Source organism: Bacillus sp. KS1 (genome assembly GCF_020075515.1).
Classification (GTDB): Bacteria; Bacillota; Bacilli; order Bacillales; family Bacillaceae; genus Bacillus; species Bacillus velezensis.
The window spans coordinates 228,681-344,023 of record NZ_JACAWW010000015.1; the positions used below are offsets into that span (position 1 = coordinate 228,681).

At 46.9% G+C, this 115,343-nt stretch carries 111 protein-coding genes, 1 pseudogene and 2 riboswitches (2 of these 114 cut by a window edge); of the genes and pseudogenes, 97 read left to right on the top strand and 15 right to left on the bottom strand.

The window, feature by feature from the left end; all coding sequences use genetic code 11:
- From HWY38_RS08455 to lpdA, 5 genes are all read left to right on the top strand, one after another.
- Nucleotides 1-1,065: the 3' portion of a serine hydrolase domain-containing protein gene (locus HWY38_RS08455; protein ID WP_038457891.1), read on the top strand. It extends 27 nt beyond the left edge of the window; only the last 1,065 of its 1,092 coding nucleotides appear in the window; its start codon lies off the left edge, out of view; it ends in the stop codon at nt 1,063-1,065.
- A gap of 470 nt (nt 1,066-1,535) precedes the next feature.
- On the top strand, nt 1,536-2,651 hold the full coding sequence (gene pdhA, locus HWY38_RS08460) for a pyruvate dehydrogenase (acetyl-transferring) E1 component subunit alpha (RefSeq protein WP_007611171.1): 1,116 nt from the start codon (nt 1,536-1,538) through the stop codon (nt 2,649-2,651).
- Nucleotides 2,652-2,654: 3 nt separating this feature from the next.
- On the top strand, nt 2,655-3,632 hold the full coding sequence (gene pdhB / locus HWY38_RS08465; protein ID WP_003154528.1) for a pyruvate dehydrogenase complex E1 component subunit beta: 978 nt from the start codon (nt 2,655-2,657) through the stop codon (nt 3,630-3,632).
- 124 nt (nt 3,633-3,756) lie between these two features.
- Nucleotides 3,757-5,085, top strand: coding sequence for a pyruvate dehydrogenase complex dihydrolipoyllysine-residue acetyltransferase (pdhC, locus tag HWY38_RS08470; protein WP_007611173.1), 1,329 nt, complete (start codon nt 3,757-3,759; stop codon nt 5,083-5,085).
- Nucleotides 5,086-5,089: 4 nt separating this feature from the next.
- Nucleotides 5,090-6,502: a dihydrolipoyl dehydrogenase gene (gene lpdA / locus HWY38_RS08475; protein WP_007409663.1), complete on the top strand. Its 1,413-nt coding sequence runs from the start codon at nt 5,090-5,092 to the stop codon at nt 6,500-6,502.
- Between the two features lie 47 nt (nt 6,503-6,549).
- Here the strand turns inward: lpdA and HWY38_RS08480 are convergent, their stop codons facing one another.
- Complete coding sequence (locus tag HWY38_RS08480; RefSeq protein ID WP_007409664.1) at nt 6,550-6,924, bottom strand: hypothetical protein; 375 nt, start codon at nt 6,922-6,924, stop codon at nt 6,550-6,552.
- A 248-nt stretch (nt 6,925-7,172) separates the two neighbouring features.
- Here HWY38_RS08480 and HWY38_RS08485 point away from each other — a divergent pair, with 248 nt between their 5' ends.
- Both HWY38_RS08485 and HWY38_RS08490 read left to right on the top strand, forming a co-directional pair.
- A complete protein-coding gene (locus tag HWY38_RS08485) occupies nt 7,173-7,973 on the top strand; it encodes a polysaccharide deacetylase family protein (protein ID WP_224181658.1) in 801 nt (266 codons plus the stop codon).
- A gap of 113 nt (nt 7,974-8,086) precedes the next feature.
- Complete coding sequence (locus HWY38_RS08490) at nt 8,087-8,206, top strand: GapA-binding peptide SR1P (RefSeq protein WP_003154518.1); 120 nt, start codon at nt 8,087-8,089, stop codon at nt 8,204-8,206.
- A 47-nt stretch (nt 8,207-8,253) separates the two neighbouring features.
- Here the strand turns inward: HWY38_RS08490 and HWY38_RS08495 are convergent, their stop codons facing one another.
- On the bottom strand, nt 8,254-9,726 hold the full coding sequence (locus tag HWY38_RS08495) for an aminotransferase class I/II-fold pyridoxal phosphate-dependent enzyme (RefSeq protein WP_224181659.1): 1,473 nt from the start codon (nt 9,724-9,726) through the stop codon (nt 8,254-8,256).
- A gap of 179 nt (nt 9,727-9,905) precedes the next feature.
- Between HWY38_RS08495 and HWY38_RS08500 the strand changes: the two genes are divergently transcribed.
- Complete coding sequence (locus HWY38_RS08500; protein ID WP_224181660.1) at nt 9,906-10,172, top strand: UPF0223 family protein; 267 nt, start codon at nt 9,906-9,908, stop codon at nt 10,170-10,172.
- A 33-nt stretch (nt 10,173-10,205) separates the two neighbouring features.
- On the opposite strand, the gene HWY38_RS08505 is transcribed toward HWY38_RS08500, so the two are convergent.
- A complete protein-coding gene (locus HWY38_RS08505; RefSeq protein ID WP_007409668.1) occupies nt 10,206-10,838 on the bottom strand; it encodes a DUF1054 domain-containing protein in 633 nt (210 codons plus the stop codon).
- Between the two features lie 236 nt (nt 10,839-11,074).
- Here HWY38_RS08505 and HWY38_RS08510 point away from each other — a divergent pair, with 236 nt between their 5' ends.
- The 3 genes from HWY38_RS08510 (at nt 11,075) to HWY38_RS08520 (ending at nt 12,633) form a co-directional block, all read left to right on the top strand.
- On the top strand, nt 11,075-11,263 hold the full coding sequence (locus HWY38_RS08510) for a hypothetical protein (protein WP_007409669.1): 189 nt from the start codon (nt 11,075-11,077) through the stop codon (nt 11,261-11,263).
- A 133-nt stretch (nt 11,264-11,396) separates the two neighbouring features.
- Entirely contained in the window at nt 11,397-12,194 is a 798-nt protein-coding gene (suhB, locus tag HWY38_RS08515; RefSeq protein ID WP_017417710.1) for an inositol-1-monophosphatase, read from the top strand.
- Nucleotides 12,181-12,633: a GNAT family N-acetyltransferase gene (locus tag HWY38_RS08520; RefSeq protein ID WP_224181661.1), complete on the top strand. Its 453-nt coding sequence runs from the start codon at nt 12,181-12,183 to the stop codon at nt 12,631-12,633. Before suhB ends, HWY38_RS08520 begins: the two co-directional genes overlap by 14 nt.
- Nucleotides 12,634-12,684: 51 nt before the next feature.
- Here HWY38_RS08520 and HWY38_RS08525 read toward each other — a convergent pair whose 3' ends face one another.
- Nucleotides 12,685-14,250: a M4 family metallopeptidase gene (locus HWY38_RS08525; protein ID WP_032874795.1), complete on the bottom strand. Its 1,566-nt coding sequence runs from the start codon at nt 14,248-14,250 to the stop codon at nt 12,685-12,687.
- Nucleotides 14,251-14,616: 366 nt separating this feature from the next.
- Between HWY38_RS08525 and HWY38_RS08530 the strand changes: the two are divergent.
- Together HWY38_RS08530 and HWY38_RS08535 are read left to right on the top strand one after the other, a co-directional pair.
- Nucleotides 14,617-14,751, top strand: a pseudogene (locus HWY38_RS08530) (RNA polymerase sigma factor); the annotation flags it as partial.
- Nucleotides 14,748-15,041 carry an anti-sigma factor family protein gene (locus HWY38_RS08535; protein ID WP_224181662.1) on the top strand — a complete coding sequence of 98 codons (294 nt, stop codon included), beginning with the start codon at nt 14,748-14,750 and terminating at the stop codon, nt 15,039-15,041. The pseudogene HWY38_RS08530 and the gene HWY38_RS08535, both read left to right, overlap by 4 nt.
- 38 nt (nt 15,042-15,079) lie before the next feature.
- Here the strand turns inward: HWY38_RS08535 and HWY38_RS08540 are convergent, their stop codons facing one another.
- Together HWY38_RS08540 and HWY38_RS08545 are read right to left on the bottom strand one after the other, a co-directional pair.
- On the bottom strand, nt 15,080-15,697 hold the full coding sequence (locus HWY38_RS08540) for a hypothetical protein (RefSeq protein WP_224181663.1): 618 nt from the start codon (nt 15,695-15,697) through the stop codon (nt 15,080-15,082).
- Nucleotides 15,698-16,007: 310 nt separating this feature from the next.
- Nucleotides 16,008-16,196, bottom strand: coding sequence for a YlaF family protein (locus HWY38_RS08545; RefSeq protein ID WP_003154504.1), 189 nt, complete (start codon nt 16,194-16,196; stop codon nt 16,008-16,010).
- Between the two features lie 111 nt (nt 16,197-16,307).
- On the opposite strand from HWY38_RS08545, the gene typA reads away from it, so the two are divergent.
- Entirely contained in the window at nt 16,308-18,146 is a 1,839-nt protein-coding gene (gene typA / locus HWY38_RS08550; RefSeq protein ID WP_007409675.1) for a translational GTPase TypA, read from the top strand.
- Nucleotides 18,147-18,202: 56 nt separating this feature from the next.
- Entirely contained in the window at nt 18,203-18,523 is a 321-nt protein-coding gene (locus HWY38_RS08555) for a YlaH-like family protein (protein ID WP_007611192.1), read from the top strand.
- A gap of 41 nt (nt 18,524-18,564) precedes the next feature.
- Here the strand turns inward: HWY38_RS08555 and HWY38_RS08560 are convergent, their stop codons facing one another.
- Both HWY38_RS08560 and HWY38_RS08565 read right to left on the bottom strand, forming a co-directional pair.
- Complete coding sequence (locus HWY38_RS08560) at nt 18,565-18,774, bottom strand: YlaI family protein (RefSeq protein WP_007409677.1); 210 nt, start codon at nt 18,772-18,774, stop codon at nt 18,565-18,567.
- Nucleotides 18,775-18,876: 102 nt separating this feature from the next.
- A complete protein-coding gene (locus HWY38_RS08565; protein ID WP_224181664.1) occupies nt 18,877-19,500 on the bottom strand; it encodes a YhcN/YlaJ family sporulation lipoprotein in 624 nt (207 codons plus the stop codon).
- A gap of 154 nt (nt 19,501-19,654) precedes the next feature.
- On the opposite strand from HWY38_RS08565, the gene HWY38_RS08570 reads away from it, so the two are divergent.
- The gene (locus HWY38_RS08570; protein WP_007409679.1) at nt 19,655-20,983 is read left to right on the top strand and encodes a PhoH family protein; all 1,329 of its coding nucleotides are present in this window, start codon (nt 19,655-19,657) and stop codon (nt 20,981-20,983) included.
- Here the strand turns inward: HWY38_RS08570 and HWY38_RS08575 are convergent.
- Complete coding sequence (locus HWY38_RS08575) at nt 20,978-21,454, bottom strand: peptidyl-prolyl cis-trans isomerase (RefSeq protein WP_224181665.1); 477 nt, start codon at nt 21,452-21,454, stop codon at nt 20,978-20,980. The genes HWY38_RS08570 and HWY38_RS08575 overlap by 6 nt on opposite strands.
- 103 nt (nt 21,455-21,557) lie before the next feature.
- Between HWY38_RS08575 and glsA the strand changes: the two genes are divergently transcribed.
- The 4 genes from glsA (at nt 21,558) to pyc (ending at nt 27,814) form a co-directional block, all read left to right on the top strand.
- Entirely contained in the window at nt 21,558-22,487 is a 930-nt protein-coding gene (gene glsA / locus HWY38_RS08580) for a glutaminase A (protein WP_224181801.1), read from the top strand.
- 107 nt (nt 22,488-22,594) lie between these two features.
- Complete coding sequence (locus tag HWY38_RS08585) at nt 22,595-22,876, top strand: YlaN family protein (protein ID WP_003154494.1); 282 nt, start codon at nt 22,595-22,597, stop codon at nt 22,874-22,876.
- Nucleotides 22,877-23,080: 204 nt separating this feature from the next.
- A complete protein-coding gene (locus HWY38_RS08590; RefSeq protein ID WP_015239798.1) occupies nt 23,081-24,292 on the top strand; it encodes an FtsW/RodA/SpoVE family cell cycle protein in 1,212 nt (403 codons plus the stop codon).
- A gap of 75 nt (nt 24,293-24,367) precedes the next feature.
- Nucleotides 24,368-27,814 carry a pyruvate carboxylase gene (pyc, locus tag HWY38_RS08595; protein WP_044801383.1) on the top strand — a complete coding sequence of 1,149 codons (3,447 nt, stop codon included), beginning with the start codon at nt 24,368-24,370 and terminating at the stop codon, nt 27,812-27,814.
- A 98-nt stretch (nt 27,815-27,912) separates the two neighbouring features.
- On the opposite strand, the gene ctaA is transcribed toward pyc, so the two are convergent.
- Nucleotides 27,913-28,839 (bottom strand): heme A synthase CtaA, encoded by a 927-nt coding sequence (gene ctaA, locus HWY38_RS08600; protein WP_007611205.1) that lies wholly within the window; start codon nt 28,837-28,839, stop codon nt 27,913-27,915.
- A gap of 343 nt (nt 28,840-29,182) precedes the next feature.
- Between ctaA and cyoE the strand changes: the two genes are divergently transcribed.
- The 6 genes from cyoE (at nt 29,183) to ctaG (ending at nt 35,155) form a co-directional block, all read left to right on the top strand.
- On the top strand, nt 29,183-30,100 hold the full coding sequence (gene cyoE, locus HWY38_RS08605) for a heme o synthase (protein WP_003154486.1): 918 nt from the start codon (nt 29,183-29,185) through the stop codon (nt 30,098-30,100).
- A 217-nt stretch (nt 30,101-30,317) separates the two neighbouring features.
- A complete protein-coding gene (gene coxB / locus HWY38_RS08610) occupies nt 30,318-31,388 on the top strand; it encodes a cytochrome c oxidase subunit II (RefSeq protein ID WP_003154484.1) in 1,071 nt (356 codons plus the stop codon).
- A gap of 31 nt (nt 31,389-31,419) precedes the next feature.
- Nucleotides 31,420-33,288: a cytochrome c oxidase subunit I gene (gene ctaD, locus HWY38_RS08615; protein ID WP_007611227.1), complete on the top strand. Its 1,869-nt coding sequence runs from the start codon at nt 31,420-31,422 to the stop codon at nt 33,286-33,288.
- Nucleotides 33,288-33,911 (top strand): cytochrome c oxidase subunit III, encoded by a 624-nt coding sequence (gene ctaE / locus HWY38_RS08620; RefSeq protein ID WP_003154482.1) that lies wholly within the window; start codon nt 33,288-33,290, stop codon nt 33,909-33,911. The genes ctaD and ctaE overlap by 1 nt, the downstream gene beginning before the upstream one ends.
- Nucleotides 33,912-33,913: 2 nt before the next feature.
- Nucleotides 33,914-34,246: a cytochrome c oxidase subunit IVB gene (gene ctaF / locus HWY38_RS08625; RefSeq protein ID WP_007409686.1), complete on the top strand. Its 333-nt coding sequence runs from the start codon at nt 33,914-33,916 to the stop codon at nt 34,244-34,246.
- 24 nt (nt 34,247-34,270) lie between these two features.
- The gene (gene ctaG, locus HWY38_RS08630; protein ID WP_025649488.1) at nt 34,271-35,155 is read left to right on the top strand and encodes a cytochrome c oxidase assembly factor CtaG; all 885 of its coding nucleotides are present in this window, start codon (nt 34,271-34,273) and stop codon (nt 35,153-35,155) included.
- 34 nt (nt 35,156-35,189) lie between these two features.
- On the opposite strand, the gene HWY38_RS08635 is transcribed toward ctaG, so the two are convergent.
- The gene (locus tag HWY38_RS08635) at nt 35,190-35,549 is read right to left on the bottom strand and encodes a YugN family protein (RefSeq protein WP_007409688.1); all 360 of its coding nucleotides are present in this window, start codon (nt 35,547-35,549) and stop codon (nt 35,190-35,192) included.
- A gap of 140 nt (nt 35,550-35,689) precedes the next feature.
- Here HWY38_RS08635 and HWY38_RS08640 point away from each other — a divergent pair, with 140 nt between their 5' ends.
- The 8 genes from HWY38_RS08640 to coaD all read left to right on the top strand — a co-directional run bounded on the left by HWY38_RS08640 (nt 35,690) and on the right by coaD (nt 40,279).
- A complete protein-coding gene (locus HWY38_RS08640; RefSeq protein ID WP_014417702.1) occupies nt 35,690-36,133 on the top strand; it encodes a CBS domain-containing protein in 444 nt (147 codons plus the stop codon).
- 84 nt (nt 36,134-36,217) lie between these two features.
- Complete coding sequence (locus HWY38_RS08645; RefSeq protein ID WP_224181666.1) at nt 36,218-37,258, top strand: CAP domain-containing protein; 1,041 nt, start codon at nt 36,218-36,220, stop codon at nt 37,256-37,258.
- A 164-nt stretch (nt 37,259-37,422) separates the two neighbouring features.
- On the top strand, nt 37,423-37,833 hold the full coding sequence (locus HWY38_RS08650; RefSeq protein WP_045207344.1) for a YlbD family protein: 411 nt from the start codon (nt 37,423-37,425) through the stop codon (nt 37,831-37,833).
- A gap of 15 nt (nt 37,834-37,848) precedes the next feature.
- Nucleotides 37,849-38,088, top strand: a complete 240-nt coding sequence (locus tag HWY38_RS08655; RefSeq protein ID WP_003154475.1) for a YlbE-like family protein — start codon at nt 37,849-37,851, stop codon at nt 38,086-38,088.
- 70 nt (nt 38,089-38,158) lie between these two features.
- A complete protein-coding gene (locus tag HWY38_RS08660; RefSeq protein ID WP_003154472.1) occupies nt 38,159-38,608 on the top strand; it encodes a YlbF family regulator in 450 nt (149 codons plus the stop codon).
- A gap of 58 nt (nt 38,609-38,666) precedes the next feature.
- Nucleotides 38,667-38,939 (top strand): YlbG family protein, encoded by a 273-nt coding sequence (locus HWY38_RS08665; protein WP_224181802.1) that lies wholly within the window; start codon nt 38,667-38,669, stop codon nt 38,937-38,939.
- A gap of 298 nt (nt 38,940-39,237) precedes the next feature.
- On the top strand, nt 39,238-39,792 hold the full coding sequence (rsmD, locus tag HWY38_RS08670) for a 16S rRNA (guanine(966)-N(2))-methyltransferase RsmD (protein ID WP_007409693.1): 555 nt from the start codon (nt 39,238-39,240) through the stop codon (nt 39,790-39,792).
- A 4-nt stretch (nt 39,793-39,796) separates the two neighbouring features.
- Entirely contained in the window at nt 39,797-40,279 is a 483-nt protein-coding gene (gene coaD, locus HWY38_RS08675; protein ID WP_224181667.1) for a pantetheine-phosphate adenylyltransferase, read from the top strand.
- Nucleotides 40,280-40,297: 18 nt separating this feature from the next.
- Here the strand turns inward: coaD and ylbJ are convergent, their stop codons facing one another.
- Nucleotides 40,298-41,524 carry a sporulation integral membrane protein YlbJ gene (gene ylbJ / locus HWY38_RS08680; protein WP_224181668.1) on the bottom strand — a complete coding sequence of 409 codons (1,227 nt, stop codon included), beginning with the start codon at nt 41,522-41,524 and terminating at the stop codon, nt 40,298-40,300.
- Between the two features lie 179 nt (nt 41,525-41,703).
- Here ylbJ and HWY38_RS08685 point away from each other — a divergent pair, with 179 nt between their 5' ends.
- Both HWY38_RS08685 and HWY38_RS08690 read left to right on the top strand, forming a co-directional pair.
- Complete coding sequence (locus HWY38_RS08685; RefSeq protein ID WP_014304961.1) at nt 41,704-42,483, top strand: patatin family protein; 780 nt, start codon at nt 41,704-41,706, stop codon at nt 42,481-42,483.
- A 5-nt stretch (nt 42,484-42,488) separates the two neighbouring features.
- A complete protein-coding gene (locus HWY38_RS08690; protein WP_224181669.1) occupies nt 42,489-43,511 on the top strand; it encodes a SepM family pheromone-processing serine protease in 1,023 nt (340 codons plus the stop codon).
- Between the two features lie 18 nt (nt 43,512-43,529).
- Here the strand turns inward: HWY38_RS08690 and HWY38_RS08695 are convergent, their stop codons facing one another.
- Nucleotides 43,530-44,777: a nucleotidyltransferase gene (locus HWY38_RS08695; protein ID WP_224181670.1), complete on the bottom strand. Its 1,248-nt coding sequence runs from the start codon at nt 44,775-44,777 to the stop codon at nt 43,530-43,532.
- Nucleotides 44,778-44,985: 208 nt separating this feature from the next.
- On the opposite strand from HWY38_RS08695, the gene HWY38_RS08700 reads away from it, so the two are divergent.
- The 3 genes from HWY38_RS08700 (at nt 44,986) to gerR (ending at nt 46,439) form a co-directional block, all read left to right on the top strand.
- Nucleotides 44,986-45,504 (top strand): YceD family protein, encoded by a 519-nt coding sequence (locus HWY38_RS08700; protein ID WP_007611260.1) that lies wholly within the window; start codon nt 44,986-44,988, stop codon nt 45,502-45,504.
- Nucleotides 45,505-45,525: 21 nt separating this feature from the next.
- Nucleotides 45,526-45,705: a 50S ribosomal protein L32 gene (gene rpmF, locus HWY38_RS08705; RefSeq protein WP_003154457.1), complete on the top strand. Its 180-nt coding sequence runs from the start codon at nt 45,526-45,528 to the stop codon at nt 45,703-45,705.
- A gap of 158 nt (nt 45,706-45,863) precedes the next feature.
- Nucleotides 45,864-46,439 carry a sporulation-specific transcriptional regulator GerR gene (gerR, locus tag HWY38_RS08710; protein ID WP_003154450.1) on the top strand — a complete coding sequence of 192 codons (576 nt, stop codon included), beginning with the start codon at nt 45,864-45,866 and terminating at the stop codon, nt 46,437-46,439.
- Nucleotides 46,440-46,480: 41 nt separating this feature from the next.
- On the opposite strand, the gene HWY38_RS08715 is transcribed toward gerR, so the two are convergent.
- Nucleotides 46,481-46,963, bottom strand: a complete 483-nt coding sequence (locus HWY38_RS08715; RefSeq protein WP_224181671.1) for an N-acetyltransferase — start codon at nt 46,961-46,963, stop codon at nt 46,481-46,483.
- Nucleotides 46,964-47,125: 162 nt separating this feature from the next.
- On the opposite strand from HWY38_RS08715, the gene HWY38_RS08720 reads away from it, so the two are divergent.
- The 50 genes from HWY38_RS08720 to HWY38_RS08965 all read left to right on the top strand — a co-directional run bounded on the left by HWY38_RS08720 (nt 47,126) and on the right by HWY38_RS08965 (nt 104,203).
- A complete protein-coding gene (locus HWY38_RS08720) occupies nt 47,126-48,007 on the top strand; it encodes a 2-dehydropantoate 2-reductase (protein WP_224181672.1) in 882 nt (293 codons plus the stop codon).
- 86 nt (nt 48,008-48,093) lie between these two features.
- On the top strand, nt 48,094-49,713 hold the full coding sequence (gene bshC, locus HWY38_RS08725; RefSeq protein ID WP_038457925.1) for a bacillithiol biosynthesis cysteine-adding enzyme BshC: 1,620 nt from the start codon (nt 48,094-48,096) through the stop codon (nt 49,711-49,713).
- Between the two features lie 125 nt (nt 49,714-49,838).
- Nucleotides 49,839-50,270 (top strand): division/cell wall cluster transcriptional repressor MraZ, encoded by a 432-nt coding sequence (gene mraZ, locus HWY38_RS08730; RefSeq protein WP_007409703.1) that lies wholly within the window; start codon nt 49,839-49,841, stop codon nt 50,268-50,270.
- Between the two features lie 69 nt (nt 50,271-50,339).
- The gene (rsmH, locus tag HWY38_RS08735) at nt 50,340-51,275 is read left to right on the top strand and encodes a 16S rRNA (cytosine(1402)-N(4))-methyltransferase RsmH (RefSeq protein ID WP_007409704.1); all 936 of its coding nucleotides are present in this window, start codon (nt 50,340-50,342) and stop codon (nt 51,273-51,275) included.
- Between the two features lie 39 nt (nt 51,276-51,314).
- Complete coding sequence (gene ftsL, locus HWY38_RS08740; RefSeq protein ID WP_003154442.1) at nt 51,315-51,668, top strand: cell division protein FtsL; 354 nt, start codon at nt 51,315-51,317, stop codon at nt 51,666-51,668.
- A 6-nt stretch (nt 51,669-51,674) separates the two neighbouring features.
- Complete coding sequence (pbpB, locus tag HWY38_RS08745) at nt 51,675-53,819, top strand: penicillin-binding protein 2B (RefSeq protein ID WP_224181673.1); 2,145 nt, start codon at nt 51,675-51,677, stop codon at nt 53,817-53,819.
- A 113-nt stretch (nt 53,820-53,932) separates the two neighbouring features.
- Complete coding sequence (locus HWY38_RS08750) at nt 53,933-55,852, top strand: stage V sporulation protein D (protein ID WP_003154438.1); 1,920 nt, start codon at nt 53,933-53,935, stop codon at nt 55,850-55,852.
- 195 nt (nt 55,853-56,047) lie between these two features.
- Nucleotides 56,048-57,520 carry a UDP-N-acetylmuramoyl-L-alanyl-D-glutamate--2,6-diaminopimelate ligase gene (locus HWY38_RS08755; protein WP_003154436.1) on the top strand — a complete coding sequence of 491 codons (1,473 nt, stop codon included), beginning with the start codon at nt 56,048-56,050 and terminating at the stop codon, nt 57,518-57,520.
- Nucleotides 57,521-57,627: 107 nt separating this feature from the next.
- Entirely contained in the window at nt 57,628-58,602 is a 975-nt protein-coding gene (gene mraY, locus HWY38_RS08760; protein WP_007409707.1) for a phospho-N-acetylmuramoyl-pentapeptide-transferase, read from the top strand.
- Nucleotides 58,603-59,958: a UDP-N-acetylmuramoyl-L-alanine--D-glutamate ligase gene (murD, locus tag HWY38_RS08765; RefSeq protein ID WP_224181674.1), complete on the top strand. Its 1,356-nt coding sequence runs from the start codon at nt 58,603-58,605 to the stop codon at nt 59,956-59,958.
- A 58-nt stretch (nt 59,959-60,016) separates the two neighbouring features.
- The gene (gene spoVE / locus HWY38_RS08770) at nt 60,017-61,117 is read left to right on the top strand and encodes a stage V sporulation protein E (RefSeq protein ID WP_003154430.1); all 1,101 of its coding nucleotides are present in this window, start codon (nt 60,017-60,019) and stop codon (nt 61,115-61,117) included.
- 116 nt (nt 61,118-61,233) lie between these two features.
- On the top strand, nt 61,234-62,325 hold the full coding sequence (gene murG / locus HWY38_RS08775) for an undecaprenyldiphospho-muramoylpentapeptide beta-N-acetylglucosaminyltransferase (protein ID WP_014417719.1): 1,092 nt from the start codon (nt 61,234-61,236) through the stop codon (nt 62,323-62,325).
- Nucleotides 62,326-62,350: 25 nt separating this feature from the next.
- Nucleotides 62,351-63,262 carry a UDP-N-acetylmuramate dehydrogenase gene (murB, locus tag HWY38_RS08780; RefSeq protein WP_101669572.1) on the top strand — a complete coding sequence of 304 codons (912 nt, stop codon included), beginning with the start codon at nt 62,351-62,353 and terminating at the stop codon, nt 63,260-63,262.
- Between the two features lie 128 nt (nt 63,263-63,390).
- Nucleotides 63,391-64,179 carry a cell division protein FtsQ/DivIB gene (locus tag HWY38_RS08785; protein ID WP_007409710.1) on the top strand — a complete coding sequence of 263 codons (789 nt, stop codon included), beginning with the start codon at nt 63,391-63,393 and terminating at the stop codon, nt 64,177-64,179.
- A 549-nt stretch (nt 64,180-64,728) separates the two neighbouring features.
- Nucleotides 64,729-66,042, top strand: coding sequence for a cell division protein FtsA (gene ftsA, locus HWY38_RS08790; protein WP_003154425.1), 1,314 nt, complete (start codon nt 64,729-64,731; stop codon nt 66,040-66,042).
- A 35-nt stretch (nt 66,043-66,077) separates the two neighbouring features.
- The gene (ftsZ, locus tag HWY38_RS08795; RefSeq protein WP_044801395.1) at nt 66,078-67,226 is read left to right on the top strand and encodes a cell division protein FtsZ; all 1,149 of its coding nucleotides are present in this window, start codon (nt 66,078-66,080) and stop codon (nt 67,224-67,226) included.
- Nucleotides 67,227-67,498: 272 nt separating this feature from the next.
- Entirely contained in the window at nt 67,499-71,794 is a 4,296-nt protein-coding gene (locus HWY38_RS08800; protein ID WP_224181675.1) for a S8 family peptidase, read from the top strand.
- Nucleotides 71,795-72,009: 215 nt separating this feature from the next.
- Nucleotides 72,010-72,939 carry a sigma-E processing peptidase SpoIIGA gene (spoIIGA, locus tag HWY38_RS08805; RefSeq protein ID WP_025284698.1) on the top strand — a complete coding sequence of 310 codons (930 nt, stop codon included), beginning with the start codon at nt 72,010-72,012 and terminating at the stop codon, nt 72,937-72,939.
- 57 nt (nt 72,940-72,996) lie between these two features.
- On the top strand, nt 72,997-73,716 hold the full coding sequence (gene sigE / locus HWY38_RS08810; RefSeq protein WP_007409714.1) for an RNA polymerase sporulation sigma factor SigE: 720 nt from the start codon (nt 72,997-72,999) through the stop codon (nt 73,714-73,716).
- A gap of 140 nt (nt 73,717-73,856) precedes the next feature.
- Nucleotides 73,857-74,639 (top strand): RNA polymerase sporulation sigma factor SigG, encoded by a 783-nt coding sequence (sigG, locus tag HWY38_RS08815; protein ID WP_003154420.1) that lies wholly within the window; start codon nt 73,857-73,859, stop codon nt 74,637-74,639.
- 128 nt (nt 74,640-74,767) lie between these two features.
- Complete coding sequence (locus HWY38_RS08820) at nt 74,768-75,565, top strand: ABC transporter ATP-binding protein (protein ID WP_007611292.1); 798 nt, start codon at nt 74,768-74,770, stop codon at nt 75,563-75,565.
- 4 nt (nt 75,566-75,569) lie between these two features.
- A riboswitch (TPP riboswitch) is annotated at nt 75,570-75,675 on the top strand.
- Between the two features lie 75 nt (nt 75,676-75,750).
- Nucleotides 75,751-77,031: an acetylornithine deacetylase gene (locus tag HWY38_RS08825; protein WP_044801397.1), complete on the top strand. Its 1,281-nt coding sequence runs from the start codon at nt 75,751-75,753 to the stop codon at nt 77,029-77,031.
- Nucleotides 77,032-77,091: 60 nt separating this feature from the next.
- Nucleotides 77,092-77,343: a YlmC/YmxH family sporulation protein gene (locus HWY38_RS08830; RefSeq protein ID WP_003154415.1), complete on the top strand. Its 252-nt coding sequence runs from the start codon at nt 77,092-77,094 to the stop codon at nt 77,341-77,343.
- A 154-nt stretch (nt 77,344-77,497) separates the two neighbouring features.
- Nucleotides 77,498-78,334, top strand: coding sequence for a peptidoglycan editing factor PgeF (gene pgeF / locus HWY38_RS08835; protein WP_224181676.1), 837 nt, complete (start codon nt 77,498-77,500; stop codon nt 78,332-78,334).
- A gap of 4 nt (nt 78,335-78,338) precedes the next feature.
- The gene (locus HWY38_RS08840) at nt 78,339-79,031 is read left to right on the top strand and encodes a YggS family pyridoxal phosphate-dependent enzyme (RefSeq protein WP_224181677.1); all 693 of its coding nucleotides are present in this window, start codon (nt 78,339-78,341) and stop codon (nt 79,029-79,031) included.
- On the top strand, nt 79,028-79,486 hold the full coding sequence (gene sepF / locus HWY38_RS08845) for a cell division protein SepF (RefSeq protein WP_003154410.1): 459 nt from the start codon (nt 79,028-79,030) through the stop codon (nt 79,484-79,486). The genes HWY38_RS08840 and sepF overlap by 4 nt, the downstream gene beginning before the upstream one ends.
- A gap of 6 nt (nt 79,487-79,492) precedes the next feature.
- Nucleotides 79,493-79,771 (top strand): YggT family protein, encoded by a 279-nt coding sequence (locus tag HWY38_RS08850; RefSeq protein ID WP_003154408.1) that lies wholly within the window; start codon nt 79,493-79,495, stop codon nt 79,769-79,771.
- A 61-nt stretch (nt 79,772-79,832) separates the two neighbouring features.
- Entirely contained in the window at nt 79,833-80,603 is a 771-nt protein-coding gene (locus tag HWY38_RS08855; RefSeq protein WP_007409722.1) for an RNA-binding protein, read from the top strand.
- Nucleotides 80,604-80,697: 94 nt separating this feature from the next.
- Nucleotides 80,698-81,192: a septum site-determining protein DivIVA gene (divIVA, locus tag HWY38_RS08860; protein WP_003154406.1), complete on the top strand. Its 495-nt coding sequence runs from the start codon at nt 80,698-80,700 to the stop codon at nt 81,190-81,192.
- A 341-nt stretch (nt 81,193-81,533) separates the two neighbouring features.
- Nucleotides 81,534-84,299: an isoleucine--tRNA ligase gene (gene ileS, locus HWY38_RS08865; RefSeq protein ID WP_012117512.1), complete on the top strand. Its 2,766-nt coding sequence runs from the start codon at nt 81,534-81,536 to the stop codon at nt 84,297-84,299.
- 150 nt (nt 84,300-84,449) lie between these two features.
- Nucleotides 84,450-84,821: a TraR/DksA family transcriptional regulator gene (locus HWY38_RS08870; RefSeq protein ID WP_088462158.1), complete on the top strand. Its 372-nt coding sequence runs from the start codon at nt 84,450-84,452 to the stop codon at nt 84,819-84,821.
- A 101-nt stretch (nt 84,822-84,922) separates the two neighbouring features.
- Nucleotides 84,923-85,384, top strand: coding sequence for a signal peptidase II (gene lspA, locus HWY38_RS08875; protein ID WP_003154398.1), 462 nt, complete (start codon nt 84,923-84,925; stop codon nt 85,382-85,384).
- 1 nt (nt 85,385) lies between these two features.
- Complete coding sequence (locus HWY38_RS08880) at nt 85,386-86,300, top strand: RluA family pseudouridine synthase (protein ID WP_045207374.1); 915 nt, start codon at nt 85,386-85,388, stop codon at nt 86,298-86,300.
- 188 nt (nt 86,301-86,488) lie between these two features.
- A complete protein-coding gene (gene pyrR, locus HWY38_RS08885; protein ID WP_003154392.1) occupies nt 86,489-87,034 on the top strand; it encodes a bifunctional pyrimidine operon transcriptional regulator/uracil phosphoribosyltransferase in 546 nt (181 codons plus the stop codon).
- 154 nt (nt 87,035-87,188) lie between these two features.
- Entirely contained in the window at nt 87,189-88,499 is a 1,311-nt protein-coding gene (gene pyrP / locus HWY38_RS08890; RefSeq protein WP_224181678.1) for a uracil permease PyrP, read from the top strand.
- A 141-nt stretch (nt 88,500-88,640) separates the two neighbouring features.
- A complete protein-coding gene (locus HWY38_RS08895; RefSeq protein ID WP_082997986.1) occupies nt 88,641-89,555 on the top strand; it encodes an aspartate carbamoyltransferase catalytic subunit in 915 nt (304 codons plus the stop codon).
- Nucleotides 89,539-90,825 carry a dihydroorotase gene (locus tag HWY38_RS08900; protein ID WP_224181679.1) on the top strand — a complete coding sequence of 429 codons (1,287 nt, stop codon included), beginning with the start codon at nt 89,539-89,541 and terminating at the stop codon, nt 90,823-90,825. Before HWY38_RS08895 ends, HWY38_RS08900 begins: the two co-directional genes overlap by 17 nt.
- Entirely contained in the window at nt 90,822-91,916 is a 1,095-nt protein-coding gene (locus tag HWY38_RS08905; RefSeq protein WP_007409730.1) for a carbamoyl phosphate synthase small subunit, read from the top strand. Before HWY38_RS08900 ends, HWY38_RS08905 begins: the two co-directional genes overlap by 4 nt.
- Nucleotides 91,901-95,116 (top strand): carbamoyl-phosphate synthase (glutamine-hydrolyzing) large subunit, encoded by a 3,216-nt coding sequence (gene carB / locus HWY38_RS08910; RefSeq protein ID WP_022553369.1) that lies wholly within the window; start codon nt 91,901-91,903, stop codon nt 95,114-95,116. Before HWY38_RS08905 ends, carB begins: the two co-directional genes overlap by 16 nt.
- Entirely contained in the window at nt 95,113-95,883 is a 771-nt protein-coding gene (locus HWY38_RS08915) for a dihydroorotate dehydrogenase electron transfer subunit (protein WP_105937744.1), read from the top strand. Before carB ends, HWY38_RS08915 begins: the two co-directional genes overlap by 4 nt.
- Complete coding sequence (locus HWY38_RS08920) at nt 95,883-96,818, top strand: dihydroorotate dehydrogenase (protein WP_224181680.1); 936 nt, start codon at nt 95,883-95,885, stop codon at nt 96,816-96,818. The genes HWY38_RS08915 and HWY38_RS08920 overlap by 1 nt, the downstream gene beginning before the upstream one ends.
- Nucleotides 96,787-97,506, top strand: coding sequence for an orotidine-5'-phosphate decarboxylase (pyrF, locus tag HWY38_RS08925; RefSeq protein ID WP_224181681.1), 720 nt, complete (start codon nt 96,787-96,789; stop codon nt 97,504-97,506). Before HWY38_RS08920 ends, pyrF begins: the two co-directional genes overlap by 32 nt.
- Complete coding sequence (gene pyrE, locus HWY38_RS08930; protein WP_317986216.1) at nt 97,503-98,138, top strand: orotate phosphoribosyltransferase; 636 nt, start codon at nt 97,503-97,505, stop codon at nt 98,136-98,138. The genes pyrF and pyrE overlap by 4 nt, the downstream gene beginning before the upstream one ends.
- A gap of 97 nt (nt 98,139-98,235) precedes the next feature.
- A riboswitch (SAM riboswitch) is annotated at nt 98,236-98,340 on the top strand.
- Nucleotides 98,341-98,467: 127 nt separating this feature from the next.
- Nucleotides 98,468-99,169, top strand: coding sequence for a phosphoadenylyl-sulfate reductase (locus HWY38_RS08935; RefSeq protein ID WP_003154369.1), 702 nt, complete (start codon nt 98,468-98,470; stop codon nt 99,167-99,169).
- A 12-nt stretch (nt 99,170-99,181) separates the two neighbouring features.
- Complete coding sequence (locus tag HWY38_RS08940; RefSeq protein WP_032874850.1) at nt 99,182-100,246, top strand: inorganic phosphate transporter; 1,065 nt, start codon at nt 99,182-99,184, stop codon at nt 100,244-100,246.
- 48 nt (nt 100,247-100,294) lie between these two features.
- Entirely contained in the window at nt 100,295-101,443 is a 1,149-nt protein-coding gene (gene sat, locus HWY38_RS08945; protein WP_032874852.1) for a sulfate adenylyltransferase, read from the top strand.
- A 13-nt stretch (nt 101,444-101,456) separates the two neighbouring features.
- On the top strand, nt 101,457-102,050 hold the full coding sequence (gene cysC, locus HWY38_RS08950) for an adenylyl-sulfate kinase (RefSeq protein ID WP_007611313.1): 594 nt from the start codon (nt 101,457-101,459) through the stop codon (nt 102,048-102,050).
- A gap of 124 nt (nt 102,051-102,174) precedes the next feature.
- Nucleotides 102,175-102,948 (top strand): uroporphyrinogen-III C-methyltransferase, encoded by a 774-nt coding sequence (cobA, locus tag HWY38_RS08955; protein ID WP_224181683.1) that lies wholly within the window; start codon nt 102,175-102,177, stop codon nt 102,946-102,948.
- Nucleotides 102,949-103,734 (top strand): sirohydrochlorin chelatase, encoded by a 786-nt coding sequence (locus HWY38_RS08960; protein WP_020955802.1) that lies wholly within the window; start codon nt 102,949-102,951, stop codon nt 103,732-103,734. It abuts the gene before it with no gap.
- Nucleotides 103,715-104,203: a bifunctional precorrin-2 dehydrogenase/sirohydrochlorin ferrochelatase gene (locus HWY38_RS08965; RefSeq protein ID WP_044801409.1), complete on the top strand. Its 489-nt coding sequence runs from the start codon at nt 103,715-103,717 to the stop codon at nt 104,201-104,203. The genes HWY38_RS08960 and HWY38_RS08965 overlap by 20 nt, the downstream gene beginning before the upstream one ends.
- 425 nt (nt 104,204-104,628) lie before the next feature.
- Here HWY38_RS08965 and HWY38_RS08970 read toward each other — a convergent pair whose 3' ends face one another.
- Complete coding sequence (locus HWY38_RS08970; RefSeq protein ID WP_224181684.1) at nt 104,629-106,335, bottom strand: NFACT family protein; 1,707 nt, start codon at nt 106,333-106,335, stop codon at nt 104,629-104,631.
- A 120-nt stretch (nt 106,336-106,455) separates the two neighbouring features.
- Between HWY38_RS08970 and HWY38_RS08975 the strand changes: the two genes are divergently transcribed.
- The 8 genes from HWY38_RS08975 to def form a co-directional block, all read left to right on the top strand.
- A complete protein-coding gene (locus tag HWY38_RS08975) occupies nt 106,456-109,128 on the top strand; it encodes a calcium-translocating P-type ATPase, SERCA-type (protein ID WP_224181685.1) in 2,673 nt (890 codons plus the stop codon).
- An 81-nt stretch (nt 109,129-109,209) separates the two neighbouring features.
- Nucleotides 109,210-110,085: a YicC/YloC family endoribonuclease gene (locus HWY38_RS08980; RefSeq protein WP_014417740.1), complete on the top strand. Its 876-nt coding sequence runs from the start codon at nt 109,210-109,212 to the stop codon at nt 110,083-110,085.
- A 76-nt stretch (nt 110,086-110,161) separates the two neighbouring features.
- Complete coding sequence (remA, locus tag HWY38_RS08985; protein ID WP_003154355.1) at nt 110,162-110,431, top strand: extracellular matrix/biofilm regulator RemA; 270 nt, start codon at nt 110,162-110,164, stop codon at nt 110,429-110,431.
- Nucleotides 110,432-110,438: 7 nt separating this feature from the next.
- Nucleotides 110,439-111,053, top strand: a complete 615-nt coding sequence (gene gmk, locus HWY38_RS08990; RefSeq protein WP_003154347.1) for a guanylate kinase — start codon at nt 110,439-110,441, stop codon at nt 111,051-111,053.
- Nucleotides 111,054-111,056: 3 nt separating this feature from the next.
- Nucleotides 111,057-111,260 (top strand): DNA-directed RNA polymerase subunit omega, encoded by a 204-nt coding sequence (gene rpoZ / locus HWY38_RS08995; RefSeq protein WP_224181686.1) that lies wholly within the window; start codon nt 111,057-111,059, stop codon nt 111,258-111,260.
- Nucleotides 111,261-111,350: 90 nt separating this feature from the next.
- Nucleotides 111,351-112,571 (top strand): bifunctional phosphopantothenoylcysteine decarboxylase/phosphopantothenate--cysteine ligase CoaBC, encoded by a 1,221-nt coding sequence (gene coaBC, locus HWY38_RS09000; RefSeq protein ID WP_003154345.1) that lies wholly within the window; start codon nt 111,351-111,353, stop codon nt 112,569-112,571.
- Nucleotides 112,568-114,979: a primosomal protein N' gene (priA, locus tag HWY38_RS09005; RefSeq protein ID WP_053573428.1), complete on the top strand. Its 2,412-nt coding sequence runs from the start codon at nt 112,568-112,570 to the stop codon at nt 114,977-114,979. Before coaBC ends, priA begins: the two co-directional genes overlap by 4 nt.
- Nucleotides 114,980-115,003: 24 nt before the next feature.
- Nucleotides 115,004-115,343, top strand: partial view of a peptide deformylase gene (def, locus tag HWY38_RS09010; RefSeq protein WP_029325903.1) — the 5' portion only. It continues 143 nt past the right edge of the window; the window shows 340 of its 483 coding nt (coding positions 1-340); the start codon lies at nt 115,004-115,006; its stop codon lies beyond the right edge, outside the window.

Sequence of the window (115,343 nt, forward strand, 5' to 3'; positions counted from 1 at the left end):
TTTGATATGAAACAAATTAACGCTCTTAACAGCCATTATCAGACGATGATAGACAATGGAGTTCTGCAATGTGCGAGTTATATGATGTCAAGAGGAGGTGAGGTTTTTGCAGCTGAGTCGTTAGGGGAATTTACCGGCGGACAAAACGAAAAGCAAACATTTCAGCTTGATACAATCAGAGAAATCGGTTCTTTGACAAAAGTGTTTACCGCTGTAGCCGTCATGCAGCTCGTCGAAAAAGGTTTGCTCGATCTGAAAATGCCGGTCAAGCTCATTTTGCCTGCGTTTGATAAACCGGGTTTCGGAGAAATTAAAATTTTGCACCTTTTGACTCATACGGCGGGACTAAGTTTTGAGCTGGATATTCAAAAGGCTGAAGGCATTGACTTAACGAATGAGGAAGAATGGATAAACTATCTCGTCAGTACGCCTTTGGAGTACGGAGTGGATGAAGCATGGAACTATTCCAGAACCGGTTTTGTTATACTTGGCATCATTATTTCAAAAGTAACAGGCGTATCCTACGAACAGTATGTAACAAAGCATATTATTGAAGCGCTAGGATTAGAAAGAACGTATTTTTATGTGCCTGATGCTTTAAAAGAAGAAGTTTGTGTGATCAATGAGCACGAGTGCGTACAGCTGGAAAAAAGTCATCACCCGTATTTTCCGAATAAAGCGACAAGCGGTCTGTACTCTTCGTTGCGAGATATTTGGAAGTTGGCTGAAATGTTTAGAAATAAAGGCAGATTGAAAGATAAGAAGCTGCTTGGAAGAAAAACAGTCGAGGCTATGCTGAGAAATCAAATAAAGCCCGGTCTTCCTTTTTACTTCTTCGGAGCGCCCAGAGAGGAAGGCGGCTTTGGTTTAGGCATTAATTTGTGGCCGGCCGGTGACCATTATTTCATGACAGAAGGCACCTTCTCACATCTTGGAATGGGTTGGTGCGGCATGTTTTCTGATCCAGCCGAAGATTTTACGTATGTATTTTTCACTCCGATTTCCGAGTTTCATCCTCATGCCGTACTGACGCCGCTGAATATCGTGTGGGCAGGTATTGAATAATTAGACAAAAGCATCGTCCCGTCTGTTCGGCAGGCGGGACGATTGCTAACTGCCCGTTTTTATCCCGCGGCATCTTTTCAAAGCCCGCCCCTAAGTTAAATAACTTAATTTACTCTTTGTAATTTTTTTTAATTATAGTACAGTAGAGCATTTTTATAATACAGTTTAATGTCTTTTATAGTACAGTTTGGCGCAATATGATCTTAAGTTTTATAAGCGGTTTCAAAATGAGGTTATAAATGATTGACGGCTTTGTTTAATTACTGTAAACTATGGTTGTTGATCATATTGTACTAATAAAAAATCTTTTTTTATTAGTACAGTTTAAACGTCATTATCTTTGCTTAAGCGCTATGTGAATTTCTGAATGATTAATTTTAGAATTGCAGAGCATGATAAGACTGTTTTTAATACGGATGGCTAAACGGTATCCTAACCCTGTTAAATCAAAAGAAGAGGTGGTTTAAAAAATGGCTGCAAAGACAAAAACTTCAATTGTTGATAGCAAAAAACAATTTGATGCTATTCATAAGCAGTTTGAAACGTTCCAAATTTTAAATGCTGAAGGAGAAGTCGTAAATAAAGACGCAATGCCTGATCTTTCAGATGATCAGTTAAAGGAATTAATGAGAAGAATGGTGTATATCCGCATTTTAGACCAGCGTTCAATTTCTCTTTCCCGTCAAGGGCGTTTAGGTTTCTATGCACCGACAGCGGGCCAGGAAGCTTCTCAAATTGCATCACACTTCGCGCTTGAACAGGACGATTTTATCCTTCCGGGTTATCGTGACGTTCCTCAGCTGATTTGGCACGGTCTTCCTTTACACCAGGCATTCCTGTTCTCAAGAGGCCATTTTAAAGGTAATCAGATGCCTGAGGGAGTAAATGCTTTATCACCTCAAATTATTATTGGTGCTCAAATTATTCAAACCGCAGGTGTAGCTTTAGGTCTTAAAAAGCGCGGTAAAAAAGCGGTAGCTATTACTTACACTGGTGACGGCGGAGCTTCTCAAGGTGACTTCTATGAAGGAATGAACTTTGCCGGAGCATTTAAAGCGCCAGCCATCTTCGTTGTTCAGAATAACCGCTATGCGATTTCAACTCCTGTAGAAAAGCAATCATCCGCACAGACAATTGCCCAAAAAGCAGTTGCCGTCGGTATTACAGGTGTTCAAGTAGACGGAATGGATGCACTTGCCGTTTACGCCGCAACCGCAGAAGCACGCCAGCGCGCAATTAACGGTGAAGGTCCGACTCTGATTGAAACTCTTACATTCCGTTACGGACCTCATACAATGTCCGGTGACGATCCGACTAAATATCGTACGAAAGAAATAGAAAATGAATGGGAGCAAAAAGACCCGCTCGTACGTTTCCGCAAGTTCTTGGAAAACAAAGGACTATGGTCTGAAGAAGAAGAGAACAAAGTGATTGAACAGGCCAAAGAAGAAATCAAACAAGCTATCAAAAAGGCTGACGGCGAATCAAAACCGAAAGTAACAGAACTGATTGAGAATATGTTTGAAGAGCCGACGTTCAACTTGAAAGAACAACTTGAAATTTACAAAGCGAAGGAGTCGAAGTAAGCCATGGCGCAAATGACAATGATTCAAGCGATCACTGATGCGTTACGCACAGAACTGAAAAACAATGAAAATGTTCTGCTTTTCGGGGAAGATGTAGGCGTTGCCGGAGGCGTATTCCGTGCAACTGAAGGCCTTCAAAAAGAATTCGGTGAGGACCGCGTATTTGACACGCCGCTTGCTGAATCCGGTATCGGCGGTCTCGCTCTCGGTTTAGGCCTGCAAGATTACCGTCCTGTTATGGAAATCCAATTCTTCGGATTCGTATATGAAGTAATGGATTCAATCTCAGGACAAATGGCTCGTCTCCGCTACCGTTCTGGCGGACGCTGGACTTCTCCGGTGACAATCCGTTCTCCATTCGGCGGAGGGGTTCATACACCTGAACTTCACGCTGACAGTTTGGAAGGCCTTATCGCTCAGCAGCCGGGTATTAAAGTTGTTATCCCTTCCACTCCTTACGATGCAAAAGGACTGCTGATTGCCTCTATCAGAGACAATGATCCGGTTGTTTTCTTAGAGCATATGAAACTTTACCGTTCTTTCCGTCAGGAAGTTCCTGAGGAGGAATACACAATCGAGCTTGGCAAAGCTGATGTGAAACGCGAAGGTACTGACCTTTCTATCATCACATACGGCGCGATGGTTCATGAGTCGCTTAAGGCTGCTGAAGAGCTTGAAAAAGAAGGCGTTTCTGCTGAAGTTATCGACCTTCGCACTGTAAGTCCGCTTGATATTGATACGATTATTGCTTCTGTTGAAAAAACAGGCCGCGCAATTGTCGTGCAAGAAGCTCAAAAACAAGCCGGTATCGCTGCCAACGTTGTAGCTGAAATCAATGACCGCGCGATTCTGAGCCTGGAAGCTCCGGTTCTGCGTGTTGCGGCGCCTGATACAGTATTTCCTTTCTCGCTTGCTGAGAGCGTATGGCTTCCAAACCATAAAGACGTTCTTGAAACTGCGAAAAAAGTTCTTGAATTTTAATCAGGCATCATAAAAGACGGTAAAGAGAGTCCTTTTCTCTTATTATGAAGGAGTCTGTTTACTAGGTTCAATGCTTGCGTATGCATAACTAAAATTTGCTTAATCAACTAGGAGGTCGAAAACTGTGGCATTTGAATTTAAACTTCCGGATATCGGGGAAGGTATCCACGAAGGCGAAATCGTAAAATGGTTTGTTAAGCCGAACGACGAGGTAGAAGAAGACGATGTTCTGGCTGAAGTGCAAAATGATAAAGCAGTGGTAGAAATTCCTTCACCTGTTAAAGGAAAAGTATTAGAATTAAAAGTTGAAGAGGGAACAGTTGCAACTGTTGGACAAACGATTATTACGTTTGACGCACCTGGTTACGAAGATCTTCAATTTAAAGGAAGCCATGATTCAGGAGATGCGAAAACTGAAGCTCAAGTTCAGTCGTCTGCTGAAGCAGGGCAGGATATCTCTAAAGAAGAGACTCCTAAAGAGCCTGCAAAAGAAACCGGCGCAGGACAGCAGGACCAAGCGGAAGCTGATCCGAACAAACGCGTGATCGCGATGCCTTCCGTACGCAAATATGCCCGTGAAAAAGGCGTGGATATCCGTAAAGTAACAGGTTCAGGCAATAACGGACGTGTTGTAAAAGAAGATATCGACAGCTTTGCAAATGGAGGAGCGGCTCAAGAAGCGGCACCGCAAGAAACAGCTGCACCTCAGGAAACAGCTAAACCTGCAGCGGCTCAGGCTCCTGAAGGCGAATTCCCTGAAACACGCGAAAAAATGAGCGGTATCCGTAAAGCGATCGCGAAAGCAATGGTGAACTCTAAGCATACTGCACCGCACGTAACTCTTATGGATGAAGTTGACGTAACAAATCTTGTTGCTCACCGCAAACAGTTCAAACAAGTTGCTGCTGATCAAGGCATCAAGCTGACTTATCTGCCTTACGTCGTCAAAGCATTAACATCCGCTTTGAAAAAATTCCCTGTTTTAAACACATCTATTGATGATAAAACAGATGAAGTGATCCAAAAACATTACTTCAACATCGGAATTGCAGCGGATACCGAAAAAGGCCTGCTTGTGCCGGTAGTGAAAAATGCCGACCGTAAAGCCGTTTTCGAAATCTCTGATGAAATCAACAGCCTTGCTACAAAAGCGCGTGAAGGCAAGCTTGCACCTGCGGAAATGAAAGGCGCTTCTTGCACGATCACAAATATCGGTTCTGCCGGAGGCCAATGGTTCACACCGGTTATCAACCACCCAGAGGTTGCGATTCTCGGTATCGGCCGTATTGCTGAAAAAGCGATCGTCCGTGACGGTGAAATTGTAGCTGCTCCTGTCTTAGCTCTTTCTCTCAGCTTTGACCACCGTATGATTGACGGAGCAACTGCACAAAATGCGTTAAACCACATCAAGCGTTTACTGAACGATCCACAACTTATTTTAATGGAGGCGTAATGTTATGGTAGTAGGAGATTTCCCTATTGAAACAGATACTCTTGTGATTGGTGCGGGACCCGGCGGCTATGTAGCTGCCATCCGCGCTGCTCAGCTTGGACAAAAAGTAACAGTCGTTGAAAAAGCAACTCTTGGAGGCGTTTGTCTGAACGTCGGCTGTATTCCTTCAAAAGCGCTCATCAATGCAGGCCATCGTTACGAGAATGCAAAACATTCAGATGACATGGGAATCACTGCTGAGAACGTAACGGTTGACTTTACAAAAGTCCAAGAATGGAAAGCTTCTGTTGTAAATAAGCTTACCGGCGGTGTTGCAGGTCTTTTAAAAGGAAATAAAGTGGACGTTATAAAAGGGGAAGCTTATTTCGTAGACAGCAACTCTGTCCGTGTAATGGATGAGAACTCTGCGCAAACATACACATTTAAAAACGCAATCATTGCTACCGGTTCTCGCCCTATCGAATTGCCAAACTTCAAATATAGCGAACGCGTTCTGAACTCTACAGGCGCACTTGCGCTTAAAGAAATTCCGAAAAAGCTCGTTGTTATCGGCGGCGGATATATCGGTACTGAGCTTGGAACAGCGTATGCGAACTTCGGAACTGAATTGGTTATTTTAGAAGGCGGAGATGAAATTCTTCCTGGCTTCGAAAAACAAATGAGTTCTCTCGTTACCCGCAGACTGAAGAAAAAAGGCAACGTTGAAATCCATACAAGCGCCATGGCTAAAGGCGTTGAGGAAAGACCTGACGGCGTAACAGTTACATTCGAAGTAAAAGGCGAAGAAAAAACGGTTGATGCTGATTACGTATTAATCACTGTCGGACGCCGTCCGAACACTGATGAGCTCGGCCTTGAGCAAGTCGGTATCGAGATGACTGACCGCGGTGTTATTAAAACAGACAAGCAGTGCCGCACAAACGTACCGAACATTTACGCAATCGGTGACATCATTGACGGACCTCCATTGGCTCACAAAGCGTCTTACGAAGGTAAAATCGCTGCGGAAGCTATTTCAGGAGAGCCGGCTGAAATCGATTATCTCGGTATTCCGGCGGTTGTATTCTCTGAGCCTGAACTGGCTTCTGTCGGTTACACTGAAGCACAGGCGAAAGAAGAAGGCATTGAAGTCGTTGCAGCTAAGTTCCCGTTTGCAGCGAACGGACGTGCGCTGTCTCTTAACGAAACTGACGGCTTCATGAAGCTGATCACTCGTAAAGAAGACGGTCTTGTAATCGGTGCGCAAATTGCCGGCGCAAGCGCTTCTGACATGATTTCTGAATTGAGTCTGGCGATCGAAGGCGGAATGACTGCTGAAGATATCGCAATGACAATTCACGCTCACCCGACATTGGGCGAAATCACTATGGAAGCTGCCGAAGTAGCAATCGGAAGCCCGATCCATATCGTAAAATAATAATGTAACAAAGAAACAGCCCCCGTTTGTAAAAGCGGGGGCTGTTTTTATTGTGCAAGCACATGCTGCATAGGTTTGATGATATCCTCTTTTTTCTTTACGGATCCCTCAATCTTCATGACCACATGCCGATGATTGATCACCATCAGCGCAGGGAACGTGTTGATTTCCTCTTCCCATCCCTTTCTGTTGTCATAAACCTTCATTTGATCGACATGATGGGGATATTTCTTTTCTAAATCAAGGATCGCATCGTAATAAGGCACTTCTTTATCTATATGATTTTCATCGGAAAAAAACAAAATTTGAGTGTGATGAATGCTGTCGATCCGGTTTTTTGTGAATGGACTGACAGTAGAAACCGAACAGCTTGACAGAACGAACAGCATCAAAAAAAAGGGAATCACCGTACGGTAGCGCATCTATCTTACTCCTCTGTTTTATATAATATATTGGTTCATCCATTGATAAGGACTATATCAAGTGTATCACGAGAGGTGAAAAACCTAAGGCTTGTTACTGAATTGTTATATAATTGAAACCGTTTTTAATGAAGAAATAATACGTGTGACAACTTGCGCAGCCGATGTGTAAAAAAGGCACATTGTTTTTCGTGAGAGCGCTGTTTTTTCGTTATACTGGGGGCAAAACCATATCAGGAGGGATTGTCATGTATAAAGCCGCTGCAGCCATCATATGTATGTGCTTACTCGCCGGCTGCCAATCAAATGAAAAGATGCAAACAAACAAACCCCATTCTCAAGCCGCGGCCAATCACGCCAAACGGGAAAACCACCATACAAAAGAGGAAAAACAGAAAAAACAAAAGGCGGAGCCCCGCTACTATATCAATCCGAAAAGTTTTTCTGTGGAAAAAATGGATGAACAGAAAGAGAAAAAACCGATCGCATTGGTAACGATCGATGACGCGCCTGATCAGCATGCCGCTGAGATTGCGGACAAACTGCACGATCTCAATGCTTCAGCGATCTTTTTTGTGAACGGACATTTTTTGAAAAAAGATGAAAATAAGAAAGCGCTTAAGCATATTCATGAGTTAGGTTTTATGATCGGAAATCATACAATGACTCATCAAAACTTAAAAGATCTTTCCGAACAAAAACAACGGGAAGAAATCATTGGCGTCAATAAAGCGGTTGAAAAGGTAATAGGAGAGAAACCCGCATTTTTCAGGGCGCCTTTCGGAAGCAATACGGACTACAGTGACAGACTTATAAAAAAAGAAGGTATGGTGAAAATGAACTGGACCTTCGGGTATGATTGGGATCAGAAATATCAATCCAAAAAAGCGCTTACCGATATCACACTGAACAGTCCTTATCTGCGGGACGGGGCCAACATATTGATGCATGACCGGAAATGGACGGCGGAAGCCATGCCGGACATTGTAAAAGGATTGCGTCATAAAGGATATACTGTGATTGACCCTCGAGCTATAAAAAGACCGTAAAAAATAAATGTGTTATACAATTTATCAGTTGACATATTAAATGTGACATAATAATATAATAACAACAAGTGAAAATTAAGCGTTTTCAAATTCTGAGAAATGGGGAATGACAGATGGGTACAATTGTTTGCCAAGACTGTAACGAAGCGATTCATTACTTTGAGGATGAGAAGGTCACGACGTTATACGGAACATGCTGCGGACAATGCCAGTGTCATCTTGAAGAAGAGTAAAAAGCGTAAAAAGGCCCGAAACGATTTCGTTTCGGGCTTCTTTATGTTTATTGGATGGCTTTTTGCTCTTTGATCACTCTGATCATTTCAAGCGTTGCATCTTCGGGACCCTGCACAGGAAGGCCGGCGTCCAAGTTTTTAAAAATGTAGCTGATATTTTCTTCAGTAATGATCTCACCCGGAATAAAGATCGGAATTCCCGGCGGGTACACCATGACAAACTCTGCGATGATCCGTCCCGCGGATTCTTTTAACGGAATGACTTCCGTATTTGCGTAAAACGCGTCTCTTGGCGTCATCGCTAACAGAGGAATTTCAGGAAGCAGAACTTCGGTTTGCTGATGAGCATAGTCATTGTCGGAAGCCTGCTTTGAAATGTCTGTAAGCGCGCTTACAAGACGGTCGGCATCTCCCGCTCTGTCGCCGGGGGTGAAAATACATAAAATATTATACAAATCGGACAGCTCGACTTCGATATTATATGATTCGCGGAGCCATTTTTCAACGTCATGACCCGTCAGGCCGAGGTTTTTGACCGAAATGATTAATTTAGTCGGATCATAACTGAATGCAGCTTTAGACCCTGTGATTTCTTCGCCGACACAGCGGATGCCTTCAATTTGATTGAGACGTTCCCGTGTCTGTTCCGCCAGCAGAATCGTATCTTCAAGAAGATCGCGGCCTTCTGTAGCGAGGCGTTTTCTTGCGACATCAAGTGAAGCGAGAAGCAGATAGGATGTTGACGTTGTCGTCAGCATGCTTAAAATCGACTGTACTCTTTCTTTGGAAACAAGACCTTCTCTCACATTTAAAATGGAGCTCTGCGTCAGGGAGCCTCCCAATTTGTGCACGCTTGTGGCTGCCATATCAGCGCCCGCCTGCATGGCGGACAGAGGAAGCTTATCATGAAAATGAATATGCACGCCGTGCGCTTCATCGACAAGCACAGGTACATCGAAAGAATGCGCGAGCTTTACAATGCTGCTCAAGTCCGCTGCCACACCGAAGTACGTCGGATTTATGACAAGCAGGCCTTTTGCGTCAGGGTGCTCCGTCAAAGCCCGCTCTGCGGACTCAAGCGTAATGCCGTGAGAAATTCCGAGCTCATCGTCAATTTCCGGGTGTATAAAAATCGGCACCGCTCCGGAAAATACAATGGCCGACATAATGGATTTATGAACGTTTCTCGGGATGATGATTTTATCTCCGGGTCCGCATACGGCCATGACCATCGTCATAATGGCGCCGCTCGTCCCTTGAACGGAAAAGAAGGTATGGTCTGCGCCGAATGCTTCCGCGGCCAGATCCTGGGCTTCTTTAATGATGCCTTTTGGCGCATGTAAATCATCCAGAGGTTCGATATTAATTAAATCTATACTTAACGCGTTTTCTCCGATAAATTGTCTGAATTCCGGATCCATTCCCGCGCCTTTTTTATGGCCCGGAATGTGGAATTGGACAGGCTGTCTGTCCGCGTGCTTTTTCAGTCCGCTGTACAGGGGTGTTTCATGTTGCGGCAATTGTTTTCCCACCTTTATCATAATACCTACGGATTAGTTTGTATTACATTCAGTTTTATTACCCGTTTTTTAAACGTAAAACAAATGAATTATATTATGAACTTGAAAGAAAGTAAAGAACAATTTATGATCTATGGAAGATGCTTTTTTTGAGCATGATTATAAAGGAGTGAGGACATTTGGAATATCAATATCCGATGAATGAGGACTGGACGACAGAGGAGGCCGTGGATGTCATTGCTTTTTTTCAGCAGGTGGAAAACGCCTATGAAAAAGGAGCTGACCGGGACAGACTTCTGAATGCGTACCGCCGCTTTAAAGAAATCGTTCCCGGGAAAGCGGAAGAAAAGAAAATCTGCAGCCAATTTGAAGCTGACAGCAGCTATTCCCCGTATCGGACTGTGAAACAGGCGAAACAATCAGATCAAGCGATGATCAAAATGTAGACAAAGCGAGCCGCAATCGGCCCGCTTTTTATGTTATGAGACTTTCTGAGTCAGTGTGTATAAAAAGGAAAGCTTCCTAAAAGCATCTTCAATGGTTTGCAGGAATTCATTGTTGTTCATGTTGATCACGTCTTCTTTTTGCAGCTGAATGCCGCACAAAAGCTCTGCTTTTTTAACTGTCTGCAGGCGTTCAAATAATGTTTTCAGCTGCTCCTGATCCATGTCGGACTGCTTGTACGCACCTGGCTTCGTATGATCCGGCGACCATACAAAATGACCGGGAATCTGTTTTGTGATGTCCTCCTGCTTCGCTTCCAGCAATCTGCCGTATTCCTCTTTTATCGGAGATTCATAAATGATGGCAAACCATACAAACATATGGGTGTCCCATAAACCGATCTGAAAGTGAGGGAGTTTCTTATACCCGCGTTTGCTGTTGGCAAAGGCAACCCAGCTGTCAGCCGGCGGGTTGACAGATCTTCTCGCGTGCTTGGCGACATGCGGGAACATTTCATCTCCTGTCAATGCTGACAATGTCGGTGCGAAATGCTCTCCTAACAAGGTCAGCTTCGGACGGACTTGTTCTTTTAACACCTCCATGCGCGGATCTAAACCTTCTATTGTAAATGTATCGAAGTCTTCTTTTGTAAAACGCATCTGAGTCATCTTTTTCCTCCTTATCGTAAGTATTCATATTTTACCACAGCCGCCGCCGGCCGCAAAAACATTGAGAACGTTTGAGCCGAGAGGATTGGTGGTAAAAAACGAATAGGTAAACACACAATTTTAAGAATGTTGTTACAGCCGAATATAAGTTTCCATACGATATAAGAAGTATCATTAATAAATTGGAAAAATGGGATGCTTTTTTAACAAATGATCTCTGGAAGGGGCGAAAGACAATGAGGCAAGTGGTGAAGGAAGGATTCAGGGAGGAAAAAAATAACCGTGTAGCTGTCTGGAGACTAGAGGTTGATTATGAATTGGCAACCCTGTATGAGGCCATGCAAAAAGAGAATGCGGATCAAATCGATCTCAGCAAAAGAAAACTGGAACGTCTCAGAAAAGAATGGATTCGGCTTAACGGATAAAGAATAGTAAAAACGAACCGCAGGAAATGGTTCGTTTTTACGTGAGAAGGCATTTTTTTCATTTTCCTTGCTTTTTCATCGCCTTTATCAGTATGCTATAGAATAAGCTATACATAGAAAAGAGGTACACGGTATGACAAATTGGACGGAAATTGATGATATCGCAAAAAAGTGGGTAAAAGAAGCCGGAACGAGAATCAGACAATCCATGCAGGAAAGCTTGACGATTGAAACAAAATCAAATCCGAATGATTTAGTCACAAATATTGATAAAGAGACGGAACGCTTTTTCATTGACCGTATACAGGGAACTTTTCCCGGACACCGGATTCTCGGAGAAGAAGGGCAGGGGGATAAACTCCGCTCCCTTGACGGAATCGTCTGGATTATTGATCCGATTGACGGAACGATGAATTTTGTCCATCAAAAGCGGCACTTCGCGATCTCCATAGGCATCTTTGAAGACGGAAAAGGCAAAATCGGCTTAATTTATGATGTGATGCAGGACGAGCTGTATCACGCATTCAGCGGAAAAGGAGCTTATCTGAACAATACGCCGCTTGCTCCTTTAAAAGAAGCTTCCATTGAAGAAGCCATTATTGCAATCAATGCCACATGGGTGACGGAAAACAGAAGGATTGACCCGAGTATTTTGGCGCCGCTCGTAAAACGGGTCAGAGGAACGCGTTCCTACGGTTCGGCGGCACTTGAGCTGGCCAGTGTTGCGGCCGGCCGCATTGACGCATACATTACGATGAGGCTCGCGCCGTGGGATTACGCTGCCGGCTGCGTGCTGCTGAACGAAGTCGGGGGCATTTACACGACCACAGACGGCGAACCGTTTACGTTTTTAGACAACCACAGCGTGCTTGCGGGCAATCCGGCAATACATAAAATTATCTTTGACGACTATTTACATGCTGACAGGTAGAGATTTTGAAGAAGAAGATCTCGGGTTTCTGGAGCAGCTGGCGGCATCACACCCGGTGTGGAAAAACGAAGAGTTCGGAACAAAAAATGCGGCGGAGTTTATGCTTGCATACTCCATGTACAATGGAACGTGGCTCGTATGGGAGATTGACGGCGCTCCTTCCGCCGTCAGTTTTCATTTGGAATGGGCGCCTTCAAACGGAAAACCGTGGCTCGGAACCGTGGCCGTCGCTTCGGAGGCAAAAGAGAAAGGAATCGGACGCGCGGTCATTGAAGAGATTGCGGGCCGGCTGAGAGGAGAGCATAAAGCGATGTTTTCAGCCGTTCCCCTGGACAGGCAGGAATGGGTTTTGTTTTTAAGCCAATGCGGCTTTGAACAGCTCAAGCTTGAAAAAGACGATCGGGAAAAGACATATATGATCATGGTGAAGCCATTGTGAAATGTTTCAGATATAAAAAAGAGACCGGATTTCTCCGGTCTCTTTTCTTGTTTACAAGCCGACCGCATTCCAGGCCGCTTCTACGCTTGCAGCGTCTTGAGAACCGTAAAGGTCCCGCGCTGATTGAATCAAAGCTGCTTTTGCATCTTTAAAGTTTGATGACGGAGTGAGATATACCGTCAGTGCACGATAGTAAATCTGCTCCGCTTTTTTCACGCCGATTTTTGTAATCGTGTTGTAAGCGGCTTTGTTCGGAATTCCGCTGTTTGTATGCACGCCGCCGTAGTCGCCGGCATCGGTGTTCGGAAGGTTTCGATAATTTTTGTAATGGTCGGGCTGTCCGTATTTTGTCGGAGTGGATAAACTGCGGAGAGCCGGCTGGCTGACCGTAATATCTTCACCGATATCCCAGTCCTCAGTATCATTGAAGTATCCGAATACATCAGAGAAGGATTCGTTTAAAGCGCCCGGCTGATTTTCATAGTTCAGGTTGGCTGTTTCCTGTGTAACACCATGTGTCATTTCATGGGCTGTTACGTCCATTGAACCGGAAAGAGGCGAGAAGAATGAGCCGTCACCGTCACCGTAAATCATTTGGTCGCCGATCCAGGCCGCGTTATTGTATTTGCTGCCGTAATGAACGGAAGATACGATTTTGCCGCCTTTATTGTCGTAGCTGTTGCGTTTAAACGTCTGATAGAAATAATCGTATACTTTGCCGAGATTGTAATGCGCATCAACGGCAGCGCGCTGAGAAGAAGTTGTGAACTGGTTTGTAGTGCTTGATACGAGCGTGCCCGGCAGGTTATATTGTCGGTTTTGCAGATCGTACGTAATAATTTGCGTTCCGGTAGGTTTAGAAAGATCACGCATTACATATTTGCCGCTTTCAGAAGAAATATTTAATGAGACCGTTTTTCCTTTAAGAGTCGTACCTGTTCCGGTTGCAGCGGCATGCTCCACTTTGTTTTGCTTTTTCAGGACTTTCCCTGTTTCCGCATCAACGGTTACTTCCCAGTTAGCTGGTTCCGGTTCGATGTAGCGGATGGTTACATCATAGGCGAGGCGGTATTTACCGTCTTTTGTAGCCGCTGCTTTCAGCTCGGCTTTGTTTTTGTTTGCAACGTTGCCGTTAGAGACGGCTTCAGGTGATTTGCCGATTGCTTTAAAAGCATGATCCAGCGCCTGATTTGCAGATAATTTTTTGCTGTTTGCCGTTTTGGCAGAAGCATCGTTGTTTAATTCACCGTTAATCGCATAGACATTGTTGGATTTATCGACGTGAATAATGACTTGCGAGTCTTTCACAGGCACACCGTTAACGACAGGCACATAACGGAAGTGCTTGTAGCCGAGATCATCAGTCGTGTGGTCAATCAGCTTCAGTCTCTCAGAAGGGTTGCCTTTGAAGACTTTGCCGTTTTGTTTCAAGTATTGCTTGATTGCTTTGTCACTGACTGAAGGCAATTCAGATTGCACCAAAGAATGCTTCGGCACAAAGTTCGTCAGGTTTTCTTTAAGCTGAGGATTCTCAGCGGCCTGAACACCCGGAAGACTGATGGTTAAACTCATAAAGGAAGCGGCGACAGCAACAGACAATTTCTTACCTAAACCCACAATAAATCCCCCTTTTTGAAAATAATGAAAACTTATATTGTTATAATAAACCAGCATTCTCTCATTCTGCAATATAAAACTAGACTCCGCTGATGAATTGATAGAATCGTCCCGGAAAGGCTTCCGGCGGCCAGCATCGAGGGATAAGCCGAGAGGCACGTGTTGAATCAGACATGAGTCGAATGATGCGATTTATTCTGAAAAAAATGACAAATGAAGTCGGGAAAAATGATAGGGGAAAAATGTTCCGATCTGTAAAACTTTTTTTATAGCCGTTTGTCTAAACGGGTGAGGCCTTAATAAACGAAAAGGATTGTTTCAGATGTCAGAGATTTTCAGTCATTTTATTCAGCATTTCGACAGATATTTCAAGAGCTGTCTTACGAAGAGATTGCTGAAGTTTTGGACTGGAGTCTTTCGAAGGTGAAGAGCACCCTGTACAGGGCGAGAATGCAGCTGAAACAGCACTTGGCGGAAAAAAGGAAGGACGGACAGATATGACTTGCTGTTTAGTGAGAGATTTACTCCCTTTATATATTGAAGGCGATTGTGAAACAGAAACGGAGCGGTTTATTTCCCGCCATCTTGAATCATGCGGTAAGTGCGGGAGTTTATATCATATGATGAAGGAGCCGCTTGACCTCGGAAGCCCTGAGATGAAGGCGCCAGCCTGTTATGCAGAAGAAGAAAGGCGGTTTAAGGAACGGTATTACGGGAAACTGCTGATAAAAGCAGCCTGTTTGTTCGGCGCTGTTTTCTTCATCATGCTGTTCCTTAAACTGCTGATTTAAAAAAACGCCCGGCTGAATGACCGGGCGTTTTAATCCGTTTACTCAGCCGGATGAAAGGCTGTATAAATGCCTTCAAGCAATTCCTGGGGCAGTGAATTAAATAATCCGGCACACAGCTTTGCTTCTTTTTTTCCTGCTCCTGCTTTTTCAGCAAGGTCCTGATCAAACGTAAACACACCGTCTTCTTCAATCAGCGCAGATTGAAGGATATGAAGACTTTGGGAAAAAGCGGTGAACAGCTGATCAACGATAAGGGCCTCTTTTTCCGTAAAGCCGAGCTCCACCGCTTTTTCTTTATTAAATGTATATTCGCCGTCCGTTTTCTCAATACATTGGGAAAGAACGGTTAAAAATTCGGTTGAACTGTCCCACAGCTTTTGAATGATCTGGGCTTGTTCTTGATCTAATCCCAATTCAACCGCTTTTTCACCGTCAAAATAATAGACACCGTCTTTTTCGTAAATCGATTGGCTGATGATGTCAATGAGTTTTGCCGCGTCTTCCGGTGTTTTCTCTGCGGAAGCCTGCAAGGCATGCGGTTCATTTGCCTGGATCGTTTTTGCGCCGGCAGAATCAAGCGGACTGAATGCAAGCAAGGCGGCTGAGGCGGTTGCGGCGGCAGTTACAGCGGTTTTCTTCAAAAAAGATGTTTTCATTTCATTCTCTCCTTGTCATGTGTATTTGCTTACAGCCACAAGTATAAAAAGACAATGATGGAATTGATATAGGAGGTATGGTATTTTCTGCATAACGATGCCGGACTATTTCAGACTTCATTTTCTGAGGGAATCTGCTGAAGTAACTAGAGTGGGGGCCGTCATTTCCGGCTTCCTGACTAGGCGGCGGGGGAGATAAGCCTTACATCTAAAGCCTGTTTTGAGGATGTAAAAAAGCCTGAATCTTTGATTCAGGCTTCATTAGAATTGTGCTTTTCATGTTTACGGAATTTTGCAAAGGGTCATCCTTTTAATCAAGCAGTCCCTGTTCGCGCATTTTTTTCTTTACGGTGAAACCGCTTCCCATCATGGCGATAACGAGAACAATGCTTCCGATGATGCCCCATGCGCTTTTCTCAGCGATTGATACGCCGATCAGCATCATGCTGAAGACTGCTGCGAATGCAAATAATAATAAGAGCCAATTCAATTTTTTCATATTTCCATCCCCTTTAACGTCATACTTTCAGTTTACAGAAAAACGTAACGCTTTTAAAGAGGATGTGTGGTATAATATGAAAGTTATCTAATTTTTTTAGGAGATGAAAATGTGAAACTTCGAAACGATCTTCGCAACATCGCGATTATTGCCCACGTTGACCATGGGAAAACGACTTTGGTAGACCAATTGCTTCACCAAGCCGGAACATTCCGTGCCAACGAAAATATTGCCGAACGCGCAATGGATTCAAACGATCTTGAACGTGAACGCGGTATTACAATTCTTGCGAAAAATACTGCGATTAACTATAAAGATACACGCATTAATATTTTGGACACTCCGGGACACGCCGACTTCGGCGGAGAGGTAGAACGGATTATGAAAATGGTTGACGGCGTTCTGTTAGTCGTTGACGCATATGAAGGCTGCATGCCGCAAACCCGTTTCGTACTGAAAAAAGCCCTTGAGCAGAACTTAAATCCGGTTGTCGTTGTAAACAAAATCGACCGTGATTTCGCCCGCCCGGAAGAAGTCATTGATGAAGTGCTTGATTTGTTCATCGAGCTTGACGCAAACGAACAACAGCTTGAGTTCCCTGTCGTCTACGCTTCTGCGATTAACGGAACGGCAAGTCTGGATCCGAAAAAGCAGGACGAAAATATGGAATCACTGTATGAGACGATTCTTGAACATGTCCCTGCCCCGGTAGATAACGCCGAAGAGCCTCTTCAATTCCAAGTGGCGCTGCTTGATTACAATGATTATGTCGGCCGTATCGGTATCGGACGCGTTTTCCGCGGCACGATGAAAGTGGGTCAGCAGGTTTCATTGATGAAACTTGACGGAACGGTAAAATCATTCCGCGTAACGAAAATCTTCGGTTTCCAAGGATTGAAACGCGTGGAAATTGAAGAAGCGAGAGCGGGAGACCTCGTTGCCGTTTCGGGCATGGAAGACATCAACGTCGGTGAAACGGTTTGTCCGGCTGACCACCATGAGCCGCTGCCGGTTCTGCGCATTGATGAGCCTACGCTCCAAATGACATTTGTTGTAAACAACAGCCCGTTTGCAGGCCGTGAAGGCAAATATGTCACAGCCCGCAAAATTGAAGAGCGTCTGAACGCGCAGCTTCAAACAGACGTCAGTCTTCGTGTCGAACCGACTGCATCACCTGACGCATGGGTTGTTTCAGGACGCGGTGAGCTTCACCTGTCCATTTTAATTGAAAACATGCGCCGTGAAGGCTATGAGCTTCAAGTGTCTAAACCTGAAGTTATCATTAAGGAAATCGACGGCGTAAGCTGCGAGCCTGTTGAGCGCGTACAGATTGACGTGCCTGAAGAGCATACCGGTTCTGTTATGGAATCAATGGGTGCGAGAAAAGGCGAAATGCTTGATATGATTAATAACGGAAACGGCCAGGTCCGCCTGATCTTTACCGTACCTTCACGCGGACTCATCGGCTATTCTACTGAGTTTCTGTCACTGACACGCGGTTTCGGTATCCTGAACCACACGTTTGACAGCTATCAGCCGATGCAAAAAGGCCAAGTCGGAGGCCGACGTCAGGGTGTGCTCGTTTCCATGGAAAACGGAAAAGCGACATCTTACGGAATTCAAGGTATTGAAGACCGCGGCGTCATCTTCGTTGAGCCTGGAACAGAAGTATATGAAGGCATGATTGTCGGCGAACATAACCGTGACAATGACCTTGTCGTCAATGTCAGCAAAATGAAACAGCAGACAAACGTCCGTTCCGCTACGAAGGATCAAACGACTACGATTAAAAAAGCGCGCATTATGTCGCTTGAAGAATCACTCGAGTACTTAAACGAAGATGAATACTGTGAAGTAACGCCGGAATCCATCCGTTTAAGAAAGAAAATCCTGAATAAAAACGAACGTGAAAAAGCGGCGAAAAAGAAAAAAACAGCAGGAATGTCTTAATCACTTGCAGAATTTGAAGAGGTAGAACCCGAACGGAAAAGGGGAGGGGGATCCTTTTGAATGAAGTAAGTGAACGGCTGTCGTTCTTTGCGGCTCTTTACCAAGTGGATGAGCATCCGCTGACGGGAATGTGGCTGTTATACGGAACGATCGTCGTGCTTTCGGTGATTGTATTTAAACTCGGCTTTGCCAAACGGCTGCCGGTGTTGAAGGCTGCGGCAGTTTATCTCTTTCTCGTGCTCGGCTGCACCGTACTGACTTTTTTCGGTGTGTTTCTGCCGGTCGGAGAAGGGCTTGTTGTCGCCGCCTTGATTTTGATCGTTTACAAAATCCGTCTGCACCAGTCCAAAAAAAGCCAGTCAGCTAAACCGCAATAAAAAAATGACCTTGCCTTCCGGCGGGTCATTTTTTATTCGGTTTATTTTTTCAGTTTATCTTTTTTCGCTTTTTGTCCGGGATGAAAGGAAAAGTGTCCGGTATTCAGCCGCGCCTCCGTTTTGACTTTGATTCGGTCATGGCATTCCCGGCACATATATGTATGAATCGGACGATTGCGGAGGCGTTTGGCTGTCAGTGTTTCATCATCAATTTGTTCGATTTTGTCGCAAATGGAACATTTTACTCTCATTGATTTTTCACCTCTTTCACTATGACAAGCATTATAACATGGATGCCCCTCCTGCCAAAGGGAAAGAAAGCAGCGCCCTTCCTTTGGAGCGGGCGCTGCTTTTTACCGGCGGTTTTTCATATGATGATCCGATTGATCGTTCTGTTCGTTCTGCAGCTTGTTCTGGTCTCTTTGGTTCAGCTGATCATCATTTGATTGAGTCGGTGATTCTTTTTCATTGTCGGTCACATCATTCGGGACTTCCGGCATGACACGACCGACGATGGCGGCAAGTTCGTCCAAAATGCCTGAAACGGGGCGGCCGGCCTTAATGTCGCTGCCCATGCCTCTCAGACGGGAAACCGTATCAGGATCAGCCACGACAACGGCATTGGCGCCGTAAGGATCGTTTTTTAACGCCTGGGCAACCGTGTATTTAATGCTCTCCACTTTGCTTCTTTCTAAATTGTCATCCACATCGATACCGACAACGGAGTATCTTCCGAGTATAACCGCGGTGGCGTCTGAAATGCCGGGGATTTTTTCGGTTACCTCGACGAGATGCTTAGCGATGTCTGTCCGGCCGGGATTTTCAGCTGTCTCAGGAGCCGTATTTTTCACATGGATCGGTTTTGCATCGCGCTGATCGGCTGATTCGTTCTGAATATTGCGGCCGCGGCCGTCCTGTACAGCAGTGCAGCCGGTAAGGATAAACAAGGCTTGTATGATAATGAAAAGAATTCGCACGTCAGATTTCCTCCTTGAATGCTTTCATTTATTTTATTGTTGAATTAACCTTCTATCTTTATGCACCAAATCATATATTTTAGCAGGCATCCCCGTTATTTGCGGAAAGAGAAGCACACGATGGGCTTTGATCCTTATTTCAGGAGGCTGAGACTTGAGTAAAATTTATGTGTTAGATACGAATGTACTTTTGCAGGATCCTAACGCCATTTTTTCCTTTGAAGAAAACGAAGTTGTCATCCCCGCCGTCGTGCTGGAAGAGGTCGATTCAAAAAAGCGGTATATGGACGAGGTCGGGAGAAATGCGAGGCACGTATCTAAGCTGATAGACGGGCTCAGGGAGAAAGGAAGGCTGCACGAAAAAGTTCCGCTTGAAAGCGGAGGAACGCTCAGAATTGAACTGAACCACCGGTCGTTTCACCAGCTCCAAGAAATTTTTATCGAAAAAACGAATGATAACCGCATTTTGGCGGTGGCAAAAAATTTAAGCCTTGAGGAGGAAACGAAAGAAAACGGCCGTCTCGTCATCCTGGTCAGCAAAGATGTGCTTGTAAGGGTAAAGGCGGATGCCATCGGGCTTTTGGCGGAGGACTTTTTAAACGACAGAGTCGTTGACCATGATGAAATATATAGCGGGTACAAAGATATATTTATGAATAAAGAGCGGTTTGCCTCGTTTTATAAAAACAAACAAATTTCAGTCAAGGAGCTTCAGCAACATCAGGTTTATCCGAATCAATTTGTGCTGATGAAAGATGAATTAGGAGGATCTTCGTCTGCGGTCGGCATGACAGATAAGAAAGGCGAGACCGTAAAAAGACTCGTTTTCGATGATGAGCACGTATGGGGTATCAGGCCGAAGAACGTCCAGCAGACAATGGCGCTTGAACTCCTGCTGAGGGAAGATATCCCGCTTGTCACCCTGATCGGAAAAGCGGGAACGGGTAAAACCTTGCTTGCTCTCGCGGCAGGGCTTCTGCAGACGGAGGATCTCGGTATTTATAAAAAGCTGATCGTCGCGCGTCCCATCGTCCCGGTGGGAAAGGATATCGGATATTTGCCGGGCGAAAAAGAGGAAAAGCTCAAGCCGTGGATGCAGCCGATCTTTGATAATCTTGAATTTTTATTCAATGCGAAAAAGCCGGGTGAACTTGAAGCGATTTTGGCAGGAATCGGATCGATTCAGGTGGAGGCGCTGACATACATTCGGGGAAGAAGCATTCCGGATCAGTTTATTATTATTGATGAGGCTCAGAATCTGACGAGGCACGAGGTCAAAACGCTTTTGACAAGGGTGGGAGAGGGCAGCAAAATTGTCCTGATGGGCGATCCGGAGCAAATAGATCACCCATACTTAGACAGTTTAAACAACGGACTTGCTTATGTTGTAGAACGGTTTAAAGAACAAACCGTCTCCGGCAGCGTGAAGCTTGTGAAAGGTGAGAGATCCGGCCTTGCACAGCTTGCCGCCGATTTGTTATAAAACTTCGATTTCTGTGACGCCCATTATCGGTTTTTCAAAGTCTCCGTCCACGTAAAAATGGACCGGACCGCCGTCTTGAAGCGGTTTCCCCGCATCGCTGAAATGCGCGATTGCGTCCATCGCCTTTTCAAGCGGCACTTCGGTTCTTTCTGATTTTGAAATAAATGCGCACAGGACAGCGCTTTCTTTCGGCTCGGCATTTGCTAAAACAGCGCCGAGCTTCATGGCGAAGCTGCCGTTCATCAGTCTTTCTTTTTCATAACGTTTTTCGCTTTTTAAAGTCGGCGGCGAAATGCGCCCTTCTCTGATCACCCGTTCCGGATCAAGCGTATGCTCCTGGGTTTCTGCAGAGCCGTCCGGATGAACGGGCTGATTTTTTTCAAACGGAAACTTGCGGTCATCGAAAATCCAGACACTCGGATCAATTGTAATCGGGTATGTAACATTGCCTTTTACTTGAATAACGCTCATGGTGAAGCCCCCCTTTACTTAAAGTATAAAAGTTTTCGCATGAATTGTCACTTTGCGTCGCAAATTAGATGTATACAACGGCAGCGAAGTGAGGATGATCGACATGGTATGCCGGCATTACCAAGAGCTGGACGCATTAGTTCAGGAAGCGAAAAAAAGAACCGAAGAAGGCAAAGTGGCAGACTATATTCCGGCTCTGGCTGAATCTGAACAAGACAGCCTTTCGGTCACAATTTATCATGCGGAAAATACATGTCTGACGGCAGGAGACGCCGACCGGACATTTACGCTGCAGAGCATTTCGAAAGTGCTTTCTCTGGCGCTCGTACTGATGGATTACGGAAAGGAAAAGGTGTTCAGCTGCGTGGGTCAGGAGCCGACCGGCGACCCGTTTAATTCCATGATTAAGCTTGAAACAATGAATCCGGGCAAGCCTTTAAATCCGATGATTAATGCAGGGGCTCTCGTCGTTACGGGCTTAATTAAAGGGTATTCGCCGAAAGACCGCCTGGATTACCTGCTCGGATTCATCAGAAGACTTGCGAATAATCAGGACATTACATATTGCAGCCATGTCGCGGAATCGGAATTCAAATCATCCATGATTAATCGGGCCATGTGTTATTACATGAAGCAGTATGACATTTTTAAAGGCGATGTTGAAGAGGTCATGGATTTGTATACAAAACAGTGCGCGATTAAGATGAGCAGTCTGGATTTAGCCAAAATCGGCTGTGTATTCGCCCTTGACGGCAAGCATCCGGAAACCGGGGAGCAGGTCATTAAAAAAGATGTGGCGAGAATCTGCAAGACGTTTATGGTGACATGCGGCATGTACAATGCGAGCGGAGAATTCGCGATTAAGGTCGGTATTCCCGCTAAAAGCGGCGTTTCGGGAGGAATCATGGGCATTTCGCCGTACAACTTCGGAATCGGTATATTCGGCCCGGCGCTTGATGAAAAAGGCAACAGCATCGCGGGTGTGAAGCTTTTGGAAATCATGTCTGAGAAATACAGGCTGAGTATTTTTTGAAACATTTTTTATCATAACATCTGCTTAAATCCTCTTGCAATTTCACCTGATACCCTTTATGATAAATAGAAGAATTAGGTACTCGCCTGGGGAACGGAGGGATACTTTTGGCTTCAGAGATTATAGTTGACCATCAGCAGAAAGCATTCGAGCTGTTAAAATTAGATGCTGAGAAGATTTTGAAGCTGATCCGAGTACAAATGGATAACTTAACGATGCCTCAATGTCCTCTGTATGAAGAGGTCTTGGATACTCAGATGTTCGGACTGTCGAGGGAAATCGATTTTGCTGTCCGCCTGGGATTAGTTGACGAAAACGACGGCAAAGAGCTGCTGGACAGACTTGAAAGAGAACTGTCTGCTTTGCATGACGCGTTTACAGGAAAATAAATGATCAAACTCAAACTATTCAACGGTTTGGGTTTTTTTATAACCGTAAACCGTTTTTTTGCATCTTCTTTTCGTAAGACGGTCTCTTAATCTGCATTTCATCCGAAAAACTATAAAGAAACTGCGTAAATTGTTTATGAATTATAGTAAAATATAATACGCTATAGGTATTAAACGTAAGCTTTAAGCAGGAAAGAGGATGTTATGTTTAAAAGAATGTTAAAATCTTACGATTATTCATTGATATGCGCTATCATTCTGTTGTGCTGTTTCGGATTGGTAATGGTATACAGCTCAAGCATGATTACCGCCGTTATGCGTTACGGCGTGAGCAGCGACTATTTCTTTAAACGGCAGCTGTTCGCCGTCATCGCGGGGTTTGTGCTGTTTATCATCGCGGCCGTTTTTCCGTACAAAGTGTTCGCCCATCAAAAGATTCAGAAATTCATACTGCTTGCGTCAGTGGCTGCGCTTTGCGCGCTGTTTGTTTTCGGACATGTTGCCGGAAACGCGCAAAGCTGGTTTAAAATCGGCGGAATGGCCATTCAGCCGGGGGAATTTGTCAAGCTGACCCTGATACTGTACCTTGCCGCGGTATACGCAAAGAAACAAAGCTACATCGATCAGCTTTTGACGGGGGTTGCTCCGCCGGTGATCGTCACCGTAGTTATTTGTGCGCTTATCGCCATTCAGCCCGACTTCGGAACGGCGATGATTATCGGTCTGATCGCGTTTTGCGTCATTATGTGTTCGGGATTCAGCGGAAGGACCCTGCTCAGGCTGGTTCTCATGGCGGGAATCGTATTGCTCCTTGTCAGCCCGATCATCTATCTGAAATGGGACGATATTTTGACACCCGGGCGTATGAGCCGGTTTGAAAGCCTTGAAAATCCATTTAAATACGCCAGCACATCAGGCCTGCAGATTATAAATTCGTATTATGCGATCGGCTCAGGCGGTTTTTTCGGTCTCGGTCTTGGAGAAGGCATTCAAAAATACGGTTATCTGCCTGAATCGCATACAGACTTTATTATGGCGGTTATTTCAGAAGAGCTCGGCATTTTCGGCGTCCTGTTTGTCATTGTACTGCTGGCTTTTGTCGTGTTAAAAGGTTTTTATATTGCGAGAAAATGTGAAGATCCGTTCGGGAGCCTTTTGGCAATCGGGATATCCAGCATGATTGCGATTCAGACTTTTATCAATCTCGGCGGTGTCAGCGGTTTAATTCCGATTACAGGTGTTCCGCTGCCGTTTATCAGCTACGGGGGCTCATCAATGTTGTTGTTATTAATGAGCGCCGGTATATTGGTGAATGTCAGCATGCATGTCAAGTACTCAGAAAAGAAGAAAAAGAGGGAGCCCGTTCCGTCTAAGGGGGTAAAAAGACGGCAGACGGAAAAATCTGTGTATCTCTAAAAAACAAGTGTATACACAGGGCGGATATTCCTTTATTATAAACTACATATTTATTAGGCCAAGGGGGAGAAAAGTTTGTCACAACAATCCATCCAAAAAGTGTTAGTAGCAAACAGGGGAGAAATTGCGATCCGGATTTTCCGGGCGTGCACAGAATTGAACATCAGAACGGTAGCCGTTTATTCAAAAGAAGATTCGGGCTCCTATCATCGCTATAAAGCGGATGAAGCCTATCTTGTGGGAGAAGGCAAAAAACCGATTGACGCGTATCTTGATATTGAAGGGATTATTGAGATCGCAAAAAGAAACGGCGTTGATGCCATTCATCCGGGCTACGGATTTCTCTCTGAAAATATCCAATTTGCGAGACGCTGTGAAGAAGAGGGCATCGTATTTATCGGACCGACGTCAGCGCATTTGGATATGTTCGGAGATAAGGTAAAGGCGAGGGAGCAGGCAGAAAAAGCCGGCATCCCCGTTATTCCGGGGAGTGACGGACCGGCTGAAACATTAAAAGATGTCGAACAATTCGCAAAAGTCCACGGATTTCCGTTTATTATTAAAGCATCGCTCGGAGGCGGAGGCCGCGGAATGAGAATCGTCCGAAGCGAAAGCGAATTGAAAGAATCGTTTGAGCGGGCCAAATCAGAAGCGAAAGCCGCATTCGGAAACGATGAAGTGTATGTTGAAAAACTGATCGAAAATCCTAAGCATATTGAAGTTCAGGTGATCGGAGATAAAGAAGGCAATGTCGTCCATCTGTATGAGCGGGACTGTTCCGTTCAGAGACGCCATCAAAAGGTCATTGAGGTGGCGCCGAGTGTATCTTTGCAGCCTGAATTAAGGGACGAAATCTGTGAAGCGGCTGTGGCGCTTGCGAAAAATGTCGGCTATATCAACGCGGGGACCGTGGAATTTCTCGTAGCGGGCGGTGAATTTTACTTTATTGAAGTGAACCCGCGCGTACAAGTGGAGCATACGATTACGGAAATGATAACGGGGGTTGATATCGTTCAGACGCAAATCCTCGTCGCGCAGGGCTACGGACTGCACAGCCGTGCCGTCAATATCCCTGAGCAGAAAGACATTTTTACAAACGGGTATGCGATCCAATCACGTGTGACCACTGAAGATCCGCTGAATGACTTTATGCCTGACACGGGTAAAATTATGGCTTACCGCTCAGGCGGCGGCTTCGGCGTCCGCCTTGATACGGGAAACAGCTTCCAGGGCGCCGTCATCACGCCTTACTATGATTCACTGCTCGTCAAGCTGTCGACATGGGCGCTGACGTTTGAACAGGCATCAGCAAAAATGGTCCGCAACCTGCAGGAATTCAGGATAAGGGGCATTAAGACCAATATTCCATTTCTTGAAAACGTGGCAAAGCATGAAAAATTCCTGACGGGCCAATATGACACATCGTTTATCGACACAACGCCTGAGCTGTTTGTTTTCCCAAAACAGAAGGACCGCGGAACAAAAATGCTTTCCTATATCGGCAATGTCACGGTGAACGGTTTTCCGGGAATCGGGAAAAAAGAAAAACCTGCATTTGATAAGCCTCAGACCGTTACGTTAGGTATCGAAGAAAAGCCGGCAAGCGGTACGAAACAGATCCTTGACGAAAGAGGCGCTGAGGGGCTTGCAGACTGGGTGAAAGAGCAAAAATCCGTGCTCCTGACCGATACAACGTTCAGGGATGCCCATCAGTCTCTGCTTGCAACCCGGATCAGATCCAATGATTTGAAAAAAATCGCGAATCCTACGGCTGCCCTGTGGCCTGAACTGTTCAGCCTTGAAATGTGGGGAGGCGCGACATTTGATGTAGCGTACCGTTTCTTAAAAGAAGACCCTTGGAAACGCCTTGAAGATCTTCGCAAAGAAGTGCCGAACACATTGTTCCAGATGCTCCTTCGTTCATCAAATGCCGTCGGTTATACAAACTATCCGGACAATGTCATCCAAAAATTTGTCCGGCAGTCAGCGGAGTCAGGTATTGACGTATTCCGGATCTTTGACAGCCTGAACTGGGTAAAAGGGATGACGCTGGCCATCGATGCCGTCCGTGAAACCGGAAAAGTGGCGGAGGCCGCGATTTGTTACACGGGAGATATTCTTGATAAGACCCGGACGAAATATGATTTGCAATATTATCTTTCTATGGCGAAAGAGCTTGAGGCGTCTGGTGCGCACATTCTCGGTATTAAAGACATGGCCGGTCTTTTGAAACCTCAAGCCGCATACGAACTTATCTCAGCGCTGAAGGAAACGATTGATATTCCCGTTCATCTTCACACGCATGATACGAGCGGCAATGGCGTCTTTCTCTATGCCAAAGCTGTTGAAGCGGGTGTGGACATCGTGGATGTCGCCGTCAGCTCAATGGCGGGTCTGACTTCACAGCCGAGCGCAAGCGGATTTTATCATGCCCTTGAAGGAAACAGCCGCCGTCCTGAAATGGATGTCCGGCAGGTGGAAAGACTGTCGCAATACTGGGAATCCGTCCGTCAGTATTACAGTGAATTTGAAAGCGGGATGAAGTCTCCGCATACTGAGATTTATAATCATGAAATGCCGGGCGGCCAGTACAGCAATCTGCAGCAGCAGGCAAAAGGAGTCGGCCTCGGTGATCGCTGGAATGAGGTGAAAGACATGTACAGCGTCGTCAACCGCATGTTCGGCGACGTCGTGAAAGTAACACCTTCTTCCAAAGTCGTCGGAGATATGGCGCTTTACATGGTGCAAAACAATTTAACAGAACAAGATGTTTATGATAAAGGCGAAACGCTTGATTTTCCGGATTCAGTCGTTGAGCTCTTTAAAGGGCAGATTGGCCAGCCGCACGGCGGATTTCCGGAAAAACTGCAAAAGCTCGTTCTGAAAGGACAGACGCCGATCACGGTAAGACCGGGTGAGCTGCTTGAACCGGTATCTTTTGAAGGCATTAAAGAAGAATGGAAAGAAACACATCAGATGGAATTGAGTGATCAGGACGCAATCGCGTATGCTCTTTATCCGAAGGTGTTTACTGAATATGTTAAAACGGCAGAACGCTTCGGTGATATTTCCGTATTAGACACACCGACTTTCTTCTATGGCATGACACTCGGTGAAGAAATCGAAGTGGAAATCGAGCGCGGAAAAACGCTGATCGTGAAGCTTGTATCTATCGGTGAACCGCAGCCAGATGCAACACGTGTCGTTTATTTCGAATTGAACGGCCAGCCGCGCGAGGTGGTCATTAAAGATGAAAGCATTAAATCGTCCGTACAGGAAAAATTAAAAGCAGATCGGACAAACCCAAGCCACATTGCGGCATCCATGCCGGGAACCGTCATTAAATTGTTAACGGAAACCGGGGCAAAGGTGAATAAAGGCGATCATCTGATGATTAATGAAGCGATGAAAATGGAGACGACGGTACAGGCGCCGTTCTCCGGGACGATACAGCAGATTCATGTGAAAAACGGTGAACCGATTCAGACAGGCGATTTACTGATCGAAATTGAAAAAGCGTAAAAAATGAACATAAAAAAACCTGATCCGCCCCCGTGTGCGATCAGGTTTTTTATATGTAAAAAGGCCGAAGCTCTAATGCTTCGGCCTTTTCATGTGCCTCAGATGTTCCGCTGTTTTGATTCATAGCGGAAGCGGGCGATTAATAATAAGAAATAGCATAAGACGCCGAACAGGCCGGCAATAAAGAGCGAATGGGCAAGTGCAAAGCCGGTGGCCATTTCTGAATAAACAACCATGATTCCGGACAGCGCCTGTAATACAACAAAGGCAAGAGCCGCTATCCAGCCTCCAAGAATCTGTTTTTGGTCTTTGTAGGAGCGCACCGCATGTGCAAAAGCGACAAGAATCCATACGAACAGAAGCAGCGCTGCCGTTCTGTGGCCCATCTGCACCCATTCCTGAAAATGGGACGGAAGCCCGTGATTCAGCCTGCTGCAAAGCGGAACGTCAGGGCAGGCAAGGCTTGATTTCGTATGGCGCACATAAGCTCCCGTATAAACGACGATATACGTGTAAATCGAAAGGCCGATCATATGAAACTGCATTTTCCTGCCGATTCTCAGCGGCTTGACGAGCTTTTTGTCTGATTTATCAGCTTCGAATATGAGCAGCGTCAAAATCAGAACAGAAGCGAAAGAAATCAGCGATATGCCGAAATGAAGCGCCATAACGAGCGCATTTGATCCGAAAACAACCGCTAATGCGCCGAGAAGCGCCTGTAAAAATAAAAAGATAATGGACATAATGGCGAGAAAGGTTGTTTCACGGAAAACAGGCGTGACTTTTCTCCATGCCCAAAAAGCGAGACTCAGCACGAGAACGATTGAGACACCGCTTGCGAGTCTGTGGCTCCATTCAATGATAGAAGCGGCGTTAAGCTCCGGGAAAAACCGGCCGTGGCAAAGCGGCCACTGCCTTCCGCATCCGAGACCCGATCCTGTCTTTGTGACAAGAGCGCCGCCGATCAGCACGACGAGCATAACGAATGTCGTCAGCACGCCGAGCGCTTTCAAAGCTTTATTCATTTTACATTCACCTTCTTAACAAACTGGACAAAATGATATACGTACCAAGTGTAAGCGAATATGTGTTTTGTGGCAATTCTCAATTCTGTTTGTTCACAAAAATATAATAGAATCAGGACTTCTTAGATAATGGGGTTGATTATTCCAGATGGGTCTGATAGAAATAAAGTAACCGCTTTATTATGAAATCGGCGGATTTGGTAAAATTCATAAAAAGTTCACAAATAAATTCCTGTTTCTCGTTTAATATTTAAGAGGATGTTTTTTTACAGGTCATTATCTTGTATGATAGAGTTGCAGGTCTTAAAAAACCTGCTTTAGGTTTTTAAGGGAGGTTTACGTTATGGCTAATTCCAGAATTTTAAACGATACAGCTATAGACGGACAGATTGAAGAGACGACGGCATGGAAGGATTTCCTTTCGCTTATCAAAATAGGAATCGTCAATTCGAATTTAATTACGACTTTTACCGGCATGTGGCTTGCGTTACATATATCCGGTCTGAGTTTTTTAGGCAATTTAAACACCGTGCTTCTTACATTAATAGGATCATCTTTGATCATCGCCGGTTCTTGTGCGGTTAACAACTATTACGACCGTGATATTGATCATTTAATGGAACGCACGAAAGTAAGACCGACGGTAACCGGAAAGATTCAGCCGAATCAAGCGCTGTGGTCAGGAATTTTACTCATTGCTTTAGGACTTATCATGCTTTTGATGACCACCGTGATGGCAGCAGTCATCGGTTTTATCGGCGTGTTTACGTACGTTGTTCTTTATACAATGTGGACGAAACGCCGTTATACGATTAATACGGTTGTCGGAAGTGTATCAGGCGCCGTGCCGCCGTTAATCGGCTGGACAGCGGTTGAAGGGCACATCGGTGTTGTCGCGTGGGTTTTATTCATGATTTTATTCATCTGGCAGATTCCGCACTTTTTAGCGCTTGCGATTAAAAAGACGGAAGATTACAGAGCAGCGAATATTCCGATGCTTCCGGTAGTGCACGGCTTTGAAGTGACGAAAAGACAGATTATCGTCTGGGTCGCATGCCTGCTGCCGCTTCCGTTTTTCCTCGGCAGTCTCGGTCTTCCGATCGTCATTCTCGGCACTTTGCTGAATGTCGGATGGCTTGTTCTCGGACTGATGGGATTCCGCATGAAAAACATCATGAAGTGGGCAACTCTTATGTTTGTCTATTCGCTTAATTACATGACCATTTATTTTGTAGCGATGGTGGTCTTCACGCTGTTTTAATTGAATAATGAGCTTGTTTGATCGCCAAAACAAACAATGACAACTAGTAAACGCCGCCTTGACCTTTTGTTTAATCAGGCGGCTTTGCTTTTATACATAGATGGAATTTTAAGTAAAAAATCTCATATTTTAAGAAATGAGGAAATGAAGTATTTCGGCTGGAAGCAGTTTTACTGCTTGTGCATCTCGTACTGATTCAAAAAAGGGGTTGGGTGAAATGTTAAAGCGTTGGCGTCTTTTATCATTATTAGCCTTAGTGCCGCTTTTATTGAGCGGCTGTGGAAAACCGTTTCTGTCCACACTCAAGCCTGCCGGCGAAGTGGCTGATAAACAATATGATCTGACGGTGCTCAGCACACTTATCATGGTTGTCGTCGTTGCGGTCGTAGCAGTTATTTTCTTTTACGTCATTGTGAGATTCAGACGGTCGCGTATAGGGGAAGACACGATACCGAAACAGGTGGAGGGGAACCGTTTTTTAGAAATCACTTGGACCGTTATTCCGATCCTGCTTCTGATTATTCTTGTCATTCCGGTTGTCATCGATACATTGGCGCTGGCGGATACGTCGCCGATGGATAAGAAAAACCGTAAAGCAGAGGATGCGCTCGTGATTAATGTAAGGGCGAATTTATACTGGTGGGAATTCGAGTATCCTGATTACGGGTTTGTGACAAGTCAGGAGCTGATCGTTCCCACAGATGAACGCGTTTATTTCAAGCTGAAGTCCTCAGATGTGAAACACTCTTTCTGGATTCCGTCAGCCGGGGGGAAAATCGATACGAATACGGATAATGACAATACTTTCTTTCTGACCTTCGATTCTAAACGAAGCAAAGAAGCGGGAGAATATTTCTTCGGGAAATGCGCAGAGCTGTGCGGACCTTCACATGCGCTGATGGATTTCAAAGTGAAACCGCTGCCGTCAAAAGAATTTAAACAATGGACGAAAGCGATGAAAAATTATAAGCATACAACAGATTCCGGTTTAGCCGCGCAAGGAGAAGAGCTGTTTAAGGAAAAAAACTGCCTGAGCTGTCATGCGGTTGAGCCCAATGATAAACGGGCTGAAGCGGCAAGAACGGCTCCGAACCTCGCTACCTTCGGTGAACGGGTCAAAGTGGCCGGCATTAAGGATGCGAATAAAGAGAATATAAAAGCCTGGCTGAAAAATCCGGACAGCATTAAACCGGGCAATAAAATGACAGGCACTTATCCGAAGCTCTCGGACGCTGAAACGGATGCGCTGTATGAATATTTAAAAGGGCTGAAAGCGGAGAACAAGTGAGGACAGGGAGATATCAGGGGGGAGGTCGTAAATGATGAATACGCTTACAGGACAGCAAAGAAAAAGCTCTTTGCTTTGGGATTATTTGACGACGGTTGACCATAAGAAAATCGCGATTTTATATATGATCGCCGGGGGATTTTTCTTCGTCGTCGGCGGACTTGAGGCCATGCTTATCAGGATTCAGCTCTTGAGGCCGGGGAACGATTTTATGGGTGCGCAGCAATTTAATGAAATTATGACGATGCACGGCACGACAATGATCTTCCTGGCGGCGATGCCGCTGTTATTCGGGCTGATGAACGCGGTTGTGCCGCTGCAGATCGGGGCGCGTGACGTTTCATTCCCATTTTTGAACGCGCTCGGATTTTGGCTGTTTTTCTTCGGAGGCATCTTTTTGAATCTAAGCTGGTTTTTAGGAGGCGCTCCTGATGCAGGATGGACGTCGTACGCGTCGCTTGCGCTGAATTCGAAAGGGCACGGCATAGACTTTTTCGTGCTCGGCCTGCAAATATCAGGCTTAGGTACGCTCATTGCGGGGATCAATTTTCTCGCCACGATTATTAATATGAGGGCGCCGGGTTTGACGTATATGAGACTGCCGCTGTTTACGTGGACGACATTTGTGGCGTCAGCACTCATTTTATTCGCATTTCCTCCGCTCACCGTCGGTTTGGCGCTGATGATGCTGGATCGTTTGTTCGGAACGAATTTCTTTAATCCTGAATTGGGCGGCAATACGATAATCTGGGAGCATCTGTTTTGGATTTTCGGGCATCCGGAAGTATACATTTTAATTCTTCCCGCCTTTGGGATTTTTTCAGAAATCATTCCCGTATTTGCGAGGAAACGTCTGTTCGGTTATTCGTCTATGGTCTTTGCGATCGTGCTGATCGGCTTTCTCGGGTTCATGGTTTGGGTTCACCACATGTTTACGACGGGACTCGGACCGATCGCTAATGCGATATTTGCGGTTGCGACAATGGCGATCGCGGTGCCTACGGGCATTAAAATTTTTAACTGGCTTTTGACCATCTGGGGAGGAAACGTCAAATTCACGACGCCTATGCTGTATGCCGTCGCCTTTATTCCTTCTTTCGTACTCGGAGGAGTCACGGGTGTCATGCTGGCGGCCGCAGCGGCAGATTATCAGTTCCATGATACGTATTTTGTCGTAGCGCATTTCCACTACGTCATTATCGGCGGCGTTGTGTTCGGCATCCTGGCGGGCGTGCATTTCTGGTGGCCGAAAATGTTCGGGAAGGTGCTTCATGAAACGATGGGGAAAATTTCGTTCGTCTTATTTTTTATCGGGTTTCATCTTACCTTCTTCATTCAGCATTTCCTCGGTTTGATGGGAATGCCGCGGCGCGTTTACACATATCTGCCCGGCCAGGGGCTTGATACCGGCAACCTGATCAGTTCAATCGGCGCGTTTTTCATGGCGGGCGCGGCTGCTTTACTCGTCGTCAATATTATTTATACCTCAATAAAGGGGAAATACGTCGGGAACGACCCGTGGCTGGACGGTCGTACGCTTGAATGGGCGGTTTCTTCGCCGCCGCCGGAATATAATTTTAAACAGCTTCCGTTTGTCCGGGGACTTGACCCGCTGTGGATTGAAAAGCAGGCCGGAAATGAAGGGATGGCGCCTGCAGAGCCTGTAGAGGACATTCATATGCCGAACGGATCCATCATGCCGTTTATCATATCTTTCGGGCTGTTTGTCGCAGCGTTCGGGTTTTTATACCACTCCGATTATTCATGGGGGCTTCCGGTTATCTTCATAGGGCTCGGCATCACATTCTTTACCATGCTGCTTCGCTCTGTGGTCGATGATTACGGCTATCATATTCACAAAGAAGATCTGCCGAATGATGATAAAGGGGTGAAGGCGTAATGCAGCTGCAGGAAAAAATGACGGCTGAAACCTTTCCGGCTTCTCCTGAAAAAGCAACGCTGGAAGGGAAAAATAAGTTTTTGGGATTTTGGCTGTTTCTCGGCGGGGAAACGGTTCTGTTCGCCTCGCTATTTGCAACATTCCTTGCTTTGCGGGAATCTAAAGCCGGAGGGCCGTCAACGGCTGAGATGTTTGAGCTGCCGATCGTATTTATCGCGACGATGCTTCTTTTAACGAGCAGCTTAACGAGTGTGTATGCGATGTATCATATGAAAAATTTCTCCTTTAAAAAAATGCAGGTGTGGCTTCTGGTTACCGTATTATTGGGAGCGGGATTTTTAGGGGTAGAAATCTATGAATTTATGCATTACACTCACGAATTCGGCTTTACCATTACAAGCTCTGCGCTCGGCTCAGCGTTTTACACGCTCGTCGGCACACACGGAGCACACGTGGCGTTCGGGCTGTTGTGGATCAGCGCGCTCATGATCCGGAATGCGAAAAGAGGGCTCAGCCTTTATAATGCGCCGAAATATTATGTGGCCAGCTTATATTGGCATTTTATCGATGTCGTATGGGTCTTTATCTTTACCGTTGTATATTTGATGGGGATGGTGGGATAACGATGGACGATAACAAAAACAGAGGGACTGTCAGTACGGATCTCGAATATCGGAAAAAGAAAAATGCCGAGGAGATGAAATATCAGGTCATATCCTTCGGTTTGATGATCGGCCTTACGCTTGTCGCGTTTTTGACGGTGGCTGCTGACGGCATTGCCGGATGGTTTACGATGCCGTTTCTGATCCTGCTTGCGGTCATCCAGGTCATCTTTCAGCTGTTTTACTTTATGCATATGAGCCAGAAGGGGCATGAAGCGCCGTCATTATTTCTGTATTCGGGAATCTTTGTCGCGTTTATCACCGTGCTTGCATTTGTCACGATTATTTGGTGGTAATCGGGACGGCGGGGAGTGAGAGATTTGATTAATTTGGAAATGTTCGGGTTTCGCGCAATGTGGAGCCCGTATCTGTTTTGTATAACTGCCGTGATAACAGGTGTTTACTTTTACTGGTGCAGCCGGCATAAAGGACGTGTGGCCGCTAAGGAGAAGGTGCTGTTTGTGCTTTCCGCGCTATTTTTTTACACGGCTGCGGGAAGTCCGGTTGATTTATTGGGCCATGTGATGTTCAGTGCCCATATGACGCAGATGGCGGTTCTGTTTTTAGTCGTACCGCCGCTGTTGATTTCCGGAATTCCCGGCTGGGCATGGAAAAAACTGATCTTCCGTCCTGTCGTAAAGCCGCTGTTTTCGTTCTTTTCAATGCCGCTTATCGCATTAGTGCTGTTTAACGGTATTTTTTCACTGTATCACATCCCGTTTATATTTGATTTCGTCAAAACGGATTCGCTGTATCACACGCTGATGAACGGACTCATCTTTGTAACGGCGTTTTTTATGTGGTGGCCGCTTGTGCATAAGGTGGACGGTCTGCCCCGTCTCAGCGGTTTAATGAAGCTGGGGTATATTATGGCAGACGGGATTCTGTTAACGCCGGCCTGCGCGCTCATTATGTTCAGCGGGGCGCCCATGTATGCCACGTATACAGATCCGGCGGCTTGGGCCGAAGCAATGAAGCTTTGCGTTCCTTTAGATTTGCTGGAGGAGATCCCTTTATCCGGACCGGAGATGTTCAACACGCTGCCTCCTCTGGAAGATCAGCAGCTTGGGGCAGTACTGATGAAAATCATTCAAGAGGCGGTCTACGGAACATATTTGGCTGTCATCTTTTTTCAGTGGGTCAGAACGGAACGGGAAAAAGATACGCTGTCAGAGCCGCCGTATATCGAGCATACCGTCTCATGAAAAAAAGTACAGCAGAATATGCTGTACTTTTTTATTACATTTGCACTGTTTTTAATGACTCTTCCAATTCAAGCAGTAAAGCTTTGCTTTCAGCGACAACATGTTCCGGAAATTCTTCAGCGCTGCCGTATTCTACGCCGTGCGGATAATAATGCTTTCCTAAAAGAGGGGCCTTCAGCTGAATCACGGCCCGGCTGCCGCCGACATCGCCCTCTTTTGCCGTTCCTTGAATCCGCAGATAAAATGTCCCCTCAGGTACTGAAAACTTTTTGTCGTAAGTCACTCTTTCATAATCCCATTGTCCAGCCAGAATGAGCCCTTTACCTTCCATCAGATCATTCAAGCGGCTGAGCTCCGCTGTTACCCCTTCAAGACCGCTGTTTTCAAACTTCAAACCTTCCCCCTCCTTTTAAAAATGCCCTTTCCTGACAATCATAGTATGAAAGCGTTCCACTTTCAATGATTCATACGGTGAAAGTATGCAAAAAGAAAAATTTGACGACAATAGTAGCAGAAAAAAGGAGGAATTCCGCAATGACAAAGATCAATAAGCTCATGACGTCAGACTTGCAATATTGTACAGTATTAGATAATGTATATGAAGCTGCGGTGAAGATGAAAGACGCGGATGTCGGCGCCATTCCGATAGTGGATGAAGACGGCGCCACCCTTGTCGGGATCGTGACAGACAGAGATCTCGTATTACGGGGAATTGCTTCAAAAAAGCCGAACTCTCAAAAAATAACCGACGCAATGACAGAGCGGGTTATCAGTGCAGAAGAAGACGCCTCTGTGGAGGAGGTGCTCCATTTGATGGCTGAACATCAGCTCAGAAGAATTCCCGTCACAAAGGATAAAAAACTGGTCGGCATTGTTACGCTCGGCGATCTTTCGTTGGCCGAGCAATCAAATGAGCAAGCAGGCCGGGCGCTGTCTGACATTTCTGAAGACGGCGGTCCGGAAGGGTTTATCCATTAAACATAAATCACGGACGATGCAAATAGGCTGTACTGTATAAGAGTAAACAAAAACAGAACGGTTTGAACATATGGGGGTGAGAGGTTGAAAAATATCGCAAGGGCTCTCGTTATCCTTTTGCTTATTTACGGAGCGTATGTTCTGTTTATACAATATGGATCGGCTCCTCAGAAAAAGACGGATCAGGAGGAGCCTCAGGTTTCCAATGAAGAAGAGAGCGGAAAACGGCTGAAAATGCCGTCATCCGGACTGCTTTCTCTCATGGGGAAATCTGCCGCCGATGTGAAAAAGAAACTTGGGGAACCGTCTCGGAAAGATCCTTCTGCCTACGATTACGAGTGGTGGGTGTACAGCCAGGGGAAAGACCAATACGTACAAGTCGGTATTTTGAATGATAAAGCCGTGACTTTATACGCTTCGGGAAGCGGCATCAACGCAAAACCGTTTAAGATCGGCGAATCGACGGGTGAAGTTTTTAAAACGACGCAGGTTTCTCCTTTTGTCAATGTGACTGACAAGGGAAACACGTATCGGTTCGAGTTTTCTGAAGAAGATATCAATACCCGTCCCACCGTCAAGATAGGCGGAATGTATGTTCAGCTGTACATGGACAAATTTGACGGGAATCTGTCAAGCATCAGGGCTTTTGATGCGGAAACACTTGTGAAACAAAGGCCGTATGAAGTCATGTACAGAGGAAAGCTGACAGAATCCGAACCTGTTTCTGATGAAAAATGGAACGACATTGAACGAGCGAGTGAGCAGCAGATTCTCGATATTACAAATGTCATCCGCGTAAAACACGGACTTGCAAGGCTGAAATGGGACGAAGGCGCCGCAAAAGTGGCATTCGGTCACAGCAAGGACATGAAGGATAACAAGTATTTCTCTCACGTCTCAAAAAAATACGGGACTCTGAAGGATCGCTTGGAAAAAGGCGATGTGAAATACCGGGAGGCCGGTGAAAATATTGCCTACAACTATGTGGACGGTCCTGCAGCCGTGGAGGGCTGGCTGAACAGCGAAGGCCACAGAAAGGCGCTGTTAAGCCCGGATTATACGCACCTCGGTGTCGGCGTGGACCGGAAGTATTATACGCAAAACTTCATTAAGCCTTGGCAGTAAAAAACCGCAGAGGGGCGCGTCCCCCGCGGTTTTTTTATGTTTTTTCGCGAGCGGCGCTCCTGCTGAAAAAAATATACCTGCTTTTTTTCGCAATTTAGGCGAACATTAAGGCGCATGAACCGATACATTATAGCAGGCAAAACTTTTCGGAGGGGGTGAGAATTGTGGCGAATCAGCAATCACGGCAATCAATCGATGATTTTAAACAATTCGTAAAAAAGCATCCCAAACTGATCCAAAATGTTCGCAAGGAACAAAGAAGCTGGCAGGAAGTCTATGAAAACTGGGTTCTTCTGGGCGAGGATGATCCGATATGGACCCCTTTTAAAGACGAGGCCGTTCAGCCTTCTTCCGACGCGGAAACCAAACAGGAACCAGCTGAAAAAAACGATTTCGTTTCAAAAATGGTCACTGCCGTCAAAAAGATGGATATCAACCAAATGAATGAGCAGATCAATAAAATGAGCCAATCCATTTCATCATTGCAAAGCCTTTTAAGCCAATTTTCGGGGAGCAGCACGAAGCAGCCCCGGCAAGGCTCCGGACAACATCCTTTTTCGTTCAGGAAGGATTAAAGAAGGGGATCGTGTATGCGAAAAGAGGTTCAGGAATTCATATCCGCAGATGAGGAACGGAAACGGTTTATACGGCAGCGCCCCGTCTGGTACCGCAGACTTGCGAGAAAACCGGACGATCTCAATTCCTTTCAGCTTGACATGATGAATTTTTATGAAAAGACGATACCGCATCGGGTAAGCCAATTCTCAAACGGGATTCAAATGGCGCAGATGATGATGCAGATGGTTCACGCCATGCGTTCACAGGATTAAAAAGCGTTTAAACGCCGCATTTTCCAATTGGGTGGTTTCATGGTAAACTAGCAACTGGAGGTGCGTATTTATGTATGCAACAATTGAGTCCGTCAAGCTTCAAAGTGAAGCGGAGCAGCTTGCCGGCATGATTCTGCAGTCTGAGACGGCTGAAAATTACCGCGATTGTTACAAGCGTCTCCGTGAAGATGAAGAGGCAGGGCGGATCATTCGTTCTTTTATGAGCGTTAAAGAGCAGTATGAGGATGTGCAGCGCTTTGGCAAATACCATCCTGATTATAGAGAGATTTCCCGCAAAATGAGAGAAATGAAGCGGGAACTGGATTTAAACGATAAGGTGGCCGAATTTAAAAAAGCGGAGACTGAGCTTCAGTCGCTGCTTGACGAGATCAGCATTGAACTCGGAACGGCCGTCTCGGAGCATGTAAAAGTGCCGACGGGGAATCCTTATTTTGACGGCCTGTCATCCTGCGGCGGCGGCTGCGGTTCCGGCGGCGGCTGCGGATGCAAAGTTTCCTGACGAGACGGCCGTCTCGTCTTTTACATAAAATGAACAGAAAGTCAGGCGGGTGATCATGATGGAAAATAAGCGCCAAGGCATAATCGTATATCTGCATTCTTTAAAACACAGCAAAATGCTGAGAAAACTCGGCAACGTTCATTATGTTTCAAAGCGGCTGAAATACGTTGTGCTGTATTGCGATATGGATTTAATCGAAAAAACAATGGAAAAGATTTCTTCTTATTCTTATGTGAAGAAGGTAGAGCCTTCTTATAAACCTTTTTTAAAGCTGGAATTTGAATCAAAGCTTGATAAAGCGAAAGAGTACGATTATAAAATCGGCATATAAAAAAATCCCCGCAGATACCTGCGGGGTCCTTCTATTCCTTAACAAGTTAAGGAGAAGGAAAAGGGAGAGGAGAAACCGGAGGAAGAACTTATGGGGAAACGTAAGTCTTCTCCGCGGTTGGCAACAACATCATTCATTGATGCTGTTACACGTAGTCTTGACAGGAATGTGAATATGTATACACGATTTCACGTTCATTGTTTGAAAGAATGCTTTATGATAAGATAGGGATTGTTTTTATACATAACGGCTCAGCCGATGAGAAACATCAAAGTTTTCAGAAAAAGTGGTGTGAATAATGAGAGTAATTTCCGGTTCAAGAAAAGGACGAGCCTTAAAGGCTGTGCCGGGCACATCAACAAGGCCGACGACGGATAAAGTAAAAGAGTCTATTTTTAATATGATCGGCCCGTATTTTGACGGAGGAACGGGGCTGGATTTGTTTGCGGGGAGCGGCGGTCTCGGGATTGAAGCGCTGTCGCGCGGATTTGACCGCTGTATCTTTGTGGATCGTGATTTCAAAGCCATCCAAACGGTAAAAGCGAATATCAAAGCGCTTGATCTGCTGTCTTCAGCGGAAGTATACCGCAATGATGCAGAGCGGGCCCTCTATGCCGCGGCGAAACGGGAAAAAGGTTTTGACGGAATTTTCTTAGATCCTCCGTATAAGGAACAAAAGCTGAAAGCGCTTATCGAAATGATTGATGAGCAGAACATGCTGAATGAAGACGGTTTTGTCGTAGCCGAGCATGATAAAGCCGTTGCGCTTCCTGAAGCCGTCGGCGCGCTTTCTGTAACAAGAAGGGAAATTTACGGGCTTACAGGAGTGACGATATACCGAAATAGGGGGTAATGATGTGGCAAGTATAGCTGTATGTCCCGGAAGTTTTGATCCCGTTACCTACGGACATCTGGACATTATCAGACGGGGGGCAAACGTGTTTGAGCAGGTGTACGTATGCGTGCTCAATAATTCTTCTAAGCAGCCGCTGTTTACAGTTGAGGAACGATGTGAGCTGTTAAGAGAAGTGACAAAAGACATACCGAATGTTACGATCGAGACGTCACAGGGACTGTTAATCGACTATGCGAAAAAAAAGCGGGCGAAGGCGATTATCAGGGGGCTCAGAGCCGTTTCTGACTTCGAATATGAGATGCAGGGGACTTCCGTCAACCGCGTGCTCGACGAATCAATAGAAACTTTTTTTATGATGACGAACAATCAGTACTCTTTTTTAAGTTCAAGCATCGTAAAAGAAGTCGCAAAATATAACGGGCCTGTTTCAGAGTTTGTTCCTCCGGAAGTTGAACAGGCGCTGAAGCAGAAATTCAAAGGATGAGAAGCGCTGATTGGCGTCTCATCCTTTTTTTGTCCGTGCTGACAGCTTGTAACAATAAATCAATGCGTATACGGCGAGAGCTGTCAGCGTGATAGCGGGCCCGGTTTCAACAAGTGTATTCCAACCGCTGACGGCAGCAAATACCGCTTCCTGATCGCGGAAAGGGAGGAATACGGACTGGTAAGGTTCGTCCAACGCAAGGTAAAGCGGCTTCCACAGTAAGAGAATAAAGAGTGCGGCATAAATGCCCTGAAGGATACGCGCCGCGAAAAACGGTTTAAAGCGGATATCTGTTTCTGATAAAATGCCGGCTACCTGGGCCTGTACGGAAAGGCCGCTGAACCCGAGAATAAAACTCACAATCATGGCTTTCGGCAGCAAGGCGGCATCAGCTTCACTGACCAGCTTGCTCCCAAGTGTAATTTCAAACATTCCGCTGATAAGAGGGATGTCCAGATTTGCCGGAAGATGAAAAAGCGAAAGCAGCGCATTTGTAAATACAGAAAGCACATCCATGACTTGTACGATTGATAATAACCGGCTGAAAACCGAAAACAATATAATAAAACCGCCCACCATCAGCAAGGTTTGTACAGAAGAGGTGACGGCGTCGCCCAAAATTTTTCCGAGCGGCCGCTTTTCCGAAAGCCGCGCCTTGTGGAGGGCCAGAAATGCTTCCTTCAGAGAAGGGAGAGCGATCGTCTTTTTATCGGTATACGCCGCTTCTTCTTTCCGTCCGTATGAACGCATCGTCAGGCCGACGGCGATGTTTCCGAGATAGTGAGCCGATGCCAGCAGAATGCCGAGAGACGCGTTATGAAAAAAGCCGACCGCCACAGCAGCGAATATAAATAACGGATTGGATGAATTGGTAAAAGAGACGAGGCGTTCAGCCTCTACTCTGGAGATTTGTTTATCCTGGCGCAGCCGTGCAGTCAGCTTCGCGCCGGCCGGATTGCCTGAAGCCATGCCCATAGCCAGTACAAATCCGCCGACCCCCGGCACTCTGAAAATGGGACGCATAAAGGGTTCGAGTAAAAGGCCGACAAACTTGACAATGCCGAATCCGATTAAAAGCTCAGATAGAATAAAAAACGGAAGCAATGAAGGAAAAACTACCTCCCACCACATGGAAAGACCGGTTTTGGAGGCTTCGAATGAGGCCTGAGGGTGTGAAATAACCGTCGCCGTCAAAAAAATGAAAAACAATGAAATCAAAAATGTATGAAACTTAGACAAATTCATTCTTACCTCCCCGATGCTAAAATTGCACACTGACATTTATATCATGATAAAATATAGAACAGACCTTAAAGGCGGCCCGGCAAGTACCTATTTGTCATCCTGTACTAATATACGAGCATAGGGGTTCAATTTAGACCATAGAATTCATGTATAGGATGTCTATTAGGGGGTTCGTCGCGTTGGCCAAACCTACAATCGGGTTAGCGTTAGGTTCGGGAGGGGCAAGAGGCATCGCTCATCTCGGAGTGTTATCCAGTTTACATAAGCATCAGATTCCAATTGATATGATTGCCGGCAGCAGCATGGGAGCATTAGTCGGAAGCTTTTATGCGGCCGGGCATGACGTGGCCACGATGAAAAAAGTCGCTAAAGCATTTAAGCGGCGGCTGTACGCGGATTATACGATGCCGAGGCTTGGTTTTTTAAAAGGAGACCGCATCAGGCAGCTCGTTCATGCCTATACGTACGGCAAGCCGATAGAAGAACTGCGGATCCCGCTCGGCATCGTGGCCTGCGACCTTCAGACCGGCGAAAAGCTTGTTTTTACGAAAGGGTCAGTATCCGAAGCCGTCCGCGCGAGCATCAGCATACCGGGCGTTTTCGTCCCGCAAAAAATGAACGGACGTATGTTAGTCGACGGCGCGGTGGTCGACAGAATACCGGTTTCCGCCGTAAAAGATATGGGTGCTGATATCGTCATCGCCTCTGACGTATCCCGGGTGAAAAAAACGGAAAAAGCGGCACATATTTTTGATGTAATCATGCAAAGTATGGATATACTGCAAAATGAATTGGTCCGTCACCAGACCATTGCCGCAGACGTCATGATCCGCCCTTCTCTTGAATCATTCAGCTCAAGTTCTTTTGCCAACATTGATCATATGATCACAGCGGGCGAAGAAGCCGCAGACCGGATGATCGGCCGGATTAAACAAGAAATAGAGAACTGGGAGGGCTAACTCATATGAAAGCAAAACATTTTCGCTGGGTGTTTATCATCCTGATCTTATTAATCGCTGTTACATTTATTAAGCTTCCGTATTACATCACACAGCCGGGAGAAGCATCAGAGCTGAGACCGCTGATTAAGGTGGACGGAGGCTATCCTGAAAAAGGAAGCCTTTCCTTGATGACTGTCAAAGTAGGCCCCGCCAATCCGTATACATATCTTTGGGCGAAAGTGCATCCTTACGATGAAATCGTCTCTGATGAAAGCATAAAAGAAGAGGGCGAATCGGACTCGGATTATATGAAGCGCCAGCTGCAAATGATGAAAAGCTCCCAAGAAAACGCGGTCATTGCCGCTTATCAAAAAGCCGGGAAACAGGTGAAATACTCATTTAACGGCATTTATGCCAGCTCAGTCGTCTCTGACATGCCGGCCAAAGGAAAAATAGAGGTCGGTGATAAAATCATCAGCGCGGACGGGAAAACATACGAATCCGCTGAACAGCTGATTGATTATATCAGCAGCAAAAAAGCGGGGGAAAAAGTAACGTTTCACATTGAACGGGACACGAAAGAAAAGACCGTTGACATTGTGCTGAAATCATTCCCGGACGACCCGAAAAGAGCGGGAATCGGTGTCGCATTATATACGGACCGGAACGTGAAAGTGAAGCCGGATCTTCATTTCAGCATTGAAAACATCGGCGGGCCTTCTGCGGGTCTCATGATGTCTTTAGAAATTTACAACCAGCTGACAAAACCTGACGAAACAAAAGGCTATAATATAGCCGGAACGGGGACAATCGACGTGGACGGCAAAGTCGGACCGATCGGCGGAATCGATCAGAAAGTCGTCGCCGCAGACAAAGCGGGAAAAGATATTTTCTTTGCGCCGAATCAAAACGGAGCTGAAAATTCTGATTACAAAAATGCGGTAAAAACGGCGAAAGCAATCAAGTCCGATATGAAGATCGTCCCTGTCGACACCATGCAGGACGCACTTGACTATTTGGATCAGCTGAAAGTAAAAAGCACCTGATACAGACAGGTGCTTTTTTTACGCATTCAAAAAACGCTTTTCGTCTTCATCATAGCGGATCGGCGCTTGTGAAAATTCCTGTTTCTCAAACAATGTGCGTTCAGGTTCGTTTATCGGCAGGCTGTAAACCCGTCCCGCCAGTATGTCCAGATCCAGAGCGGGATGAGAGAAAGAAGAGAGCTTGCTGACGAGAGGTGCGGTAAGCTCTTTTTTCTTTGCTGACAGGTACGCCTGTCCTTTTTTCGTCATTCCGAGAAGACGGATATAAGGAGCGCTTGAAGGCTGTAAGAGCCGATGCATGTCTTCCTTTTTCGTCCGTGTCAGAATGTGCGTGTTCATCCGCTGCAGCCTCGTCCACGTGTATCGTTTTGTTTTCAATCGTTCCATCATTTCGCGATAGGATCGGGCTTGTCTGATGGTGCGCAGAATTCTGTGCTCAAGGCCTTCTTCCACTTCATAGATTCGGCTCAATTCTTCAGCGGAAAGAGTGCTGAGGCTGTATTTTACATATGAAAAATAGTCTTCCGTGCTGTGCCATATTCCGTATGAATTTCTGTATGCCTCCAGCTCACGCGCAGATGCTTCCGGGAGAAAGCTCTTTGCGGCCGCCGTTCCTTTTTCTATCAGCGCTTTCCGGATGCTTGTTGCGCTGGCTATCCGGCTGTTATCTCCGGGAAGCTCGGCGTCATGATACTGGGAAGCGATTCTGGCTGTCGTATAAGGCTTCATAGCGGAACCGGAGGCGTGTATCGCTCTAACGTAGTGAAAACCGAGAATATTGTTCGGCTTGGACAAATCGAGCATGTCCCGCCCTTTGAATATGTGTGAAAAAGCTTTTGAGGCGGCGGCCGGATAGCTGAGACCCTTTTTCAGCTCCTCTTTCAGAATCAGGCTGCAGTCATCTTCCTTTCGGCTGAACGCTTCAGACGCTTCAATAAAGGCTTCGATCCGCCCGTTTTCGCTGCCGAAAAACAAGCTGCTGCATCCTAAATGATGAAGAAGCGAAACGCTGCCGCGCGCGAATAATTCCGCTTTTTGTACGGCATATATATAAGGGAGCTCAATGACGATATCCACGCCGTTTTCCAGCGCCATTTTTGTCCGGGCCCACTTTGAGACGGCGGCCGGTTCCCCGCGCTGCAAAAAAGGGCCGCTCATCACCGCCGCCGCGACGCTGCTGCCCGTTTTGATTTTTGCTTGTTCCGCATGATAGCGGTGTCCGTTATGAAAGGGATTATATTCAACAACCAGGCCGACTGCTTTCATATTTGTCCCGCCTTTCTTGCTATGTTTTGCTTCGTGTGGTACATTTGCAAATGAAGTGCATATTTTAGTCCGTTTCGTTTAGTGTATGCATAGCCTATCCGGCTGTCAACGATTGCATGACGGCGGCATTATGCTGTAAAGAAAAAATATTGACAAAAACATTCTGAAAAGCTATAATCATGTTTGTTGCTTTCCTGAGGTGATACAAATGAAATGGACGATTTATCAGCTTCATCAAATGGCGAAAAAGAGCTTTGAATTTGATGAAACAGTTGAGTTAAATGAGCTGACAAAATTGAATTCTGACATCCGCCGCATTTCTCCCGTCCGGGTGAAGGGCCGCGCGGAGATTGAATCCAAGCAAGTTTCGTTTGACTTTACGATTTCAGGCGAAATGGTTTTGCCGTGCTCAAGAACTTTAGTTGATGTGCCGTATCCATTTACAATCGCGACAAAAGAACTGTTTAGATTTCATAAGTCGGATGATATAGAAGATGAGGACGTTCATATTGCTGAAGACGATATCGTCGACTTAACTCCGATCATAAAAGAAGAGATTCTTTTAGAAATTCCTATGCAAGTCTTTTGTGAAACTGAACAAAAAGAAGGAGCCGCTCCCCAAGTGGGGAAGGATTGGCAAGTGATTTCTGAGGAAGACAAGAAAAATCAAATCGACCCCAGACTTGCGGATCTGAAAAAGCTCTTAACACAAGATGATGAATCTTAACTCTTTAAGGAGGTGGGAATAATGGCTGTACCTTTTAGAAGAACTTCTAAAATGAAAAAAAGATTGCGCCGTACACATTTCAAACTAAATGTACCTGGTATGACAGAATGCCCGTCATGCGGAGAGATGAAATTGTCTCACCGTGTATGTAAAGCATGCGGATCATACAACGGCAAAGACATAAATGTTAAAAGCAATTAATGTATGAAGAAAAGCGCGGGAATCTCGGTTCCTGCGCTTTTCTTTTTTTTTGCCCCTCCGGCCTGCTTACGCCGAAAAAATTGTGAGCCCCAGTAGTCTATCTAATCTATCAGCGGCATATGTATGAGGTAAATGAGCAAATATGGAGGGAGATACGATTGACGATAACGAGACAAGACGCGTGGACGCAAGATGAAGATTTGCTGCTGGCCGAAGTGGTGCTCAGGCATATTCGGGAAGGCGGGACCCAGCTTTCCGCTTTTGAAGAAGTCGGCAGAGCGCTGACGAGAACGGCTGCCGCCTGCGGGTTCAGATGGAATTCTTATGTCAGAAAACAATATCAGTCAGGGATAGAACTGGCGAAAAAACAGCGGAAGGAATTAAGAAAGCAGATCGGGGTGCATTCCGCCAATCTGCCGGGAACCGTCAAGCAGCCTCCGATCCGCAGGGCGGAAGGAGAAAAAGAGCTGTCCATTGATGATGTCATTTTGTTTCTGCAGCAATTTAAAGAGTCGCCGGCCGCAGCGGATGTGCGTCATGAAAAAGAAAAGCTCACAGAACAGCTGACCGCGCTGCAAAAAGAAGTCGAGGATCTGCGTGAGGAAAATGAAAGCTTGAGAAACAAGCTGGAGATGACGGAAGAAGATTATAAAGCGTTAATTGACATTATGGACAGAGCGAGAAGGATGGTCAATTCAAAAGAAGACGACAGAAAATCGGCGCAGAGCCTGTAAAATGAACCGGCCTGGGGGCGGCGGCCCGGCCGGTTTTTTTATTATGCCGTTTCTCCGGCTGTCATTTCACCGTCCATATCGGGATGCCAGATATAAGGATTTTCTCCTTTATCACGCGCCATATCATATTTAACGGGCTCAAAATTCATCTTATCCCAGAAATCTGCAGATTTCATGCGTGAATTTGTCCTGATCGGCATTCTGAAGGATTTTGCAAAATCAACAAGCGCTTTTCCGTATCCGTTGTTTTGATAGCCCGGAAGAACCTCAAGCTTCCAAAGTTCCAAAAAGTCCTGGCGCTGATCAAAATACGGATTCGCGCCTCCGTTTACCTGATATAAACTCATTCTCGCCACTAGTTTATCCCCGAAGTAAATCCCGTAAAAAGGCGAGGTGCTGTCATTTTCAATGATATTATCCTGAAGATCTTCAAGCATCGACAGCTCCTGCATCCCGTATTCCTTAAACCTTTTAAATTCTTCGAGTGTCTTAAAGTTGATGAGCAGTCGCTCTACTTTCAACACAAACTCCCCCTTTGTTGTGTTCTACCATTATTGTAAACGCTTTAATTGAAAATTCCAACTATAATATGCTTGCCAGTCTTTTTGCTCAAAACGAAATTGAAGTAATTTGCGGCGGCTTCTGCTATGATAATATGGAAAAATGCAGATATAGGGTGTGACAGTGTGAAAATCGGAATTATCGGCGGCGGAGCGGTAGGCCTTTTATGTGCTTACTACTTATCGTCCCGCCATCAGGTAACGGTCATTACGCGGCGAACGGAGCAGGCTGATGCGATTAACTCAGGCGGTATACGGCTTTTGAAAGACGGAATAGAATGTACGGCGGCATGCAGAGCGCAAACAGGCATCACTTCCGGATTCGACCTCTTAATCGCAGCCGTTAAACAGCACCAGCTAAGTGCTGTGTTGCGGGATCTTGAGACGATAAAAGGGACGAATGTGCTGTTTTTGCAAAACGGCATGGGACACATACACGACATTAAAGATTGGCATACGGATCATTCGCTTTATGCCGGCACTGTTGAGCACGGAGCAAAAAAGATTTCAGATCATGCCGTTGAACATACGGGAGCGGGAGCCGTAAGGTGGAGTGTGTTCAGCGCTTCCCGGCCGGAAACGCTCAAAAGCATCTTTTCCGGCATGCACCGGGATTTTCCCGTATATGATGAAAACGACTGGTATCGGCTGTTAACGGGAAAACTGATCATAAATGTATGCATTAACCCGTTAACTGCATTGCTGCGCGTGAAAAACGGAGAGCTGGTAACAAATGACGCTTACAAAAAATATATGAGAAACGTGTTTGAAGAAGCGGAGACAATACTTGGCCTCGCCGATAGAGAAAAAGCGTGGAACAAGGTTTGCGAAGTGTGCAGACTGACGGAAAAAAATCATTCTTCCATGTTCGTCGATATCATGGCAGGCAGGCGGACAGAGGCCGATGCGATTATCGGCTACCTTGTAAAAGAAGCGGAAAGCCGCGGATTGCCGGCCGTTCATCTCACGTTTTTACACCGCAGCATAAAAGCGTTAGAAAGAAACTGAAACAAAGTCTTTTGAGGTTTTCCGGTAACATGCTATACTCATTTCGGAAACCTAACTATTTATTGGAGAAAGGAAGTTCCAGACAGATGCAGCTAACTGAACTTTCCATCAAAAGTCAAAATAAGTTTGTGCAGCACTATATAGATGGAGAAAACATGTCTTCATTTTTTGATTATGATATTCATTCAGAGGACGTATGGCAAAAGCGGCTTCATGACTTGTCTTCGCGGCCGTTTGCCAGAGAGGAATTAGCGGATTATTTATCCTCCTATCACGAAAAATTTCACTCCGCCGCCATGCAGGCCTCCATCGAAAAACTGAGAGATCCAAAAAGCGCAGCGGTTGTAGGCGGCCAGCAGGCCGGTCTTTTAACGGGGCCTCTTTACACCATACATAAAATTATCTCCATTATCGTACTTGCCAGACAGCAGGAAGAGGCGTTACAGATTCCTGTTGTTCCGATTTTCTGGGTGGCGGGTGAAGATCACGATCTGGAAGAAATCAATTTTGTGCATACGTCAGCAGAGAATAAAGGTCCGGTGAAACAGAAACTGCCGCAGTCGTACTGGAAAAAAACATCGGCGGCTAAAACCGAGCTTGATCAGGAAAAATGCGCGGCTTGGATTGATGAAGTGTTCGCTGCTTTTGAGGAAACGGATCACACAAACACACTCCTTCAAAACGTGAAGCGATGTTTACGCTCATCAGAGACATTCACGGACTTTTTTGAGCTGTTGATCGCCGACTTGTTTCAAGAAGAAGGCCTTATTCTGATGAATTCGGGAGATCCGGGGATTAAAAAGCTGGAAACGGGTATGTTTCAGCAGATTTTAAAACACAATCATGAGCTTGCCAAAGCCGTGTCAGACCAGCAGAGTCTTATGCGGGAAGCCGGTTATCACCCGATTATTGAATCGGACAAAGATCAGGCCAATCTGTTTTACGAACACGAGGGAGAGCGTTTCTTAATTGAAAAAGAAAACGGCGTTTTTGTCATTAAGGAGCTTGACCTGAAGTGGACGAACGACGAGCTTCATACTCATATGGAAGAAAAACCGGAATGTTTCAGCAATAACGTTGTGACAAGGCCGCTTATGCAGGAGTTTCTCATTCCGACTCTGGCGTTTATCGCGGGGCCGGGGGAGATCAATTATTGGGGTGAGCTGAAGCAGGCTTTCTCATTAATGGGCTTTCGCATGACGCCGGTAGTGCCGAGACTGAACATTACGATTCTTGAGCGCCATATTGAAAAGAAGCTTTCAGAACGGAATATCCCGCTTCAGGAAGCGATCGAACACGGCACCGGACACCTGAAAGACACTTATTTTGAAGAGCAGATTCCGGAAGAGTTTTCTTCTGTAATGGAACAGGCGAAGTCGCAGATTGAAGCTGTCCATAAACGCGCAAGGGACGAAGCGCTGAAGGTCGATTCAAGCCTTGAGCCGCTCTTACAGAAGAATGCCGCCTTCATTCAAGATCAGCTCTTGTTTTTAGAACGGACGGTAACGAAAAGAATTGAAGAAAAAGAAGGCTTTGTGCTGCGTGACTATGAAAGAATCCAAAACAGCATCAGACCGCTCGGCGCTCCGCAGGAACGGATTTGGAATGTGATGTATTATCTGAACCGCTACGGTCCAAAATTCTTCACAACCTTCAAACATCTGCCATTTTCTTTTCAAAACCAACATCAGATTGTCAAACTTTGAAATAAAGTTTTAAAGAACCCTGAATAGTTCAGGGTTTTTTTTTATGTGTAAACAGTGTAAAATGAGGTTGTGGAGAGAAGTGGCGGATAGTGGTGAGTTTAGGGGAGAAAGTGGGGGTCCTTATCATGTTTATGGGTGAATACCGGCATACTGTTGATGCAAAGGGCCGCATGATCGTACCCGCAAAATTCAGAGAAGGCCTCGGTGAGCAGTTCGTGCTGACCAGAGGACTGGACCAATGCCTTTTCGGCTATCCGATGAATGAATGGAAGCTGATTGAAGAAAAGCTGAAGGCTCTGCCGCTCACCAAAAAAGACGCCCGCGCATTTACCCGATTCTTTTTTTCCGGTGCGACCGAATGCGAACTGGACAAGCAGGGAAGGGTTAATATTGCGTCATCTCTTCTGAATTACGCAAAACTGGAAAAAGAATGTGTTGTCATCGGGGTTTCCAATCGAATTGAATTGTGGAGTAAGGTAATATGGGAACAATACACAGAAGAGCAAGAAGATTCATTCGCTGAAATTGCTGAAAACATGATTGGATTTGATATATAATGGATCTTCGTGCATCACAACAACAACTGACAATTCAATTCATTCCTTATAAAGGTGGGACCGACACAAATGTTTCAGCATAAGACAGTACTTCTTCGTGAAACCGTCGACGGTTTAAATATCAAACCGGACGGAACCTATGTGGACTGCACCCTTGGCGGCGCCGGGCACAGTACATATTTATTGCAGCAATTATCGGAAAAAGGACGCTTGATCGCCTTTGACCAAGATGACACAGCACTTGAAAACGCAAAGAAAACATTGTCCGAATACAAAGGACAGCTTATTCTGGTGAAAAGCAACTTTCGTTATTTAAAAGAGTGTTTACATGAACACGGCATTACGAGTGTTGACGGAATTTTATTTGATTTAGGAGTATCCTCTCCGCAGCTTGATACACCGGAACGGGGATTCAGCTATCATCATGACGCACCGCTGGACATGAGGATGGACCAGTCGGCCGCCCTTACGGCGAAAGAAGTCGTAAATGAATGGCGGTATGAGGACCTTGTGAGGATTTTCTTTAAATACGGAGAAGAAAAATTCAGCAAGCAGATCGCCCGAAAAATTGAAGAGGCTAGAGAAAAATCGCCTATTCAAACAACCGGCCAACTGGTCGATCTAATAAAGGACGCGATACCGGCTCCGGCGAGAAGAAGCGGAGGTCATCCGGCCAAACGCGTATTCCAAGCCATTCGAATCGCCGTAAACGACGAGCTTCAAGTATTTGAAGAGGCCCTCTTGCAAGCGATAGAGGTGCTGAAGCCGGGCGGAAGGGTGTCTGTGATCACTTTTCACTCGCTGGAAGACAGAATGTGCAAGACGACATTCAAGGAAAAATCATCACTTCCCGAACTGCCTCCGGGTCTTCCCGTGATACCGGAAGAATTTGAACCGGAATTAAAACTGATTACGAGAAAGCCCATTACGGCATCAAAAGAGGAGCTTGAAGAAAATAACCGCGCCCGGTCAGCGAAGCTCCGCATTGCGGAGAAACGAAAATAACGGGCAGCAAATGACAACATTAAAGGAGGTCATCAGCCTATGAGCAACTTAGCTTACCAGCAGGAAAAACAACAACGGCCAGTGATAAGTCCCGAAAAAAAGGTGATTGTCAAAAAGAGGGCTTCCATTACACTCGGGGAAAAGGTGCTGCTCGTCCTGTTTGCCATTGCCGTTCTCTCCACATCAATGTTTATCGTATCAAAGGCATACGCGGCGTACCAATCCAATATTGAGGTGCAAAAACTGGAGGAGAAAGTATCTGAGAAGAATAAGCAGATCGGTGATCTCGAAAAGACGGCTGCTGACTTAAGCCAGCCGCAGCGCCTGATGGATATCGCTAAAAAGCACGGTTTGAATCTGAAAGATAAAAAAGTGAAAAACATACAGGAATGATAACCCATGCCGAAAAAAAATAAGTTTATGAACAGAGGAGCAGCGATACTCAGTATTTGTTTCGCTCTCTTTTTCTTTGTCATTCTCGGGAGAATGGCGTACATTCAATTAACCGGTAAAGCAAACGGTGTAGAACTTGCAACAAAAGCGACCGAGCAGCACGAAAAAAAGCGGACGATAGAAGCGAGCCGCGGCTCTATTCTTGACCGGAACGGCAAAGTGCTTGCAGAGGACACGGCGACATATAAGCTCATTGCCGTACTTGATAAAAAAATGACGAGTGATCCGAAGCATCCTCAGCATGTCAAAGACAAAGAGAAAACGGCGGAAAAACTGGCGACCGTTATCAATCTTGATAAAAGCAAGATTCTGGACATCTTAAACAGGGATGGCGCGAAGCAGGTGGAATTCGGTTCAGCCGGCCGCGATATCTCTTATGCGAAAAAACAAAAGATCGAAAAAATGAATCTTCCGGGTATCTCTTTCTTAAGAGATACGAAGCGCTACTATCCGAACGGCATATTTTTGTCAAATGTTCTCGGCTATGCCGATGTGAATGAAAAAACAAACGAGATACAAGGCTCTTTAGGGCTTGAAAAAATACTGAACAACTATCTGACGGAACGCGACGGATCCGTCACTTACGAAAGTGATAAATCCGGCTGGAAACTTCCGAACAGCAACGAAAAAATCACCGCACCTAAAAACGGTGACAATGTATATTTAACCATTGATCAGAAAATTCAAACCTTTTTAGAAGACAGCATGACGAAAGTAGCAGAAAAATATAAACCGAAAAAAATTATGGCGGCTGTCGTAGAACCGAAAACAGGCAAAGTGCTTGCGATGGGGCAGCGTCCGAGTTTTGACCCGAACATCAGAAACGTCACCAATTATTACAACGACTTAGTGTCGTACGCATATGAACCGGGATCGACGATGAAGATCTTTACGCTTGCCGCGGCGATTCAGGAAAATGTGTTTTCTGCAAACGAGAAATATAAATCAGGAACATATAAAGTGGGAGGCGGACCTGTTAAAGATTGGAACGACGGCGCCGGCTGGGGCATGACAAGCTTCCATGACGGCCTTATGAGGTCTTCAAATGTTGCTTTTGCCAAACTGGCCAACGAAAAACTGGGGTTTGACCGGTTTAATGAGTACCTGCACAAATTCGGGCTCTATCAAAAAACAGGGGTTGATCTGCCCGGTGAAGTATCAAGTAAAATTAACTACAAATATGATTTTGACAAAGCGTCTACGGCTTACGGCCAAGCATCGGCGATAACACCGATCCAGCAGCTGCAGGCGGTCACGGCGATTGCCAATAACGGCAAAATGATGAAACCTTACGTCATTGATCATATTGTCGACCCCGATACGAAAAAAGTCGTCAAGCAGACAAAACCAGAGCAAGTAGGCACGCCGATTTCGGCCGGTACGGCGAAAAAAGTCCGGAATCTGCTCGGAGAAGTCGTGACGTCAGACATCGGAACGGGAAAACCTTATAAAATTGAAGGATTTGACGTCGCGGGTAAAACGGGAACCGCACAAATCGCCGGGACGGGCGGATATTTAAAGGGAACGAGCAACTATGTGTTTTCATTCATGGGCATGGCGCCGAAAAATGATCCTAAGCTCGTCATCTATGTAGCCGTGCAGCAGCCGCAATTAAAAGCGGGGCAAAGCAGCTCTGATCCTGTCGCCGAAATCTTTAACCCGACGATGAAAAACAGCCTCCACTACATGAATATCGAACCGACGGAAAAAACAGATTCCGGTCAGGAAGAAACGAAAAGCCAAAAGATGCCTGACCTGACAGATAAGACGGTCAAGAGCGCTGAGAAGGAAGCGAAAAATGAACATCTCACACCGATTGTCATCGGCAGCGATGTTGCCGTAAAAGAGCAGTATCCGACAGCCGGAGAAGATGTGATCACCAATCAGAAAATCTTCTTAAAAACAGACGGAAAGATGACGATGCCGGATATGTCCGGATGGTCGAGACGGGAAGTGCTTCAATTCAGCAAAGTATCAGGCATTCACATCGATGTGAGCGGTGAAGGTTACGCTTCAAGCCAAAGTGTGAAAAAAGGCAAAGAACTGAAAGAAAATACCGTGATCAAGGTGAAATTTAAAAATCCTGATTAACGGGACAGAGAAGTCCGCGGAGGCCCGCGGGCTTCTTTTTTATGCGCCGCCGTTCTATGTGTCCAAGCTGAGGCATAAATTGAAACAAGCCTAAATAAGGAGTGGACGGTCCCTTGCGCGTTTCAAATGTAACGGTTCGAAAACGTTTATTACTGGTTTTGCTTTTTGGCGTAATCATTTTTTTGATCATTGACAGCAGATTAGGCTATGTCCAATTTGTGATGGGAGAAAAGCTGACTTCACTGGCTAAGGATTCCTGGAGCCGAAATTTGCCGTTTGAGCCTGAGCGGGGAGAGATCCTTGACCGAAACGGCGTGAAGCTGGCTACTAATAAAAGCGCGCCGACCGTCTTTGTCGTACCGCGCCAGATCCAAAATCCCATAAAAACGGGCAAGCTTCTCGCGTCAGTTTTAAATATGTCGGAAGAGAAGGTCTACAAACACATTACTAAGAAAACCTCCATAGAAAAAATCTCACCCGAGGGGCGGAAAATTTCCAATAAAAAAGCGAAAGAAATCAAAGCGCTCGACTTAAAAGGGGTTTATGTGGCTGAAGACAGCATCCGCCATTATCCGTACGGAAGCTTTTTGTCCCATGTTCTCGGTTTTGCCGGTATTGATAACCAGGGCCTTCTCGGATTGGAGGCTTATTATGATGATGACTTAAAAGGTGTAAAGGGATCCGTGAAATTTTATACGGATGCCAAGGGGAAGAAAATGCCTGATGAAGCGGATGATTACACCCCTCCGAAAGACGGACTTGATATGAAATTGACGATTGACGCCAAGGTTCAGACGATTATAGAAAGAGAACTCGACAATGCAGCGGCGAAATATAACCCGGACGGAATGATTGCGGTCGCAATGAATCCGAAAAACGGGGAAGTGCTCGGTATGTCAAGCCGTCCTGATTTTGATCCGGCTGACTATCAATCGGTGGATCCGTCCGTTTACAACCGGAACCTGCCGGTATGGAGCACATATGAACCGGGTTCGACCTTTAAGATTATTACGCTTGCGGCGGCTCTCCAAGAGCAAAAAGTAAACTTGCAAAGAGACCACTTTTATGACAAAGGATTTGCCGAGGTTGACGGCGCCCGCCTCCGATGCTGGAAAAAGGGCGGCCACGGTTCGCAATCTTATCTTGAAGTCGTTCAAAATTCCTGCAACCCCGGGTTTGTACAGCTCGGGGAACGGCTCGGAAAACAAAAGCTGTTTCAATATATTAAGGACTTCGGCTTTGGAAAGAAAACAGGCATTGATCTGCAAGGGGAAGGAACGGGGATCTTATTCCCGCTTGACAGAGTCGGCCCGGTCGAACAGGCGACAACCGCTTTCGGACAAGGGGTTTCCGTCACGCCGATTCAGCAGGTGGCAGCCGTTTCCGCAGCAATAAACGGCGGAACGCTTTATACTCCGTTTATCGCCAAAGAGTGGGTTGATCCCGTTACGAAAAAAACTGTTAAGAAACAATCACCGATTGCGAAAAGGCAAGTTATTTCCCAGGAAACGTCAAAGCAGATCAGATATGCTTTAGAAAGCGTCGTCGCTCAGGGAACGGGGCGGAATGCCTTTGTGGAAGGGTATCGCGTCGGCGGAAAAACAGGTACCGCACAAAAGGTCAAAGACGGCAAATATCTCGAAAACAACCATATCGTCTCCTTTATCGGTTTTGCGCCGGCTGATGACCCGAGCCTTGTCGTGTATGTCGCGGTTGATAATCCGAAAGGCACGATTCAATTCGGGGGCACCGTCGCAGCGCCGATTGTCGGAAATATGATGAGAGACAGTCTGCCTGAGCTCGGCGTCAAACCGCGAAAAAATCAAATCGAGAAAAAATATCAATGGAACGACACAAAAACAATAGAGGTTCCGAATGTTGTAGGGATGTCTGTCTCTGATCTTGAGTCGCTGCTTGTCAATTTGAATATTGACTCCTCAGGAAAAGGAAGCAAAATTGTGAAACAATCACCTGCAGCCGGAACGAAAGTAAAAGAAGGCTCAAAGATCCGTGTTTACTTGAGTGAAGAATGAGTCTTTCTGAGGCAGCCGATTGTTTTCGGCTGCCTCTTATCGTAAAGAGAAAAAAAGAAGATAACTTTTAAGATTAACTGGATGTATCCTTTTATTTACGCTAAAATATGAACTGTATGTTTAAAAGCCATTCTGACTTTTATAAACGGTTATCATGATAAAAGAATGAATAGAATTTCTGAGAGGTTTGATACAATGAAACTTACAAAGCTGCTTACATATTTAATGGCCGAACCTGTTCAAAATGACTTTCATGACCCTGACATAACTTCAATTGAGATGGACTCCAGGGAAGTGAGAAAAGGGAGTCTTTTTGTGTGTATAAAAGGGTATACGGTAGACGGACATGATTTCGCCCAAAAAGCCGCAGAAAACGGCGCGGCGGCCATCGTTGCCGAGAAAGAGCTTGACGTCGATGTTCCTGTCATTATCGTCCGCCGGTCACAGCGGGCGCTCAGCGTTCTTTCTGACGCGTTTTACGGGCAGCCGACAAAGCAGCTTCAGCTTATCGGCATCACCGGAACAAACGGCAAAACATCAACGACGCACATGGTTGATGAGATTTTCAAAAAAGCGGGAAGACAGACCGGTTTAATCGGAACGATGTACATTAAAATCGGGGATGAGACATTCCCGGTCAAAAATACAACGCCCGAAAGCGTCACACTGCAAAAAACGTTCAAGAAAATGAATGATGAGCATGTTGACACAGCTATTATGGAAGTGTCTTCTCACGCTCTGTCACTCGGCAGAGTTCACGGCTGCGATTATGATATCGCCGTATTCACGAACCTGACGCAGGACCATTTAGACTATCACAAGACGATGGAAGACTACAGACAGGCTAAAAGCCTCCTGTTTTCCCAGCTGGGCGGCTCCTTTAACCATGAAAAGCCGAAGCGGGCCGTTTTAAACGCAGATGACAAAGCCAGTGCTTATTTTGAAAAAGTGACGGCGGCGCACATCCTTACATACGGAATCGAGAACGATGCCGATGTCATGGCGAAACAAATCGAGATCTCTGCGCAAGGCACAAGCTTTGAACTCGTTACGCCAAAAGGAACAAAGCAGATCACAGTTTCACTCGTCGGCCGCTTCAACGTGTATAACGTACTGGCTGCAGCGGCGACAGCGATCGCAGCGGGTCTGCCGTTTGATACGATCACAAGCGCCCTTGAAGAGCTGCAAGGTGTCAGAGGCCGGTTTGAACTGGTGAATCACAATCAGCCGTTTCCTGTGGTCGTCGATTACGCGCACACGCCTGACAGTCTGGAAAACGTTCTGAATACATGCAAAGACATGACAGAGGGCAAGCTTTTCGTCGTCGTTGGATGCGGCGGAGACCGGGACAAAACGAAACGCCCGAAAATGGCGGAAATTGCGGTGCGGATTGCCGACGAACCGATTTTCACTTCAGATAACCCGAGAAGCGAGGACCCGCTGGCTATATTAAGAGATATGGAAAGAGGGGTAGAAGGCACCTACTATCACAGTATCGCAAACCGCGAGCAGGCTATCTTTTTTGCCATTGCCAACGCGAAAAAGGGAGATGTGGTTCTGATTGCCGGGAAAGGGCATGAAACCTATCAGCAGATCGGCAATGAAACATTCGACTTTGATGACGCCGAAGTAGCGGGAAGAGCTATTGTTGAGCTGAATAAAAAGTAAAACAGGAAAGAGTGTTAGAATGAGGGAAATGAATAGAATTACGGGGACACAATGTGAATATGATAAATACGTATGTCGTTTGAACGAAACGGGAGGAGAAAAGAGCAATGCTTGAGCAAGTGATTTTATTTACAATAATAATGGGATTTTTAATCAGTGTTCTGATATCTCCGATTCTTATCCCGTTTTTAAGACGTTTAAAATTCGGCCAAAGTATCAGGGAAGAGGGGCCGAAATCACATATGAAAAAATCAGGGACGCCGACGATGGGCGGGGTCATGATTATCGTATCCATCGCCATTACGGCGATTGTCATGACGCAGAAATTTTCGCATCTGAGCGCGGAAATGTTTCTTCTGCTGTTTGTCACGATCGGATACGGCCTGCTCGGCTTTCTGGATGACTATATTAAAGTAGTAATGAAACGGAATCTCGGATTGACGTCGAAGCAGAAATTGATCGGCCAGATCATTATAGCCATTGTATTTTACGGAGTATATCATTATTGCCATTTTTCAACCGGCATCAGGGTGCCGGGCACACATCTGTCAATCGATCTCGGCTGGGGATACTTTATCCTCGTTCTCTTTATGCTTGTCGGAGGTTCAAATGCCGTCAACCTGACAGACGGTCTGGACGGTCTCTTGTCCGGTACCGCGGCTATCGCATTCGGCGCTTTCGCCATCCTTGCGTGGAACCAGTCACAATATGACGTTGCGATTTTCTCGGTTGCCGTTGTCGGCGCCGTTCTCGGTTTTCTTGTATTCAACGCCCATCCCGCCAAGGTATTTATGGGGGATACCGGTTCGCTTGCGCTCGGAGGAGCGATCGTGACCGTTGCCATTTTGACGAAGCTTGAAATTCTGCTCGTCATTATCGGCGGAGTATTTGTTATTGAGACCTTATCTGTTATCTTACAAGTCATCAGCTTTAAAACGACAGGAAAACGAATCTTTAAGATGAGTCCGCTTCACCACCATTACGAATTGGTCGGATGGTCTGAATGGAGAGTTGTCGTCACATTCTGGACTGCGGGACTGCTGCTTGCCGTTTTAGGAATTTACATCGAGGTGTGGTTATAAGTGGAAAACGAACTTTTTTTGCAAAAACAAAACTTTCTGGTCCTCGGACTGGCGAAAAGCGGATATGCGGCTGCGTCGATTCTTCATGAAAAAGGCATTAACGTCGTCGTGAATGATCAAAAAGCCTTTGAAGAGAACGAACCTGCCCAAAGGCTTTCAGAAAGAGGAATTGAAGTCATCTGCGGTGAGCATCCGACGTCACTTTTTGATCAGCATCACATTACCATTCTGATCAAAAATCCCGGAATCCCGTATGAAAATATCATGGTGGAGGAAGCGCAAAGAAGAGGCATCCCGGTCTGGACGGAAATCGAGCTTGCGTATTATATCACCAATGCAAAATTCATCGGCATTACAGGTTCAAACGGGAAAACAACAACGACGACCCTGATTTATGAAATGCTGAAAGCTGACTCGATAAAGGCGCTGATCGCAGGGAATATCGGCACTGTCGCCAGTGAAGTGGCTTATCATGCTGACGGTGATGAATGGATCGTCACAGAGCTTTCTTCGTTCCAGCTCATGGGGACTCATGCGTTCAGACCTGAAATCGGCCTGATTTTAAATGTGTTTGACGCTCATTTGGATTACCATCACAGCCGTGAAAATTATGAAAAAGCCAAGCAGAACGTATATCTTCATCAGCTTGAGAGTGATACGGCCATCGTAAATCAAAGCGATGAAACAGTCGTGCGGCTTGCCGAAAGCGGAAAAGCCGGCACCGTTCCGTTTTCAGTTCACCAGGAACTGTCAAGCGGCGCATTCATTAAAGACGGAATGCTGATGTTCGGCGATGAAGCGATTCTGCCTGTTGATGACATCGTACTGCCGGGCGCGCACAATTTAGAAAATATTTTAGCCGCTGTAGCCGCGGCCAAAACGGCGGGCGCGTCTAATAAAGCGATTCAGAAGGTGCTGACAAGCTTTACCGGTGTCAAACACCGTCTGCAGTATGTAACAGCGATCCAGAATCGTAAATTTTATAATGACAGCAAAGCGACGAATATTTTGGCCACAAGCAAAGCGCTCTCCGCGTTCAAAGCTCCGGTTATTCTGCTTGCAGGCGGACTGGACCGCGGCAACGGTTTTGACGACCTGAAACCGTATATGGACAATGTCAAAGCGGTCCTGACGTTCGGACAGACAGCGCCGAAGATAGAAAAACTGGGCAATGAGCTGGGAATACAACATGTCAAACGTGTCGATAATGTTGAACAAGCAGTATCTGCGGCGTTTGCGCTCTCAAATGAAGGAGACGTCATCCTCTTGTCACCCGCGTGTGCAAGCTGGGATCAGTTCAAAACATTTGAAGAACGCGGTGACATGTTTATAGATGCCGTGCATATGCTTAAGTAAGGGCTTGTCTCTGTTCATCGGCAGCCCTAAATGACTTATGCTTGGGGTGTCGATTGCTTTGACTACTAAAAAAACAGCGCCTGATTTGTTATTAGTTATCATTACGTTATTGCTTTTAACAATAGGATTAATTATGGTCTACAGTGCAAGTGCGGTATGGGCGGATTATAAATTTGACGACTCGTTTTTCTTCGCGAAACGGCAGCTGCTGTTTGCGGGAATCGGCGTCATTGCCATGTTTTTCATTATGAATGTGGATTATTGGACATGGCGCACATGGTCGAAGCTGCTTCTGATCATTTGTTTTTTTCTGCTTGTGCTTGTGCTGATTCCGGGAGTCGGAATGGTGCGGAACGGTTCAAGAAGCTGGATCGGAGTGGGAGCGTTCAGCATTCAGCCTTCGGAGTTTATGAAACTCGCGATGATTGCGTTTCTGGCTAAATTTCTTTCTGAAAAACAGAAGAATATTACGTCATTCAGACGCGGATTCGTTCCCGCGCTCGGAATCGTGTTTTCTGCATTTATTATTATCATGTGCCAGCCAGACCTGGGAACGGGGACGGTAATGGTGGGCACGTGCATCGTGATGATTTTTGTTTCCGGTGCGCGAATCGCTCATTTTGCGTTTCTCGGACTCATCGGTTTAAGCGGATTTGCGGCGCTAGTTCTGTCCGCTCCTTATCGGATTAAACGGATTACCTCTTACTTAAACCCGTGGGAGGATCCGCTTGGAAGCGGATTTCAGATCATTCAGTCGCTCTATGCCGTAGGTCCGGGCGGACTGTTCGGGATGGGGCTGGGTCAAAGCCGGCAAAAGTTTTTTTACCTGCCGGAGCCGCAAACCGATTTCATTTTTGCTATTTTATCTGAGGAACTCGGCTTTATCGGCGGTTCGCTCATATTGCTGCTGTTCAGTATTTTATTATGGCGGGGCGTCAGGATTGCCCTCGGCGCGCCGGATTTATACGGAAGCTTTGTCGCCATCGGTATTATTTCTATGATAGCTATTCAAGTCATGATTAATATCGGCGTTGTGACGGGGCTGATCCCGGTAACAGGCATTACGCTGCCGTTTTTAAGCTACGGAGGCTCATCACTGACGCTGATGCTCGCAGCGGTCGGCGTGCTTTTAAATGTCAGCCGGTACTCGAGGTATTGATCTGTATCTTGCCTCATCACTCATGATTTATTCGTTATCTATAAAAAAACAGACAACATCAATAACCCTGTCCTAAAAAACAGGGTTATCGCTATGTGATTAAGGGGGACATACGAATGCGTATTGCAGTAAGCGGAGGCGGAACCGGAGGACATATTTATCCGGCCCTGGCCTTTATTAAAGAAGTTCAGCGCCGGCATCCGGATGTGGAATTTTTGTATATCGGAACAGAGAACGGTCTTGAGAAAAAAATTGTTGAACGGGAAAATATTCCGTTCCGCGCCATTGAAATTACAGGTTTCAAACGAAAACTTTCTTTTGAAAATGTAAAAACCGTCATGCGTTTCTTAAAAGGCGTGACGAAAAGCAAATCATATTTAAAAGAGTTTAAACCGGATGCCGTTATCGGTACAGGCGGCTATGTATGCGGTCCGGTCGTATACGCCGCAGCAAAAATGGGAATTCCGACGATCATTCATGAGCAAAACAGCCTGCCCGGCATCACAAATAAGTTTCTCTCGAAATATGTTAATAAGGTGGCAATTTGCTTTGAAGAGGCAAAATCGCATTTTCCTGCTGAAAAAGTTGTGTTTACGGGAAACCCGAGAGCCTCTGAAGTCGTCTCAATTAAGACAGGCCGCTCGTTAACTGAGTTCGGGCTGAAAGACAATCAAAAAACGGTGCTCATTTTCGGCGGAAGCAGAGGCGCGGCTCCCATTAACCGTGCCGTTATAGATATGCAGGAAGAATTGAAAACGAGACCTTACCAAGTCCTTTATATTACCGGGGAAGTGCATTACGAGAAGGTAACGGCTGAGCTGAAAGGCGGAAAAGCCGCTGATAATATGGTGACAAAACCGTTTTTGCACCAAATGCCGGAGTACTTACAATCAATTGATGTCATTGTGGCCAGAGCCGGAGCGACGACGATTGCGGAAATCACCGCTCTCGGCATTCCGAGTGTGCTTATTCCGAGCCCGTATGTGACAGCCAATCACCAGGAAGTCAATGCGAAGGCGCTCAGCCAGCATGACGCTGCAATCGTACTGAAGGAAACCGAGCTCAGCGGAGAAAAACTGATCGCTGCGCTGGACAAAATCGTCATGAATGAAGAAACCTTAAAAGACATGAGTGAGCGGACAAAATCACTCGGTGTTCCGGATGCGGCAGCCAGACTGTACAGTATCATGGAAGACATAAAAAAATAGAGCAAATGGAATGCGGAGGTTTATGATGGAGAACGTAATTCAGGAATTAAGAGACCGCGAAGTCGGCAAAGTGCTGGAACAAGAACCGCTCGCGAACCATACAACGATGAAAATCGGCGGTCCGGCGGACATTTTGATCATCCCCAACCGTGTGGAAGCGGTCAAAGATATTATGGATATTGTGAAAAAACATGATCTGCCATGGACGGTTATCGGCCGCGGTTCAAATCTGCTCGTGCTTGATGAAGGCATAAGAGGAGTTGTCATCAAACTGGGCGCGGGTCTGGATCATTTGGAGATTGACGGCGATCAGGTGACGGTCGGAGGCGGCTATTCGGTCGTCCGGCTTGCGACTTCCATGAGTAAAAAAGGAATGTCCGGTCTCGAATTTGCAGCGGGCATTCCCGGATCAATCGGCGGAGCCGTCTATATGAATGCCGGGGCGCACGGATCTGATATGAGTGAGATTCTTGTGAAAGCCCGTATCTTATTTGAAGACGGCACAATCGAATGGCTGACGAACGAAGAGATGGATTTCAGCTACAGAACGTCTGTTTTACAGAAAAAACGCCCCGGTGTCTGTCTCGAGGCAGTTCTTCAGCTTGAGCAGAAGGAACGGGAAGCCATTACGGCGCAAATGCAGCAGAACAAAGATTACAGAAAAAATACTCAGCCGTATTCAAGCCCATGCGCCGGAAGCATATTCAGAAATCCGCTGCCGAATCATGCCGGAAACCTCGTTGAAAAAGCGGGATTAAAAGGATATCAGATCGGCGGAGCGAAAGTGTCCGAAATGCACGGGAATTTTATCGTCAATGCCGGCGGAGCGACTGCCAAGGACGTTCTCGATCTGATTGAATATGTGAAAAAGACAATCCGTGAGCAGTATGATGTTGACATGCATACAGAAGTTGAAATCATCGGAGGGAATCGTTAAAAGGTTCTCTGATTACATGAGCTCATGTGATATACTTTTAACAAATGTCAAACGGCATCACAGCATGCCGTTTGTTTTTCAATCAGACGAATGTCAAGCTGTTTCATTCTTAGTGAGGTGGACAGGCAGTGAACCCAAATCATGAAAGAGAAAAAATCGTAAATATTGAAGAGCGGATTCCGAAAATCAAAGAGCAGCGGAAACAAAAAGCAAACCGCCGGCTGATTTCATTCATTGTGCTCTTTTTTATGATGGTGCTGATCATCGTGTACTTGCAGATGCCGATCAGCAAAGTGTCTTCTGTCACCGTTTCCGGAAACGAAAACGTGTCTGTAAAAGAGATCAACGCGCTTTCTGATATACATAACGGACAAACCGAGTTCTGGAGTCTGAACAAGAAACAAACAGAAGAAAAGATTGAGCAGAATAAGCTGGTGAAAAAGGCGGAACTTTCAAAAGTATTTCCTAACAAAGTCAGCATTCACATTGAAGAATACAAGACGATCGCGTATCTGCAGCGACATGATGTGTATTATGAAGTGCTCGAAAACGGCACTGTGCTGCCGAACGAAGTCACGCCGGATGACGCGGGCCCGATTTTGGTTGACTGGACAAACGCGAAAAAGCGGGTCAAAATGGCGGAGCAGCTTGATAAGCTTTCCGGTTCGCTTAAGCAGTCGATTTCTGAAATCTATTATACACCGGTAAAAATGGATCAGGACCGGATCAAGCTGTATATGAACGACGGGTATGTAGTTACCGCTTCTATTAAAACGTTTGCCGGCCGGATGAAGACCTATCCTTCTATCGTTTCCCAGCTGGACGGCGGGAAAAAGGGGATTATCCACTTAGAAGTCGCTACGTATTTTGAAGAATTTAACAAAGGTAAATCCGGCAAGAAAAAAGAAAATGATTAATAGTTCTAAAGAACTAATTCAAAGGTGATTCAAAAGAATCTATTACAATCAGCGGGGCAGCCGATATAACCGATAGCGGAATCATTATGACTATGTTTGTTTTTGCCCGGGATATGGCTGCCGGACAAGCGGAAAATTCTCAATGCAATGGGCGTGTCTTCTGCAGTGAGCATTGCATTTGGAATTTTCCTCCTGTTTCTTCTTTTTTCGGATGTTTCTGGCAATATCTATAGCTTTTCTGGAGGTTCATCTTAGTGTAGACTAAGGGAAAGCGGATATATTTGCATCTGGATTGCACAGTATGACACCGTGACAGGAAATCTTACGGTAAGGTGGGCCGTCTCTAAAAAAAATAAAAAAAATGCGATATAAAAGAGGATATACATAGAATATAACGAATAGTTTCATTAAACATAAATTGTGAGAAATCAGATAAGAATTTGTTGATGCTGTTGTTTTTGTTACACACTTGTAAAGCCACATTCATTGTATTGTTGTTCCGCAAATAATAGAATAGAATTTGATCGAAATGTGAGGAGGTGCCATAGAATGAACAACAATGAACTTTACGTCAGTCTTGACATCGGTACGTCCAATACAAAAGTGATCGTCGGAGAAATGACAGATGATTCCCTTAACATTATCGGAGTGGGAAATGTACCGTCTGAAGGGTTGAAAAAAGGCTCAATCGTTGATATAGATGAAACCGTTCATTCTATAAGAAAAGCGTTTGACCAAGCTGAAAGAATGGTAGGTTTTCCGCTGAAAAAAGCCATTGTCGGCGTTAATGGAAATTATATTCATATTCAAGATACGAACGGCGTTGTCGCTGTTTCCAGTGAAAACAAAGAAATTCACGTTGAAGACGTCCGCAGGGTAATGGAAGCGGCACAGGTCGTGTCAGTTCCGCATGAGCAGCTGATCGTTGACGTCGTTCCGAAACAGTTTATCGTTGACGGAAGAGACGAAATTACCGATCCGAAAAAAATGCTCGGCGTGCGCCTGGAAGTAGAAGGCACGCTGATTACCGGCTCCAAAACGATCTTACATAATTTACTTCGCTGTGTGGAGAGAGCGGGCGTTGAAATTACTGATATCTGCCTGCAGCCGCTTGCGGCCGGTTCGGCGGCTTTGTCAAAAGACGAAAAAAACCTCGGAGTCGCCATGATTGATATCGGCGGCGGCTCGACGACGGTGGCGGTATTTGAACAGGGGCACCTGAAGGAGACAGCCGTCATTCCGCTCGGAGGCGAAAACATCACGAAAGATGTATCGATCGGATTGCGCACTTCCACCGAAGAGGCTGAAAGAGTAAAAAAACAATTCGGACATGCATTCTACGATGAGGCTTCAGAAGATGAAGTATTTGAAGTCACCGTCATAGGAACGAATCAAAAGCAATCTTTTACACAGCAGGAAATTGCCAATATTATTGAAGCAAGAGTGGAAGAGATTCTTGAGATTGCCGCAGCCGAAATTGAGCATATGGGAATTACAGATCTGCCCGGCGGCTTTGTGCTGACCGGCGGACAGGCCGCAATGCCCGGAGTGCTTTCATTGGCACAGGAAGTGCTGAGGCACAATGTAAGGGTCGCAAGCCCGAATTATATCGGTGTAAGAGACCCTCAGTATATGACGGGTGTCGGCTTGATACAATTTGCCTGCCGAAATGCCAGAATTCAGGGAAGAAAAATAGGCTTTCATATGCCGGAAGAAGCCGTGCAGGAAATCGCGGTCTCTCACGAAGAAGAACATCATCAGCGGCCAGAGGCGCAGCAGCGTCCAAAAGCAAAACAAAAAACACAAGCCGAACACAACAAACCGAGCAAAATGAAAAAACTATTAAGCATGTTTTGGGAATAGATTGATAGTCATTCGGCAGATTAGGAGGATTTAGCATGTTGGATTTCGAAACAAACATAGACGGCTTAGCATCAATTAAAGTAATCGGAGTAGGAGGCGGCGGTAATAACGCGGTCAACCGAATGATTGAAAATGAAGTACAGGGTGTAGAGTACATTGCGGTGAACACGGACGCGCAAGCTCTTAACCTGTCAAAAGCGGAAGTGAAAATGCAGATCGGGGAAAAGCTGACCCGCGGTCTCGGAGCGGGAGCGAATCCGGAAGTCGGCAAAAAAGCCGCTGAAGAAAGTAAGGAACAAATCGAAGAAGCGCTGAAAGGCGCTGACATGGTGTTCGTTACAGCCGGAATGGGAGGCGGTACCGGAACGGGAGCCGCACCGGTTATCGCGCAAATCGCAAAGGACTTAGGCGCTTTGACTGTCGGTGTCGTAACAAGACCGTTTACATTTGAAGGAAGAAAACGCCAGCTGCAGGCTGCAGGCGGTATCACGGCAATGAAAGAAGCCGTTGACACACTGATCGTTATTCCGAATGACCGCATTCTTGAAATTGTCGATAAAAACACACCGATGCTTGAAGCATTCCGTGAAGCTGATAACGTGCTTCGCCAAGGGGTGCAAGGTATCTCTGACCTCATCGCGACGCCTGGTTTAATCAACTTGGACTTTGCCGATGTCAAAACCATCATGTCCAACAAAGGTTCAGCATTGATGGGTATCGGGATCGCTACGGGCGAAAGCCGTGCTGCTGAAGCCGCCAAAAAGGCGATCTCCAGTCCGTTACTGGAAGCGGCAATCGACGGAGCGCAAGGTGTTTTGATGAACATTACGGGAGGTACAAACCTGAGCCTCTACGAAGTGCAGGAAGCAGCCGACATCGTCGCTTCTGCATCTGACCCTGATGTCAACATGATTTTCGGTTCAGTTATCAATGAAAATCTGAAAGATGAAATCGTCGTCACCGTTATTGCGACCGGTTTTATCGAACAGGAAAAAGATGACTCAAAACCGCAGCGTCCGACTTTAAACCAAGGATTGAAGTCTCAAGGCCAAAACGCTGCGAAACGTGAGCCGAAACGAGAAGAAACACAGCATCAAAACACGGTGAACCGCCATACATCACAGCCGGCGGATGATGCCCTCGACATTCCTACATTTTTAAGAAACCGCAACAAACGCGGCTGATGTAAAAAAGGACAAGACCACATGGTTTTGTCCTTTTTCTTTTGTGCACAGTCTTCCTTCCTATCCCCGTAATCTATACAGTGAAAAAAGCAACTTTATACCTATGACGAATTGATTGTTTTTTAGTTTCATACGGTTTTCTACAGAATGTGACAATATCTGGATGGGAGATTGTCTACATTTAACGTACAGCATCGAAAATGACAAACGATTCCAATTATGAAGGAGGGATACACATTTTATAGGGCGTTACCAAATAAGGGGGGATACGATTGAAGAAAAAAACGAGAAACAGATGGACAGGCTCCGTTTTAAGCGCGATTGTCGTCAGTTCCCTGTTGTTTCCGGGTGCAGCCGGAGCGAACAGCACACCGGGGGCAGTTTCTTTCACCAAAGATCTTTCTTCCTCTAAGAGCATTCAGCATAAGATTTCCGATTCAGTCAAGAAGCGTTTTGAAAAAAATGATAAAGTCACGTTTCTTATCAAATTTAAAGAGAAAGCCAATACGAAAAAAGCGGTCAAAGAAGCAGAAAAAAACGCCAAGTCTCAATCGCTTTCCGCAGCAAAAACCGAATATCAAAAACGGTCAGCCGTCGTTTCTTCTTTAAAACTGGCGGCTCATGATGCGCAGCAGAATCTGAAAACATATTTGGAAAAACAAAAAAAGAAAGGCAAGGCTGATCACATCCATTCCTATTATATTGTCAACGGAATGGCAGTCACTGCTTCGAAAGAGGTAATGGAAAAAGCCGCCTCATTTCCTGAAGTAGAAAAAGTTCTTCCGAATGAAAAACGTCAGCTTACTCAACGACAATCAAAAGCACCTTTTCAAATGAAGAAAAAACAAAAAGAGATCAAAGCAAAGGAAGGCATCGAATGGAATATCAGCCAAATTGATGCGCCGCAGGCCTGGGCCTCAGGATACGACGGAACCGGCACGGTTGTCGCCTCCATTGATACGGGAGTTCAGTGGGATCATCCGGCGCTTAAGGAAAAATACCGGGGTTACGATCCTGAAAATCCCGCAGCGCCGAATCATGAAATGAACTGGTATGATGCCGTGTCCCATAAAGACGCTCCCTACGATGATCTTGAACACGGCACTCATGTAACAGGGACCATGACGGGTTCAGAACCTGACGGCTCAAATCAAATCGGTGTGGCTCCGGGGGCAAAATGGATCGCAGTAAAAGCATTTTCAGATGACGGAGGAACCGATGCCGATATTTTGGATGCCGGTGAATGGGTGCTCGCGCCTAAAGATAAAAACGGCACGCCGCATCCCGAGATGGCGCCGGATGTTGTCAATAATTCCTGGGCAGGCGGTTCGGGAATGGACGAGTGGTACCGCGATATGGTGAATGCGTGGAGAGCGGCAGGGATTTTTCCGGAATTCTCTGCGGGAAATGAAGACTTATTTACACCGGGAGGACCGGGTTCAATCGCAAATCCGGCCAATTATCCTGAAGCATTTGCGACAGGTGCGACTGACATCGACAAGAAACTCGCTGATTTCTCACTTCAAGGCCCCTCACCGTATCATGAAACAAAACCGGACATTTCGGCTCCGGGAGTGAATATCCGTTCTTCGATTCCTGGAGGAACATACGAAGGCGGCTGGGACGGAACTTCAATGGCCGGGCCGCATGTGGCGGCGACGGCGGCTTTGTTAAGGCAGGCGAACGCCTCTATTACGGTCGATGAAATGGAAGACGTTTTGACGCGCACCGCGGAAAAGCTGACAGATTCCGTTTTTCCGGAATCACCGAATAACGGTTACGGCCACGGTCTCGTTAACGCTTTTGATGCCGTTTCTGCCGTAACGGACGGAATCGGGAGCGTAGAAGGCAAGGTCTCTTCTGCGGGCGAAGATCACAATCCGCCCAGCTTTCACCATGAACCGGTCTCAGTGGCTTACAAAGGGGCAAACCTTCCGTTGACGGTTACAGCAGAAGACGATGTAAGCGTAACTGAAGTCATCCTTTCCTATCAGTTTGATGAAGGAGAGCGGAAAACTACAGCCGCCGTTCAAAAAAGCGGTGATGAAAAAAAGGGAACATACCAGGCGGAAATTCCGGATGTAATGGGAAGCAAGATAAGTTATAAATGGACCATAAAAGATTTCGGAGGTCACTCTGTAGAATCTGATACGTACCGGGCTGACGTGAAACCGAGCATTACGGCGGGATACAAAGAGGATTTTGAATCACAGCCGGCGGGCTGGTCCAGTTACGGGACACATGACCAATGGGAATGGGGGATCCCGGGTTCAGGGCCCGGCGCCGCATTTTCCGGAGATAAAGTGTATGCGACGAATCTGTCCGGCCCTTATGCAGATTCAGCCAACATGAATTTGGTGATGCCTCCGATTCAAGTTCCGGATACAGGACGGTTGTTTTTGCAATTTAAAAGCTGGCACAAGCTCGAAGAATTTTTTGATTACGGGTACGTGTTCGTTCTGCCGGAAGGAAAATCGAATTGGGAGCAGGCGGCTGTTTACAATGGTGACTCCGCAGGATGGAACGATGAAGAGGCAGATTTATCTGCGTATAAAGGCCAAAACATAAAGCTCATGTTTAATATGCAGTCAGACGAAGTACTGAATGAAGACGGATGGTATATCGATGATGTCCGGCTTTCAAGCAGCTCTCTCGGCAAGGCGGCCAAAAAAAATAAACACAATAGACAAACACCTCCCGGCCACCTGAAGAAAAAAGCCGTCAGTCCGAAACAGGCCAAACCGGCAGTGAAATCACCCGGAAAAAGAGTAAAACGTGAAACAAACCTCCTGCCTATCAGAGCGCAAATCAGTGTCGCCGAGACGGGGAAATCCGTATATTCCGACCCTGCAAGCGGAAGCTACAGCCTGTCGCATAAGGCGGGAAGCTATACGCTGAAAGCAGAGGCTTACGGATTTAAGTCCGCTTCGAAACAAGTTTCTATTCAATCAGACAAAACCGCACAGGCAGACTTTACACTGGAGCAAATGCCGTCCGGCACGCTAAAAGGAACCATCACCAATCAGTCAACAGGCAAACCGGTAAAAGGGGCTGCGCTTTATGTGGCCGAGGATGCCGCAATTGAACCGGCGGTGACAAACGATAAAGGGGAATATTCGCTTAAGGCGTACGAAGGCTCCTACACAATCAAAGTAGCGGCAAAAGGCTATTACAATAGCGAATTTTCTGTTGACATCAAAGGGGATGCTGAAAAAAACGTCAAGCTTAAGCCGTATATCGGTTATGAAGGGGAAATTGCCTATGATAACGGGATAGAAGAAGCCGCGCTGTCATATTTTAAAGCCGGCAGCAAATCTGCCGTTAAGATGACGCTTAAAGACGGAAAAGAACACGGTATGCTGACGGGAGGCCTTTTTAAATTTTGGGGCGCAGACTGGCCTGATCCGGGAGGTACCGAATTTCAAGCAGAAGTATATGATGCATCCGGCCCTGATGGAGCTCCGGGCAGCAAAATTGCCGGCCCGTTCCAAGCTGAAGCGCTTCGAAACGGAGAATGGACCAAAGTGGATCTCAGCTCAAAAGGAATCGCGGTCGGAAAGGATTTTTATCTTGTGTTCCGCCAGACGAAACCTGACCCTTATACACCTGCCCTGTCATCTGATGACGGCAGTCCGTACTCGAACAGAAACTGGCAATACCTCGACGGCCGCTGGTCTAAAACCGATAAATCAGACGGAAACTTTATGATCAGGGCTTTGGTCGACTACGAAGCTTCTGTGCCTGACATAACGTCGCCTGAAGACCGGTCATTTACAAAAAAGAAGTCAATCACGGTGAAAGGAACGGCTTCACCAAAAACCGCTGTCCGTCTTACCAATAACGGTAAAACCGCCGCAGAAACGAAAGCAGATGCAGATGGCAATTTCCAGGCCGGCGTCACACTCACTAAAGATGCCAATCGGCTGACGGCGGCATCTGTGACAGACAGCGGGTCAACCGATGAGTCACGCCCTGTCACGGTCATACTGGATGAGGATAAGCCGGATGTGACGATTGACAGTCCGGCAAACGGTGATAAAACAAATAAAGAAACAGTGACCGTAAAAGGAAAAGTGCACGACGCCCATTTAAAATGGGTAAAGGTGAACGGAAAAAAAGCTGAAGTAAATAACGGTTCTTATCAAGCGAGAACCCTCCTGGAAAACGGCAGCAATGAGATCAAGGTCACGGCCTCAGATGAAGCGGGTAACAAAACAACGAAAAAGACGGTGATCGATGTCAATTACAATGCTCCCGTCATTTCCGGATTGGTTCCCGGAGCGGATAAGGAATTAAAAGCCGGAGAATCAGTGAAAATCGCTTTTTCAAGCGGAAAGAAACTAGACGCTTCCTTTGTTATCCGTCTGCCTCTGACAAACGCCCGGGCAGGGAGCCAAAACGCAACAGAGCTTCCGCTGAGAGAAATTTCTCCGGGACGATATGAGGGTTACTGGACGGCGACTTCTTCCATCAAAGCAAGCGGAGCAAAAATTGACGTTATCGCTAGAGATGACTACGGAAATGAAACGAGACAGACGGCTAAAGGAAAACTTTATATCAATGAGTAAAACAGAGCGCTGCCAGATCACGGCAGCGCTTTTTTAGTTGAAGCGGACAATAGGAAAGCAACCCTTTCGGCCCTCGACAAATAAAACGGTTATCCCTTAAAAATTGTACTTTACCCTCAACATTAATTGACAGACTTTCCCACAGAGCTTGCTTTATACTTATGAAACAAGAGAGAGAAACAGATATGTAAGACAAAAGAGGAAAGGGGTCAGATGTGAAAATCTATCTGGATGTCATTTGGCTGTTGAACTTTTGTTTTGATTCTCTTTTGCTTTTATTGACCGCCTTTATTTTAAAACGCCAGGTGAAAAAAAGAAGAGTGGCCGCCGGCGGTTTCATCGGGTCAGCCATTGTGCTTCTGATGTTTACGCCTGTTTCTCCCTTTGTGGAGCATCCGGCGGGAAAAATGGCGTTTTCAGTAGTCATCGTGCTTGCGGCTTTTGGCTTTAAACGGTTCCGATACTTTTTTCAAAATTTGTTCGCCTTTTATTTCGCGACTTTTCTCGTCGGCGGGGGAATGATCGGCGTACATTCCCTGCTGCAGACAGAATCAATTGTGCAGCAAGGCGTAATGGTCACAAGCCAGACCGGATTCGGCGACCCGATCAGCTGGATGTTTGTAGTTATCGGATTTCCGGCCATATGGTTTTTTTCGAAAAAGAGAATTGAAGACATCGAGACGAAGTCCATTCAGTACGATGAACTTGTCATGGTGCAGGCGGAATTCAGCGGACAGACAATCCGCGCGAAAGGATTGGTGGATTCCGGGAATCAGCTGTATGATCCGCTGACGAAAACGCCGGTCATGATCCTTCACATTGACAAATTCGCTCCGATTCTCAGCGAAAAGGAAACGGCCCTCATCAAATCCGCCAGTCCGCTTGAAGTGATAGAGCAGCTTGATGATTCGTTCCGCCATGCGGATAAGCTGAGGCTGATTCCGTACAGGGGCGTCGGCCAGGACAATCAATTTTTACTCTGTTTAAAGCCGGATTACGTCACGATTTTAACAAAAGACGAAATGATCGCTTGTGAAAAATGCCTGATCGGCATCAGCACGAAACCATTATCCGCGGACGGTGAATTTGACGGAATCGTTCATCCGAAGATGCTGACAGGGAAGGCTGTAAAACATGTTTCCTGACGAAAAGTCTGTTATTCATCATACTCAAAACGCGTTGTATTTAGAAGGGGGAGGAAGATGAAAAAACTTAAGCTGCGTCTGACATATTTGTGGTATAAATGGCTGATGAAACTCGGACTGAAAAGCGATGAAGTGTATTACATAGGAGGAAGCGAGGCGCTGCCGCCGCCTTTGTCTAAAGAAGAGGAGCAGGTGCTCTTATTAAAGCTGCCGAGCGGGGATCAGGCGGCGCGGGCCATTCTGATTGAGAGAAACTTACGTCTTGTCGTTTACATTGCCCGCAAATTCGAAAATACCGGCATCAACATCGAGGACTTAATCAGCATCGGCACCATCGGTTTGATCAAAGCGGTAAACACTTTTAATCCGGAAAAGAAAATCAAACTCGCCACCTACGCGTCGCGATGTATCGAAAACGAAATTTTAATGTACTTGCGCCGAAACAATAAAATCCGTTCAGAGGTGTCCTTTGATGAACCGCTGAATATTGATTGGGACGGAAACGAACTGCTGCTTTCGGATGTGCTCGGCACTGATGATGATATTATTACAAAAGACATTGAAGCCAATGTGGATAAAAAACTTTTGAAAAAAGCGCTTGAGCAATTAAACGAAAGAGAAAAGCAGATTATGGAACTGCGTTTCGGGCTTGTCGGGGAAGAAGAAAAAACACAAAAAGATGTAGCCGACATGATGGGGATTTCACAATCTTATATCTCCCGGCTCGAAAAGCGGATTATCAAAAGACTGAGAAAAGAGTTTAACAAAATGGTGTAAAATTTTTTCCATCTGACAGCCCTTACTGCTGCAAGGATTGCCGCAGCCGGATGTTTATTTCTGTAAAATGGCGGTGCATATTTTTCCCACCCGAGGAGATACTTAACGTTGTACAGCAGCTCCTAGTGGGAGGGAAAAACGTGTCAAGAAATAAAGTCGAAATTTGCGGGGTGGATACCTCCAAATTACCGGTGCTCAAGAATGAAGAGATGAGAAAGCTGTTTAGGCAATTACAGGATGAGGGCGATGATTCAGCGAGGGAAAAGCTTGTAAACGGCAATCTGCGCCTTGTCTTAAGCGTCATTCAGAGGTTTAACAACAGAGGAGAGTATGTTGATGACTTATTTCAGGTCGGCTGCATCGGACTAATGAAATCCATTGATAATTTTGACCTAAGCCATAATGTTAAGTTTTCAACATACGCTGTACCGATGATCATCGGAGAAATCCGCAGATATTTGCGGGATAACAATCCGATCCGCGTCTCGAGGTCGCTTCGCGATATCGCATATAAAGCGCTTCAAGTAAGAGAGCGGTTAATCAGTGAGACAAGCAGGGAGCCGACAGCAGAGGAAATCGCCAAAGTTCTTGAAGTGCCCCATGAAGAAATTGTGTTTGCCCTTGACGCCATCCAGGATCCGGTTTCACTGTTTGAGCCGATTTATAATGACGGCGGCGATCCGATTTACGTGATGGACCAGATCAGCGATGAGCGCAACAAGGATACACAATGGATTGAGGAGCTGGCTCTGAAAGAAGGCATGAGAAGACTGAACGAACGGGAAAAAATGATTTTGCGAAAGCGCTTTTTCCAAGGGAAAACCCAAATGGAAGTCGCTGAAGAAATCGGCATATCCCAAGCTCAGGTCTCAAGGCTTGAAAAGGCAGCCATTAAACAAATGAATAAGAATATCCATCAATAACGGAAAAAGCCTTTAAACCTTGTTTAAAGGCTTTTTTCATGCGATGGTTTACGTTTGCAAAAAAGTGATGTATTCTAATGTGTAAAAGTTTTTAGAAAATTTAAACAAAGCAAACGGGGGAAACTGCAATGATTTTACAGCTGGACAGTGTGTCATTAAAAAGAAACGGGAAATGGATTTTGAAAGATATTAACTGGCGCGTCGAGAAAAACGAAAATTGGGTGCTGTACGGATTAAACGGAGCCGGAAAAACGGCTTTGCTGAATATGTTATGCTCTTATTACTTCCCCACTTCAGGAGAGATGCAGGTGCTCGGACATCAATTCGGCAAAACAGAGCTCGGTGACAGGCTCAGAAGGAAAATCGGCCTTGTTTCGGCAGGTCTTCAGCACAAATTATATGCCGCGGACTCCGCTTTTGAAATCGCCCTCAGCGGCGCGTACGCCTCAATCGGGCTGTACGAAACTCCGAGTGAGCAGGTAAGGGAAAAAGCGATCGGTCTTCTGAAGGATTTGGGCGCCATCGGTTACGCCGACAGACGGTATGAAACATTATCACAAGGGGAAAGACAAAGAGCGCTGATTGCGCGGGCGCTTATGGCTGATCCGGAACTGCTGATTTTGGACGAACCCGTGACGGGTCTTGATTTTATGGCAAGGGAGCAGCTGCTGGACACGATTACGTCGATCGCCGAAAAAGAAAATGCGCCGTCCATCCTTTATGTCACCCATCACGCTGAAGAAATTCTGCCGGTGTTTGATCAGGCGCTGCTTTTAAAACAGGGCGAGGTGTTCGCCTCCGGGAAAATCAGGGACATGCTTTCTGACGAGCGGCTTACAGCGTTTTTCGATATGCCTGTCAATGTCTTATGGAACAATGGCCGTCCGTTTTTAACGCGTGCAAAAGAGGCATCATCCGTAAAATAACATAAATTCACCCTGGGGGTGCTGCCATGCGGCTGAGAGAGACGTTTGTCTCAACCCTTAACGGACCTGATCCGGATCATGCCGGCGGAGGGAAGCGGTGAAAAAAGCGGAGGAAGATCCGTTTTTTACCCGTTTCATTTCATGAATGAACGGGTTTTTTGATACAGCCAAAGGGGAGATTTCCAATGCATCAGATTGATATGCTTTTACATCAGGCGGAGAAACGGCGGCACGACTTGATACATATTGCTGAAAGACTGATAGCTTTTCCCACTCCGGCCCCGCCAGCAAGAAATACGGCAGAAGCCCAAAAGTGGGTGGCCGGCTTTTTAAAAGAAACGGGCTGCTCGGTCGATATGTGGGATGTGTATCCGGAAGATCCGAATGTAGTCGGTGTTTTAAAAGGGACAGATTCAAGCAGGCATCAAAGCCTGATTTTAAACGGACACATTGATGTGGCAGAAGCCGGGGGCGAAGACTGGCACTCTGACCCGTTTCAGCCGCTCGTAAAAGACGGCATGCTGATCGGAAGGGGCGCCGCTGATATGAAAGGGGGTTTGGCGTGTGTTCTTTTCTCTCTGAAGCTGATCCATGATGCCGGCATTAAGCTTCCGGGCGACCTCATTGTACAGTCTGTAATCGGAGAAGAAGTCGGTGAGGCGGGGACGCTGGAATGCTGCAAACGCGGCTATCACGCGGATTTTGCGGTTGTCGCGGATACGAGCAGCCTGCATATTCAAGGGCAGGGCGGTGTCATCACCGGCTGGATAGAATTGAAAAGCAAACAAACATTTCATGACGGCATGAGGCGCAATATGATTCATGCGGGCGGAGGCACATTCGGAGCGAGCGCCATCGAAAAAATGGCGAAAATCATCGCTGCCTTGGGAGAGCTGGAGCGCCACTGGGCGGTAACGAAAAGCTATCCCGGCTTTGCGCCCGGCACCAATACGATCAACCCCGCCGTCATTGAAGGCGGAAGACACGCAGCGTTTGTCGCTGATGAATGCCGGTTATGGATCACCGTCCACTTTTATCCGAACGAAACGCACGAACAAGCAGCCGCAGAAATCGAAGACTATATTAATCGTGTCGCTGACAGTGATTTGTGGCTCAAAGAAAACAGGCCGGTGTTCAAATGGGGCGGATCTTCGATGATTGAAGACAGAGGAGAGGTGTTCCCGGCGCTGGAAATCGACCCGGACCATCCGGCAGTTTCTGTCTTGGCTGCATCACACTCAGCCGTCAAAAAACAGGAGCCCGTCATTGATGTTTCCCAAACCGTAACTGACGGAGGGTGGCTTTATCATGCCGGGATTCCGAGCGTCATTTACGGTCCCGGCGATTTAAAAAACGCCCACTCCGTAAACGAGGAAGTGTCTGTTGATGAGCTTATGGACTATACGAAAATCATGCTGAGATTTATCCTCGGCTGGTGCAGCCGCAAAAAAGATTGCCCGATGTGACAAGGTTCAGCCCGGCCGTTCATATAATAGGAAAAAGAACGGGCAAAGGGCGTGATACGGATGATCAGCATATCTGAATTTCAAATAAAAGATGTGGTAAACGTGTCGAACGGAAAAAAACTCGGAAGCATCGGTGATATTGATATTAACGTGACAACGGGAAAAATTCAGGCGATTATTTTAGGCGGCAGCGGAAAAGTTCTCGGTTTTTTCGGAAAAGAAGAGGAAATGATCATTCCTTGGCGAAATATAGTTAAAATTGGGGAAGATGTCATCTTAGTGCGTGTAAATGAACCAAAGGGGGGAGCGTAATCCTCCCTTTACTTGTAAAATGCCGGAAATCTCAATGTTTCCGGCACATTTATTTATCTCATTTTTCAATCAGCCGCTAAACGTATGCTCAAAATTGTGTTAAAATGATTGGGAAATTACGCTTTTTTAATGTTTGTCGAAAGGTTGGATCTCCATGAATACATATCACCCGTTTAGTCTTACCACCCCCTCGGCACTCATGATAGAAGACTGGAACTGTGTGAATCAGCTTAACACAAAGGTCATCGCCGGATTCACAACGAAAAACGGCGGGGTCAGCAATCCTCCGTATGAGTCATTAAATACCGGATTGCACGTCCGGGACGAAGCTCATGATGTTGTGACAAACCGTGAAGTCATAGCGTCCTTATGCGGTACTGATCTGGATTCCTGGGTGTTCGCCGAACAGACACATGAAAACCGCGTCCGGCGCGTGACAGCCGGGGATAAAGGAAAAGGAGCGAGAGACTATTCTTCCGCATTCCGCGGGACGGACGGGCTCTACACGAAAGATGCGAATCTTTTTTTGGCCCTTTGTTTTGCGGACTGTGTGCCCTTGTATTTTTATGACCCGGTGAAATCCATTATCGGCGCTGCCCATGCCGGATGGAAGGGGACGGTCAAACAAATCGGACGCATCATGACGGAACGCTGGGTAAACGAAGAAGGCTCCCGTTTAACAGATATTCAGGCTGTCATCGGTCCGTCCATCAGCGCGGGAAGCTATACAGTCGACGACCGCGTCATCAATGAAGTGCGGGCGCTGCCTTTTACGGCTGAATCCGCCATATGCGAAACGGAAAAAGGCCAGTATCAGCTTGATTTAAAAGAGGTCAACCGTCTTCTTCTGATACATTGCGGCATTCCGGAAGAAAACATTTCAGTCAGCGGCTTATGCACTGAACGAGAGCGTGAACTATTCTTTTCACACCGCCGCGACAAAGGGAAAACGGGACGCATGATGTCCTTTATCGGAATGAAGGAGGCGTAAGATCTTGCGTGTTGCTGATCAATTACGACATATAAACGAAAGAATAAACGAAGCATGTAACAGATCGGGCCGAAGCCCCGAAGATGTTACCGTCATCGCGGTTACAAAATACGTATCAGCCGAAAGGGCTCAAGAGGCCGTTGATGCCGGTATTACAAGTCTGGGAGAAAACCGGGATGCCGAGCTTATCCATAAGCAGGAAGTCATCAATGGCAGCCCGGAGTGGCACTTTATCGGCAGTCTTCAGTCCAGAAAGGTGAAGGCCGTCGTTGACCGTGTATCTTATATTCATTCCTTAGACAGACTGTCATTGGCAAAAGAGATTGAAAAACGGGCGCAGCATACGGTTCGCTGTTTTGTGCAGGTGAATACTTCGCTTGAGCCGTCTAAGCACGGTTTGAAAACAGAGGAGGTCATCCCCTTTATCAGAGAGCTTTCTGAGTTTAGAAACATTTCTGTAGAGGGCCTGATGACGATGGCTCCCCTGACAGACGATACAGAAACGATCAGAGCCTGCTTCCGGCAATTGCGTGATCTGAGGGATCAGGTGCAAAAACTGAATCAGACAAACGCACCGTGCCGGGAACTGTCAATGGGCATGTCAAATGATTATGAAATCGCTGTTGAAGAGGGCGCAACTTTTATCAGAATCGGCTCTTCATTAGTCGGAAATGAACCGGGGGGTGTAAACAAATGAGCATGAAAAATAAACTGAAAAACTTTTTCTCAATGGATGAGGAGGAGTACGAGTACGAATACATTGAAACAGAGCAGGATCATCAGGAAGAGCATGAACAGCAGAAAGATAAACAGCCTGCTTACGCTCAGAAGCCGCAGGGCAAGCAGAACGTAGTAAGCTTGCAAAGTGTTCAGAAATCCTCTAAAGTGGTCTTGAGTGAACCGCGTGTATATGCGGAAGCGCAGGAAATCGCCGATCATTTAAAGAACAGGCGGGCGGTTGTCGTCAATCTGCAGCGCATCCAGCATGATCAGGCGAAAAGAATCGTCGACTTTTTAAGCGGTACCGTCTACGCCATCGGCGGCGACATTCAGAGAATCGGTTCAGATATTTTTCTGTGCACGCCTGATAATGTCGACGTTTCCGGCACGATTTCGGAGCTTATAAATGAAGACGAACATCAGAGGTGGTAAAGCAGGATGATTCTTTATCAAATTTTTTCCGTTCTGAGTTATTTAATTTACATCTACTCGTTTGCCCTGATCATCTATATCTTTATGTCATGGGTGCCGAGTACGAGAGAAACGGCGGTCGGACGGTTTCTCGCAGCGATTTGCGAACCGTATTTAGAGCCGTTCAGAAGGATCATTCCGCCCATTGCCATGCTGGATATATCCCCGATTGTAGCGATTATCGTGCTTCGGTTTGCCACGACGGGACTTTGGGGCCTATACCGCATGATCGCAATGTATACTTGAATGCGACAGTTTGATACGGGCTTGGCACCAGCCAAGCCTCTTTACATAGAAAGGAAAGAACATGAGCGATATTTACCAGCACTTCAGACAAGACGAGCGGCCTTTTATTGATCAGGCGCTTGAATGGAAACAGATTGTCCTGGACCAGTATCGGATGAAGCTGACTGATTTCTTAGATCCCAGAGAACAGGTCATTGTAAAGGCCGTTATCGGCGATGCCTGCGGTCTTGCGTTTTTCGGAGGATATGACAGAGCTGAGCGCAAACGCGCAATTTTATACCCTGAATATATGGAACCTGAACAGGATGATTTTGAGCTTCGGGCTTTTGACGTTCAATACGCTGAAAAATTCGTCAGCATTGACCACCGCTCTCTTCTCGGATCATTAATGGGGATCGGCTTAAAGCGGCAGAAATACGGCGATCTGATTTTCTCAGAGGAAGCCGTGCAGCTGATCGTCTCCGGTGAAATCGCCGATTTTGTCAGCACTCAGCTGACCAAGGCGGGCAAAGCGCCGGTAAAGCTTGAGAAAATCGAGCTTTCCGCTCTTCACATTCCCGCTTCAGATGTCGAAATAAGGGATGACACGGTTTCTTCATTGCGTCTCGACGCCGTCTGCGCTTCAATGAGCAGGCAATCCCGTCAGAAAGCGCAGGCGCTTGTGAAAAACGGGCTCGTTAAAGTGAATTGGAAAGCCATTGAAGATCCGTCTTATCAGGTTGCTGAAGGGGACATGCTCTCGATTCGCGGCTTCGGACGATGCAGTTTGGCAAAAGTTGACGGAAAAACGAAAAAAGACAAATGGAAAGTTACATTTGAACGGCAAAAATGAGTCGTTTTTTCAGTTTTTTTCTCCATCTGTGCCGTATTTGTTTTATAATGTGAACTAGATAACCGTACTGAAATGTAAAAATGGAGGTGGCAATATGCCATTAACGCCGAATGATATCCATAACAAAACGTTTACAAAAGGTTTTCGCGGATATGATGAAGATGAAGTAAATGAATTTTTAATGCAGGTCAGAAAAGATTACGAAATCGCACTCCGTAAAAAAACGGAGCTTGAGGCGAAAGTGAACGAGCTGGACGAAAAAATCGGCCACTTTGCCAATATCGAAGAAACGCTGAATAAATCAATTCTCGTAGCCCAGGAAGCCGCAGAAGACGTAAAGCGCAACTCGCAGAAAGAAGCGAAGCTGATCGTCCGTGAAGCAGAAAAAAATGCTGATCGCATCATCAATGAGTCGCTTTCCAAATCAAGAAAAATCGCAATGGAAATCGAAGAGCTGAAAAAACAGTCTAAAGTCTTCAGAACACGTTTCCAAATGCTGATTGAGGCGCAGCTCGACCTGCTGAAGAACGATGATTGGGATCATCTGCTGGAATACGAAGTCGACGCGGTTTTTGAGGAAAAAGAATAATTTTCTGATTTTCTTGACATTCTCCGGCCCGTTCGAATATAATACGTTCATAAATTCAGATGAAAAGACGATTGAAAGGGACCGGCATGACTCAAAACAGGCTATAAAGCGACCCGGGGAAGGTGAAAGCCCGGGATGGCCGGAATCATGCAGATCAGCCCTTTAGTTTCCTTTCTGAACCGAGAGTAGGATAGGACGTTCCATCACGTTACGATGTTCGAGAGGAAAAGACGGATGATCCGTTTTTTCTAAAAGGGTGGTACCGCGAGATAAGCTTTCTCGTCCCTTATGGGATGAGAGGGCTTTTTTTATTTTCTGAAAAATGTTGTGGAGGAATGAAAATGGATTACAAAGATACGCTGTTAATGCCGAAAACAGATTTTCCGATGCGCGGAAATCTGCCGAATCGTGAGCCGGACATGCAAAAAGACTGGGAGGAGCAGGACATTTACCGTCTTGTTCAAGAACGGACGAAAGACCGCCCGAAATTCGTGCTGCATGACGGACCTCCTTATGCAAACGGAGACATCCACATGGGCCATGCCCTGAACAAAATCCTGAAAGACTTCATCGTCCGCTATAAATCAATGAGCGGCTACAACGCACCTTACGTGCCGGGCTGGGATACGCACGGACTGCCGATTGAAACAGCTCTGACAAAAAACAAAAAGGTCAACCGCAAAGAAATGTCAGTAGCGGAATTCCGCAAACTATGCGAAGAGTACGCTTGGAAGCAAATCGAGGGACAGCGTGAGCAATTCAAACGTCTTGGTGTCCGCGGTGACTGGGAAAACCCATACGTGACATTAAAACCGGAATACGAAGCGCAACAAATCCGCGTATTTGGTGAAATGGCAAAACGAGGCTACATTTACAAAGGCCTTAAACCGGTTAACTGGTCACCTTCAAGTGAGTCTGCTCTGGCTGAAGCCGAGATCGAATATCAAGACAAACGTTCAGCATCTATTTACGTCGCTTTTGGTGTAAAAGACGGAAAAGGCGTTCTTGAAAACGGCGAGCGCATCATCATTTGGACAACAACGCCTTGGACAATTCCGGCGAACCTCGGAATCTCAGTGCACCCTGATCTTGAGTACAGCGTGATTGCAGTAGGTGAAGACCGCTTTGTCGTAGCAAGTGCCTTAGTCGAAAGTGTTGCATCAGCATGCGGATTTGATCAGTATGAAGTGACAAGAACGGTCAAAGGAAAAGACCTTGAGAACATTATCGCTGAACACCCGCTATATGGCAGAGACTCTCTCGTTATGCTTGGTGAACACGTAACAACTGATGCCGGAACAGGCTGTGTTCATACAGCGCCAGGACATGGGGAAGATGACTTTATCATTGGCCAAAAATACGGTTTAGATGTGCTTTGCCCGGTCGATGAAAAAGGTGTAATGACAAGCGAAGCTCCTGGGTTTGAAGGCATGTTCTATGATGATGCAAACAAAGCGATCACACAGCAGCTCGATGAAAAAGGCGCACTTGTGAAGCTTGAATTCATTACTCACTCTTATCCGCATGATTGGAGAACAAAAAAACCAACCATTTTCAGAGCGACAGCGCAATGGTTTGCGTCTATTAAAGATTTCAGATCAGACCTGCTGGATGCCATTAAAGAAACCAAATGGGTTCCTGAATGGGGCGAGCAGCGTTTGCACAACATGGTTCGGGACCGCGGAGACTGGTGTATTTCCAGACAGCGTGCGTGGGGTGTGCCGATTCCGGTATTTTACGCTGAAAACGGAGAACCGATTATTACAGATGAAACCATTGAACATGTTTCTGAATTGTTCAGACAGCACGGATCAAACATTTGGTTTGAAAAAGAAGCAAAGGATCTTCTTCCGGAAGGCTTTACGCATCCTGGCAGCCCGAACGGCACATTTACAAAAGAACAGGATATCATGGACGTTTGGTTTGATTCAGGCTCTTCACATCAAGCAGTGCTTGAAGAACGTGATGACCTCGTTCGCCCGGCTGATTTATACCTAGAGGGATCTGACCAATATCGCGGCTGGTTTAACTCTTCTCTTTCTACAGCAGTAGCCGTAACAGGAAAAGCGCCGTATAAAGGTGTGCTCAGCCATGGGTTCGCACTGGATGGAGAAGGACGCAAGATGAGTAAATCAATCGGTAACGTTGTTGTTCCGGCTAAAGTCATGAAACAGCTTGGTGCCGACATCTTAAGATTATGGGTATCGTCAGTGGATTATCAGGCGGACGTTCGCGTGTCTGACGCCATTCTGAAGCAGGTCGCGGAAGTATACCGGAAAGTCCGCAACACGTTCCGCTTCCTTCACGGCAACCTGTTCGATTTCAATCCAAGCGTCAATGCCGTGGATGTAAAAGATCTCCGCGAAGTGGATCAATATATGCTGATCAAGCTGAATAAGCTGATCGATAAGGTGAAAAAAGCGTACGATGAATATGAATTTGCGGTTGTTTATCACAGCATTCACAATTTCTGTACGATCGAGCTCAGCTCCTTCTATCTTGATTTTGCAAAAGATGTTGTGTACATCGAGCATGCGGATCATCCGGACCGCCGCAGCATGCAGACCGTCTTTTATGAAACGCTGCTGGCGTTAGTGAAGCTGACGGCGCCGATTCTCCCGCACACGGCGGATGAAATGTGGTCTCACTTATCATTTGTTGAAGAAGCGAGCGTGCAGCTGACAGATATGCCGGAAACCATTGCTGTTCCGGACAGTCAAGCGACAGAAGAAAAGTTCGACCGCTTCATGGAGCTTCGAAACGACGTGCTGAAAGCTTTGGAAACAGCCCGTAACGAAAAAATTATCGGAAGATCATTGGAAGCGAGCCTGACTTTGTATCCGAACAAAGAAAACCGCGACCTCTTGTCATCCATTAAAGAAAATATCGCGCAGCTGTTTATCGTCTCAGAACTGACAGTAAAAGACGAAAGTGAAGCGCCGGAAAACGCGCAAAGCTTCACAACAGGAAAAATGACCGTAGAAAAAGCGGAAGGCCAGATGTGTGAACGTTCCCGCGTAATTTCTAAAGATGTCGGAGCCAATCCGAAATATCCGACGTTATCACTGCGCAATGCGGAAATCGTTGAAAAATATTATCAAAAATAATAAATGAGAAAGCGCCTGGTGACAGCCGGGCGCTTTTTTTACATGCCAGCAATGTCATCGATTAGAACGACAGGAAAAATCTTATGGGCTTCAAATGGCGCTCTGGGGGCAACAATAAAGCCATAACATCAAGAGCAGGAGTTGTGATGAATGAATGATCAACTGACCGCAATCCACACGGAGCTTCTCATGATGAAAGAAGAACTTCAATCAAGATTATTCGAATATTCTTGCTTTCAAATGTCAGCATCTGTTGAACCTTCAATGAACGACCAAGAAGCAACTCTGATCTATCATATAAAAGAAGAACTTCAGGACGTTCTTCTTGCCCTGTCTAAGTTTGAAAACAATACGTACGGTTATTGTGAAAAAACAGGCGACCCCATTCCGATTGCAAAACTTGCGGTGTTGCCTACGGCCAGAACCGCTGATGATTTTTATTATCCCGCTCAATTTGAAAAGAAAACCCTTCCATATTGGGAACCCGGAGATTATGCATATGATCAGGCGCTGTATGAGTGACAGCGTCTGTTTGCATGCGCTTATGATCTGCCTTTACTCTGGCAACTTTTACTGATAAAATTCATAAAGGATAAAAGTAACTGTATACTGGAGGAACGTGTGTGCTTTATTATCTTATCGCTCTTTTTATTATTATTGCCGACCAATTGACCAAATGGCTTGTCGTCAGCCATATGGAATTGGGACAAAGCATACCTGTCATCGATCAGGTGCTTTATATCACATCTCATCGCAACACGGGAGCGGCGTGGGGGATTTTAGCCGGCCAAATGTGGTTTTTCTACGTCATTACCATCGCCGTGATTATCGGAATCGTTTATTACATACAGCGTTATGCAAAAGGGCAGATGTTACTCGGAATTTCTCTCGGTTTAATGCTGGGCGGTGCGGCCGGAAACTTTATTGACCGGGCGGCGCGCCAGGAAGTGGTGGATTTTATTCATGTCATCATCGTGGATTATCACTATCCGATTTTTAATATCGCGGACTCCTCACTGTGCGTCGGTGTAATACTTTTATTTATTCATATGCTGTTTGACAGCGGGAAAAAGAAGGAGCAATAACATGAATCAATTTGAGATAACCGTTCAGCCTGAACAAAAGAGCGAACGGATTGATAAATTTTTGGCTTCAACGGGAGAAAACTGGTCACGCACTCAAGTGCAGCAATGGGTAAAAGAGGGACTGGTATCCGTTAACGGCAAATCCGTAAAAGCGAATTATAAAATGCAGCCCGGCGATCAGGTAAACGTCACCATTCCTGAACCGGAAGAATTGGACGTGCTTGCAGAACCGATGGATTTGGACATTTACTATGAAGACCAGGATGTCTTGGTTGTGAACAAGCCGCGGGGCATGGTTGTACACCCGGCGCCCGGCCATGTGACAGGGACGCTTGTAAACGGACTGATGGCTCACTGCAACGACCTTTCCGGCATTAACGGCGTCATGCGCCCGGGAATCGTCCACCGGATTGATAAAGATACTTCCGGTCTGTTAATGGTCGCTAAAAACGATATGGCGCATGAATCACTCGTTAATCAGCTCGTCAATAAAACCGTGACCAGAAAGTACACAGCGGTTGTCCACGGGTTGATTTCACATGATGACGGGACGATTGACGCTCCGATCGGGAGAGATAAAAAAGACCGTCAAAGCATGACCGTAACAAGAGAAAGCAGCAAAAACGCCGTCACGCATTTCCACGTGCTTGAGCGTTTTCAAGATTTCACGCTCGTAGAGTGCCGGCTTGAGACCGGAAGAACGCATCAGATCCGTGTTCATATGAAATATATCGGGTTTCCTTTGGCGGGCGATCCGAAATACGGACCGAGAAAAACCATTGATTTCAATGGTCAGGCGCTTCATGCCGGAATATTAGGTTTTGATCATCCGCGGACGGGCGAATACATTGAGTTTGAAGCGCCCCTTCCTGAAGATATGAAAAAACTCATTGAAGATTTAAGAAATAGCCATTGACAGCGACTTTCTTTTCTGAAATAATAAAAACAAGCTGAATAGATTCTTTAACACAGTCCAGAGAGGCTGAGAAGGATAACGGATAGGACAGAAGAGATACGCATGTGTCTTCGTCCTGGAAAGGAACCCCTCTATGCTCTGGCAGGAGGGGTTTTTTCTTCTTATATACGAATGGAGAGGTGTCACGAGTGAATCAAAAAGCTGTTATTCTCGACGAACAGGCGATCAGGCGGGCGCTGACAAGGATAGCCCATGAAATGATCGAACGGAATAAAGGAATGAATGACTGCATTCTTGTAGGGATTAAAACAAGAGGCATTTATTTAGCGAAGCGGCTGGCCGAGCGGATCGAACAGATTGAAGGAAATCCGGTCACCGTCGGGGAAATCGATATCACCCTTTACCGTGACGATCTCACGAAAAAAACGAGCAATGAAGAGCCGCTTGTAAAAGGCGCGGACATTCCGGCCGATATCACAGACCAAAAGGTCATTGTGGTTGATGATGTGCTTTATACCGGCCGGACGGTGAGAGCTGCGATGGATGCCCTCGTTGATGTCGGGCGGCCGTCATCGATACAGCTTGCCGTGCTTGTCGACAGAGGGCACCGGGAGCTGCCGATCAGAGCGGACTATATCGGGAAAAACATTCCGACCTCAAAAGCTGAAAAAGTGATGGTTCAGCTGAGCGAAGTTGATCAGACTGATATGGTCGCCATTTACGAAAATGAATAATCACCCTTTTTAAATGCATTCCAGAGAGTTTGCAAAGAGGATTTTAAAACACAAAGCCGGGCGGATCGACGCGGCCGGGTTTTGTATGCCTCTTTGCGCAAAAAGCAAAGAGGTTTTTTTATACCATTTGAAAGTCAACCGGGAGGAAAACGCCATGAGTAAGAAAAAAGTAAACCTGGGAGTCAGGGACGTCCCCAATCCATTGTCCTGGCTGTCATTCAGCCTGCAGCATTTATTCGCCATGTTCGGTTCAACCATACTCGTGCCGAAACTGGTCGGAATGAGCCCGGCAGTGGCGCTTGTCACGAGCGGAATCGGGACACTCGCCTATCTCTTGGTGACAAAAGGCCAGATTCCCGCTTATCTCGGCTCATCATTCGCCTTTATATCACCGATTATCTTGGTGAAGGCGACGGGAGGACCGGGGGCTGCCATGGTCGGCGCTTTCCTGGCGGGAATTGTGTACGGCCTGATCGCACTTCTCATCAGGCAGCTTGGAACGGGGTGGCTGATGAAGCTGCTGCCCCCGGTGGTCGTCGGGCCGGTCATCATCGTCATCGGCCTCGGACTGGCAAGCACAGCCGTCAATATGGCAATGTATGCTGATCCGAATGCGAAGGAACTCGTCTACAGCTTGAAACATTTCAGTGTAGCCGGCGTCACTTTGGCCATCACCATTATCTGCGCCATCTTTTTACGGGGATTTTTAAGCCTGATTCCGGTATTGATCGGCATTATAGGCGGATATCTGTTTGCGCTGACACAGGGCATCGTCAACTTTCAGCCGGTCATTGATGCAAAGTGGTTCGCCGTTCCTGAATTTATCATCCCTTTCAAAGACTATACGCCGGCAGTGACATTGGGCATTGCGGCTGCGATGGTGCCGGTCGCTTTCGTGACGATGTCAGAACATATCGGCCACCAAATGGTGCTGAGTAAAGTCGTCGGACAGGATTTCATTAAAAAGCCGGGACTGCACCGCTCCATAATGGGGGACAGCGTAGCGACGATCATTGCTTCGTTAATCGGCGGCCCGCCCACGACAACATATGGCGAAAACATCGGTGTACTGGCAATTACGAGAGTTTTCAGCGTCTTTGTCATCGGCGGCGCGGGTGTGATTGCGCTGTGCTTCGGATTTATCGGAAAAGTATCAGCGCTGATCAGCTCTGTTCCGTCCGCGGTTATGGGAGGCGTTTCCTTCCTGCTCTTCGGAATTATCGCCTCCAGCGGCTTAAGAATGCTGATTGACAACAACATTGATTATGAAAACAAGAGAAATTTAATTATCACATCCGTCATCCTCGTGATCGGCGTCGGAGGGGCTTTTATTCAAGTATCAAAAGGCGGGTTCCAAATATCCGGCATGGCGCTTGCGGCAATTGTCGGAGTCATCCTGAACCTTATCCTGCCGCATGCAAATGAAGAAGACGCGATGGCATCAGAAAAACAAAATCATATGTAAAACCTTTTAAAGAAAGTCCAGAGAGGCTTGGAAGGGTTATAACGGGAAGAAGCTGTACGCTGCTTCTCTCTTTAACCGCACCCCGAGTCTATAGACCGGGGTGTTTTTTACGGCCTTCAAGCGGAAACGGAGGAGAAAAACATGAATCATTTAACGGCGATGTCTGAACTGAGCACTGCTGAAATTACAGAACTGCTGCGTGAGGCAAAAGCGATAAAAGAGGGTACAGTCCGTCCCGATCTCGCGGGAAAATTCGTTGCGAATCTGTTTTTTGAACCGAGCACGAGGACGCGGTTCAGCTTTGAAGTGGCGGAAAAGAAACTCGGGATGAACGTGCTCAGCTTAGACGATACGAGCACAAGCGTTCAAAAAGGCGAGTCCTTATATGACACGGTCAAAACACTGGAATCAATCGGAGCGGACGCCTGCGTCATCAGGCACAGCACGGATGAATATTACAAAGATCTGACCGGCAGAGTCAATATTCCGATCTTAAACGCCGGCGACGGCTGCGGCCAGCACCCGACTCAGTCATTGCTCGATTTAATGACGATTCAAGAGGAATTTGAGACCTTTCAGGGCCTGACGGTTTCCATTCATGGCGATATCAAACACAGCAGGGTGGCAAGGTCGAATGCCGAGGTGCTGACAAGGCTCGGCGCACGCGTGCTGTTTTCTGGTCCGCCGCAATGGCAGGATGAGAAAAACGCCTTCGGCACCTGTGTACAGACGGATGAAGCAATACAAGCTTCAGATGTCGTCATGCTGCTCCGCATCCAAAATGAAAGGCATCAGACAGAAGCCGACCAAAAAGGCTACCTGGAAGCATACGGGCTGACCGCAAATCGGGCGGAGAGCATGAAGCGGCATGCCATCATCATGCATCCCGCACCGGTGAACAGAGGAGTCGAAATTGACACAACATTAGTGGAATGCGGAAAATCAAGAATCTTTAAACAAATGGAAAATGGTGTGTATATCAGAATGGCAGTCTTAAAAAGAGCACTGCAAACCAATGTGAAAAGGGGAGAAGCGGCTTATGTCTTATCTCATTAAAAACGGCTGGATGTTAAATGAACAGGGAGAAAAAGTGGCGCAGGATATCCGGGTAACGGGTGAATTCATTTCGGAAACCGGGCTTCTGACAGCGAAAGACGGAGAAACGGTGATCGACGCTGAGGGACTGTTCGTTTCACCGGGGCTCGTAGACCTTCATGTTCACTTCAGAGAACCGGGCGGCGAGAAAAAAGAAACCATTGAGACGGGCTCTAAAGCCGCGGCGCGGGGCGGCTTTACCACAGTCGCAGCCATGCCGAATACAAGGCCGGTGCCGGATACGAAAGAGCAGATGGAATGGCTGCAAAACCGGATCAAAGAAACCTCATCTGTCAGGGTTCTTCCTTACGCATCGATTACGATCAGACAAACCGGAGAAGAAATGACAGATTTTGAGGCACTTCATGAAGCCGGCGCATTCGCCTTCACCGATGACGGCGTCGGCGTTCAGACGGCCGGAATGATGTATGAAGCCATGAAACGGGCGGCTTCAATAAATAAAGCGATTGTTGCTCATTGTGAGGATAACTCACTGATTTACGGTGGAAGCGTGCATGAAGGTTCTTTTTCAAAAGCGAACGGCCTGAACGGCATACCTTCCATTTGTGAAGCGGTACATATCGCCCGTGACGTGCTGCTGGCTGAAGCGGCGGGCTGCCATTACCATGTGTGTCATATCAGCACGAAAGAATCCGTCAGAGCCGTAAGAGACGCAAAAAAAGCGGGAATCCGCGTGACGGCGGAAGTGTCGCCGCACCACCTGCTGCTTTGTGACGAAGATATCCCGGGACTTGATACCAATTTTAAAATGAATCCGCCCCTTCGCAGCAAAGACGACAGAGAGGCGCTGATTGAAGGGCTTTTAGACGGCACGATTGATTTCATCGCCACTGACCATGCGCCGCATACAGAAGAAGAGAAAAACACGGACATGAAGCTTGCGCCTTTCGGTATCGTCGGTTTAGAAACTGCCTTTCCGCTTCTGTACACACATTTTGTGAAAAACGGGGCGTGGACGCTGAAGCAGCTGGTTGATTTCATGACGGCAAAACCTTGCGAGGCATTTGATCTTCCGTACGGAACGCTTGCACCGGGGGCGCCGGCTGACATCACCCTGATTGATCTGGAAAAAGAAGCGGCCATTGACAAAGATACATTTTTATCTAAAGGAAAAAATACGCCATTCAACAAGATGAAGTGCTTCGGCTGGCCTGTTGCAACGATGGCTGCCGGTAAGCTTGCATACGAAGAAGGGAGACTCGTCAAATGAAAAGAAGACTAGTGCTGGAAAATGGAGCGGTATTTGAGGGTGAAGCATTCGGGAGCCTGGAACATACAGCGGGTGAAGTCGTATTCAACACGGGAATGACCGGTTATCAGGAAATTTTATCAGACCCTTCTTACTGCGGGCAGATCGTGACGCTGACGTATCCTCTGATCGGCAACTACGGAATTAACAGAGATGACTTTGAATCCATCACTCCTTTTGTAAAAGGGCTGATCGTAAAAGAACTGTGCGAGCTGCCTTCCAACTGGCGTTCGGCTTATACGCTTGACGAGTATTTGAAAATGAAAAATATCCCCGGCTTACAAGGGATTGACACGAGAAAGCTCACAAGAATGATCCGCACGGCCGGCGCATTAAAAGGAACGTTTGCTTCAAGTGAGGAGAATGTCGGAGAGGTTCTTGCAAGGCTGAAAGAAACGGAACTGCCGAGAAATCAAGTCGCTCAAGTATCTGCGAAAACGGCATATCCGAGTCCGGGCCGGGGCAAACGCATCGTACTCGTCGATTTCGGTATGAAGCACGGCATTTTAAGAGAGTTAAACAAAAGAAAATGCGATGTCATCGTTGTGCCGTACAATGTAACGGCGGAAGAAGTGCTTCAGCTCAAGCCGGACGGCATCATGCTTTCTAACGGACCCGGAGATCCGAAAGATGTGCCGGAAGCCATTGAAATGATAAAAGGCATACTCGGGAAGGTGCCGTTATTCGGAATCTGCCTCGGCCACCAATTATTTGCGCTGGCATCCGGAGCGGAAACGGAAAAAATGAAATTCGGACACAGGGGTTCCAATCATCCGGTTAAAGAGCTTGCGACAGGGAAAGTCGCTTTAACCGCCCAAAACCACGGATATACAGTTTCTTCAATAGATGAGACAGAGCTTGAAGTGACGCACATTGCGATCAATGATCAAACGATCGAAGGACTCAAGCATAAAACATTGCCGGCATTTACGGTTCAGTACCACCCTGAAGCTTCACCGGGGCCGGAAGACGCCAATCATTTATTTGACAGATTCATTGACTTGATCGAAACAACTGAGAAAGAAGGGGAAGCGGTATGCCAAAACGCGTAGATATTAAAAAGATTTTAGTGATCGGATCAGGCCCGATTATTATCGGACAGGCGGCGGAATTTGATTATGCGGGCACACAGGCGTGTCTCGCTTTAAAGGAAGAAGGCTATGAAGTCATTCTCGTCAACTCGAATCCGGCAACGATTATGACGGATACGGAAATGGCTGATCGGGTATACATAGAACCGCTGACGCCGGAGTTTCTCACGCGTATTATCAGAAAAGAACGGCCGGACGCCATCCTGCCGACTCTGGGAGGACAGACCGGACTGAATCTTGCCGTCGAGCTGTCTGAACTCGGGGTTCTTGAGGAATGCGGAGTGGAAGTGCTCGGCACAAAGCTTTCCGCCATCCAGCAGGCGGAAGATCGCGACTTATTCCGTACGCTGATGAATGAGCTGAATGAACCGGTGCCGGAAAGTGAGATCATCCGCACTTTACAGGAAGCCGAGGAATTTGTCGGCCGGATCGGGTTTCCGGTTATCGTGCGCCCCGCTTACACATTAGGCGGAACGGGCGGCGGCATCTGCTCGAATGAAGCGGAACTGAAAGAGATCGTAGAAAACGGATTAAAACTCAGCCCCGTCCATCAGTGCCTTCTGGAAAAAAGCATTGCCGGTTACAAAGAGATCGAATATGAAGTCATGAGAGACAGCAGAGATCACGCCATCGTCGTCTGCAACATGGAAAATATCGATCCGGTCGGCATCCATACGGGCGACAGCATCGTCGTTGCCCCGAGCCAGACTTTGAGCGACCGGGAATACCAGCTTTTGCGCAATGTTTCATTAAAGCTGATCCGCGCGCTCGGCATTGAAGGCGGCTGTAATGTTCAGCTCGCGCTCGATCCCGACAGCTTCCAATATTACATTATCGAAGTGAATCCGCGGGTGAGCCGCTCATCTGCCCTCGCCTCAAAAGCGACGGGTTACCCGATCGCAAAGCTTGCGGCGAAAATCGCAGTCGGGCTTTCTCTTGATGAAATGATGAATCCCGTAACGGGAAAAACATATGCGGCTTTTGAGCCCGCGCTTGACTATGTCGTTTCTAAAATCCCGCGCTGGCCGTTCGACAAATTTGAGTCGGCAAACCGCAGGCTCGGGACGCAAATGAAAGCTACCGGAGAGGTCATGGCCATCGGGCGCACCCTTGAAGAATCGCTGTTAAAGGCGGTCCGCTCACTGGAAGCCGATGTCTATCACCTTGAACTGAAGGATGCGGAAGAGATTTCTGACGGACTTTTGGAAAAAAGGATCAGAAAAGCCGGGGATGAACGCCTGTTTTATCTTGCTGAAGCGTTCAGAAGAGGCTATACAGTGGAGCAGCTTCATGAGTTTTCCGCAATTGACGTATTCTTTTTGCACAAGCTCTGGAAGCTGGTCGCTTTTGAAACAGAGCTGAAAGCGGAAAAAGGCAGCCTCGCCGTCCTTCAGACAGCGAAGGAACTCGGTTTCTCCGACAAATATATCAGCCGGGAATGGAATATGCCGGAACAAGAGCTGTATCAAATGCGAAAAGAAGCAGACATCAAGCCTGTATATAAAATGGTGGATACATGCGCGGCGGAATTCGAATCAGAAACCCCGTACTTCTACAGCACATATGAGGAAGAGAACGAGTCTGAGGTTACTTCGAGAAAAAGCGTCGTCGTCCTCGGTTCCGGCCCGATCCGTATCGGACAGGGCGTCGAATTTGACTATGCGACCGTTCATTCTGTCTGGGCGATCAAGCAGGCAGGCTATGAAGCGATTATTATCAACAACAACCCTGAGACGGTGTCCACTGATTTCAGCATATCAGACAAACTGTATTTTGAACCGCTGACGGTTGAAGATGTCATGCACATCATCGATTTGGAACAGCCGGAAGGCGTTGTTGTCCAATTCGGCGGCCAGACGGCGATCAACCTTGCGGAAGAATTGAGCGCCCGCGGCGTCAAAATTCTCGGTACATCACTTGAAGATTTAGACCGTGCGGAAGACCGGGATAAGTTCGAGCAGGCGCTTGAGGCGCTGAATGTGCCGCAGCCGCTTGGGAAAACCGCCGTGTCGGTGAACGAAGCGGTCAAAATCGCCGCATCCATCGGCTATCCGGTACTTGTCCGTCCTTCGTATGTGCTCGGCGGCCGGGCGATGGAAATCGTCTATCACGAAGAAGAGCTCCTTCACTATATGAAAAATGCGGTCAAAATCAACCCGCAGCATCCGGTGTTAATCGACCGTTATCTGACGGGGAAAGAAATCGAAGTCGATGCCGTATCTGACGGCGAAACAGTCGTTATTCCGGGGATTATGGAGCATATCGAGCGGGCCGGCGTCCATTCAGGGGATTCAATCGCCGTCTATCCGCCTCAGTCTTTAAGCGAAGACATTAAGAAAAAAATCGAACAATACACTGTAGCCTTGGCAAAAGGCCTTAACATCATCGGGTTGCTGAACATCCAGTTCGTACTGTCGCAAGGTGAGGTGTATGTGCTTGAGGTAAATCCGCGGTCAAGCAGAACCGTGCCGTTCTTAAGCAAAATCACAAAAATCCCAATGGCGAATCTGGCGACAAAGGTCATTCTCGGCCAAAAGCTTGCTGATTTCGGCTATCAAGAGGGGCTGCAGCCTGAACAGCAGGGGGTATTCGTGAAAGCGCCTGTCTTCTCATTCGCGAAGCTGAGAAGAGTGGATATCACGTTAGGCCCTGAAATGAAGTCGACGGGAGAGGTCATGGGCAAAGATTCAACCCTGGAAAAAGCGCTCTATAAAGCGCTGATTGCTTCTGGCATTCAAATTCCGAACTACGGCTCAGTGCTGTTGACCGTTGCCGATAAAGATAAAGAAGAAGGACTGCTGATCGCCAAGCGGTTCCACGCCATCGGCTATAAAATCTTGGCGACGGAAGGAACGGCGGCTTATTTGAAAGACGCTCAGATTCCGGCTCAAGTCGTCGGAAAAATCGGCGAAGAAGGGAAAAATCTGCTCGATGTCATCAGAAACGGCGAAGCGCAATTTGTCATCAATACGCTGACAAAGGGCAAACAGCCGGCCAGAGACGGCTTCAGAATCCGCCGCGAATCCGTTGAAAACGGAGTCGCCTGCCTGACATCTTTAGATACGGCCGAAGCCATTTTGCGGGTGTTGGAAAGCATGACATTCCGGGCGGATCATATGCCTGCATCCGAAACCAATCAAAAGGCGGCAGTCACGATATGAAGAAAGCGCATTTGACTGTTCAATCCAACTTAGAAATTGCCGACCGGGTTTATAAGATGGTGCTGAAAGGAGAGCTTGTCCGGCACCTTACCGAGCCGGGTCAATTTCTTCATCTGAAGGTGAGTGACGCGGTCACGCCGCTATTAAGAAGACCGCTCAGCATTGCGGACGTCAATTTCGCTGCGAATGAAGTATCCGTTATCTACAGAGCTGACGGTGAGGGAACGCGTCTTTTGTCCGAGAAAAAAGAGGGCGGCAGGATAGACGTTCTCGGCCCTCTCGGCAACGGGTTCCCCGTCCGGCGGATTGAATCCGGCAAAACCGCGCTGTTAGTCGGAGGCGGAGTCGGGGTTCCGCCTTTGCAGGAACTGTCAAAGCGCCTGACGGAAAAAGGCGTAAACGTCATTCATGTGCTTGGATTTCAATCAGCAAAGGATGTTTTTTACGAACAGGAATGTCGTGCGTACGGAGACACTTATGTGGCGACGGCTGACGGAACATATGGAGAGAAAGGGTTTGTCACCGATGTCATCCGTGAAAAGCAGCTCGAATTCGATGTCCTGCTAAGCTGCGGACCGACACCGATGCTGAAAGCTCTGAAGCAGCAGTACGGCCATAAAGAGGTTTATCTTTCGATGGAAGAGCGGATGGGCTGCGGCATCGGTGCCTGCTTCGCCTGCGTGTGCCGCACGGGTGAAAGCGATACATCCTATGTAAAGGTCTGCCTTGACGGGCCGGTATTTAAAGCTGAGGAGGTGGCGCTGTAATGTTAGATGTGAATCTGCCGGGTCTCCAATTGAAAAACCCGATCATCCCCGCTTCCGGATGTTTCGGTTTCGGGAAAGAATATGCCGGATTTTACGATTTATCATGCCTCGGAGGCATTATGATTAAAGCAACGACGAACGAAGCCCGCTTCGGAAATCCGACGCCGAGAGTGGCGGAGACAAGCGCGGGAATGCTGAATGCCATCGGACTGCAAAATCCCGGCCTTGAGCATGTGCTCAATCATGAGCTGCCTTGGCTCGAACAATTTGACACGCCGATTATCGCAAATGTCGCCGGTTCTCAGGTGGACGACTATAAAGAAGTGGCCGAGCACATCAGCCAAGCGCCGAATGTGCATGCGCTTGAGCTTAACATTTCATGTCCGAATGTCAAAACGGGGGGAATTGCTTTTGGTACTGATCCCGTCATGGCGGCCGAACTGACAAAAGCGGTGAAAGAAGTTTCCGCAGTGCCTGTGTATGTGAAGCTTTCGCCTAATGTCGCAAACATAACCGAAATTGCCAAAGCGATTGAAGCGGCCGGTGCTGACGGTCTGACGATGATTAATACTCTCATCGGGATGAGGCTCGATCTCAAGACGGGCCGGCCGATCTTAGCAAATAAAACGGGCGGACTGTCAGGCCCGGCGATCAAACCGGTCGCCATCCGGATGGTATACGAAGTCAGCCAGGCCGTTCAAATCCCGATTATAGGGATGGGCGGCGTTCAGACCGCAGAGGATGCATTAGAATTTCTTCTTGCGGGAGCGAGTGCGGTTGCCGTCGGCACGGCGAACTTCGTCAATCCGTTCGTCTGCCCGGAAATCATAGAACAGCTCCCCTGTGTGCTGCGCCAACACGGTTTTCAATCTGTAAGTGAATGCATCGGAAGGAGCTGGAAACATGAAAAACAACCTGCCCATCATCGCGCTTGATTTTGCATCAGGGGAAGAGACTTTAACGTTTTTAGACTTGTTTGAAAAGGAAAGGCTTTTTGTCAAAACGGGGATGGAACTTTTTTATCAGGAAGGCCCCGCCATCATTCACCAATTAAAAGAACGGAACTGTGATATATTTTTAGATTTAAAGCTTCATGATATCCCGACTACGGTCAATAAAGCGATGAGGCGGCTTGCCGGCCTCGGCGTTGATCTCGTCAATGTGCATGCGGCAGGGGGCGCACGCATGATGCACGCGGCCCTTGAGGGGCTTGAAGAAGGCACGCCGGCAGGCAGAAAACGCCCGTCTTTAATCGCGGTGACTCAGTTGACCAGCACTTCAGAGCAGGTGGCGAAGGAAGAGCTTCTGCTGCATAAGCCGCTGTTAGAAACGGTTGTGCATTACGGCAAAATGGCGGAAGAGTGCGGGCTGGACGGAGTGGTATGTTCGGTACATGAAACAAAAGCCATTTATGAAGCGGTCCGGCCTTCATTTCTCACAGTCACGCCGGGCATCCGCACGGCCAGTGACGCAGCTGACGATCAAGTCCGGACGGCGACTCCGTCATTTGCGAAAGAAAATGGTTCGTCAGCGATTGTCGTGGGCCGCTCAATTACAAAAGCGGAAAACCCCGTTAAAGCATATGAAGCAATTAAACTGGAATGGGAGGGCGTTCGCCGATGAAACAGGCTATCGCAAAACATCTATTACACATTGAAGCTGTCTTTTTACGCCCGAATGAGCCGTTTACGTGGGCGAGCGGCATTTTATCACCGATCTATTGTGACAACCGTCTGACATTGTCGTATCCAAAAGTGAGAAATGATGTGGCGGACGGGCTCGGCAAACTGCTGAAAGAGCATTTCCCTGAGGCGGAGATGATCGCGGGCACTGCAACGGCGGGCATTCCGCATGCTGCGCTTCTCGCAGACCGTACAGGCGCGCCGATGTGCTACGTCAGAAGCAAACCGAAAGCGCACGGCAAAGGAAATCAAATAGAAGGCGCCATTAAGAAAGGACAAAAAACAGTCGTGATTGAAGACTTGATTTCTACCGGGGGCAGCGTGCTTGAAGCTGCGGCGGCCCTTCAAAGAGAGGGCGCGGAAGTCCTCGGCGTCATTTCCATTTTTACATACGGACTGCCGAAAGCAAAAGAAGCCTTTAAAAAAGCAGGTCTTCCTTATTACTCGTTAACGGATTATGACACGCTGATTGAAGTCGCGCTTGAAAACGGAACGATACATTCAGATGACATTGAGAAACTGAAATCATGGAAACAGAATCCCGAGTCAAAAGATTGGTTTAAAAAAAAATGACAATAAAACAGGCCTCAGGGCCTGTTTTATTATTCCTATCAAAAAACTCGGGTTGACTTCTGTTAGAATTGTGCTAAAATTTAGTACAAATCTAAAAAGCTTATCAAGAGCGGCTGAGGGACTGGACCGATGACGCCCGGCAACCTGCGTGTCATGCAAGGTGCCGCATCCAGAAAAATGCACAGCATTTTGAAGATAAGGGCTATACCGGGTCACTGTCTTTCATTCCGCTGGATTGAAAGTTTTTTATATGAAAAAAAGATTGAGGGATAAGACAACCGGCAGAAAACAACAGCTGTTTGATTGTCTCCGGGAGGAGGAAAGGAAAAATGCTAACGTATGACACATGGGAAGAGCCGGCGATTACATTTCCGGAAGACGATTCCTATAAAGGCGCGCTGTCCGTTTTAAAATGGGCATACGGCCACTACGGAGACCAGCTTGTTTACGCATGCAGCTTCGGGATTGAAGGCATCGTCCTGATCGATTTAATTTCTAAAGTAAAGAAAGACGCGGAAATCGTGTTTCTCGATACGGGTCTTCACTTTAAAGAAACATATGAAACGATCGAAAAAGTGAAAGAACGTTATCCGGGGCTGAACATTATCCTGAAAAAGCCCAGCCTTACTCTTGAAGAACAAGCCGAGGCTCACGGAGATAAACTGTGGGAAAGAGAACCGAACCAGTGCTGCTACATCAGAAAAATTCTGCCGTTAAGAGAAGCGCTCGCGGGGCATCCGGCATGGCTGTCCGGTCTTCGCCGGGATCAAGGGCCGAGCCGGGCGAATACGAATTTCCTGAATAAAGACGACAAGTTTCAATCGATTAAAGTATGCCCGCTGATCCATTGGACATGGAAAGACATCTGGAGATATACTTCCAAGCATGAGCTGGATTACAATATCCTCCATGATCAGGGGTATCCGAGCATCGGCTGTGAACCGTGCACTTCACCTGCGTTTACCGCGGAAGATTTGCGGAGCGGCAGATGGAACGGCATGGCGAAAACAGAATGCGGACTGCATGAATAAAGGAGCTGCACGATGGAATTAGCCGCTATTTTATTCTGCCTGTTTTTTGCCATGAATATCGGAGCCAGCGGAGCCGCGGCTTCAATGGGAGTCGCTTACGGGTCCGGCGCCGTTAAAAAGAAAACGTATGCGCTGATCATCTGCGCGGCCGGAGTCCTGTCAGGGGCGGTTATCGGCGGCGGTGAAGTCGTTAAGACGATCAGCGGCGGAATCATTCCCGAACAAACCATTACGCTCACCATTGTCTGCATTATTATCGGATCGGCGGCGCTATCGTTATTCACGGCGAATGTGCTGGGCATTCCGCTGTCGACGAGTGAGGTCACTGTCGGGGCGATTGTCGGTGTCGGCGTCGCGTACAAAGTATTGTTTTTACAGCATCTTTTGGTCATCGTGAGTTTTTGGGTGCTCGTACCGTTTGTCGCGTTCTGTTTCACGTTTCTCGTCTCGAAGGTATTCAGTTCTCTGAATATTCGAGTCATTTCGAATCGGAAACAGAAGATTTTAGGGATTGTGCTGCTGATTGCGGGGTTTTGGGAAGCTTTTTCAGCCGGAATGAACAATGTCGCAAATGCGGTGGGCCCTCTGGTTGCGGCGGGCGTGCTCAGCGTGTCCAAAGGAACGCTGTACGGAGGCATCTTTGTCGCTTTCGGCGCTCTGCTTTTAGGACGTAAAGTGCTTGAAACCAACGGGAAAAAGATTACGAGATTTTCAGCCGGAGAAGGCATACTGCTTTCAGGAACCGGCGCGGGGCTTGTCATTATCAGTTCCGTCTTCGGTCTGCCGGTCCCATTGGCGCAAGTCACATCATCATCAATTATCGGTATCGGAATGGCCAAAAACGGGCCGAACGTTTTTCATAAAGAAGTCGTGAAAACGATGCTCAAAGTATGGGTCGTTTCGCCGTTTTTGTCACTGTCGATTTCGTATCTGCTTGTCTCCCTGCTGTTAAAAGGAGATTACTATTCCATCTTTATGATGGCCAGCGTGCTTTTGGCAGCTGGCGGAGCCGCCAGTCTGATGAAAGCCATCCGAAAAGAGAAACGCTCTGTCCATGAACAAGGCGGAGGCATTTAACTATTAATCTGAGTTTATTTATCTGTTAACTGGGAGGAATCATGTATTATGAGTTTAGCACCGCACGGAGGAACATTAATTAATCGGGTGAATGAGCAGTATGATCTTACATCCGTCCAAAAAGAAATTGAGCTTGATTTGATTTCGTTCGCTGATTTAGAGCTGATCGGGATCGGGGGGTACAGCCCGATTGAAGGATTTTTCACAGAAAAAGATTACGTGTCAGTCGTTGAAAATATGCGTCTGGCATCCGGGGCTGTCTGGTCCCTGCCGATCACGCTTCCGGTCGATTCAGAAAAAGCGGCTGAGCTTGCCGTCGGCGACACGGTGAAATTGACTTACGGCGGAGAAACATACGGCGTAGTCGACATCGAAGATATTTATACGCCGGATAAACAAAAAGAAGCCGTTCACGTGTATAAAACCGATGATGCCGCGCATCCGGGCGTGAAAAAATTATTTTCACGCGGCGATACGTATGTCGGCGGGCCGATCACATTAATTAAAAAAGCGTCAAAGCAGTTTCCTGAGTTTACATTTGAACCTGCCGATACAAGACGAAGCTTCGAAGAAAAGGGCTGGAAAACCATTGTCGGTTTCCAAACGAGAAATCCGGTCCACCGCGCCCACGAATATATCCAAAAAACCGCGCTTGAGACGGTTGACGGCCTGTTTTTGAACCCGCTCGTCGGTGAAACAAAATCAGATGACATTCCGGCGGATGTCAGAATGGAAAGCTACCAGGTGCTGCTCGATCATTATTATCCGAAAGACCGCGTTTTCCTCGGCGTATTTTTGGCGGCTATGCGGTATGCGGGGCCGAGAGAAGCCATTTTCCACGCGCTTGTCCGCAAAAACTACGGCTGCACGCATTTCATCGTCGGCCGCGATCATGCCGGCGTCGGTGATTACTACGGCACATATGAAGCGCAAGAGCTGTTTGATCAATTTACAGCGGATGAACTCGGTATTACACCGATGAAATTCGAGCACAGCTTCTTCTGCCGGAAATGCGGCAACATGGGAACGGCCAAAACATGCCCGCATGAAAGAGAAGACCACGTCATTCTGTCAGGAACAAAGGTCAGAGAAATGCTGCGAAGCGGCGTCATGCCGCCGGCGGAATTCAGCCGTCCTGAAGTTGTCGAGGTGTTGATTAAAGGGCTGAAAACGAAAGAAGAAGCAGGCGTTTCTTAAGGAGGAAAATAGAGTGACAAATCGTGATATCGTGTGGCATGAAGCCTCAATAACGAAAGAAGAATACCAGCAGAAAAACAAGCATAAAAGCTCTATCCTCTGGCTGACGGGCTTAAGCGGTTCAGGGAAATCCACGATTGCAAACGCCGCAGCGCGCGAGCTGTTTGAACAAGGCTATCAAGTCATCGTGCTTGATGGTGATAACATCCGCCACGGCTTAAACAAGGACTTAGGTTTTTCCGATGATGACCGCAAGGAAAATATACGCCGCATCGGGGAAGTGGCGAAGCTTTTCGTTCAGCAGGGAACCATCGTCATCACGGCTTTTATTTCTCCGTTCCGTGAGGACAGAGATCAGGTGAGAGAGCTTGTGGCAGAGGGCGAATTTAATGAAATCTATGTTAAATGCGACCTCGATATATGTGAAAAGCGCGATCCGAAAGGTTTATATAAAAAAGCAAGAAATGGTGAAATTCCGTTCTTTACGGGGATCGACTCACCGTATGAAGAGCCGAAAGCGCCTGAGCTCGTACTTGATTCAGGCAAATGTGAACGCGAAGAATGCACCGGAAGACTGGTTGACTTTGTGAAAAACAGCTTAGCATAATAGGTCCAAAAAGGCCGCGCAATCAGCCGGATATCCCCCGCAATGGCGGGATATGGTAAAATAGCTGAAGTGCGGCCTCGCGGCTGTTCTGGGAAGATTTCAAAACGGATCGGGGAGACATGCTATGGGGAAAGTATTTATCGTTGGAGCCGGTCCGGGAGATCCGGACTTATTAACGGTGAAGGCAATGAAAGCCATACAGAAAGCGGACGTTATATTATATGACAGATTGGTAAGCAAAGAGATTTTACAGTATGCCGGAGAAGAGGCGGATCTGATTTACTGCGGCAAGCTCCCGGATTTTCACATTATGAAACAGGATACGATCAACCGTTTCCTTGTGAAGTATGCGAAAAAGGGAAAAACCGTTGTAAGGCTCAAGGGAGGCGACCCGTTTGTTTTCGGCCGCGGAGGCGAAGAAGCGGAGGCTCTCGCGCAAAACGCCATTCCGTTTGAGATCGTTCCCGGCATTACATCAGGAATCGCGGCTGCTGCTTATGCCGGCATTCCCGTGACGCACAGAGAGGTGAGTTCCAATGTCGCATTCGTTACGGGGCATTATAAACAAGAAGACGACTTTGAAGAAAAATGGAAAGCGCTGGCGACGGGTATTGATACGCTGGTGATCTATATGGGAATTAAAAATATCCGGCAGATTGAAAGAATGCTGCTGGAAAACGGCAGAGACGCCGGCACCCCGGCAGCCTTTATTCATTGGGGAACGACGGACAGGCAAAAAACAGTCGTCTGCACCGTCGGCACGCTTTCAGACACCGTGATAAAAGAAGAAATCAAAAACCCGAGCTTAATTGTTATCGGTGATGTCGTCAATTATCACTGCAAACTGGACTGGTATGCATCTGATCAGAAAAATCTGGATTTGAGCGAGGCGTTGTAAATGAAGCAGGCGATTTTATACATCGGGCACGGAAGCAGGCTGAAAAAAGCGCAGACAGAGTCGGCGGCGTTTTTAAAAGGGTGCATGCCGCACGCTGACGCTCCCATTCAGGAAATTTGTTTTTTAGAACTGCAGGAACCGTCTATTGAAGCGGGATTTGAAGCATGTGTCAGACAAGGCGCCACTCATATTGCGGCCGTGCCTTTACTGCTGTTGACCGCTGCCCACGCAAAACATGACATTCCGGCTGAAATCGCCCGTGCGGCGGCCCTGCATCCCGATATAAAAGTGACATATGGTGTTCCGATCGGAGTGGACGATGAAGTCGTAAAAGCGGTGCATCATCGCATTGAAGATACCGGAGTGCCCATTGAGCAGGCGAAAGTGGTGCTGATCGGAAGAGGAAGCACAGATCCGGCAGTTAAAAACGCAGTCAGTGAGATTGCCGGAAAACTTGAGGCGATTACACCTGTTAAAGAAGTCATCCCTTGTTTTTTAACAGCATGTGACCCGCATTATAAAGAAGTGTTTGCCGGCCTTGAAGAGGATGACGGAGCACCCGTTTTTATCGTTCCATATCTTCTGTTTACCGGGCTTTTAATGACTGAGATTGAACGGGAAGTTCAAAAGCTTCAAACGATCAATCAAAATGTTCATCTCGCTTCATACTTAGGTTTTCACCCTCATATTAAGCAGGCGTTTTTGAACCGTGTGTCAGAAGCTGTTCGAAACCCCGGCGGTCAGTTTGATTTTAAGGGGGGACAGTATGCTGCCTCTGCACATTAATTTAAGCGGAAAAAGAATTATCATCGCGGGCGGAGGCAATGTTGCCTTAAGAAGGCTCAAAACGGTGCTTCCGGAAGGCGCGGATATTACTGTAATCAGTCCCGATGCCCTGCCTGAAATTAAACAGCTGGCAGATGAAGGACGTATCCGCTGGGTTTCCCGTAAAATTGAAATGAAGGATCTCGCGCCCGCTTTTTTCATCATTGCCGCGACAAATGACCGCAGTGTGAATCAGGAGATAGCCGCGAGCGCTTCTGAAACGCAGCTGGTCAATTGTGTAAGCGATGCTGAACAGGGCAGCGTGTATATGCCGAAGATCATTCGCAAAGGGCGCATTCAAGTATCCGTATCAACAAGCGGCGCAAGCCCGGCACATACGAAAAGACTGGCTGAGGACATAGAGCCTCTCATTACTGCTGATTTGACTGAAGAAGTGGATCGATTATTTGAGAAAAGAAGAAGACCATAAAAAACACCTTGTCTGTCATCGGGCAGGGTGTTTTTTATACTGTCCTGACAGTCCGTCGAATGTGAACAATTCAAAACGAAAGCGGGCAGTTTGAACGGTATATGCCGACAAGCGGTCAGGGTTGCGAAGTGATGCGGAATATGTATCTGATCCCAATTCCGCCTGGATTCCGCCCGTATACAAAGGAAAGGCCAGAGACCCGCCCGGATGTGCTCAGGTGCGGCGAGGGAAGTTGACAGCATCCGCCGCCAAATCAAGGTGTGACCGCTTTAATCACAGACGGCCCCGGCGGATCAGGCAGACATGACGGGAAACTGATCAGATATTGTAAAGATCGGTTCTGACGGCTGGGAAAGTTTCGTCTCCGTTTATACGTAATAAAAAACACCTCCAAGCTGAGTGCGGATTTCAGCTTGGAGGTGCGTTTATTTTTTCAGCCGTATGACAAGGTCGGCATCAGGTGTGACAAATACGGTGTGCTGGCTGTCATAGGTGACAAATCCGGGCTTTGCGCCGTTTGGCTTTTTCACGTGTCTGATTTTTGTATAATCAACGGGAACGGAGCCGGAATCTTTCGCTTTGGAAAAATAAGCGGCGATCGCAGCCGCCTCCAGTATGGATTGTTCATCCGGATCGCTGCTTTTAATCACAACGTGGGAACCCGGAATGTCTTTCGTGTGGAACCATAAATCATCCCTTGCGGCAGCTTTTGTCGTTAAGTACTCATTTTGTTTATTGTTTTTGCCGACAAGAATCGTCAATCCCCGTGAAGATTCATATTGCTCCAAAACAGGAACGTGCTGCTTCTGTTTTTTCTGTCCCCGCTGCTGTTTCGGTCGCAAATATTTGCCTTCCACAAGCTCTTCCCTTATTTCGTGAATATCCTTTGTGGAGGCGGAGGAGAGCTGCTGGATCAGCTGATCGAAATAAGCGATTTCCTCCTCGGCCAGACGGATCTGTTCTTTTACCACCTCGACGGAATTCTTCGCCTTTTGATACTTTGTAAAATACATCTGCGCGTTTTCTGCCGGTGTTTTGTTCGGATTTAAAGGGATGGTCACTGTCTTACTTTCTTCATCATAATAATTGATGACTTCCGCTTCTTTGTCACCTTTTTTCAGCATATACAAATTTGCCGTCAGCAGTTCGCCGTATAGCTGGAATTCCTTCGCATTCTCTGAGTAGTCGAGCGTCTTTTCCAGCTTTTTTATCTTATTGGCGTTCTTTTTCCTTTCATTTGCGACAAACCGCTCGAGATCCTGAGCCTGCTGTTTGACGCGGTCGCGTTCCGCCTTGCCGAAATAAAACCGGTCCAACAGCTCACTCAGTGAGTGAAAGGTGCGCTCCTCTCCGTTTACATGTGTGAGAGACAGGAGATAAAAGTATTCCTTTCCGCCGGCTGTTGTAATGTTCGGTGTAAATCTGCAATCTTTTACGGCATGGAACATTTCAATCAGCGTCTTCGGCAGCGTTATTTTATTAGCGAGACCCGCTCTGTGAACGGCTTCTTTTGCAAACAGCGGAGAAACACCGGAGAAATGTCTGACGATCTGCTGGTCAAGCCGTCCTTCCTGGAAACTGAGATAACGCAAAACGTCTTCTTCATCCGCGGCAAGCGGCGAAATTTTTTCCTGAGCGGGAGGAAGCTTGTAATCATAGCCCGGCAGAACGGTCCGGTAGCTGTTCATCGACGGAGATAGATGTTTCAGCCCGTCGATGATGGCTCCTTCTCCGTCAGTCAGAATAATATTGCTGTGCCGCCCCATAATTTCAACATACAGCGTTCTGACGGTTTCGTCGCCGATTTCATTTCTGCTTTTTATGCGGAATATCATAATCCGGTCTAATCCGGCCTGTTCTATTTTCTCAATAAATCCGCCTTCTATATGCTTTCTGAGCAGCATACAAAACATCGGCGGCTCGCTCGGATTTTCATAGGCCTGGTTTGTCATGTGCACCCGTGAATAGCTCGGATGCGCCGATAATAATAATTTATGGTTTTTTCCGTTAGCGCGGATATGGAATATCACATCGTGCTTAAAAGGCTGATGGACTCTCGTAATCCGGCCTCCGGCGATCCGGCTGTTTAATTCATGTGTCATTCCGTATGTAAACATGCCATCAAAAGACATATAAAACACCCTTTCCTTCTTCCTGCATTCGATAATTATAGCATGAAAAGGGACGAGTCAGAATAAGCTTGTTTACAGAGTGACATCTCTAAAGCGAGGGCAGGGGAGTGGACGAGAAGAATGAAGTTTCATGAAATGGGACAAACCGATTTGCTGAAAGCAACAAATACGTCCATTAAACAGGGGTTGAGCGAAAAAGAGGTGAAAAAACGCCTTGAAAAGCACGGACCGAACGAGCTTCAGGAGGGCAAGAGGACACCGGCGATCGCCGTGTTTTTCGCCCAATTTAAAGATTTTATGGTGCTCGTGCTGCTGGCGGCAACCTTAATATCCGGGTTTTTAGGCGAATATGTAGATGCCGTAGCGATTATGGCGATTGTATTTGTCAATGGGGTTCTCGGTTTTTTTCAAGAGCGGCGTGCGGAAAAGTCTTTACATGCATTAAAAGAGCTGTCAACGCCGTATGTGTCAGCGTTGCGGGACGGGAGCTGGAAGAAAATTCAGTCCAAGGAGCTCGTTCCCGGCGATATCATGAAATTTTCAAGCGGCGACCGGATTGGCGCGGATGTGCGGATCGTTGAAGCGAAAAGCCTTGAAATTGAGGAATCGGCGCTGACCGGGGAATCAATTCCGGTTGTTAAACAAGCTGATAAACTGAGAAAGCCGGATGTTTCGTTAGGCGACATCAGCAATATGGCGTTTATGGGTACGATCGTAACGCGCGGCAGCGGTGTCGGCGTCGTCGTCGGTACAGGAATGAATACGGCAATGGGGAAAATCGCCGATATGCTGGAATCCGCCGGCAGCCTTTCAACACCGCTGCAGCGAAGACTTGAAGAGCTCGGCAAAATTTTAATTATCGTCGCGCTCCTTTTAACGGTATTGGTCGTTGCAGTCGGCGTCTTACAGGGACATGAGCTTTACAGCATGTTTTTGGCCGGAGTGTCATTGGCCGTCGCCGCGATTCCGGAAGGGCTTCCCGCCATTGTTACGGTGGCCTTATCAATCGGCGTCCAGCGCATGATCAAACAAAAATCAATTGTCAGAAAGCTCCCGGCGGTTGAAACATTGGGCTGCGCCTCTGTCATTTGTTCTGATAAAACCGGCACGCTGACACAAAACAAAATGACCGTCACCCATATGTGGTCAGGGGGAAAAACATTTAAAGTGTCAGGCATCGGCTATGAGCCGGAGGGCGTTTTCACCCGAGATGAGCGGGAAATCAAGCCGAAAGATGAAAAGATTCTTGAACAAATGCTGGTTTTCGGCGCGTTGTGCAACACATCCGAAATCGCACTGAAAGACGGCCATTATGTACTCGACGGTGATCCGACAGAAGGAGCGCTGCTGACGGCTGCAAGAAAGGGCGGCTATTCAAACGATTGGCTCAGCGGGCAATACCGCGTGGTTGCCGAGTTTCCGTTTGACTCCGTCCGCAAAATGATGACCGTCATTGTAGAGGATCAGGAAAAAAAGCAGTTCGTCATCACTAAAGGAGCGCCCGATGTGCTGATTGACCGCTCGTCACATCTGATGTACGACGCAAGAAGCGCGCCATTTTCAGGAGAAAAGAAAGCAGAAACGGAAGCGGTTCTGAAAGAGCTGGCGTCGCAAGCTTTGCGTACGATCGCGATTGCTTATAAACCGCTTAAGCCCGGAGAAAAGCCGACAATGGAGCAGGCGGAAAAAAATCTGACGATGCTCGGCTTGTCAGGCATAATTGATCCGCCCCGTCCGGAGGTCAGACAGGCGATTAAAGAATGCCGTGAAGCCGGCATTAAAACGGTTATGATCACAGGGGATCACGTTGAAACGGCAAAGGCCATTGCGAAAGATTTGCGTCTTCTTCCGAAAAAGGGGCGTGTGATGGACGGCAAGACGCTGAATGAGCTTACGGAGAAAGAACTTATCGAAACGGTCGATGATGTCTACGTCTTCGCACGCGTGTCGCCTGAACATAAATTGAAAATCGTCAAAGCGTTCCAGGAAAACGGACACGTCGTCGCCATGACGGGAGACGGGGTTAATGACGCGCCGGCCATAAAGCAGGCAGATATCGGTGTTGCCATGGGCGTGACGGGAACGGATGTGGCAAAGGAAGCCTCTTCTCTCATTCTGGTAGATGATAACTTTGCTACGATTAAATCAGCCATAAAAGAGGGACGGAATATCTATGAAAATATAAGAAAATTCGTCCGGTATTTGCTCGCCTCCAACGTCGGTGAAATTTTAGTGATGCTGTTTGCGATGCTTCTCGCTCTGCCGCTGCCGCTCGTTCCGATTCAGATATTGTGGGTGAACTTAGTCACTGACGGGCTGCCGGCGATGGCCCTCGGTATGGATCAGCCGGAAGGAGATCTGATGAGGCGGAAGCCGCGGCATCCGAAAGAAGGAGTGTTTGCGAGAAAACTGGGCTGGAAAGTCGTATCAAGAGGGTTTTTAATCGGAGCCGCAACCATTTTAGCGTTTATCATCGTCTATCACCGCAATCCTGAAAATCTGCCCTACGCACAGACCGTTGCATTCGCGACTCTTGTCCTGGCTCAGCTTATACACGTGTTTGACTGCCGGAGCGAAACGTCTGTTTTCTCCCGGAATCCGTTTGAAAATATCTATCTGCTCGGCGCCATCATTTCTTCTATCTTCCTGATGGTCATCGTCATCTATTATCCGCCGCTGCAGCCGATTTTCAAAACAGTGCCGATTACGCCGGGCGATTGGATGCTGATTATCGGTATGTCGGGCATACCTACTTTTTTGCTGGCAGGTTCACTTTTGACAAGAAAAAAATAATTCCATATGATATAATCTTAGGGGTAATAGCATGTCTATTGCCCTTTTATTTTGATAACGGGAAAGAATTGGGTGTTTCATATGATACGGAGTATGACAGGCTTCGGCAGCGCAAGCAGCACAAAAGGCGATCTCTCGGCAACCGTTGAATTGAAATCCGTCAATTACCGGTTCAAAGAAGTGAACGCCCGCCTGCCACGGCCTTTGCTATATGTAGAGGATAAGCTGAAACAAACGATATTGCAGCATATACAGCGCGGAAGAGTAGAGCTGTTTCTCACTGTAAACAGTGACGCGCTCATAAAAAGAAGCCTGAACATCGATTGGGAGCTCCTTGATGAATATGTGAGCGCCGCACGCGTCATGAAAGAGCGCTACAGCCTGGCCGCAGAACCCGATGCAATGGATTTCTTTAAATTTGAACATATTGCGCAGATACACGAAGAACAGATGCGTGATGACAAGCTTGAAGAAGTCATCAGGGAAGCCGCTGAGCTGGCTGTAAAGGAACTTTGTGACATGAGGGAAAAAGAAGGACGGCTTTTGGCGGAAGACTGCTTTCTGCACATTGAGCGGCTTGAGACGCTTTCCGAACAGGTGAAAGAGCGCGCTTCGGCCGTTGTTATTCAGTACCGCGAACGTCTTTACGCCCGAATGAAGGAATGGACGGAGGACGCGCTCGACGAAAGCAGGCTGATCACGGAATGCGCCATTTTCGCCGACCGTTCTGATATTACGGAAGAAATTACCAGATTGAAGAGCCATTTTGTTCAATTCCGTGATATATTAAAAGAAGGCGGGGCAGTCGGCCGCAAACTTGATTTCCTTGTTCAGGAGCTTAACCGGGAAGCGAACACGATCGGCTCAAAAGCCAATGATCATCAAATCACAAAGCTTGTCGTTGAAATGAAAAGTTCTATTGAAAAATTGAAGGAACAAGTGCAAAATATAGAATAGCGACTGTGCGTATTGTTTACAGACGGTCTCTTCAGGTTACACTAGAGACGTCTATTTTACAGGGGGAACGTAGAAGATGACGATTAAACTGATTAATATCGGATTTGGCAATATCATCTCCGCCAATCGGATGATTTCGATTGTCAGCCCGGAGTCTGCGCCAATAAAGCGAATGATCCAGGATGCAAGAGACCGCGGAATGCTAATAGACGCTACATACGGACGAAGAACCCGTGCAGTTGTCGTCATGGATAGTGATCACATTATCTTATCTGCCGTCCAGCCTGAGACAGTTGCACACAGACTTTCTGTGAAAGAAGAAATTATGGATGAAGGGCAGGGGTAATTGCCGCATGAAAGAAAGAGGGTTATTAATCGTTCTCTCAGGTCCCTCCGGAGTTGGAAAAGGAACGGTTCGGCAAGCAATATTTTCACAACAGGATACGAAATTTGAATACTCAATTTCAGTCACGACGAGAAACCCGAGAGAGGGCGAGGTCGACGGCGTCGATTATTTCTTTAAATCTAGAGATGAATTCGAACGCATGATTGAAAACAACAAACTGCTTGAGTGGGCGGAATATGTCGGCAACTATTACGGAACGCCCGTTGATTATGTCGAACAGACGCTTCAAGAAGGAAAAGACGTCTTCTTAGAGATTGAAGTGCAGGGCGCGCTCCAAGTGCGGAATGCATTTCCGGAAGGCCTGTTTATCTTCTTAGCGCCGCCGAGTCTTTCTGAGCTGAAAAACAGAATCGTAACAAGAGGGACTGAAACCGACGATTTAATCGAAAACAGAATGAATGCCGCAAAAGCTGAAATCGAAATGATGGACGCGTATGATTATGTCGTTGAAAACGACGATATCCAAACGGCTTGTGATAAGATTAACGCAATCGTTCTCGCCGAGCACTTAAAACGTGAACGCGTCGCTCCGAGATATAAGAAAATGCTGGAGGTAGAATAACTTATGTTAGATCCGTCAATTGACTCTTTAATGAATAAATTAGATTCTAAATATACGCTGGTGACCGTGTCTGCAAGACGCGCGCGTGAAATGCAGATCAAAAAAGACCAGCAGATTGAACATACCATTTCTCACAAATATGTAGGCAAAGCTTTAGAAGAAATTGACGCGGGCCTGCTTTCGTTTGAAAGAGAAGACAGCAAATAACAAGCACACGTAGCAACCTATCTCTACATAGGTTGTTATTTTTTTCCGTTTGGGATTTGTCCAATGCTTTCATAAAGGGGAGAAGACTTCATGAAAAACCGAAACATTTTGCTATGCGTAAGCGGAGGAATTGCCGTTTATAAAGCTTCCGCACTCACGAGCAAGCTGGTTCAGGCCGGCGCAAACGTCAAAGTGATTATGACTGAGTCCGCGCGTGAGTTTGTTTCTCCGCTGACATTTCAGGCGCTGAGCCGGAATGAAGTGTATACAGATACATTTAATGAACAAAATCCGAAGGTGATTTCTCATATTGATGCCGCTGACTGGGCGGATTTAATTATTGTCGCGCCCGCTACGGCAAATATCATCGGAAAGCTTGCCAACGGAATTGCTGACGATATGCTCACAACGACGGTGCTGGCGGCTGAGGCCCCGGTTTGGGTGGCGCCTGCGATGAATGTCCATATGTATGATCATCCGGCGGTGAAACGGAACATATCTGTGCTTTATCAGGACGGGGTCCGCTTTATCGAGCCGAGTGAAGGCTATTTGGCATGCGGATATGTCGGCAAAGGAAGGCTGGAGGAGCCGGAGCTTATTGTTGAGCGTGTCAGAGAGCATTTTAAGGAGCCTGAAGACGATGCGCCGCTGAAAGGAAAACATATTGTCATTACGGCCGGTCCGACGCGCGAAGCCGTGGACCCTGTCCGCTTCTTCACAAATAAATCCACCGGCAAAATGGGCTACGCCGCTGCTGAAGCCGCCGTCCGTCTCGGGGCGCGGGTGACGCTGATTTCAGGCCCGGTGTCAATAGAGCCGCCAGTCGGGCTGTATCAGTTTCTTCCTGTGCAATCGGCAGCCGATATGAGAGAAGCTGTGCTTTCTGTGTTTGATTCATGCGACATGGTGATTAAGACGGCGGCCGTGGCCGATTTTACGCCGGCTGCTGTTTCTGATCACAAAATGAAGAAGAAAGACGGTTCGCTCGTGATCGAATTCAACCGTACGGCAGACATACTGAAAGAACTCGGCGAACGGAAAACACACCAGCTGCTGGTCGGATTTGCGGCTGAAACGCAAGACGTCGAACGCTATGCGCGCAGAAAACTCGAACAGAAAAACCTTGATATGATCGTTGCGAATGATGTGAAAGCAGAAGGAGCCGGATTTGGCACGGATACGAATGTCGTCACCTTCTATTTCCGGGACGGAAGAAAACGGGAGCTTGCGCTTATGTCTAAACTTGACGTTTCCTTTGAAATGCTGAAGGAAATGACCGCTTTGAAAGCCGAGGACCGAAAACCCGTATGAATGTAGCAGAAGTCATTGTCGATGTCAGCTCCAAAAACATTGACAGACCCTTTGATTACAAAATTCCCGATCATTTAAAAGGGATGATCGAAGTCGGCATGCGGGTGATTGTCCCGTTTGGCCCGCGCAAGCTTCAAGGATTTGTGACCGGTTTGAAAGATTCGTCTGAATTAAACGGCGGCTCAATGAAGGAAGTCGAGAAGCTTCTTGATTTGACGCCCGTTCTGACTGAGGAACTGATGCAGCTGTCTTCATGGCTTTCTGACAAAACGCTGTCGTTTAAAATCACGGCGCTTCAGGCAATGCTGCCCGCCGCACTGAAGGCGAAGTACGAGAAAGAGCTGAAAGTCGTTGACGAAGAAGCGCTGACACCGGACATCAAACAGCTTTTCAGGAATCAAAAAAGTCTTCTGTACTCGGATATTACCGATGAAAGCATTCTTTCGTCACTTCAAAAATTCGTGCGCAAAGGAAGCATTGATGTCACATATAAAGTCGCCCAAAAAACGAATAAAAAAATGATCCGCATGATCGAAGCGGGGGCAGACAAAGAAGAACTCGCCCGGCACGCAGATTCATTGACAAAGCAGGCTTCTAAACAGCTCGCCGTGCTTACTTATTTTATCGGTGGGGGAGCAAAGATTTCCGCGGCCGAACTTTGCAAAAAGACCGATTCCAGTTCAGCGACGCTGAAAACGCTTCTTAAAAAGGGGCTTCTTACGGAAAGCTTTGAGGAGGTTTACCGCGATCCTTATCAGGACAGAATGTTCAAAAAAACAGAGCCGCTCTCTCTTACAGAAGAGCAGCGGGCCGCTTTTGAGCCGATTAAACAAGCTGTAGCCGACCATGTCCATCACGTCTTTCTGCTTCACGGCGTCACGGGAAGCGGCAAGACGGAAATTTACCTGCAATCCATTGAAAAAGTGCTGGCAAAAGGACAAGAAGCCATCGTGCTCGTTCCGGAAATCTCGTTGACACCGCAAATGGTCAACCGTTTTAAAGGCCGCTTCGGCTCACAGGTTGCGGTCATGCACAGCGGATTATCCACAGGTGAAAAATACGATGAATGGCGGAAGATTCAGCGCAAGGAAGTCCGGCTTGTCGTCGGAGCCAGATCGGCCATCTTTGCCCCGTTTGAAAATCTCGGCATGATCATTATTGATGAAGAGCACGAATCTTCCTATAAGCAGGAGGAAATGCCGCGGTATCATGCAAAGGACGTAGCCATCCGCCGGGCCGAGCATCACAGCTGTCCGGTCGTCCTCGGGAGCGCCACGCCGACATTGGAATCATTTGCGCGGGCGAAAAAAGGCGTTTATGAGCTGCTTCCGTTAAAACATCGCGTAAACCGCCAGCTCATGCCTGACGTTTCTCTCGTTGATATGAGAGAAGAACTGAGAAACGGCAACAGATCAATGTTTTCAAGAGAGCTGATGGAACAGCTGGAAGAGAAGCTTGCAAAAAAAGAGCAGGCCGTCCTTTTTCTGAATAAACGGGGGTATTCCTCATTTGTGATGTGCCGGGACTGCGGTTATGTGCCGCAATGTCCGCATTGCGACATTTCAATGACTTATCACCGCTACGGACAAAGGCTGAAATGCCATTACTGCGGCCATGAGGAACCTGTACCGGGAACATGCCCGGAATGCGGCAGCGAACATATCCGCTTTTTCGGCACGGGAACGCAGCGTGTGGAGGAGGAGCTTACCAAAGTGCTGCCTCAGGCGCGCGTAATCAGGATGGATGTGGACACCACTTCAAGAAAAGGCGCCCATGAAAAACTGTTGTCAGCGTTCGGTGAAGGGAAGGCGGATATCCTGCTCGGTACGCAAATGATCGCAAAAGGGCTTGATTTTCCGAACGTGACGCTCGTCGGAGTATTAAGCGCAGATACGACGCTTCACATCCCAGATTTCAGGGCCGCGGAGAAGACATTCCAGCTGCTGACGCAGGTAAGCGGACGGGCCGGGCGGCATGAAAAGCCGGGAACGGTGGTCATTCAAACGTATACACCGTCTCATTACAGCATTCAGCTGACGAAAACGCACGACTATGAAACTTTTTTTCAGCAGGAAATGGCGCACAGACGGGCCCAGTCATACCCGCCTTATTATTACGTGGCGCTGGTGACTGTTTCTCATGAAGAAGCGGCAAAAGCCGCGGTCACCGCAGAAAAGATTACAAACTATTTAAGAGCGGGATGCGGGCCTGACACGAAAATTCTCGGGCCGGCTGCTTCCCCGATCGCCAGGATCAAAGATAGATATCGCTATCAATGCGTGATAAAATACAGACAGGAAAACGAGTTGCAGATTCAGTTGAAAAAGATACTGGAGCACTATAAACGCGACATTGCGCAAAAGCATGTAATGATTTCAATCGATATGAATCCCTACATGCTGATGTAACATTAGTTTTTGGAGGGCAAAATTTTGGCTGTGAAAAAAATCGTCACACACCCGGCGGAGGTTCTGGAAACACCTGCCGATGAAGTGACAGTGTTTGATAAAAAATTAAAAAAACTGCTTGACGATATGTACGATACGATGCTTGAAATGGATGGCGTCGGCCTCGCCGCGCCGCAAATCGGCATTTTAAAAAGAGCGGCCGTCGTGGACATCGGTGAAGAAAGCGGCCGGATCGACCTTGTAAATCCGGTTATTCTTGAAAAGAGCGGTGAACAGACCGGAGTCGAGGGCTGCTTAAGCTTTCCCGGGGTTTACGGCGATGTCACCCGCCCGGATTACGTAAAGGTAAAAGCCCACGATCGTA

What these genes read in the sequence shown, in the direction of transcription:
- pdhA (WP_007611171.1), top strand. Translation starts at nt 1,536, where the DNA reads ATGGCTGCAAAGACAAAAACTTCAATTGTTGATAGCAAAAAACAATTT.
- pdhB (WP_003154528.1), top strand. Translation starts at nt 2,655, where the DNA reads ATGGCGCAAATGACAATGATTCAAGCGATCACTGATGCGTTACGCACA.
- lpdA (WP_007409663.1), top strand. Translation starts at nt 5,090, where the DNA reads ATGGTAGTAGGAGATTTCCCTATTGAAACAGATACTCTTGTGATTGGT.
- HWY38_RS08480 (WP_007409664.1), bottom strand. Translation starts at nt 6,924, where the DNA reads ATGCGCTACCGTACGGTGATTCCCTTTTTTTTGATGCTGTTCGTTCTG.
- HWY38_RS08485 (WP_224181658.1), top strand. Translation starts at nt 7,173, where the DNA reads ATGTATAAAGCCGCTGCAGCCATCATATGTATGTGCTTACTCGCCGGC.
- HWY38_RS08490 (WP_003154518.1), top strand. Translation starts at nt 8,087, where the DNA reads ATGGGTACAATTGTTTGCCAAGACTGTAACGAAGCGATTCATTACTTT.
- HWY38_RS08505 (WP_007409668.1), bottom strand. Translation starts at nt 10,838, where the DNA reads ATGACTCAGATGCGTTTTACAAAAGAAGACTTCGATACATTTACAATA.
- HWY38_RS08510 (WP_007409669.1), top strand. Translation starts at nt 11,075, where the DNA reads ATGAGGCAAGTGGTGAAGGAAGGATTCAGGGAGGAAAAAAATAACCGT.
- suhB (WP_017417710.1), top strand. Translation starts at nt 11,397, where the DNA reads ATGACAAATTGGACGGAAATTGATGATATCGCAAAAAAGTGGGTAAAA.
- HWY38_RS08520 (WP_224181661.1), top strand. Translation starts at nt 12,181, where the DNA reads ATGCTGACAGGTAGAGATTTTGAAGAAGAAGATCTCGGGTTTCTGGAG.
- HWY38_RS08535 (WP_224181662.1), top strand. Translation starts at nt 14,748, where the DNA reads ATGACTTGCTGTTTAGTGAGAGATTTACTCCCTTTATATATTGAAGGC.
- HWY38_RS08540 (WP_224181663.1), bottom strand. Translation starts at nt 15,697, where the DNA reads ATGAAAACATCTTTTTTGAAGAAAACCGCTGTAACTGCCGCCGCAACC.
- HWY38_RS08545 (WP_003154504.1), bottom strand. Translation starts at nt 16,196, where the DNA reads ATGAAAAAATTGAATTGGCTCTTATTATTATTTGCATTCGCAGCAGTC.
- HWY38_RS08560 (WP_007409677.1), bottom strand. Translation starts at nt 18,774, where the DNA reads ATGAGAGTAAAATGTTCCATTTGCGACAAAATCGAACAAATTGATGAT.
- HWY38_RS08575 (WP_224181665.1), bottom strand. Translation starts at nt 21,454, where the DNA reads ATGAGCGTTATTCAAGTAAAAGGCAATGTTACATACCCGATTACAATT.
- glsA (WP_224181801.1), top strand. Translation starts at nt 21,558, where the DNA reads ATGGTATGCCGGCATTACCAAGAGCTGGACGCATTAGTTCAGGAAGCG.
- HWY38_RS08590 (WP_015239798.1), top strand. Translation starts at nt 23,081, where the DNA reads ATGTTTAAAAGAATGTTAAAATCTTACGATTATTCATTGATATGCGCT.
- ctaA (WP_007611205.1), bottom strand. Translation starts at nt 28,839, where the DNA reads ATGAATAAAGCTTTGAAAGCGCTCGGCGTGCTGACGACATTCGTTATG.
- cyoE (WP_003154486.1), top strand. Translation starts at nt 29,183, where the DNA reads ATGGCTAATTCCAGAATTTTAAACGATACAGCTATAGACGGACAGATT.
- coxB (WP_003154484.1), top strand. Translation starts at nt 30,318, where the DNA reads ATGTTAAAGCGTTGGCGTCTTTTATCATTATTAGCCTTAGTGCCGCTT.
- ctaD (WP_007611227.1), top strand. Translation starts at nt 31,420, where the DNA reads ATGATGAATACGCTTACAGGACAGCAAAGAAAAAGCTCTTTGCTTTGG.
- ctaE (WP_003154482.1), top strand. Translation starts at nt 33,288, where the DNA reads ATGCAGCTGCAGGAAAAAATGACGGCTGAAACCTTTCCGGCTTCTCCT.
- ctaF (WP_007409686.1), top strand. Translation starts at nt 33,914, where the DNA reads ATGGACGATAACAAAAACAGAGGGACTGTCAGTACGGATCTCGAATAT.
- HWY38_RS08640 (WP_014417702.1), top strand. Translation starts at nt 35,690, where the DNA reads ATGACAAAGATCAATAAGCTCATGACGTCAGACTTGCAATATTGTACA.
- HWY38_RS08655 (WP_003154475.1), top strand. Translation starts at nt 37,849, where the DNA reads ATGCGAAAAGAGGTTCAGGAATTCATATCCGCAGATGAGGAACGGAAA.
- HWY38_RS08660 (WP_003154472.1), top strand. Translation starts at nt 38,159, where the DNA reads ATGTATGCAACAATTGAGTCCGTCAAGCTTCAAAGTGAAGCGGAGCAG.
- HWY38_RS08665 (WP_224181802.1), top strand. Translation starts at nt 38,667, where the DNA reads ATGGAAAATAAGCGCCAAGGCATAATCGTATATCTGCATTCTTTAAAA.
- rsmD (WP_007409693.1), top strand. Translation starts at nt 39,238, where the DNA reads ATGAGAGTAATTTCCGGTTCAAGAAAAGGACGAGCCTTAAAGGCTGTG.
- ylbJ (WP_224181668.1), bottom strand. Translation starts at nt 41,524, where the DNA reads ATGAATTTGTCTAAGTTTCATACATTTTTGATTTCATTGTTTTTCATT.
- HWY38_RS08690 (WP_224181669.1), top strand. Translation starts at nt 42,489, where the DNA reads ATGAAAGCAAAACATTTTCGCTGGGTGTTTATCATCCTGATCTTATTA.
- HWY38_RS08695 (WP_224181670.1), bottom strand. Translation starts at nt 44,777, where the DNA reads ATGAAAGCAGTCGGCCTGGTTGTTGAATATAATCCCTTTCATAACGGA.
- HWY38_RS08700 (WP_007611260.1), top strand. Translation starts at nt 44,986, where the DNA reads ATGAAATGGACGATTTATCAGCTTCATCAAATGGCGAAAAAGAGCTTT.
- rpmF (WP_003154457.1), top strand. Translation starts at nt 45,526, where the DNA reads ATGGCTGTACCTTTTAGAAGAACTTCTAAAATGAAAAAAAGATTGCGC.
- bshC (WP_038457925.1), top strand. Translation starts at nt 48,094, where the DNA reads ATGCAGCTAACTGAACTTTCCATCAAAAGTCAAAATAAGTTTGTGCAG.
- mraZ (WP_007409703.1), top strand. Translation starts at nt 49,839, where the DNA reads ATGTTTATGGGTGAATACCGGCATACTGTTGATGCAAAGGGCCGCATG.
- rsmH (WP_007409704.1), top strand. Translation starts at nt 50,340, where the DNA reads ATGTTTCAGCATAAGACAGTACTTCTTCGTGAAACCGTCGACGGTTTA.
- ftsL (WP_003154442.1), top strand. Translation starts at nt 51,315, where the DNA reads ATGAGCAACTTAGCTTACCAGCAGGAAAAACAACAACGGCCAGTGATA.
- pbpB (WP_224181673.1), top strand. Translation starts at nt 51,675, where the DNA reads ATGCCGAAAAAAAATAAGTTTATGAACAGAGGAGCAGCGATACTCAGT.
- HWY38_RS08755 (WP_003154436.1), top strand. Translation starts at nt 56,048, where the DNA reads ATGAAACTTACAAAGCTGCTTACATATTTAATGGCCGAACCTGTTCAA.
- mraY (WP_007409707.1), top strand. Translation starts at nt 57,628, where the DNA reads ATGCTTGAGCAAGTGATTTTATTTACAATAATAATGGGATTTTTAATC.
- murG (WP_014417719.1), top strand. Translation starts at nt 61,234, where the DNA reads ATGCGTATTGCAGTAAGCGGAGGCGGAACCGGAGGACATATTTATCCG.
- murB (WP_101669572.1), top strand. Translation starts at nt 62,351, where the DNA reads ATGGAGAACGTAATTCAGGAATTAAGAGACCGCGAAGTCGGCAAAGTG.
- ftsA (WP_003154425.1), top strand. Translation starts at nt 64,729, where the DNA reads ATGAACAACAATGAACTTTACGTCAGTCTTGACATCGGTACGTCCAAT.
- ftsZ (WP_044801395.1), top strand. Translation starts at nt 66,078, where the DNA reads ATGTTGGATTTCGAAACAAACATAGACGGCTTAGCATCAATTAAAGTA.
- sigE (WP_007409714.1), top strand. Translation starts at nt 72,997, where the DNA reads ATGAAAAAACTTAAGCTGCGTCTGACATATTTGTGGTATAAATGGCTG.
- HWY38_RS08820 (WP_007611292.1), top strand. Translation starts at nt 74,768, where the DNA reads ATGATTTTACAGCTGGACAGTGTGTCATTAAAAAGAAACGGGAAATGG.
- HWY38_RS08825 (WP_044801397.1), top strand. Translation starts at nt 75,751, where the DNA reads ATGCATCAGATTGATATGCTTTTACATCAGGCGGAGAAACGGCGGCAC.
- HWY38_RS08830 (WP_003154415.1), top strand. Translation starts at nt 77,092, where the DNA reads ATGATCAGCATATCTGAATTTCAAATAAAAGATGTGGTAAACGTGTCG.
- pgeF (WP_224181676.1), top strand. Translation starts at nt 77,498, where the DNA reads ATGAATACATATCACCCGTTTAGTCTTACCACCCCCTCGGCACTCATG.
- sepF (WP_003154410.1), top strand. Translation starts at nt 79,028, where the DNA reads ATGAGCATGAAAAATAAACTGAAAAACTTTTTCTCAATGGATGAGGAG.
- HWY38_RS08850 (WP_003154408.1), top strand. Translation starts at nt 79,493, where the DNA reads ATGATTCTTTATCAAATTTTTTCCGTTCTGAGTTATTTAATTTACATC.
- HWY38_RS08855 (WP_007409722.1), top strand. Translation starts at nt 79,833, where the DNA reads ATGAGCGATATTTACCAGCACTTCAGACAAGACGAGCGGCCTTTTATT.
- divIVA (WP_003154406.1), top strand. Translation starts at nt 80,698, where the DNA reads ATGCCATTAACGCCGAATGATATCCATAACAAAACGTTTACAAAAGGT.
- ileS (WP_012117512.1), top strand. Translation starts at nt 81,534, where the DNA reads ATGGATTACAAAGATACGCTGTTAATGCCGAAAACAGATTTTCCGATG.
- HWY38_RS08870 (WP_088462158.1), top strand. Translation starts at nt 84,450, where the DNA reads ATGAATGATCAACTGACCGCAATCCACACGGAGCTTCTCATGATGAAA.
- HWY38_RS08880 (WP_045207374.1), top strand. Translation starts at nt 85,386, where the DNA reads ATGAATCAATTTGAGATAACCGTTCAGCCTGAACAAAAGAGCGAACGG.
- pyrP (WP_224181678.1), top strand. Translation starts at nt 87,189, where the DNA reads ATGAGTAAGAAAAAAGTAAACCTGGGAGTCAGGGACGTCCCCAATCCA.
- HWY38_RS08895 (WP_082997986.1), top strand. Translation starts at nt 88,641, where the DNA reads ATGAATCATTTAACGGCGATGTCTGAACTGAGCACTGCTGAAATTACA.
- HWY38_RS08900 (WP_224181679.1), top strand. Translation starts at nt 89,539, where the DNA reads ATGTCTTATCTCATTAAAAACGGCTGGATGTTAAATGAACAGGGAGAA.
- HWY38_RS08905 (WP_007409730.1), top strand. Translation starts at nt 90,822, where the DNA reads ATGAAAAGAAGACTAGTGCTGGAAAATGGAGCGGTATTTGAGGGTGAA.
- carB (WP_022553369.1), top strand. Translation starts at nt 91,901, where the DNA reads ATGCCAAAACGCGTAGATATTAAAAAGATTTTAGTGATCGGATCAGGC.
- HWY38_RS08915 (WP_105937744.1), top strand. Translation starts at nt 95,113, where the DNA reads ATGAAGAAAGCGCATTTGACTGTTCAATCCAACTTAGAAATTGCCGAC.
- HWY38_RS08920 (WP_224181680.1), top strand. Translation starts at nt 95,883, where the DNA reads ATGTTAGATGTGAATCTGCCGGGTCTCCAATTGAAAAACCCGATCATC.
- pyrF (WP_224181681.1), top strand. Translation starts at nt 96,787, where the DNA reads ATGAAAAACAACCTGCCCATCATCGCGCTTGATTTTGCATCAGGGGAA.
- pyrE (WP_317986216.1), top strand. Translation starts at nt 97,503, where the DNA reads ATGAAACAGGCTATCGCAAAACATCTATTACACATTGAAGCTGTCTTT.
- HWY38_RS08935 (WP_003154369.1), top strand. Translation starts at nt 98,468, where the DNA reads ATGCTAACGTATGACACATGGGAAGAGCCGGCGATTACATTTCCGGAA.
- HWY38_RS08940 (WP_032874850.1), top strand. Translation starts at nt 99,182, where the DNA reads ATGGAATTAGCCGCTATTTTATTCTGCCTGTTTTTTGCCATGAATATC.
- sat (WP_032874852.1), top strand. Translation starts at nt 100,295, where the DNA reads ATGAGTTTAGCACCGCACGGAGGAACATTAATTAATCGGGTGAATGAG.
- cobA (WP_224181683.1), top strand. Translation starts at nt 102,175, where the DNA reads ATGGGGAAAGTATTTATCGTTGGAGCCGGTCCGGGAGATCCGGACTTA.
- HWY38_RS08960 (WP_020955802.1), top strand. Translation starts at nt 102,949, where the DNA reads ATGAAGCAGGCGATTTTATACATCGGGCACGGAAGCAGGCTGAAAAAA.
- HWY38_RS08965 (WP_044801409.1), top strand. Translation starts at nt 103,715, where the DNA reads ATGCTGCCTCTGCACATTAATTTAAGCGGAAAAAGAATTATCATCGCG.
- HWY38_RS08970 (WP_224181684.1), bottom strand. Translation starts at nt 106,335, where the DNA reads ATGTCTTTTGATGGCATGTTTACATACGGAATGACACATGAATTAAAC.
- HWY38_RS08975 (WP_224181685.1), top strand. Translation starts at nt 106,456, where the DNA reads ATGAAGTTTCATGAAATGGGACAAACCGATTTGCTGAAAGCAACAAAT.
- HWY38_RS08980 (WP_014417740.1), top strand. Translation starts at nt 109,210, where the DNA reads ATGATACGGAGTATGACAGGCTTCGGCAGCGCAAGCAGCACAAAAGGC.
- remA (WP_003154355.1), top strand. Translation starts at nt 110,162, where the DNA reads ATGACGATTAAACTGATTAATATCGGATTTGGCAATATCATCTCCGCC.
- gmk (WP_003154347.1), top strand. Translation starts at nt 110,439, where the DNA reads ATGAAAGAAAGAGGGTTATTAATCGTTCTCTCAGGTCCCTCCGGAGTT.
- rpoZ (WP_224181686.1), top strand. Translation starts at nt 111,057, where the DNA reads ATGTTAGATCCGTCAATTGACTCTTTAATGAATAAATTAGATTCTAAA.
- coaBC (WP_003154345.1), top strand. Translation starts at nt 111,351, where the DNA reads ATGAAAAACCGAAACATTTTGCTATGCGTAAGCGGAGGAATTGCCGTT.
- priA (WP_053573428.1), top strand. Translation starts at nt 112,568, where the DNA reads ATGAATGTAGCAGAAGTCATTGTCGATGTCAGCTCCAAAAACATTGAC.